Source organism: Paenibacillus ginsengarvi, from assembly GCF_003626695.1.
Lineage (GTDB): Bacteria > Bacillota > Bacilli > Paenibacillales > NBRC-103111 > Paenibacillus_AB > Paenibacillus_AB ginsengarvi.
Genome location: NZ_RBAH01000026.1, coordinates 1 through 115,343 on the forward strand (window position 1 = coordinate 1; position 115,343 = coordinate 115,343).

Consider the following 115,343-nt stretch of genomic DNA (forward strand, 5'->3'; position numbering starts at 1 on the left):
ATAGGAGATTTTTTTTATTTGGGCCATGAAAACACATCATAATTTAACAGATATAGTAAATACAAGAGATTGTATTTTTCATGTTAACTTCTTTGCAACGCTAGTGACGTTCGGGCCTCTTATTTTCGATAAACTTGCCTCAAATAACGATTTCGGCACAAAATAAGAGTCTTGGAAGGCTGCTATACCAAATAATTCCCAAATCATGTTGAATTAAGGTGCTCCAAAGACTCTTATCATCAGCCAGTTCGTAGCGGCGTCCTAATTATGCCGTCAGAAAAAAAGAACAAGACCGCTCCCGTTCGGGGCGATCTTGTTCTTTTTTGGTTTGAGCCCTGGTGCGGCAGCGGAAGGCTACTGGTTTTTAGCCTCGGCGATTTTTTTGGCGGTCTCCTCTTCCGTGCTGCGGAATACGCTGTTGGCGTCACCGGTCAAAATCACCTTTGGAACCGCTTTCGCATAAGGGGTAAGCAGCAAGCTTTCGTACTTCGTTTTGGCGGGAATCGGCGCGAACTTGTTATAGAAGGAGGCTTGAAAGTTTTTACCCTTAAAGCTGCTTTCCTGGCCGTACAGCTTCTGGATCGCTTCGTCCTTCAACACGGGCATGACGCCTTTCTTGCTAAGCTGCTTCTGCATCTCCTCGGATATCAAATACTGGATAACGTTCATCGCCTGCTCCTTCTGCTTCGACATGTTCGTCACCGCAAAATACGTCGGATACGCCTGCGAGCCAACCTTGGGCAGTTGCTCGAACGTCGGCAGCGACACCATATCCCAGTTCATGCTTTTGTATTCGTCCGGGTAAACGAAGATGATCGACGAGAGCCAGGCGAACATGGCCACCTCTTTCTCCTTCAGGAATTCATCCCGGTACGGAATGACGCTTTTGTGCGCCTCCATATACTCCTTGTAGCCCGCCGCCTTCGCCGGTCCGACGAATACGGTGTCGAACAGCTCCTTCCATTTCGGATCGGTGTTGATGGTCGGGGTCAATTTGTCCGGATCGACAAATGGAATCGACAGCTGGTTCATGTTCAAAATATGCGTCTGCGAGGACGACAACCCGATATATTGTTTACCGTCGAACCGCGTCAGCTTCTCCCCGAGCTTGTTCGCTTCGCTCCACGTCATGCCGTCTTTCGGATAAGGAATGCCGAACTTGTCGAAGATGTCCTTGTTGTAATAAAGCACCATATTGTTGTTGAACACGGGGATACCGTATATTTTCGTTTTATCGATGAGCTTGACGGAATCGGCTACGGTCGGCTCCATGTTGGAAAAATCGATGCCGCGCGGCTTCATCAGCTCGGCCATGTCGTACTGCATGTTGTTGTCCAGCAGCGTCGAGGCGAAACTGCCGATCGAGTCCCAATATATGTCGATCGTTTCACCGTTCGCAAACAGCTCCTTCAAGCCGAAAGTTTTCGTACTCTGCACGTACTTGATCGTGTACGAGGGAAACTTCTGCTTAAGCGCGTCGCCGAAGCGCTCGTTCCAGCTTTCTACGGCGTCGCCGCTGTTCGAGTAAACGACCAGGCTTGCCGGTTCGTTTTCTTTGGCGTTTGCGTTCGGGGCCGGCGTCTCCGCTCCGCTCCGTCCTCCTTCCCCGCCGCCCGAGCAAGCGGTTACGAGCATCATGCTAAATCCGAGCGATGCGGCCAGAATCCTGTTTTTTCCAATAACGTGTCTCATCGATAAAACCTCCCCCAATTTGAAATTCGCGCTTTCTATCCTTCCAGCAGCCGCACCGGACCGATCAAGCCGGAGGGCAGGCCGACCCGGTCGTACCGGTTCGCCAGGCTGCTGGTGACGGCAATGCGCAGCTCGTTGGCCCCCCGCCTCACAAACGGGCGGATGTCGACCCGATACGGCGCCCACAGCAGAACGCCCGCTTCCCTGCCGTTCACTTGCACGACGGCGATTTCGTGCACCTCGCCAAGGTCGAGCAAAAGCGGCTTGTCCGTTTCCGCTTCATCCAGCCTGAAGCTGACGGTATATACTGCGGTGCCGGATACAAACGCCAACTCCGGCTGCTCGTTCCATGCGCCAAGCCCGGCGGGCGCCACAGGGAATCCGGGTGCCTCCACCCTCCAGCCTTCGGAAAGCGCCAGTGTTGTTGCCGGCCTGACGTCGGAAGCGGCCTGTTCGGGCAGCTCCGGCTCCGGCACGGATTCCGAAAGTTGTGCGGCACTCGGATCGAATTCGAAAATGACGCTTTGTCTGCGCTCCAAAACGATTCGGATGGCCGTCCCCGAATCGGCGGGCCGCAGCTCCGCGGCTCCGATCTCCCCGGTCCATGCGTCCCACCGCCGCACGCTCCCGGCGAAGGAAGCGGTTACCGTTCCTTCGAAGCGAGATTCGCCTTCATGAATGAGAACGATAAAATGCCGCCCCTCCTTGACGACCGTGCTAACGCGAATGTCCGGGCACGGTTGCTCCAGCCGAACGTCTCTGCCGATGTAGCCGTCCAGCGCATTCACGACCTGACCGGCCTTCGCTATTTTCCGCGTGGAAGGCATCTCCCCGGATTGCACGCCCTCCTGCTCCAGAACGATCACGGAGCCGCCGCTTTTCCTGAACCGCAGCACCGCCTCAAGCGTTGCTTCGTCCCACACGCCTTCGTTCTCCACGAGCAGCACGGCGTACGACTGGCCGGCGATCCGGATTTCCCCGTCCCCGATCGAGCAGACGCCGCTTAGCAGCCGCTCCTCCAAATAATTGAACTCCAGCTGATTCTCATAGAGCGGCTTTACGATGCGCCAGGGGAGCCAGTTGTCCCGGCAAAGCACAGCAACCCGGGTAACGTTCCGGCTGTCCGTCATGAGCCAGCACATCCGCTTCATGTAGGCGGCGAACCTTTCGTAATGCGGCCACCAGATGTTGTTCGGACCGACGTCAGGAGGACGCTCCTTGTAGCGGAGCGGGCCGTCCACGGAGTAATAAAAGGCGTGCGGGCAGATCATATTGACGCCGCGGACGAACAGCCAATCCAAATACCATTTCATATCGCCCGCCGTCAGATGCCAGCCGTTTCCGAGGCCGCATACGCCGAGCGCTTCGTTCAGGTTGCGCCTCCGGCCCAAATGTCTGGCCGCATCGGAGGAGCATTTGGCCATCGTGCTGTGCCGCCCTTCCAGCGCTTTGCCGTCTTCGGGTCCGACCCAGCGCCAGACGACGTCCTGGCCCGGGATGTGAAAATGATCCAGCAAACCGATGTCGTCGCTCGCCTCCGGGTGGCCCGTGAGGCCGATGCCGTGCTGCTCGCACCAATCCGCGAGCGGCTTGTAGTAGGAGGCGACGAGGCGCTTGCGCACCGCTTTGCGGTAGCGGGCCCGAACGGCAGCCGACGTTTCCGCCTCCAGCCACAGCTTGGGCAGGTCGGTTAACCGGTTTCCTTCGGCCAGGAAAAGCTCCAGAAAACCTGCGGTCCACGGCATAAGCCCTTTTCGGTGCCTTCGTCCGAGCATATCCGGCTCGTCCGTGAACACCGCCTGGATCGTGGTGCCGAAGTAGCGGGCGAGCCTTCCGTAATAGCGGTCGTGCGTAAGCCGGATAAATTTGGCGACGGCCTGCGGATTCAGCAGGTCGGCCGCAGCCGGAGCGTTCGGCTCGCCGTCGTCCTCCCCTACGTGAACGCCGCGGATCGTCCCTTTGGAGTATGTTTCGATAAACAGCGCAATCGACCAGTCGCCGCTGCCATCCGGCGCTTCGAAGTCGATCGCGCCGCCCGCAGGTTCCAGCGCGACTATCGCTTGCTCGCCCACCACCCGCCCCTCCCGGACCCTCACCGCTAACGCAGCTACGAGCGTATCGCCTTCCTCCAGCAGTTCCGCAAGCTCGAAGCGGACGGTGCCGTCCAGTATCGTCATTTTCAGGCCCCGGCTCGCGTATTCGGGATTGCCTTCCACGACCAAGCCTTTAGCGGAGCCCGAAGGGTACATCGCCTCGTCATACAAAAACACGGTCATCCGGCGCCTTGACGCTTCCTTCACGGCGGTCTCGACCAAATCCATATAACGGTCCGACAAATACGGAATCGACTCGGGAATGCCCATCCGCGGATGAATGACGAAGCCATTGACGCCTTTATCCGCGAAGCCGCCGATTTGCCGAATAAGCTCCCCCTCCGTGAGCGCGTCGTTCCAAAACCAGAACGGGATCGGCGTAAATTCGTCCGACGGCGTTCGAAACTGCTGCTCCAGCGTTTGTCCGCTCAACCGGCTTCCCCCCTTTCTTTTTTCTTGTAAATGCGGCGAACCCCTGTTGTTAGGACCACAGGCGAAGCCGGCTCCCCGCCCGCAAACGGACCTCGAAGCCATCGCCGCATTCGCCTTCCCCGGTCTCCCCGTTCGCGTGCTCGAGCCGCCAGCGGCAGCCGCCGAACGCCTCCGGAAGCTTCACGATGAGCCGCGCTTCCCGCTCCGCACACAGCTCTGCTTCGAATCGCCCGGGCTCCGCGTCCCACAGCATCGCCACCGAGCCGGCACAAAAGCGCAGCCCCCGCGCCGAACCGCTCTTCCAGGCAGCAGGCAGCGCCGGCAGCAGCTTGATGAGCTTCGGCGATGCGTACAACAGCAGCTCCTGCACGGCCGACACCCAGCCCATATTGGCGTCGAGCTGCACCGGCGCCTTCCGGTCGGACAACGTCACGCCCATGCCGCGCCAGTCGTTGTGGACCGTGTACAGATTGACGAGCAGACACGAGCGGGCCAGCAGCTCGAGGCATTCGAGCGCGCGGTCGCCGTCCGCCATGCGGGCGTACAGGTTGGCGAGATGCGCCAGCGACCAGGCTGTCTGGTCGCCGAGCCCGATCACGAGCCGCTTCATCGCCGCAACGCCGAACGCCTCGAACAGCGCCGGGTCGCTTTCCCGCGTAATTTCCCGTCCGGGAAATACCGGGTACGTATGCGACATATGACGGTGGCGATAATTGTCCTCGAAATGCTCGTGCATCCATTCCTTTACTGCTCCGTCGCTATTGACGGCGTAAGGCGGGATGCGGCTGAGCATCTGCTCCCACTCGGCTATCTCGGCTTCGTCCGTGCCGATTTCCCGTCCGCCCTCGATCAAGTTCGCCAGCAGCTCCTTCGCGATCGCGAAGTCAAGCGTGGCGTTGATCGCGCTAGGCATAGGATGGGCCAGCGGCTTCGGACCGCGCGGGTAAAAGTTCGCCGGCGTATTTTCCGGCGATACGGACGGATACGAGCGGTAATAGCCGTCTTCGCCCAGCTCGAAAAAGTCCTGCAAAAACAGCGCCGCTTCGCGCATGAACGGCATCGCCCGCTCGCGCAGAAACGTACGATCGCCCGTGAACAAGTAGTATTCGTAAAAATGCTGGGCCAGCCATCCGGCCGCTCCCGTCCAGTACAAAATGACCGGCACGGTCTGGAAGGGCGTACAGACGTTAGGCGTCGTTCCGGCCGGGATGAAGATGCCCCGGCAGCCGTACAGTTTGCGGGCGTTATCGCGAAAAACGTCCATCCTGCTCTCATAATAGTGAAGCAGCGGCAGAACCAGTTCGGACAGGCCGCCTACGGAGGCGTGCCAGTACGTCATCTGGATGTTTTCGTTCGCCATGAAGTGGCTCCACATGAGCCGATACTCGCCGCCCCACAGTCCGTACAACGGCATCGGGAGCCCTTCCGGACCGGTAGCCGAGACGAACAAGTAACGCCCATACGCCCACATCGTTTCGGCCATAGCCGCGGGCAAGCCCTCGCCTTCGTAAGCGTCCAGCAGCAGTTCCTCATTCGAGCTGACGTCCTCTTCTCCGCCGAGGCGAATGTCCGCCGCTGCGAACAGCGGCCGGTGCAGCGCAGCGTGGCGCTCCAGCAGCTCGCCGTAGGAGAAGCGGACCGCCTCCAGCTCCCGCTCCAGCCGAGGCCAGTCGGCCGCGCGGTCGCCGCCGGCGAATGTTTTCAGCAGCACGAGCACCCGCTCCGCTCCGGACACCCGGATGCAGTCGCCCGAGCTACCGACTTGCCCCTTGCTTGTTAGGACCCGAAGCACCGCACCGAAGTCCCGCCCGTCGTCATTCGCCGCCGCATAGAACAAATAGCTGCGGTCGGCTATCGTTGCCGCCGAAGACGCCACATAAGCGGGAACGGAAGAAGGAGACTCGGCCATATCGTGGGGCATAAGTCCGATTGCGGCTTCCACGTGACCCGAATTCGCGCGCAGCTCGTAGACGACCATATCGTCCGAACGGGAGACGAACAGCACCCGTTCGTAGGCGGAGCCGCCGCTATCCCAGCGGACGGATACCTCTCCGGTTTCCATATCGAGCGTCCGCCGGTAGTTGCGGAAGGCGTCCTGCATCGGCATCGTCACCTTGATGTCTCCGAGCGGCATCGGTACCTCGCGCTTCGACTCGTATCCCCGCTCCGCCAGCGCCTCCGTGAGCGCCGTTTTCGCGCCCATGTAATCTTGCTCCCTCATGCGCCGGCGAATGTCCGGCAGCAGATGGCCGACGTCCGGGAGCTCGCCCTTCAAGCCGCCGTGCCACAGCATCGCATGGTTCAGCAGCACGGTTTCGCTGCACACGCCGCCGTACACGGCGGCTCCGACGAGCCCGTTCCCGGAAGGAAGCGCCTCGCGCCACAGCGCTCCCCACCAGGAAGCCGGACGCCTCAGCACGAGTTGGCGGCGCTTGGGCTCGATTTTCGCCCGCGGTTCCGTTTTCGGCGCAGCTTCGATATGTTCCATCCGACTCAACTCCCGTCCCCTTCTATTCCTGGACCACGCCAATCTCCGGCGGATGAATGTAATCCTGGTATTTGTCCGCGACTCTGGCGGCCGCCGTATCGCCCTCGTGGAAGTAAATCCGGTGCCGGTAGCGGATCGACTGCCCCTTCTTCAGCAGCTTCCCGCCAGCGAAGTACAAATTGTTCGCCGCCAGCAGCCCGTAATCGCGAACGTGCCAGTACGTCGGGAAATCGTCGTTGTCCGGGTGGTCGAATGCGGCTATGCCGAGCGTATGCCCGTCCGTGTCGCCGTAATAATCGCACCACGGGGCGCGCTGCCCCCAGCATTCCTTCTCCCCGATCGAGCCGAAGGCATTCGCGATCGTGCCGCCGTTATCCGCCTTTATCGATTCCGCAACCCGGATGCCGAGCGGTCCGGCTTCCTTCGTCGCGCCTAGCTCGAGGCGGCCTTTGTCCGCGAACAGCTCGAAATCGAGATCGATAAAACGTCCGTCCGCAGGCGTATTGTAAAAAATCGCCGTCCGCTTTTCGGTAAGCTGCGCCTTGCCTCCGTGCGTGCACCAGCTCTGCGTAGAAGCAAGCCTGGCGAATACGGGACCTGCCGCCTTCTCCACGTGTCCGGTCACCTGCTGCTTGCCGTATCGCCCGGACGGCTCGTTCCAGAAGTCGATGCCGTTCACGTCGCCGATCGCCACCCACAGCGAGCGGTGGTGCGGATGCTCCTTCGTGTCGAGTCGAGGCGGGTGAAGCTGGCTCCATAAGGGCCGATCACGGGACCGATGTATGGCTTGGCGAGCGCGGGGTCGAATACGTAGGAGGTAAAATAACTGCCTCCTATCGCCACATCGATCCGATCCTCCTTCTCGATAAGCCGAATCGGCTCCGCTTCCGGTTGATCGTGAGAGCTTCCCGACTCTCCCGCATAAACGGCGTATTCCGCCGTTTCCCCGGCGGGTAAGCGGTTTACGATCCAGTGGATTGCGAGCTGGCCGCCGGCCGTCTCGCATTGGAGCGGCACCGGCTCCCCATCCCGGCCGAGCATATGCAGCGTGGTAGTATCACTGCCTTGCAGCAGCGGGCTGTCCGCAGCGATGCGGAAGCTTACGGGGCAAAATTCGCGATGATGGCTGCCGGCGCTCAGCCGCAGCTTGAATAAGAAGCTCACGTTATCGTCTCCCTGCGTTTTTTTGTCGTGAACGGGTCTGTCCGGCGTATTTACATGAACCGATGAAGCCCTTCCCAGCGCACGTTCCAGCTGCCGTCGTCCGGAAAGCCGGGCGCATGGCACTCGGGACCGCCCTGCCAGCCGCAGGCCATCATCGCCACGGCGGTCAGCAAGCCTCCGTTGCCGGGCAAATAAGCCATCAGACCCGGCCGCTGGTAATTGTGCCCGTTTGGCAAATACGTATTTTTCGTCACGTCCATCAACAGCAGATCGACGGCCCGCTTGCCGTCCCCGAGACGGGCGGCCGTCATCGCCGCCATCGGATAATCCCAGCCCCAAGTCGTCCCCCAGCTCCAGCTTTCCATGACGCGATCCAGCGTCCTCCGCATCGTTTCGCGGTCGACTGTGTGGCCAGGCAGCATGCCAAACGCCCCAAGCATCGAAGGATGGTCCGTATTCGTGCGAACAAAGGTGTCCGGCGCGTTCTCGTGAGCGAGGTAAACGCCTTCCGCCTCGGGAAGCGCCGACAGCTTGTCGCGAACGTCCGCCCACTTCGGATTCGCTTTCCGGCCGAGCCGCTGCGCCCATTGTTCCGCGAGGTCAAGCCCGTGCCGCCAATATTCCAGCTCGTAAGTCGGGTTCCACGTCTGCTCGCCCTTATGCCGCTCCTGGGCGGGAATGACGGGAGGACCGAGCACGTACCGCCCTCCCGCCTCGTCCCATAACGCGAATGAAGCCATAAAGTCGGCAGAGGCGAACACCAGCTCCCCGTATTGTTCCAGCGTATCGTCCGACCGGTCCGCCAAATAAAGCAGTTCGGCGAGAGCGATCGGATGCGGCTGCTGCCAGATGAGCAGCGGGCCGATCGGCGACGGGCTTTGCACGCCGTCCGGCGCAACCATCTTCGGCCAGCGCGCTCCTTCGTAACCTTGCGCCTTCGCCAGCTCCCTAGCGGCCGGCAGGATGTCCCGGTACCAGCCCATGCTTTTGCGAAGCAGACCGGCCCGCCCCCAAAGCGGAAAATGAAAGGCGTGCCACCAGTGCATCTCGAGATGGAATTTGCCGAACCAGCTATTATACAGCAGACCGGTTTCCTGCGGCGGCAGCGAGCCCGCGCAGTGGATCGCCGTCAAAAACAACGACTGCACGATTCGCCGCTCCAGCTCCGCCGCACGCGGGTCACGGCTTCCAGCCATTTCGATCGCCCCGCCTTCGCTCCAGAACGACTCCCAATGCCGCTCGCTTGCCGCGATCGTCTCCGTCACCGATACCAGCTCCGGTATGGCATTAGAACGAGCGAAGCCGGCCGCAAACTCCAGACGGCCCGCCCCGCCTCCCGGTTTCAGCCAGAAGGCGTGAGCGCTCTCCCGCATAAGCTCTCCGTGCGACCATCCTACGGCAACCCGATAGCCGTCATCGTCCATCGTTCGCTCGATCAGCGCCTCGTTCGGGGAGACCCTCCGGCACTCCGTACTATGGGAATCCGCCTCCCCCCAGTTCAGTGCGATGCTGCGGTCCCAGCTTGTCGACACCATCCCCGGCGCAGGGAAGCGGATTGCGATCTCGAGCCTGCCTTCGGCGAGCAGCGGGCTTTCCACGACTACGCCGAACTGGTCCAACTGCGGATGACATACGGTTTGCACCGAGACGGGCACGCCGTCCGCACGGAACCGGCTCGTCAATATTCCGCTCCATAAATCGAGCGTTTGCTCGGCGTCCGTTAGATGCGCAGTCGTCAGCGACTCGCCGGAGGCCGATACAAACCGGAAGCCAAACTCGCCGAGCTGCAGCCGATGCGGATTTTGCCGGAGCCAGTGATACGTCTCCTCGCGGTCTTCGGCGCGGATCGGGTAGCCGCCCCGCTCTCCGTCGCGGTATTGCAGGGGGACGTCCGCCAGTTTCCAGACGTGTCTCCCGCCCGAGCTGTGCCAGCCCCACTGCGACTGTGTGCTTAAAGGAACTTCATATGCTTCAGGGAATGTTTGCATTCCCGTCAAATCTGCCGTGAAGGCGAATTCCCCGTTTCCTACGGAAAGCGGCGCCATCGGAACGATTCCGCGAATGACGGGGTTGTGCCGGGTTACGAGCGCCCGGCGGTCGATTTGGGTCATGCTGCTTCCTCCTTGCTGATGAGCCTGATAACGGTGTTCCTACTTTTGATTATACGAGAAAACGCTTTCCATATATGGGGCTAACGCATGAATTGTATAGGGGTATCAACTCACAATAGAAAGCGGCCGGAAGGCTCGGCAGAGAGACAAAGGGTTGAACGCGGGGCATTTCCGTGGTATGAATGAAGGAAAGATCGGGACTAGGAGGCGCTGGCAATGACAACTGCCGTTACTAGCATTTTCAAGTCGGAGGAACGGTTCCGGCCGGGCATGCATGTGTTCGTCAACCGGGCTTACGAGGCGTTCAAGCTTCACCAGCATACGCACGACGCCATTGAAATCAGTTACGTCACCGAAGGGACCGGATTTCAGTACATTAACAACACGACCGTGCAGGTGAAGCAGGGCGACATCTTCCTGCTCCCGATCGGAACCTCACACGTATACCGGCCGCCCTCTCCCTCGAAGGTAGGCAGCCTGAGCGTCATCAACTGCGTATTCCGGCCGGAGGCGCTGCGGCCGTGGACCGATTTCCCGCCGGAAGGCTCGCCTCTGCACCGGGCGTTGTTCGCCCCGGAGACGCTGGAGCGGCCGTGGCTTCACCTTTACGATAAAGACAACGCTTTCACCGACTTGTTCTACAACCTGCTCTCCGAATACCGCCAAAGACAGCCCGGCTACGAGGTTATCGTCCACGCCCTATTCGCCCAGTTATTTGCCCTGCTGTACCGGCATTCCGTCAAAACGGGCGTTTACGAAAAGCGCAGCCCGAGAATTCAGGACGCCTTGCAATATATCAAGCATCATTTCGCCGAGGACATCGCGCTGAAGCAGGTGGCGGAGCACGCCTACCTGAGCGTCAGCCATTTGCAGCGGCTGCTCAAGCAGGCGACCGGCTCCTCCTTCACCTCGTATGTCCAGCATCTTCGCATCAAAAAAAGCAACGAGCTGCTGAAGACGACCTCGATGACCGTCCAGCAAATCGCGAACGCCGTCGGGTACCAGGACATGAAATATTTTCACGAGCTGTTTCGGCTCAAAACCGGCATGACGCCACAGGAGTATCGGAAAAATGACGTCGGCGAAACGCCATAGCCGCCGTTTCAGCCAATCTCGTCCTTCTCAAACATAAGCGCTTCCCTCTCGCGGATCATTTTCCTCAGCTTGGCGGCCGTCTCCCGGGTAATCTCGCCCTTCTCGTACATTGATTGCACCTTGTCCCGTTCGGCTTGAATCGCGATCCAGTGAAGCTCCTTCTTGCGGCTTTCAAACGCCTTGTCGTGGCCCCGGAGCATACGGGGGACGCGGGCCAGCCGGTCGAGCATGCTGTCATAATACGAGATGACGCCTTCCGCCTCCTGCTCGTTCTCCGTGCAGCGCACTTTGTTCATCTCCTCGATCGCCGCCTCGCACGTGCGGATCTTGATCGTCCGAAGCGCTTCGAGATCGCCCGGCGGCAGCGTCGCCACCGCCAGCTCCTTGTTGCCCGTCAGGCCGGCGCGCAGCTTGCCGACAAACAGCCGCATCAGCATGCTCCACAGATGAAGCCGGTTGGCGAGAATAAGCTCGACCTGATCGAGCATTTTGAAAAATTGCCGGGCATGCTCGCGCTTGATCTGCCCGTTCTCCAGCATTTGCTTCGCGCATTCCCGCTCCTCGCGAAGCGCCATCAGCCGCAGCTCCGACTCTTTGTCGCGCGCCGCCTTGCGCCCGCCGCCCTGCATCCGGATTTGCTGAATCCACATTTTGTAGTCCGAGATGACGGCAGCGGCCGCGCCGTCGCTCTCTTCCCCGCCTTCGGCATGAACCGCTTGGATCGCCGCCGTCATAACCCGGATCGTCGCCTGCTTCTCGGCTTTCTCCCGCTCCGCTTCGTCCGGCGACGCCTTCTTCTTCGACAGCAGAGGAAGCAGAATGCTGGCCGCAACGAGCGACATCAAGATAACCGCAGTGGCGAGGAACACGATCAGATCCCGCTGTGGAAACGGGCTCCCGTTGTCCAGGAAAAGCGGGATCGAGAACGCGCCGGCCAGCGTTACCGCACCGCGCACGCCCGAGAACGAAGTCATAACGAGTATGCGCAAGCTTGGCTTGCCGCGTTCGCTCTTCAAGCCCAGCAGGCTGCCGCCTCTCGTGAACGCATAGGTCCAGGCGAAGCGCAGCACCATGAGCATGACGTAAATGAGCGCCGCGTAGCCGATTACCACAAAATTGTCAAACGCGGGGTTGACCCAGATAATGCGGGTCACATCCGGAATTTGCAAGCCCAGGATGACGAAAACGAGACCGTTCAGCAAAAATAAAATGACCGACCAAGTGCTGTTCGACACGACCTTCAGCTTCACCACGGACGGCTCCGTCCGCTCCCGCTCGATCGCATGTACGATACCGCCGGCGACGGCGGCCAAAATGCCCGACATCCCGAGTTCCTCCGCGATAATGTAAAGCAGGAACGGGGTCAAAATTTGAATCAGCATATGCATCGTCACATCTTCCATCCCGCTTCTGCGCAGCACGATCTGCAGCCAGGCGATCAGGAAGGCGATCAGCGCCCCGATGACGAGGCCGCCGATGGAGATGACCAGGAAGCTTACCGACGCCTGCGGCAGCGAAAATACCCCGGTCACCGCCGCCGCGATCGCGAATTTGAAGGCGACGAGACCGGAAGCGTCGTTCATGAGCGCTTCCCCTTCGAGCAGCCGCATTAGGCTTTTCGGCATATGGATTCTGCCGGCCAAAGCGCCGACCGCAACCGCATCCGTCGGCGACAATATGGCGGCGAGCCCGAAAGCGGCCGCCAGCGGAATCGACGGGATCATCGCATGTATCGCGTAACCAACCGCGAAAACGGTAATGAACACGAGCCCGACCGCGAGCAGCAGGATCGGAGCACGCAGCCGCCACAGCTCATCGCGGGGCGTGTGCTTGCCGTCGTTGTACAGCAGCGGCGCGATGAACAGAACGAAGAACAGCTCCGGCTCAAGCGGCAGATGAATATGGGCCGGAATGACCGCAACGATCCCCCCGAGCGCTATCTGGATAAGCGGAACCGGTATGAACGGAACGAAACGGCTGACGACATTGGAGACGCCGATCAGCCCAAGTAAGACGAGGACGACCAAAAAAACTTCCATATTCGCTCTTCCCTTCAAATTCGGCAATCTTATTCCCGATTATAGCGTACCCATTTTATAGAAAAAATCGAAAGAAGAAAACCGCCGGGACAGTTGGCGATACTTTGCTTAGCTTATGCGCGCTTGCCGCCGTCTGACGAGCCCGGATCTGAAGCCGAAGCAATAGCGGAACCGGTTTTCCGCTAAACCGCCCGTTTTCCGGCAAATTGTAAAATAGCGGAAGCCATTTTCCGCTATTCCTTCGGAAATCCGCCTTTTCCTTTGAAAATGAACCGTTTTGGCTTAAATAGCGGAAAATTCGCTCCGCTATCCGGCCGCATCCCGCTATCGCAACAGGAATAGCGGAAAATTAGTTCCGCTATTCGCTGCTTATGTAACGCCTGACGTTTCAGGAAAACGCCTGGACCGCCTCGGTATAGGCCTCGTACAGCTTATTCCACTCTTCCATCCGGTCCGGCAAAGCTCGTCCGTCCATTAACGCCTCCACGACGTCCAGACACACATGCCAGCCGGCCAAATCTTTCGGGGTATGATTCGTCAGCTCCTTGATCTTCTCGATCAGGACCAGACGACACCCTTCCGGCAGCTGCGTAAGCTCGAAGCGGACGATATCGTTTCCCCATGTGTATTCAAGCACCGCGCCGTGTTTCAGTTCGAGGATGGGCATCTCCTCGAAAGTGCCGTCCTGCATGTCGAACTTCATCGCTCCGCCCTCGCGAAGACTTTCCGCGCGAAGCTCGGGAAACCATTGCGGCAGTTTGCCGTTATCGGTCAACCACGCCCATGCCTGTTCGGCCGGGTGGTGCAGAAGACGCTCGAAACGGGCGATATAACCGTCTCCACTTTTTTGCAAATGTGCTAGCATGGAATCATACCTCCTCGTACGGATGCCCAATTCTCGAACATATGTTCATGGGCTGTTCCGTTTATTTTATCATTTTTGCGATATGCATGTACAAAAAATACCATCGCCGCAGCAAAAAAAGAGGCCGCTCCCGGCAGCCCCTTGCATCTTGTATTCTGTATCCCTTCTAAGAACGGTATACATTCTCTGCAGCCTCATCGGCAAGCTCTGCGTTTAGTGCAGCTCCTGGCGCGAATCGTGCCGCCCCCCCGCCAGCATCAGCCTTAGCAGCGACCCTGCCGCTCGAATCCGGGGTTTGCGCATATGGTCCCGGACATACGCATAATTCGTCAGCGTCACCTTGGCATCCTTCAGCGCATAGGCGAAATCCGGGTCGAGCATCAGCCTGTACTCCCATACCCGCTTGCTCCATGAAGGAATCAGCTTCTCCAGTTGAGCGTCGGGCACGGCGGGATGGATGTACGTTTCGCTTACCCCTTCGGGCAAGTCGTACAGCTTGAGCACAAGCGATCGCTTGAAGCTGTCGTACGTTTCCCCTTCCTCGATATGGTACGGATGCGACAGCAAGTAGTCCGGGATGCCCACGCCAAGCGTATCGGCGAGCGCCACTACCGGCGCCAGCGCCTTCTCCGCCCCGGGAATCGAGGCGAGAAAGCGGTCTTTCGGATAGATGCGGCGGAAAATGCGAAACGGCATCCCCCGCTTTGCGCACTGCCACAGAACATGCGGCAAAAAACTGCGCCCGGTAGCGAGGCCGTACAAGCTGCCCATATGGTTATCGACGTGAATGATGCGGAGCCCCGCTTTTTTGACGGCTTGAAATTGCGCCCGCATTTCCGTTTTGACGTCTTTAGCGAGCGCGTATTGTTCGAAATCGGCGACGGTGCGGTGCATAAAGCCGCTTTCGTCGTGCAGCGAGGCGCGTCCGGTCAAGCTTTTCCATCGCAAGCCGGAAAATTCGCTCGTCAGCGTCAAGTGCAGCCCGAGCGGCAAATGCGGCCTGCTCCGGGCCCATTCAGCCGCCTCCCGGAACGCCGGCGCGGGGGGCATGATCGTCGCCGACGATACTTTTCCCTCCTCCAGCAAATGCATGATGGCCTTGTTCGCGGCCAAACTTTGGCCGAAGTCGTCACAGTTGAGGATCAAATATTTGCTCATCCATACCTCCGTTCGTTTTGCTTCGTCATCATTGTTATAGCTATAGATCGGTTTATGAACCGCATCGGATAAGGATTGCCATGAATCGCTACGAAAAGTATGCGCTTACATTATATGATTAGAGATGCATCTGTACGCAAACGTTATCCTTCTATTGTACCCGCTTCGCGTTATGGCGTAAAGAGCCGGCAGGCATTCCATCATTTCAATGGCAAGGAAAACGGCTCGTAGCGGCGGTTAACCGCTCTTCTGCGTATTTTTGTAAAGCAGCGAGATGAGGAAAGAAACCACCAGCAGCAGGAGAGGAACGACGCAGATCAAATAGCGGAACGTGCTCTCTGGATCGGGACCGGGATTGTCCCCGCTTTGATAGCCGAATATCATCCCCACGATCCAGAAAGCTATGGCGGAGATGAGACCGCTTGACCGGGTAATAAAACCGCCGACGGCGGTGTAGATACCCTCTCTTCTGCGCCCGGTCGCTTCATAATCGCGATCGATAATTTGGCCGGTGACGACGGGCGGCGTGACGAGAAAACCGGCGAGCCCGAAGCCGGCCGATATGCCCGCGGCGATTCCCGCGCCGAGACTTCCGGCGAACCATAGCGGAATGACGGACAGCCCGTATACGGCCAGCGACAGCCTCCAGCCTCGTACGCCGCCGATTTTGCGCACGATCCAGAACCAGACGGCGACCAGCGGAATAACGGAAACGAACACGGAGGCGAGCAGGATTGATACTTGCGCCTCGGTGATGCGCAGCACATATTTGCCGTAGAACGGGATGATCGAGCTCAGCAAGCCGTTGACGGTTTGGGCGAACGAATTGGCGATGTTAAAAATCCAGAACGGCTTGTTCTTAAGCGTTTCCCGGAAAGCATGAACCAGCTTCAGCGGCGCTTCGCCTTTCTCCTCCTCGCGCTCCTTCACGGAGAACATGCACAGCAGCATGAAGACGGCAAAAACGGCGGCGAATACAAGCGCCATCTTGCCGAAACCGATCGCCGCGAATAAAATCGGCGTCAGAACGGAGGCGATCAGAATAGCGGCAATCTGAAACGCTTGCTGAATGGCGGAAGCTTTGGCCCTTAGCCTGTCGCCGCGGAACAGCTCCGGGAACAAGGCGCCGTAGTTGACCCACAGGATGGTGGCGATGCCTTCGAACAAGATGAGCGCTACAAGAAACCAGACGAACAGACTCGAACCGGAAAGCCCGCCGGGAGGGGCAAAAACCATGACGAACGCAGCCATAAAAAGCGGAATCGCCGCATAAATCCACGGCTTTCGTCTGCCCCAGCGGGTTCTCGTGTTGTCGGACAAATAACCGAACATCGGGTTGTTGACCGCATCCCAGATCAGGTAAATCGTCCGGGCGAGCGTTGCGAGACCGACGCCCAGTCCCAGCTTCTCGACGTAATAATAGCTGTAAAACGCGCTGAACGCCTGACTCGGCACCATCATCGCAAACATACCGAGCGCAAACATAACCGGGGAGTTGACGAACTTCCGGCGCATTCGCTTCCTCTCCTTCTTTTCGAACGAGTTGGCGTTACCCGTGTATACGCTTACAGACAAAAAGAAGCTTCATGTCTTATTTCCATTATTATACAAACTGCAATCAAACGACGTCAACAAGAATCGGGAATGTATCGTTAAACCCCTTAACCGTCGGTATCGTTAAACATATGCGGCATCAAGCAAAACATACGCTCTCTGCGGCAAAAAAACGCGCACCCGTTCTTGGCGCGCGCTTTGGCAGCTGTAGCGTGATTGCTCAAAACATACCGAACGATCCCGGAAATCGGAAGCGGATATGCCACAGGCCCGGCTACTCCTGGAATACTTGGGCGGCGATTACGACCATCGGCTGCTGGGCAAGCGGTGAACCGATCCAGATCGGTTCGTTAATATCCGCAGGGACGCTGAAATGGAAAAAGCGGAACTCGCCTCCGGTCTGATTCATGTAAAGCAGCTCGTAGCTCCCTTTCGCGAAAGTTCGCTTCGCTTCCGACAGCGGCGACGGCTCCCGCACCTTCGGCGTTTCGAATTCCTCGCGATTTTTGCGCAGCTTTTCTGCGACCGATAACGGAAACACATACTCATCCCGCTGCTGCTTATCCGCCTCGGCGATCGCTTCGTTCATATCGTCCACAAGCTGCTGCGCCCTGACGAGAAAATCGACGGCTCCCTTCAAATCCCTTTGGCTTCGGGCAGCCTCGCTGTTTTTCAGCAGCGCCTCGACTTTCTCGTTATAATCGACGATGTCGGCCTCGAGCAGCGTCGGGTCCATCACCTTCGTCATACGCAGCATCGCCTCGTTCAACCGCCTGGAAACGCTATCGGCTGCATTATGCAGCAGCTCAACGATCCCGCCGTCGGTCGACAGCTTCTCGAATGCAGCATGGAGGCCATATGCGGCTGGTAGGGCAAGGGTGTTTTCGGCATAGACGAATTATCGTTGCGCTCAAGGCTCCCGGCCTTGAGCGACCGTCCCGGACGTTCCATCCCAGTCACTACAATTCCCCTTCCATGTCAAGATCACGTTCTCTCTCCCATTTTAATCCACCCTGTTGCCGATTTCTTGCGGCGTCACTCCCGAAAAGCAGCGGCCTCCTTGTCTCATCGTGTCGACTTCAACCGTTTTCAATTTCGGATACAAAAAAACACCCCAAAAAGGAACGTACGTTCGTCCTCTTTTCAGAGTGCTTGTTGTACGAAAGCTAGTGAAAGGATTAGGTAAAAAAGAGACGCTTCGTATCCGGCACTTTTGCAACAAGGTGGTAACTTGCCGCTTAAGAACACCGTAGCGAAATGTACCAAAACCTTTTATTTGTATCCGGCCTTTACTGGCTTCTCTGGCTATTTTCGCACAAAAAGCGGCCGATCCGGCTTACGGCTTCCTTCAGCCGGTCTTCCTCCTGAACAAGTGCGATGCGGACATAACCTTCGCCTTGCTCGCCAAAAGCGTCTCCCGGAATTACGACAACGCCGGCGGAAAGCAGCATTTCCCGGGAAATTTGTCGAGATGTCCAGCCTGGAGGAATCGGCGCCCAGATGAACATTGTCGCTTTCGGTTTCCGCACCTCCCAGCCGAATGAACGCAGTCCATCTACTACAAGATCTCTCCTTCGTTCATAAACAGAGGCGACCTCCCAGCCCGATCCGGCCATCTGGTCTTCCAATGCCACTATTCCCGCTTCCTGCACGGCCGAAAAGACACCGTAATCGATGTTCGATTTGAGCGTCCGCAGCGCTCCAACCGCCTCCTCGTTGCCGACCATAAAAGCAATCCGGCAGCCTGCCATATTGAAGCTTTTCGACAGCGAATGAAATTCGACGGCGATTTGTTTTGCGCCGGGAACTTCCAGCACGCTTCGCGGCCGAAATCCGTCGAACGCCATCTCCGAATAAGCGACATCATGAACGATCAGCAGCTCGTGCGTTCGGGCATATTCGACTAGACGCTCGAAAAAATCCAGATCCGCTACTGCCGCGAGCGGATTGCTCGGATAATTGAGCAGAATGAATCTGGCCGCCGCAGCCGTCTCCGCGGGAATTTGCTCCAATCGGGGCAAAAAGCCGTTTTCTTCCCGCAGCGGCAGCAAATAGGGCTTGACCCCGGCAAGCGTCAAGCTGGCAGAATAGATCGGATACCCCGGATCGGGAACGATGGCTACATCGCCCGGATCGGCTACCGCCATCGCGAGGTGGGCCAGCCCGTCTTGAGAGCCCATAAGTGTCGTGATCTCCCGCTGCGGATCGAGCTGCACGCTGAACCGGTATTCATACCAGCGAGCTACGGCGCTGCGGAAAGCAAGGCTTCCCTCCGAAGACGGATAGCCGTAATGGGTCGGATTGCGGACTGCTGCCGCGAGCGTATCCATCACACGCTGCGACGGCGGACGGTCGGGGCTGCCGATGCCAAGATCGATAATATCCAATCCGCGGGCTTCCGCCTCCCGCCTCCACTCCGCCACTTCCGTAAAAATAGCCGACCCCAGATGCTGAAGCCGGCTTGAACCGATTCGTTTCATTCCATTCCCTCACCTTGACGGCGGCGGGTGCGTATGCCAACTGATTCCCGCATCCCGCTCCTTCACGCCATTAATCGTTTACTCTCTTAAAGAGCGAAAAAATCCTCCCTGCTCGTTCATCAGCAGCTGCACCAGATCAAGCATGATGAACAGAAAAATCGCCAACGCGCCATAGCTGATACCGAATTTCCAGCGGATGCGGTCTTCGACCTCGTAATAATGTTCATTCTCGAACGGCTCGTAATCGACCTGATACCGGAGAACGACGACCTTCGGCGTTTGCCTCCAGCGCCTTTCGACCTTCGTGCTGATGATCGAGCGGATCAATCCTTGCTCCTGCATTTTCACCTTGTGGACGACATCGGCTTCCTCCCACTCGATCTCGATCCATTGCTTGCCGTCCAAATCCGAGTACGTGCGGAACGGGAGAGGCTCCCGCTCGCGGAAGGGAATAAGCATCCAGTTCTCGCCGGGGATCTGATCGAAGGGTACTTCGATTTTCCCCCAGAACGAATATTCCGCAGCCTTTCCCCGGTGGACGATATATTTCGAAAATAAATCCCACACGAACAGCGCCCATAACAGGAAAAACAAAAACGAGCGCAAAAAGATGACTGCAAACAAACCGCCGGCTGCCCCGGCAACCCACAGCCAGCGCGTAACCGACGAGGCAATGCGTCCTCCGTCAAGCGGATGAATCGGCAGCAAGTTGATCAGATTGAGCGTAAAACCGATATAAGCGACTGCATACAGTACCGGATGGTTCGTAATCAGCCCGATCAGGAATGCTACGAACGCTCCGATCGTGCCGACAAGCGGGCCTCCCATCGCGATATACGCCTCGGTTGCCGCATCGCGCGGATTGCGCTTCATCATAATAAGCGCGCCGAGAAACGGGATGAAGAACGGGGCTGTCACCGGTATTCCCTTTTGCCGGGCGGCCGCGACATGACCGAGTTCGTGAACGAGCACCATAACCGTCACGCCAAGCGCGAATTCCCATTGATAAAACCACATGTAGATGGCCGTCGCCACCGCTACGGAAAGCAGCGCGCCGCTTTTTTTACCGAGCCGCAAAAATTGCAGCAGCGTTTTTACACCCGCTATCGAAAACATGCTGACCGATCCCGGCAGCCATCTTCCGCCGCCGTTCGGTTTGGTTTGCCGTTGCTTCAGGTAGGCCGCCCCCTTCTTTTCTCTATTCCCTCGCCGGTACCGCAATTCCAGGCGTACGACCGTCGATCCTGCTGCTTAACCGCGACCCCATACCCGCTCGTATTCTTCCTCTTTATAACCAACTGTAACCTTCTGCCCGTCGTACACGATCGGACGTTTAATCAGCCTTCCGTTCGAGGCAAGCAGCTTGATCATGTCCTGTTCGTTCATACCGGGCAGCTTATCCTTGAGCTGCATTTCCTTATAAACTTCGCCGGATGTATTGAAGAACTTTTTGAGCGGCAGCCCGCTCTTGGCGATCATTTCCGCGAGGCGTTCCTCGGAAGGCGGCGTTTCGAAAATATTGACGACTTCGTCCGGCTTCACGCCTTTGCGCTCGAGCGATTTCATCGCATCCCGGCACGTTCCGCATTTCGGGTACAAGTAGACGGATAAGGTTGTTTCTTTCATGGCGTTTCTCTCCTTCTATCCGGACCCCCATGTCCGTCCGTACATTCAGACTTTCATTATACATGAAAACCCCTCACAAAAAAGTGCCAGGCTTCACAAAAACGAGGGATTTCATGGATAAAATGTGGCAATTCATGAAACAGTAGTGGGGCGCACGTGATGCAAAAATGTTATAACAAAAACGGCGGCCGTGCTGGCCGCCGCTTTGCTCGCAGCCGCTATGGCGGCCGGTTGCGGGTCGGGCTCCGCCGTCAGACAGCAGCTCGACCGGCGGGACGACACGCAGAAACGAAAAAGGCATCAAAGCATAGCGGCAGCCTTCATTCGCACAAACGCTGCCTAAGCCGATCGAGCAGCCCGCTCATATCCGCGGGAAGCGGCGCTTCGAACGATACCGGGTGACGGTCCAGCGGATGAGCAAAAGCGAGCATAAACGCATGGAGTGCCTGGCGTCCCAGGGAAACACCTCCGACAGTTTTTACGCTGCCGTTTTCCCCGTCTATCCGGTCCTCGCCGGTGCCATACATCGAATCGCCGACCAGCGGGTGTCCGATATCCTTCATATGGACCCGAATTTGGTGCGTGCGCCCTGTCTCCAGCCGGAGCCTTACGAGCGATGCTTCCGTTCCGAAGCGCTCGATCGTTTCATAGTGGGTGACCGACCGGTATCCTCCCGGTGTAACGATGCGCACATGCGGCGATTCCGGGTCCCGGTCGATCGGAGCGTCGATCGTCCCCGCATCCCGTTCCACCCGTCCGCGTACGACGGCGAGATACGACTTCTCCACACCGCCCGCCTGCATCTGCTCGGAAATATGCTGATGCGCGTACGGATTTTTGGCGATGCAGAGTACGCCCGACGTCTCCTGGTCGAGCCGGTGAACGGGCCGGAAGCGAATCTTCTCCCCGCGCGCAAGCCAGTGATAGACGACCGCATTGGCGAGCGTGTTCACATAATGGCCGTGCGTCGGATGAACGATCATGCCCGCCGGCTTGTTTACGATCAGAAGGTGCCGATCCTCGTGCAAAATATGAAGCGGCAGCTCCTGCGGCAAAATATCCTCCGACTCCTCCTCCGCCATCCGGATTTCCACAACGTCTCCAGCTTTGACGCGGGAGGAGGTATATCTTCGTTCGCCGCTAACCGTAATGCCTTCCGGGGTCAGCTTCAGCCTGGACAACAGCTTGCGGGACAACTGCATCCGGTCGCGCAAAATCGTCTTCAGCATCGCGCCGTCCTCTTCCGGCGGAACTACATAAGTAAGCGGCTCGTAGTAGTTCATTTCGATTTGCGCCGGAACACTTCGGGGCTGCGGGCGTATTCGACGTCCGGCACTCCTTCCCGGTGATTGGCCGTCCGGGCGACCGTGAAGAAGAAGTCGGACAGCCGGTTCAAATAACGGCGCACCTCTTCGTTGATTTCCGTCTGCTTCGACAGCGTGACGACGCGACGCTCCGCCCGCCGGCACACCGTGCGGCAAACGTGCAGCAGCGAAGAAACGGTCGTTCCGCCCGGCAGGCAGAATCGGGTAATATCCGGCGTTTCCGCATCGTATTTGTCGATCCACGTTTCCAGCCGGTCGACGAGATCCGCCGTAACTTTGTAAGGACGAAGCTCCGGCTTCAGCAGGGCGAGGTCGGAGCCGCAATCAAACAGCTCGTGCTGGATCGTTTGCAGATCGTCCCTCAGATCGGCGAGCTTTTCGTTTTGCATCAGGCTGATCGCCTGACCCAGAAAGCAGTTCAGCTCATCCGTCGTGCCGTATGCTTCAACCCGCGCATCGTCTTTGTCGACGCGCCCTCCGATTACGCCGGTTTGCCCTTTGTCTCCCGTTCTCGTATAAATTCTCATTTGCCGTTTCCCCTTTCCCGATTCGATTGTATCATCGCATAAATGCGTTCCATATCCAAATGCCGCCTTACATGATCGGCCAGCCGGTCGAACGCCGCCTCGCGCTTGCGCATGAACCGCAGCTCTCCGGCCGCAGGCTCCCAGCCTTTGCCGGTGCGGATATCGTTGATCCAGGCCCGGCGCAGCTCGTCGTTGTGCAAAATGCCGTGCACGTACGTCCCCCATACTTGGCCGTTCTCCGCTATCGCGCCGTCGGCATGATACGACCCCGGTTCGTCCGGCGCATCGTGAATGCGGATGCGAAGCGGCTGCTCGACCTGTTCACGGAATACAGTTCGCCCCATATGAATCTCATACCCTTCTACGGCGAGCGTGCCGCAGCCCGGCCACCGCACCGATCCGGATACCCGCTCGGTCCGCTTATCCGGCGTAAACGTCGTCTCCGCCGGGAACAGGCCGATACCCGGCAGCTCCGCCGTATCGGATTCGATTCGCTCCGGATCGAGCAGCGTCTGCCCCAACATCTGGTAGCCGGCACATATGCCGAGAAGCGCTCCGCCTCCCGCTACATGGCTGTGGATGCAGGCTTCCAGCCCGCTCTCGCGAACGAATTTCAAATCGTCGACCGTATTTTTGCTGCCCGGCAGGATGACCGCATCCGGCTCGCCCCATTCGGAAACGGAGGTTACATAACGGACATGAACATCGGGCTCCTCAAACAGCGGGTCGAAGTCGGTAAAGTTCGACAGCCGCGGCAGCCGCACCACGGCAATATCGACCTGGTTGTCGTGCTTCGGCCCGGACGGCCGTTTCGCGTCGAGCGAGGCCGAATCCTCGTCCTCCAGTCCGACATCCGGCAAGTATGGAATGACGCCGAGCACCGGCTTGCCGGTCCGCTGCTCCAGCCAATCGAGCCCCGGCGTCAGCAGCGAGACATCCCCGCGAAACTTGTTAATGATAAAACCTTTGACGCGATCCCGTTCCTCGGGCGTCAAAATGTCCAGGGTGCCGACGAGCGACGCGAATACGCCGCCCCGGTCGATGTCGGCGATCAGCAGGACGGGAGCGTCCGCCCAGCCGGCCAGGCGCATGTTGACGATGTCGCGGTCCTTCAGGTTCACCTCGGCCGGGCTTCCCGCGCCTTCGATCACAACGACGTCGTACCGCGTCCGAAGCCGCTTCAGCGCATCCTTGACGATATGCTCGGCTTCGCCGAGATATTTTTCCCGGTACGATCTCGCGTCGTAATCGCGCAGCGGTTTGCCATGGACGACGACCTGGGACACCATGTCCTTTTTCGGCTTCAGCAAAATCGGGTTCATGTCGGTCGTCGCCGGTATGCGACACGCATCCGCCTGCATCCCTTGCGCCCTGCCGATCTCTTTCCCGTCGGGAGTTACATACGAGTTGAGCGACATGTTTTGCGACTTGAACGGGACGACCCTACGCCCGTCTTGAAGCAGGATGCGGCACAGCGCCGTTGTCAAAATGCTTTTCCCGGCATCGGATGACGTGCCTTGGAACATGATCGTCGGCGCCAGCATCTCGCCTTCGCCGGCTCGCTGCGGTTCCTCGGCCGCCGGACGTTCGCCCTCTGTGACCGCTATGCGGACCGCGGACTCGTCCGACGGCAACGCTTGGCTCTCTGCTCGCAGCTCGGCCAGCGATTCGCGGAGCCGCGCGGCCATTTCTTCATTTTGCTCCCGCAGCCGCACCGCGACACGGAAGTACGAGGCATCCAGACCCGGAAACAGCGACGCGTCGCGAACAAGCACACCTTTCTCGCCCATCCGCCGCTGCAACTCCTTTACGCCGAAGCCGGAGCGCTCCGGAATCGCCGCCAGCAGAAAGTTCGCGTCACTCGGATAAACGCGAAGCCCCAGCGATTGCAGCGTCTGAGTCAGCCGCGGCCGCTCCTCCGCGAGCCAGCGGCGCGTGCGCTCCGCATACGCCTCCTCGGCAAAAACTGCCTCTCCGATCCATTGGGCGATCGCATTGACGCTCCACGGCACCTGCAAATCGGCCAGCCTGCGTATTTCATCCGGATGCGCCACCATGAAGCCGAGCCGGATGCCGGGAATAGCGAAAAATTTCGTCATCGAGCGGATGACGTACAGCTGTTTCGTTTCGGCGGCAAGCCGAATCAGGCTGACCGATTGCTCCGCCGGGGTAAAATCGACGAACGCCTCGTCGACGACAAGCGGAACGCCGTCCCGCACAAGCCGTCTGAGCAGCCCGACGTCGGCAAGCCGGCCGGTCGGATTGTTCGGATGGCCGAGGACGAGCAGATCGGCCTTGGCGGCCGCCTCCCGCAGCGGCTCCTCGCGAAGCGCGAAGCCGTCCGCCTCCGCGAGCGGGATATCGACGATATCGCCGCCGATCTTCAGCACCGCCTCCTCATATTCGGAGAACGACGGCCGGGCCAGTCCTACTTTGTGCGGCTTCAGCGCCCGTACCGACAAATCGATCAGTTCGGCCGCACCGTTGCCTACGAGAACGCTCTCCTCGGGGATCCCGTAAAAAGCGGCTATCGTCCGCCTCAGGCTCCGTACAGCCGGGTCCGGATACCGGGCCAACTCCCGCCACTTCTCGGCAAGCAGCTTGCCGACAATGTCCGGCGGACCGAACGGATTCATATTTGAGCTAAAATCGAGAAACTGGCCGGACGGCTTGCCGAACATCGCTTCCGCCGTCGTCAAGTCTCCGCCGTGCCCATACCGCTCCAACATGTCGCTTCCTCCTCTGTTCCTTACCCATTTGCGCCGGCTGCAACAACCGCCGCCAACAGCACCGCGCATTCGAGCAGCTCGACCAGCGCCCCGTACGTATCGCCGGTAAGTCCGCCCAACTTACGCGCCATTCCGCGGGCGAGCACATAACCGATCGCGCCGGTCAAGATAGTCAGCCCAGCGCTGTACGCGATCGCTTCCAGCCAGCCAAACCCCGACATCCACATGACGATCCAAGTAACGGCAGCAGCCCATACGGTAGCCCATGCCGCCTCCGAACGAGTCACCGCCTTGAACAAGCTGCCCAACCCTTGCCCTTCCCGCGCATAAGGCCAGCCCGCAATAGCGATTACGATAAACGAGCGGCCCCACACCGGAGCGACGATCAGCAAGGCGAGGTAGCCGCCCGAATACGGGAGCAGCGTCGCGAGCAGCGAAAATTTCATCAGCAGAAGCAAAACGCCGGCAATAACGCCCATCGCTCCGACGCGGCTGTCCTTCATAATTTCCAGCATTCTTTCCCGAGAGCGGTGGCTGAGCAAGCCGTCCGCCGTATCCATCAGACCGTCCAGGTGGAGCGCGCCGGACAGCGCCACCCAGACGCCGAGCGCCAGCACGGAAGCGGGGGCAGCCGGGAGAACCTGCGCCAGCAGCCAGCCCGCGGCCGTTACGAGCACACCGATGACGCCGCCGACGACCGGGTAATACACCGTGCTTCGCCGGCACAAATCGTCCGAGAAATCGAGCCGGACCGGAATCGGGATTCGCGTCAAAAATTGAAACGCCGCCGCGCACGCTTGCAGCCCGGTCACCAGACGAGAGCGAAAATCGCGCATAAGAGTCCTCCTGCCGCCAAATAACTTACGCCGTAACAAATCCGGATCGTGAGCAAAATATCGTCCCGGCGCCGTTCGCGCAGCGGCCAGCCCATTCGGGCCCGGTCGCTGACGACCTCGCCGTAACGGTTCAAGCCGCCAAGCTCGATGCCGATGGCTCCCGCCGTCGCCGATTCGGGAATGCCGCTGTTCGGACTCGGATGCAGCGAGGCGAAGCGGAATATCGCCCGGACCGCTCTTTTCGCGCTGAGTCCTCGTCCGAATAAGCAAACGATCACGATCATAAGCCCGGTCAGCCTTGCCGGAATGTAGTTCAGCACATCGTCGAGACGGGCGGAGGCCCATCCGAAATGCCGGTATTTGTCGTTTTTGTACCCGACCATCGAGTCGAGCGTATTCGCCGCCCGGTACAGTATCGCCAGCGGCGCTCCTCCGAGCAGCGCGAACACGATCGGCGATACGAACGCATCGACCGTATTTTCCGCCACCGTTTCGACCGTGGCCCGGACAATTTCCGGCTCGTCGAGACTTTCCGTATCTCGGCCGACGATGTAGCCGACATATTTGCGCGCATCCAGCAAATGACCTTCGGCCAGCGGACGGTAAACGAGCATCGCCGCATCCCTCAGCCCTTTGACGGCAAGCGTGGTCGAGATGAACCAAATATTCGCTGCGTAACCGAGCCACGGGTGCACCCACCGGCAGACTAGCAAGATCGCGAGCATAACGGAAAAAGCCGCCCCTATCGTAAGGACGGTGAGCATAACACCCGTCAGCTTGATGCGCACCGGGGAGCGCGCCGCAGCCGTTTCCCCTCGCCGGAGCAGCTTTTCCAGCCGCTTGATGAGCCGCCCGATCCATATGACCGGATGAGTCGGCCAGCGCGGATCGCCGACGATCCAATCGACGGCGATGGCGGCCAGCGCCATCCACGCCGTTTCTTGCAGGCTATACAGCAACAACCACGTTTCCCCTCCCCTGCGGCAGCGCCCTGCCCAAGGCAAGGCAAATCTTAGCCAGGCTAATTGTATATGTTAAGAAGGATTGCGAAATCCCGTATGTGTGACCGTTAGCTACTCGAACCGAAACGCCAGCCGTTTCAGCTCGACCGGGATGCCGCTTGTCACGAGAAACACCTCGCCGCACGTTTGCGCGATGCGTTGGTTCATCCGTCCCGCCAAGTCGCGGTACACCCGGCCCAGCTTGTACTCGGGCACGATGCCGCTGCCGACCTCGTTCGTGACGAGCAGCACATCCCCCTCGTAGCTGCGAACCGCTTCGGCGAGCTTTTCGATTTGTGCGCTCACGCGCTCTTCCATATCCGGCTCCTGCTCGTAGCGAAGCACCCAGTTGGAGAGCCATAAGGTCAAGCAGTCGATCAGCACCGCTTCGCCCGGCTCCGGCTTATGGCCGTTCAGCCAGTCCGCGATATGGAGCGGTTCCTCCACCGTTGTCCAGGGAAACCCCGATTCGTCCCGCCGCTGTTTGTGCAAAGCGAGCCGGGCCGCCATTTCGTCGTCAAACGGCTGCGCACTGGCGATATAAACGCCGCGGCGGCCGAGATGAATCGCGTATCGTTCCGCAAACGAGCTTTTCCCGCTTCTGGCGCCACCGGTTAACAAGATCCGCATGTCGTCGCTCCCTTCCGGGTGTGGATTCGTATTCCGTTTCCCTACTCCGTTTCCTTCCCGGACACGCCCGCGCTCTCGAACGTCGCCATCTCGTTCATCAGCTTCATGGAAGCCTCCACGATCGGGAACGTCATGACCGCTCCGGTCCCTTCGCCGAGGCGCATGTCCATTTGCAAAATCGGCCTTAGCCCGAGATGTTCCATCAGCAGCCGGTGCCCCCGCTCGTGGGACAAATGCGACGGCAGCATGAAGCCTTTCGCGACCGGAGCGATACGCGAAGCGACCAGCGCCGCTACGGACGATATAAAGCCGTCCACGACAACCGGACAGCGGTTCGCCGCTGCTCCGAGAATGACGCCGACAAGGCCGGCTATTTCGTACCCGCCAACTTTCGCCAGCACGTCCAGCGGATCGTCCGCATCCGGACGATTAACGCGCAGCGCCCGGCCGATGACGTCCCGCTTGCGGCGGAGCGTCTCGTCGCCGATGCCCGTCCCACGGCCGACGGCCGATTCGATGTCCGCACCGGTCAGCGCCGTCAGCAGCGCCGAGCTCGGCGTCGTGTTGCCGATGCCCATCTCGCCCGTGGCGAACAGCCGGTACCCGCGGTCGACCAAGCTTTCCACCGTTTCGATGCCGATTCCGATCGCTTGCACCGCTTCTTCGCGTGTCATAGCCGGTCCGACCGCGATGTTGCCCGTCCCTCTTCCGACCTTCCGCACGAGCAGATCCGGATGCCCGATATCGCTGTTCACTCCGATGTCGACACATACGACGTCAGCGCCAACATGTCTCGCCAGCACGTTTACCGCCGCCCCGCCGTTCAAAAAGTTAAGCACCATCTGCGGGGTTACTTCGGCCGGAAACGCGCTGACCCCTTCCTCGCAAACGCCATGATCTCCCGCCATAACGACAACCGCCTTGCGGGACAGATCGGGATTCAAAACGCCGGTAATGCCGGCGATTTGCCGCGCAATCTCCTCCAGCCGGCCCAGGCTGCCCGGCGGCTTCGTTAACCGATCGATTTGCCGCTCGGCGTTTTGCATCGCTAATTCGTCAAGTCCGGCAATGCGCCGGAGCGTCTGTTCCAGTCTCGATTGTTCGATTTCCATGCTGCATTCCTCCACTCGACTATTTTACTACGAAAAGGGGCACGCGTCTCCCGCCATCCATTCCATCCCGCAAGGCCGCTTCAGAGGCGATGCCCAGCCGCCTTTACCATCTTGACCGTCCTCCATCTGCCCCACTCCTGCGAAAGCTCCGACTAAACGTTCGCCTTCTCAGCCAGGCTGACCGCTTCCTCTCTCAGCGAAAGAGCTGCCCCCGGCTGCAGCAGCAGTTGAGGAGCGCCCGTCACCGGATGCGCCGTCACGATCGGCTCCGTTTCGTATACTTCCAAAATGAGCTCGCGATCGAGCACCTCCCACGGGGTGCCGAGCCGCGCAATCCGCCCGCGATGGATGAGCAGCAGCCGGTCGCAATACTGCGCCGCCAAATTCAGATCGTGCAGAACGGCCACGACGGTGAGCTTCTGCTCTTCCTGCCAGCGGCGAACCGTATCCATCATCTGCATCTGGTAGCCGATATCGAGATACGTCGTCGGCTCGTCCAGCAGCAGCAGCCTTGGCTGCTGCGCCATGACTTTGCCGAGCGCCACGCGCTGCCGTTCGCCGCCGCTCAGATGCTCGAGCGTCCGCTCCGCGAACGGCGTCAGACGCAGCTCGGCCAAGATGTCGTCGATCAAGCCGGAGCTGTCTTCAGGCTCGTCGCCGAGCCAATTTTGAAACGGATACCGCCCCATCTCCAGCACCTCACGCACCGTAAAACCGACCGGCGGCAGAGCGTCCTGCTGGAGAACGGCGAGCCACTTGGCGAGCTCCTTGCGGGGATAAGCCCGGATCGGCTTTCCGCCGAGACGAATATCGCCGGAATCGGCGTGCTCCACGCCGGACAACATTTTCAGCAGCGTCGATTTGCCGCTTCCGTTCGGCCCGATAATGCCCAGCGTTTCGCCCTCGCTTGCGGAGAACGAAATCTCGTTCAGCACGCTTTTGGCGTCGAATGATTTCGACAAGCCGCTCACTTCGATCATACGATCAACCTTTCAGCGTTTTCTTTTGTCTCGATAACAAATAGGCAAAAAACGGCGCGCCCAAAAACGCGGTAACGACGCCGAGCGGAATTTCCGTCGGACTGAGCACCATGCGTGCCAGCGTATCGGCCCAGAGCACGTAGATGCCGCCGAACAAAACCGACAGCGGTATAATGAGGCGATAGTCGGGACCGACCATCAGCCGTACCAAATGAGGCGTAATAAGTCCGACAAAGCCGATGACCCCGCACACCGAAACCGCGGCGGCGGTTAATATCGTCGAAACGAGCAGGACGACCCACTTCGTCCGGTCTACACGCACGCCAAGGTGCGCAGCATGTCTCTCGCCGAGCGCAAACAGATTAAGCGGACGGCCATAAGCGATCAGCACCGCCGCGCCCACGAGGAGATACGGCAGAATCACCGTCGTGTAGGACCAACCCCGCAGCGACAAACTGCCCATCAGCCAAAACAAAATTTCGTTTACGACTTTGCTCGAGTTGAGCGCTACCATAAACGATACGATCGCACTTAAAAAGGAAGAAACGACGACGCCGGACAAAATGACCGTCTCCGTGCGAAACTTGCCTTGAACGCCGGCCAGCCGGAACACGACCCATAGCGTGCCTAGACCTGTCAAAAAAGCGACGACCGGAATCGACCACATGCCGAACAACGCATAGTGAAGCCCGAACAGGATGAGGAAGGCGGCGCCGACCGACGATCCCGAAGCGACGCCGAGCGTGTACGGATCGGCCAGCGGATTGCGCAGCACGCCCTGGAAGCCCGCGCCGGATACGGACAAAGCCCCTCCAATCAGCACCGCCAGCACGATGCGCGGCAGGCGCACCTTCATTATGATCTGCTCCGTGGACTGCGGCCACGTTACCGGTACGGAATCCCCGACGAAAGGCAGCAGCTTCAGCAGCACTCCCCATACGTGCGGAATCGGAATATGCGCCGATCCGAGCGACAAACTGACGACGACGGATAGAAGAAGGAGCAGCAACCCTGCTGCTCCCCATAAAAAGAGCCTTCGTTTCATTATTTCACCAGCTCCGGATAGATCCCTTTGGCCATGTCGAACAGCGCCTTCGTAATTCTCGGACCCGGACGCGACAGCAAATTATCGTCGAGACCGATCACCTTGTTCGATTGAATGGCGGCGATTTTATCCCAGCCGGAGCGGCCGCGAATCGTTTTCTCCAGATCCGGCACCGCTTTGGCGAAGAAAATGACGTCTGGATTTTGCTGAATGATCTTTTCTTCGCTGATCTGTTTCCAGCCCTGCAGATCGGACGCTACGTTGATGCCGCCGGCAAGCGAAATCATATCGTCGAGAAATTCGCCCTTGCCTACCGTCCAGCCCGGGGAAAACTCAATGTACACTTTTTTCTTCTGCTCCGGCTTCAAGCCTTTCAGCGCATCGACAACTGCCTGCTTCTCTTTTTTCATCTGCTCGACGATCTTCTCGGCCTGCTCCTGCCTGTCCAAAATACGCCCGAACAGCAATATACGCTCCATCGCTTCATCGATCGTTTTCGGATTCGTCTGGAACAAGTTCAGCTTCAACTCGTTCAGCTTTTGCACCGACTTCACGTTTAGCGACAGTCCGGCGAAAACGATGTCCGGCGCGGCGGCAATGATCGATTCGGCATTGCCCTGCAGGTCGCCCATCTTCGGCTTGCTTTTCGCTTCTTCCGGATAATCGTCCAGATTGGATACGCCGACGATTTTGCTGCCGAGTCCGAGTGCGAACAGCACCTCCGTCTCCGTCGGCGAGAGCGATACGATGCGCTCCGGCGCCTTCGCGAATGTGAACTCTTTGCCCGAGCTGTCTTTGATCGTGAACGGGTAAGTTGTGCGTTTGCCCGACTCCGTTCCGGATTTGGCCGTGTCTCCGGCGGAAGACTGCACCTGCGCAGGCTCCTTCACTGCTCCGGTTTTCGTTTGCCCGCACGCCGATACGGTCAGCGCAATGGCGAAAACGAGCGAAAGCATCCCCAGCTTTTTCATTTTTTCCCCTCCCCAATGTGCCCCAAAAAGTGATGCGAAGCTTCGTAGCCTAGTCCTATTACTTTTCGGGGACCCCGAGACTTTTACCCCAAAAAGTGATGTGAAGCTTTGCAGCCTTAAGCCAAAAAGCCCCTATCCTCAAGAGGACGGGGCAAACACAGCAAATACGGGCAAACGCGCACCGGGCGCGCGCGGTAACTTGATCCCGAATAAGCCGGCTCCTTTTCCTCGAAGGACTCCACATAGGCTTACCAAAACAGGCAGGTCTCCTGACTCATAGGCGCGCTTCATTGATCAAAAAAGCGCCGCTTTCCCGCCTTCCCGGCCGCTTTTCGCGGTCAGTGGCATCATGAGAAAGCTCCTATTTCACAGTGGCGGGACCGTGTCGGATTCGCACCGACTTCCCTTTTAACCCAGGACGCGTTTCGGCATCCGGGCACCTGTTGGCTATTGAATGGTATTTCATCAGAACATTCCAAGTCTGTCTTACGCATCGATTATAGGGGAAATCGGGACCGCTGGCAATAGCTTTCAAATAGGCATTCAACCAGCCAAGCCCCAAGCGAGCATCACTGCTCCGAAGCCAATGCCAAGCAGTCCTACCGCAATTGCCACTACATCAAGAAAGCCCGGTTCGAGGAAACCGGGCCATATTACTGTTTCGAAACAAATTCACGATTTTTGTAAATCATCATGGCGAAGTATCCATTCGTTCTCCTTCCGCCAAAGCGAGCTTATTTGGCGCGAATCGGGAAATACACGTCGATCTCGGAGTTCGGGTCGTTCGGACTCGTGTAACGCTGATCGTAAAACTCGAACTCGTATTTGCCGGTACGCGTCCCACCGTCGTATTCGTAAGCATTCTCCCGCAGCCAGCTTCCCCAAAAATGCTTATACACGTCATTGATGCTATCGAGCGGTCCGCGCATCGTCAGCACGATATACCGGGCGGCCGGAACCTCGATGCGCTCCATGCCCTCAGGGACCTCGCATTCCCCGGTAATCTGCACACCGGCCGTATAATCAAATGGCGCGCCCATACCGCTATCCGGTTTTTGCAGCATCAATCCGTAGCTGCGCCAGCCGAGCTGATTCTGAATTTCCTGCATTCGCATGCCGAACCGTCCCCATAGCGCCGCAATCGCATTTTCCGACGGAGGCTTGCAGGAATCGGGCTGGATCGTTTCCGTCATCCCGATGACGGTAAAAGCCGGTTTCTCAACGATTTTCGTTTCAATAATCATGGAACTGCACACTCCCCTCGTTCGATACTTTTGCCCGTTAATGAATCCACTGTTCGGACCAATACCCCTTCATAAAACCGAGCAGCCGCTCCAGCACGTCCACGCCAGACGTCTCTGACTCCTTGGCGGTCCGCAATAGGCATACCGCGCGTTCGGCCGTTTCCGGATCACCGGGTTGTCCGCCTTGGGGAAACGGGAACATCTCCCTAAGCTCGGCCAATGCTGAAGCGGTTCTGTCGTAGTGCGCCGCCGCTTCGGCCGCCATCTTGCGCACCGTCCGCTCCACAACGTTCGTGCCGTCCCACCGGACGACGAGCTCGCGCAAAAACTGCGCGGCATATTCGCGGGCATCGCTAATGACGGCCGTGTTGTAGGCGTTGCCGAACGGATCGGCCTCCAGGCGCTCCATACAGGCGATCCACGCGTCGTAGCCCGCCAGACCGATCTGGTACTTGCCCTGAAACACATGCTGCCACTCCCGCCCCCGGGCATGATCGACGATCATGTCGAGCGCCATCCGCAGCGTTTCGTATTTCGAATGCGGCAAGCTTTCGGCAATCGTCGTCACCCATAACATGTTCCGCTTTTCGACGAAATCTTCGTACAACAAGGTCCCTTCCTTGGAAACGTCCTTGGCGTGAAAAAGCCGCCCTTCATCGTCGTAGCCGTATAAAAGCCCGAATTCCGGGATGAACAAATCAAACGAGATCGCCGGGATACCCCGGTCGATCGACTGATGAATCAGCTCCATCACTTTCTCCACTTTATCCGGTGAGAACGGCTTCTCCGTATCGGACAGGTTGCTAATGAACCCTAGGTTGCACAAGTTTCTCCGAATGAGATAACCCCCGGGAAACATCGTCGGTCCGGCTACGTCGATCCGGACCGGATCGATATTGATCCGGAATGCATGTCCGGTAATTCCCATCACGTCTACGAGCGAGTAATGGCTTTTGTCGGTATAAGCGACCGCGCCGTGAATCGCGGCAGCCGCCGACGTCCATGTCCGGGACCAGTCTTTAGCTTTCGTTTCGCTCATTACACATCAACCTCCAGCTTCGGGAACAAGGAACGATAGGAAAGGGGCGCAAGACCGCTACAAGCGAGGAGGGGGCAAAATGTGAACCCGCCTCAGTCCCAGCTCCGCCCGCCGCTGCACGTAGAGACGAATGGAGACGCGGATGCGCTCCTTCTGCACCTTCGCTTTGGAGCGGGACAACAGGTTGTATACGTTCGCCGTCGTCGTATCGAACAGCGCCGCAATTTCGGCCGGAGACAGCTCGCCGAAAAAGTGCGCTTCGAATATTTGCTTCTCCCGTTTGCTCAGGCCGTTCATCAGCATTCGCAAGCTGTCATACAGCTCGCGGCGCAGCATTCCTTTGGCCGGATCGCCGCCATACTCGGCCTCCTCGGCGGCGGAGCGGGACAGCCGGAACAAAATGTGGTCGATGTCCCCCCAATCCGTCCTGCCGGAGCCGCTCTCCGCTTCGTCCGCACGGGCATGCGAACAGGCGAAGCCGGCGAACGGGCGCTCTTTGCCGAACGGGCCGCCGCGGCGCAGCTTCATATACGCCTGATTGCGGATGATCCGCTGCAGCCAGGGCAGAAACCGGCCGCTGTCGACCAGAGAGCCGAGATGGAGAAACGCCCGAATAAGCGCATCCTGCACGATATCCTCGGCCAGAAAAGCGTCCCGGGTTATCGTGTTGGCCCAGCCGAACGCCTCGGCGCGATGAGCCCGAACCAGCTCGCCGAACGCTTCCTGATCCCCGCTCCTTGCCCGTTCGACGAGCTCGCGGTCCGCCTCCTTGCTGCGGTTGCCGGATAAACCTGCCACCGTCGGCGCGATGACGAGCCGCCTGTCCCGCTCCGGACGTTCGTATTCCGGTACAGATTGGCCTATCCGCAGCGAGTCCGCCATGCGCTGATATTCCGGCCCCTTTCCCAAAATGACAGCCTCCTCTTCCTCTTACTAGCCAGATGCCCGTATATGCGAAAATCTATCATGTTCATTCCAAACTTTTTGGACGCAAGTCCCCAAGTTAAGCTTCTTCCCAGAAACGGCGCAAGTTGTCCATCGCAATTTTGGATGCTGTCTTGCATTCCTCCATGCCCTCGAATTCCACCGTGATGTTGCCGTCATAGCCGGACTGCTTGGTCAGCTTGACGATTTTGCGTATCGGAATGTCCCCGTGTCCGACAATCGCCCCGCGCAAAAAGTTGCCGTGGGCGGTCCTAAACCAGACGCCGTCGCCCGGAAACTCGTCGTAAGGACGGAAATAAAAATCTTTGAAATGAACAAGAGACGCATACGGCAAGTTTTTCATCACCCCGATAATCGGGTTTTCGTCCACGCACATGAAGTTGCCGATATCCAGCGTCGTTTTGAAGTTCGGGCGGTCGACCGCTCTCAATACCCTTTGAACGCGGTCGCTTGCCTGCACGCTGAAGCCGTGATTTTCGATCGTTGTCGTAATGCCGAATTGCGCCGCATAATCGGCGATCATCCGGCTTCCTTTGACGATTAACGGCAAACTGTCCTCGAACCAGGCGATCGTCATCCGCTCCGGCGGCAGTGTAAAAGCGGTTACATCATGCCGCATATGCTTCACGCCCATGCGGTTAACGATGTCGACATGCAACTTGACGCGCTGCACCTCTTCCTCGAACGCCTCTTCCGTCTCCTGAACGAAGTTGGCGGGCATGGAGTAGTTGGACAGCTCGATACCTGCCGCCCGGGCGGTCTCCCGGATTGCGTCGGCGAGCTCGGGATTATCTACGACCGTGTAGCCGTACGGCACCATCTCCATATGCTCGCCGCCGTTGTCGGCGACCCACCCGATGACGTCCAGTACCGTCATTTCGCCAGATTTCAAGGCGTTCAACAAGCTGTACGTGCTGAGACCTATCTTCATCCGATCACCTCAAGGTTCATAGGGTTGCCGAAGTTTAGTACGGCCCGCTCCAAGAATGGAGCTCATTTCCATCTTAGCGAAGGAGAGGCGCCGTGTAAATCGGTTTGACGAAAAAATCGGAACAAATGTTCTCCGAAGTAATGTTAATGCGGTCAGTTGTTCACCCTGTCAAACATACATGGCAAAAAGGAACAGCAAAAACGGCCGCCCGGCACATGCCGGAAACGACCGTTTCCCCTTTTAACCTTCGCTCAGCTCGATGATCGTATGAATATGCACCCGCGGAATCGTAAAGGCGATACCGTCCGCCATTGCTTCAACCGACAGCTCCGCCCCTTCCGGCTGCACGACCGCCCGACGCAACCTGCTGTCGCGGATCACGGCACGGATATCATGGACCGGGGTAATATTTTCGATCGGGTTGTAATACGCTGTGCTTTTCTCACCCGTGTGGTTGCTCTGGAAGTTGATGACGTGCAGATACGTTTTGCCGTTCTTGCGCATCAGATTCGTCTCGATATGCGTAGGAGCCTCAACCTCTGCATAACCCGCGTAAAAGCTGCGGAGCAGATTGTCCACGATGCGCCGCACCCAGAAATGATTCGAGTGCCAGTACGAGCCGAACACCGGCGCGGCGATGTACAGCGCCGTTCCTTTGCCGTACCGATTAACACTGATGCCCGGACAGTCGCTGACGTTGCCGCCTGGCGGAATCGGATGACGGAACGCCCGGCTGACCGCCGGAACCGTAAGCGGCCACTGAATAGAACAAAGCGTTTCGGCCGTCGTCGGCACCGTTTTGATAAACGGAGCTTCGACCAGCTGCGGAATGCGGGCGATGCCCTTCCACAGCCCCTCATGCTCAGTCAAATACCCGCATCCATAGGGCGAGCGCTCCAGGTAGTTTAAGCCAAGCACCTCAGACAGCAGGAAGTTTTGACGGTTGCGGCAAAACGTCGCTTCGCCTGCCGCAAGCAGCAGCCCGCCGCCTGCGACAAACGATTCGATCCGCGCAACGGAAGCTTCCGACAGCTTGACCGATTCGGGCAGCACGACGACGCGGTACCCGTCCAAATCCGGGAAGTCGTCGTTATAATACAGATCGAACTGATGATGGCCCTCAAGCAGCATTTTGGCCGCGCCGAACGTCGCCGCATCGTCCTTGTCGTGGTACCAGTTGTTCGTATTGTTCGCGATGAGCGCTACCTCTCGGACGCTTTCCGCCCGGGTGCAGAACGCCTCACGCTCCTCGACAAAGCCGAACGCTTCGCCGATGATATCGTAGACGCCGTCTTGCAGCGTCCCATCCGGGAGCACCTGATCGCCGATGTTGATAATGCCGCCGTTCGCCAGTATGGTCGCGAATTCGTACTTGAGCTGCTCGGCCGTTTTGCACGACATCAGCCCCCAGCCTTCGGTAAACCGTACCGTCATAATCTGCACCGGCACGTCCAGCGTGCGGGCATAACGGGCGCGGATCGAATGGTTGTAGAACGAACCTGTCGCCGAAGGCTGCGATTCCCATAACCCGTAGTCGCTCGTCGCGTTGATGCGGTCCGGCTCGCCCATGCGCCAGGCGCCGTTGCAGTTCATCAGCACGTTCGGCCGAATCCGCTTGACCGTTGCTGCGATTTCCTCCATGCAGCGCGCCGCCGTATCGATACCGAAACGGAGCACCAGCTCGCGGTCCGTTTGCAGCAGCTCGGGCGTCAGCTCGCGACCGTGCTCCTCGGCGAACTTCTTATTGCAGTACGGGCAGAAGCAGTAATGGTTGTGCAAGTACGGAATATCCAGCAGATAACCGTCCATGTCGTACTTTTCGGTAATTTCCTTGATCTGCGGCAGAACGAGCTCCTCGCGGTAAGGGCTGTTCAGGCATGGCAGCTCCCATACCGTTCCTTCCGCACCGCGCACCTTGCCGTGCTCGTCCACCTGGTACCAATCGGGGTTGTCCTGAACGGCTCTCGCGTCGGTGCCAAGCGAGTAGTAGGCGATCACCTTGATGTCATGCTTGCGCGCTTCCGCCAGCACTTCGCCGAAAAAGTCCCCCTTCAGCCCGCTATGCTTGTGACCGACCGTGTTATCGTAAAAGGCGTTGCCGAAATGGCATTTCGTAAAGACGCCGATGACGTTGACCTTCGCCCGGACGAACCGTTCCACGAACGTTTTCGCGTCAAAATTGCGAATCGCCTCGCGCGGGAACTCCGGCATATGAAAATCGACGTGCACTTGGCGCATCCGATCCCAAAACCAGCTGTCTTTTTTCATGAGACGTTTATCCTCCTTATCCGGCGCCGCCGCCGAGCTTCATTAATATAGGTAAATACAGGGAGCAGGCTGCCCGAGCAGCAGCGGTACAGTGGCGCCTTCCCCGCTCTTCGTCCGACGATTCACCCCTAACGGGAAAAGCTCCAGTTAAATCGTGCCTTTAGGTTAAACGTAAAGCGCACTTGCCGCGATTCGCCTTCAGATAGTGCTCCTTTGAGCACTATCTCCACGTAAAAGACGCCACTTCGGGGAAATAGTGTTCTTTTGAACACTACCAAGCGCCATTACCCGCCAAAAGGCGTGCTAGAGCTCGATTCGCCTTCAGATAGTGCTCCTTCGAACACTACAATCCGAGCCGCTCAACCTGCTCGGGCGGCGCGCCAAGCTCCGCCAGCTTGCTAGCCAACGCCCGCTGCAGCTCCGCCAGCTTGTCTGGATGGGCTTCGGCCAGGTTGACGTATTCGTTCGGGTCCGCCTTCTTGTCGCTCAGCCAAGTCGGCGTGTCCCACGACGGACAGTCGACCGCGCGGCGACCGCCTTCGTACGGGCCGAGATCGTAAGGGATAAACCTCGCCGTGCTGTGCCCGTACCAGTACAGCGGCTTGTTGTCCGGCACCGGCGATTGGTGCAAAATCCACTCCCCGTCCGTGATCGTGACGCTGCGCCCGAACATGCCGCTCACCGCATAGCGGCGCGTTTCGGCCCCGGCATCGCGCAGCACCGGCAGCAGATCGACGCCGTGCCGATCCGGCGGGCAAGGACGGCCGACCGCGGCAAGCACCGTCGGATAAATATCGACGAGCTGGACAAGCTGGCTACGCCGCTCGCCGTGTCCATCCGTCGGATGCGCCACGATGAACGGGATATGCCCGCAAGCGTCGTGCTGATGCGTCTGCAGCTTGCCGATTCTGCCGTGGTCTCCGTTGTATGTGCCGTGGTCGGAGGTGAAGATGATCGTCGTATCGTGCCACAAATCGAGCTCATCCAGCTTGTCGAGCAGCTTGCTGAGCCACTTGTCGGTGAGCGCGACCATCGCGGCATACCGCGCCTGCACGTGGCGCAGCTCCTCCGGCGTGTAATGATTGCCCCATTTGTCGTAAGGCACCATCGATCTCCATCGGTCCACGTTATAGCCGCGCGGATCGAACTTGGTCAGCCACTCCTCCGGCGGATCCCACGGCTCGTGCGGGTCGAAGCAGTCGATATGCATATAGAAATTGTCGTGGGCCCGATTTGCCTCCAGCCAGTCGGCCGCCTGCGTAAACACCTGCGCGCAAAAATAATCTTCCTCCGACTTGCGGGTCAAGTGTACGTTCCGGTGATGGCGCTCGACCTTATGATCCGGCTCGTCCGGACACGGGAAAACGACCGGCTCGGTTTTCCAGGCGTCCGCTTCGTGACCCCGCACGAAATCGAACCCGGTGTATCCCATATGGTAGTTGCCCGCGCCCTGCTCCCACAAATGGAAATGGTCAGTCACCATATAACTGACCGGATACTGCTGCGCAAGCTGCCACGAAAGCGAGCGGTTCGGCGGTCCCGACACTTGCCGCGGCAAGTCGAGGTCGCCGTCCTCGAGCGGTCCCCAGCCCCGCTCGAGAAACTCGTAGCGCCCCGTGTAAATGTCGCGTCTGGCCGGCATGCACGGCGTCGAGCCGCACCAGGCGTTGTCGAATACGGTGCCCCGGCGGGCGAGCCGGTCCATATTCGGCGTCGGCACGACCCACTCCGGCTGCTCCGGGCTGTTTACCCGATTCAGCGGTCTGCCATGATGATAAGGTCCGCAGTGATCGACACGCAGCGTGTCGCAAACGATAACGATACAGTTCATCCGGTTCCCCTCCCAGGTGCTCCAGTCGCCCCGGTCCGCAATCAGACCATTCCCCCGATCGCCGTCTGTGCAGGCGCGGGGGAATCGGGGCCAAACGTAATCTTTATTTTTTCGTTCCGTACTGGTTGTCCTTACTCCAGTTGTTTTGCTTCATCGTCTCGGCCATGTCGGTTTTGAGCGTCTTCTGCATCTCGCTCGAGAACTTATCCAGCGTTACCGAATCTTCCATATACAGCTGGCCGATCCGCACCAGATCTTCATTCAGCTTCTTGCTGATATGGGCGGCGTAGAAGTTGACGAGAATGCGTTCGCCGACGAACTGGAAGCCTTGCAGATTGGCCGGCAGCTTGATGCCGACCAGCGTCGTCGCCGTATACATCTTGTTGCCCATGATCGTCGCCACTTCCGGCGAGGACAAATATTTCAGGAAGTCGACCGAAGCTTCCAGCTTCTCGCCGGTCACCTTTTTCGGAATCGTGAACACCATGTCCGGGTAGCCGCCAAGCTCGTAATATTTTTCGGCCGCATTCGGATTTTCCTTCTTCGTGAGGTAAGGCAGCGCGAACGTGCCGAACTCGAACTTCCGCGCCTTCGAATCCTGAATCGTATTCAGCTCGTAGTTGCCGGCCATCACCATCGCGACATCGCCGCGGATGAACATTTCCTTCGCCGTATCGCCGTTCATGCCGTTGTAGCCTTTGGCCCAATATTGCGACCAGTCCTTAATAATCGGCATAACGCCGAACCAGTCCGGGGTTTGCAGGTCGATGACGCCTTGATCGACGGCGGCGGCGATTTCGTTCAGTTCGAGCTGGCGGTTCTGATTCCAGTCGAACGTCTTGACTTTGTCCGCGGCGATTTGGTTCGTCATCAGATTCGTTACCCAAAGCAGATGGTTGTCGCCCGGCTTCGAGTTGGCGAAGGCAAACGGCGTAACGCCGGCCGCTTTCAGCTTTTTCTGCACGTCCATAAACTCGGTCCACGTTTTCGGCACCTGCAGCCCGTGCTTCTTGAACAAGTCCTGATTGTAGAAGACGCGGATCGCCAGCGTTTGCAGCGCTACGCCGGACAGCTTGCTGGAGATCGGATTTTTCATCTCGTTCAGAATCGTCGGTGTAAACGTGTCCTTCCACACCTTGTTGTCCGTGTACGGATTCGGCTTGTCATACTCCGAAGTCAAATCGACGAGCAGATCCTTGTTCAAATCTTCGTGCGTCCAGGTGTAGCGGCTCGGCACGATTTCCGGTGCCGTACCGCCGATCAGGCCGGTCGTCAGCCACGTGCGGAAGGCGTCTCCGTCGTTCGGCGCATAATCGAGCTTGATTTTGACATTCGGCTTTTTCTGCGCGTAACCGTTGACGATTTCCTGCCATACCGCTTTGATCTCCTCCTGCTTCGGCGTTTCCACGGCAAACGTCAAATTGATCGTTTTCTCGCTGCCTTCCGCAGCCTTGTCTCCGTCCGGCTTGGACGTGCCGCATGCGGCCAGAATCACCGACGAAGCTACGGCAATCGTCAAGCCTTTGGCAAACAGTCTCCCAGTTCGTTTCGACATCGGACTAACACCCCTATTGTTGTATGATGGCCTTCTTCTATCCTAACCTTTCACCGCGCCGGACGTAATGCCGGAGATGAATGGTTTGGTAGCGACGAGAAAAAGCGCGAGCAGCGGGATCGACGAGATGATATAACCGGCCAGCTTGACGCTGACCCCTTGATCCAGACTGCCGGTAACGGTGCTCAAGGCAAGTATGACCGGCTTGACCTTATCCCCGGTCGTCGAAACGAGCGGCCAAATATAGTTGTTCCAGCCGGACAAAAAGTTAATGATCGAAACCGTCGAGATGACCGGCAGCGAAAGCGGCAAAACAACCCTTGTGAAAATTTGCAGCTCTCCGGCCCCTTCGGTTTCAGCCGCCTCCAGCAGGCTGCGCGGCAGCCCCTCGAAAAACGTGCGCATCAGAAACGTCGCCATCGAAGCGCCAAACGCCATTGGAGGAAAAATTTGCCCTTGATACGTATTCAGCATGCCCAGCTTCTGCACGAGCAAAAACTGCGGGATCAGAATGAGAAAGCCGGGCACCATCATCAGCGACAGGATGAGCATGAACAGCACGTTTTTGCCCGGATACGAAAAGCGCATGAACGAATACCCGGCGAACGACGAGATGATCAGCACGCCGACCACGATGCAGCTGGAGATGAACACCGTGTTCCAGATGAAAGGCCCGATCTGCCGGAACGCCGTCACGTAGTTGTCGAGATGCAGCGGCAAACCGATGCCCCAGAAGTTCAATATCATCTGCTCCGAATATTTGAGCGAGCTGACGATCAGCATATAAAAGGGAAACAATGTCAGCCCGAGCAGGATGGCGAGCGCCGCGTAGTGCGGCACGGCCGATAGCTTGAATCGCATAAGCCATTCCTTCTTTCTAGTCGATCGTTTCGGTATTTTTGACAAATCGGTTGTTTGCCCATGTCAGCACGAGCAGCAGAGCGAACAGGACGAGCCCGATGGCGGAGGCGTACCCCATCTTGCTGTAGGAGAAGCCTTGAATGTACAAGTAAAGCGCCGGGGTCATCGTCGATTGGCCGGGACCGCCGTTGGTGAGCACGAGAATGTTCTCGAAGCTTTGAATTTGCTGAATGACCGTCAGCACCGCCACGAGCTTGAGCTGGCTGCGGACGAGCGGCAACTCCAGATGGATGAACCGCTGCCAGGCGTTCATCCCGTCAAGCCTCGCCACCTCGAACAGCTCGGTCGATATGGCCATCAGTCCGGCCAGATAGATCAGGAACGTAATGCCGCCGATCCACGGAAAGCCCACGAAAATGACCGAAGCTAGCGCCGTCTTGCTTTCGCCGAGCCAAGCGTGGGTCCACGACTCCAGCCCGAACTGCTCGAGAAGCTGGTTCAGCACGCCGTAATCGCCGGCAAAAATCCACTGCCACGTCAAATAAATGACGATGCTCGGAATGACGAGCGGGATGACGAACCACAGCTTGAACATATTTTGCAGCCGGATCTTCTTCACATGGAACACGAGCACGGCGGCCAGCAGCGGCACGGTCAGCTGAATGAGCACCCCGGTTACGGTGAAGACGCCCATGTTTTTCAGCGATACGTAAAAGGTCTTATCCTGAAACAGCTTGATAAAATTGTCCAGCCCGACGAACGTCCGGACGTTGGCGCCGTTCCAGTCGTAGAACGACATAATCAGCGCGTTGAAAAACGGAATGTACTTGAATGTGGCGAGCACGGCAAACACCGGAATGAGGAACGCGTAGCCCTTCCAATGCTTGCGTAAAACCCGTGTTGCCCGCGATGCGGTTGCAGCCATGATGTGTCGACCTCCCGACGAACGTATTGCGGCTATGAAAGCCGAATCCCGCCCGGCTCCGTGAGTTTATCGGCCGGTTTAGGACTTCGGCGGCATGAGACGGTGTTTTTTAAGGAAATGCCCTCGTCGCCTCTTTCGATACGTTAACTGTACGTGAAAACGTTTTACGTTTCGAGGTGACATTTTTTGTTTTCGAGGGGGGCCATTTTTTTGCATCTCGTTCGGACCGGGCGCGAGTAAGGGAAGGGCGGCCGACATATGCTATACTTAGGGACAAGATAACGCGGCCTCGGGCTGTCCCTGACAAAAGGGGCAGCTGACGCGGATCGAAACGATACCAACCGGAAGGGCGGGGATTCGTATGAACGTATTGATCGTAGACGACCAAAGGCTTTCCCGCGCCGGCCTTGTCAAAATGATCGAATGGGAAAAGCTCGGCCTCACTCCGGCGGGAGAATGCGCAAACGGGCGCGACGCGCTGGAGCGGATCGGGGATGCGGAAGCGGACATCGTCATCACCGACGTCAGGATGCCGGTCATGAACGGGCTCGAGCTGATCGAGAAAGCGAAGGAGCAGTACCCCGACATTGCCTATGTGATCGTCAGCGGCTACGACGACTTCGCGTATGTGCGCAAATCGGTCCAGCTTACCGTGGCCGACTATTTGCTCAAGCCGGTCGACCCGAAGGAACTGAACGAATTGCTGGCCAGACTCGTCAATCGCGGGGAGCAGCGGCTGAAAAAGGCGGAAGCGGATCTTCGCGGCTCGCGCGAGCAGTTTTTCCGCTACTTGCTTGAAGGCGCTTACGGGGAGGACGGGCCGGATATGCTCGCAGAGTTTGCGGAAATCCGCTTCGCCGGTCCCGGTGACCGGTTCGTAGCCGCCGTATTTGAGAGCGAGCTGGACAAGCCGTCCGTATACGAAGCGCTGCGGCCGCTAGGGGAGCGGATCGCTGCCGTATGCGTCTTTCGCACCCGCGGCGTTTATATGCTGATCGCAGCCGGCCCAACGCTTATGGCCGATGCCATCGCTGCGGAGCTAGAGCGTGCGGCCGCGGGTAACGGCCAGGCATTTGCAAGAGTCAGCATCGGACGCGCGGCGGAAGGGATCGGGCGCGTGAAGGAAACGGCCGGAGAGGCGTTTGACGCCTATACGATCCGAACGAGCCGGGGCGGAGATCGGGCGGAGATGCCGGTCACGTTCGGAGAGATGGAGGCGCAAACGGCCGACTTCGTGCCGCTTACCGCCGCCTGGGAGCAGGAGTGGGCATTCCATCTTCGCCAGGGCAACCGGCGCGAGGCGCTGGACAAGCTGGGCGAGCTGCTCGACACCGGGCACTCCGCCCATCCCGACATCGTAGACGGCTCGTACCATTACGTGCTGCTGCGCGGCGCCCGCGAGCTGTACGAAGCCGGTCTCATCCGTGAGCCCGACTTCCTCGAAGCGTGCCGCATCGCCCGCTCGCTGCCCCGGATCGTATCGCTGGAGGACAAGCAGCGGACGGTGACGGATTTTTTCCGCCGGCGCCTGAAGGAGACGGACAGCGAAAACGCGATGGAAGCGCGTCTCGCCGTAGAGAAGGCGAAGGCGTACATCGACGCCCATTTTTGCCAGACGATCAACTTGTCGGAGCTTGCCCAGAGCAGCTATATGAGTCCGGGCTATTTCAGCTCGCTGTTTCGCCAGTACACGGGAAAAAACTTTCTCGAATATGTCGCCCACCTGCGGATCGAACACGCCAAAAAACTGCTGGCCGCCGATCCGAGCCGCAAAATCGGAGACGTAGCGCTCCAGTGCGGCTACCAGGATCTCAAATATTTCCGCAAGTTGTTCAAGCGCCATACCGGCATTACCCCGGTCAGCTACAAGGAGGACGCGTCCGGTGACCGGGATGATTGATCGCGCCATACGCAGCGTAAGCGGCAGCATTCGCAAGAAGCTGTTTCTGTCCTATTTCATCGTTATCGTCATCCCGCTCGTGCTGATCGGCAGCATTCTGTTCGTAACGATGCTCTCCATGACCGAGCGGCAAACGCTCGATAAACGGGCGGTGGAGATGAAGCTGGTCTCCCAGCAGCTTCAGGCTTACACCGATCAGCTCGAGCTATACTCCCGGGTCATTTATACCGGCGAGGTGCAAGCGCTGCTGAACGCCGGGCCCCCGGCCGACGCCATCGCCTTCACCCGCTGGAGAGGGGCGCTGTTCCAGCAGTTCGAAGAATGGTACGGCTATATGAACATTAAGGCGGCGATTCAGAACGTAACGATCGTACAGGCCGACGGCAGGACGATCGTCAAGGAGCCGTCATATGCGCCCGACGTGTCGTTCGCCGATCAGCCTTGGTACCGCGAGGCGATCGCCCGGCAGGGCGAGGTCGTTATCGCCGGACCGTTCGTCCGGCCTTTCGCAAATGCGCGCCCCGCAGACGGTCCGTTTACATTCTCGCTCATCCGCAAAATCAACAACCCGCTCGGCGGAGCGGATCTTGGCGGCATCGTCGTGGACATTGGGGTCATGGACCTTGCCCGTCTGCTCACGAGCCTGAATTTGCGCAATATGACGATCCTCAACGAAGACGATGTCGTCGTCTACGCCGACGAGACGGAAACGATCGGGCAGCGCTGGCCTTACGGCGCGAGCATTCGCGGTGCCGATTCGGGGTGGATCGATACGGACGGGGGACGAATGTTCGTCAATACGGGAGAGCTGCCTGCGACCGGCTGGCGATTCGTCAGTCTGGACCCCATGAGCTCCCTGTCCGTCTACGCCATCGCGTTCCGCAATCTGACCGTCGGCGTCGGGCTTATCGCCCTGCTCGTCGCCCTTGCCATCTCGACCTTCATCGCCGGACGCATCACGGAGCCGCTCCGCACGCTGCGGCGCCATATGAAACAGGTGCAGGACGGCCGTTTCGATATCCGGCACGAGGTAACCCGCACGGACGAGGTCGGGCAGCTCGCGAGCAGCTTCAACCAGATGACGGAGCGGGTACAAACGCTCGTCAACGACGTGTACAAGGCGGAAATTATCCGCAAAGAAGCGCAGCTCAAAGCGCTCCACTCGCAGATCAATCCGCACTTCCTGTACAACACGCTCGATTCGATGAATGCCATCGCCATGCTGCAGGACGTCCCGCTGCTCGGCCGGATGTCGAAAATGCTGGCCGACATGTTCCGCTACAGCATTTCCCAAGGCGAGCCCGTCGTGCCGCTTGGCGAGGAGTTAAAGCAGGTGAAGCGTTATGTCGAAATCCAGCAAATCCGCTACGACCACAAGTTCAACTTGCTGCTATCGGTGCCGGACAGGCTGCTGTCATACCCGATCCCGAAGCTGACGCTGCAGCCGGTTGTGGAGAACGCCGTTTATCACGGGCTCGAGATGATCCCCGACGAGGGCCTTCTGGCGATAACAGTCTACGAAACGGCGGAAGGCGTCGTTATCGAAGTATTCGACAACGGAGACGGCATTGCCGCAGAGGAGCTGGAGCGAATCCGCCAGCGGATGCGGGAGCCGATCGATTATGCCGATCATCTCGGGCTCGCCAACGTGCAGGAGCGGCTGCAGCTCCATTACGGCGACGAGTACGGGATCTCGATCGACAGCTTGTACGGCAGAGGAACGAACGTTGTGTACCGGCTACCCCCATTTCGCATGGACGGGAGCGGGGACGGAGACGGGGATGGAGACGGGAATGTGGACGCGGCTCCTCCGCAGGCTCCGTCCTCCTAGCCGGTTAACGGCTGGCTGGCCGAAGGCGTGCGTCCGACCGCCTGGTCGCGGCGGGAGGCGGGACATTTGCGAGTACATGCGGGGCTGTTGTGTTGTGCATAGCGGTCTTTCGAGCCACTTATTTTTTCAGAGAGTAGTCTTTTGGAAAAATAGAGTGTTTTTGGGACTCTTATTCCTGCCGACACTCCCATGTATTACGATTTCGGCAGCAACTAAGAGTCCTGAAAGGCTTTTATCCTGCAGATTTTCCCGAATAAAGCGGATTTAGCATGCTCAAAAGACTCTTATTGCTCCATTGGTGGCGGGCGATATCGAACCGTGAGCGTTGGCCAACCGGGCAGCGCAAAAAGGGGATGTCTCCAAACACAAAAGGACCTCAAGCTCCACTACGAAGTGGAAGCCGAGGTCCTTTTTCGCAAACAAAATCGGTTTACTGCTTCTGCAGCCGGAATACGGGGCGATTCTCGCCGACGATCGTGCCGTTTCCGTTCGCAAATAACTTCGGACAGAGCCGGTACAGCCGCTCGATCGTTTCGGTACGGTCGTAGCCGATCTGCTCCAGAATCGACGCGACGATCATCGGCCATTTGTCCTCGGAGCCGTCCATCACCTTCAGCGCGAAGGCGGTACGCTCCTTGCGCAGTCCGAAGCAGTATACGCCCTTGGCTCCGCCCTTCGCCACGATATTGTCGTCCATCAGCAGCGTGGAGCAGATCATGTCCGTGCCCGATACCATCTCGTAATGCTCGTTCATCAGCTTCGTCATCTTCTCGACGGCCGCGCGCGTTTGCGGGTCGGCTATCAATTCCGGGCAAGCCAGCTTCAAATACGCCTTCGCCAAATTCGACAGCGGGAGCGCGAAAACGGGGAAGCCGCAGCCGTCGATGCCGATGTGGATGTGCTCCTGCGGATATTCGGACAACTCCGCCAGCGCTCGGATAATAGCCTGCTGCGCCGGATGCTCCGGCTGATCGTAACCGGCAAGCGGATAGCCTTCGCTCACGCACAGCGCTAGTATGCCGAGGTGCTTGCCGGAGCAGTTGTGGTACAGCCGGCGCGGCGGTTTTCCGGCCTCGACCAGCGCATCCTTCGCCTTCACGTTTAGCGGATACGAGCTGTGGCAGACGAGGTCGCTCTCCAACACGCCGATTTTGCCGAGCATTGAGGTCAGCACTTCGACGTGAAAAGGCTCCGATCGGTGCGAAGCGGTCATGATCGCCTGCTCTTTGCCGGTCAGCCCGAACTTGTCCCCGATACCGAGCCGGAACGACGGGATAGCTTGAAACGGCTTAGCAGCCGACCGCAAATAAGTCATATGATCCGGGTTACCCACCCGATAGACGGTATCGCCGGAATAAGCCACTCCGCATATATGTCCGGCATATTCGCATTCAACCAATCCGCCGCGAAGCTCTTCGATTAACAATTCGCTCATGATGTTATCCTCCCGGGATGTGTGTGGTAGATTAACGGAAAAATCGCCCCTTGCAGCGGCGGCCACCCGCGTATCTTATTCAACCGTGAGTCCCGGTCGCCGTCAAGGCTCCTAAGTGGTTTAAACGAATATCACGACCGGCGGGCCGACTCGGCCGCCACAATGTCCGCCGCCGCTCGCACCTTGTCCGGATCGACCGTCTGCAACGGGTCGGAGCCTCGTCGCACGCCGGTGCCCATATGAACCTCGGAGACGCCCGTCTCCCTCAAAAACGATGCAAGCGACGCCGTGTTCAGCCCGCTTCCCGCCAGCAGCGTAATCGACAGCTCGCGGCCCAAGCGGTCGAGCTGCCGAATGGTCTCGACGGCATCCAAAACGCTCGACTGGCCGCCCGAGGTGAGCACGCGCCGAATTTGCGGATACTGCCCAAGCAGGCGGAGCGACGCCGTCAGATCGGCGGCTTCGTCGAAGGCACGGTGAAAGGTTACCGATAACCCTCCCGATACAGCCAAAACTCTTTTTAGCACTTCTTCATCCACGCGCCGATCCGGCGTCAACGCGCCGAAGACGATTCCCGCCGCACCAAGCTCGCGGATCTCGCGAATATCAGCAAGGATCGTAAGTTTATCGTCCTCGTCGTAGCAAAACGTATTGGCATGAGGCCTAACCATTACGTGCACGGGAATCGTTACGGCTGCCAGCACTTGCCGGATCAAACCGATGCTTGGCGTCACGCCGCCCTCGCGGATGCCGGATATAAGCTCGATCCGGTCGGCTCCGCCGGCCTGCGCTAGTCTGGCGTCAGTTACGCTTGTTGCAATTACTTCCAGCATCATCTGTCGCTTCCCTCTTTCCTGTTCGGTCGTCGGCTGCCGGAACGGGATGAACGGCGAAACGCGTTCCCCCCAATCACGGGCAGTCGCGCACCAAGTTCAACGACTGCATTCTACCACAGCCGGACGAGAAAAGAAAAGCGCGAAATGAAATACCGCTCTACTATCAGTTTACGCGGTTCAAGCCGCAAGAGCGAGCCAAGTCCGTCACCAGCCTCGTTACAGCAGCTCGCACAGCCGGGCGGCAAACCGGCTCAAATACAGCTCATCCACTTCGTCGAATCGCTCCAGCTTCGGGCTGTCGATATCGAGCACGCCGATCAATTCGCCATCATTGATCAGCGGGATGACAATTTCCGATAACGACGCGGCATCGCATGTTATATGGCCCGGAAAATCGTGGACGTTCGCGACGCGAACAATCGACCTGTCGCGGGCGGCTTTCCCGCATACGCCCCGATTCAGCGGAATGCGCACACAAGCGGGCAAGCCTTGAAACGGTCCGAGCACCAGTTCCCCGTCCCGGTACAAGTAGAAGCCAACCCAGTTGATCTCGTCCAGAAATTGATTCAGCAACGCCGAAGCATTGGACAGATTGGCGATCCGGTCCATCTCCCCTTCCAGCAAAGCTTCCAGCTGGCGGATGACGGATTCATAATTTTGCTCCCTCGATCCTTCGTAAGCCTCGGTATGAAACATCATTTCCCTTCCCCTTCGATACAGGTTTGATTACGGGCAGCCCCCGGGCTGCCAAATAGCCGTGCCCATCGGCACGGCTGTTCAGGAGTCGTTTCCTTATCGCTCGGCAAGCAGCTTCAGCACCTGCTTCGCCTTCGCCCGCTTCGCTTCCTTGACTCGCTGCGTCAAAAACGCGTATACTTCGCCGCCTTTATAGCCGGCATCTTTCAGCAGCTTCGAATCTTTCAGCGGAATGCCGACCAGCTCACCATTGCTGACTCCGTCCGGAAAATCTTCCTTCTTGAGCACATCGTCCAGCGGAACGAATCCGCCTTCTTTTTTAAACCCCTCGAATTGCTCCTGAGGCAGTACGTAAATGCTCCAGTCCCCGGCTGCCAGCTCGACCACCATCTTCTGCAGATCGAAGATCGGGCTGATCGATACGTTAACGGTCGGAGCTTCGCCGGCCATTTCCTGAAGCGCCTTTTTCAGCTCATCCTGCTTGTTAAACGGTGAATTTTGCGGGAACATCATAAAGATGGGCACGTCCGCCTTCGGTCCGCATGCCGTCGCCACGGCAAGCAGCAGGGCCAGCACCGCTGCAAGCAGCCCGCCTTTTTTCCATATCGGTTTCATCTGTCATTCCTCCACACCCTGTTTGCACTTCTTAATGATAGCATGGGAGACCAGCAAACGAAAGTTTGTCGCAGGCTGGATGGCGGCAAGAGAATCTCGCGATACACTCTACTCCGCCTTGGCCGTAACGATGAAATAATAATTAACCACCCTTAGTCCCCTCGGCGTGGCGTGCCGGTTGAAAATGTCGGTAACGTCATCCAAACATTGCTCCCGGACGTACTGCCGGACTTCCTCCTTCTGTCCGTAACACTTCTTAAGCAGCACATCTTCGGGCGCGGATAAATACTCCAATTCTTCCACGCAACGTACGTCTATGCCGGTAAGCGGTCCGCCAGTCAGCCGCAAATCGTCATAGAGCCGCCTCATCGCTTTGTCGCGATCCCACGGCAAGGGCGAGACATAGTATAGGCCGGGAAAAAGCGCCCTCATTCCCCCATCGGTAGAACCATGAATCAGATGAAGCACATGGCCGCCCTTCTTTATGATCCGACAGCCTTCGCCGTCCCGCTCCCCGAACAACCACGGACCTTTCTTGGAATACACCACGTCAAAATGGCGATCCGGAAACGGAAGCCCGTCGGCCACGTTAATCGTCAGGAAGCGGAAGTGGTCCTCCGTCTTGTTGCCGTTCGCCGTCGCTATAAATTTCTCCTGAATATCGATCCCGACGGCTTCCTCCGCCCGTGAGGCCCATTTGCTCAAAAAATCGCCGTGACCGCACCCGATATCCAGCACACGCGAGCGGTCCGCAATAAGCGACGACAGCGCCTGCCCGAATATCGTTTCGATCGAAGGCTCCTCAAACTCCGACTTCCAGGGGTAAGCATATTCCCCTTGCTCCGAAGCTATTCGATCGTACCATTCCCGGCTGTGCGGAGGGACCCACTCCGGATGCCCGGCCGGGTTATACAGCGTTTTGTTTTCCATGTACGAATCGTCTCCTTAAACTAAAACAAAGAGCCAGGTTTCCCTAGCCCTTCAGCATCACTTTCATATATTCGTTAATTTTAACGTCCAGCATTCGACTGATCGACATGACCGGCTCCGAAGTGAAAGATGCACATTCCACAAAAGCGTCTTCCATTTCGCGCCTTAATGCGGAAATTTCAATCTCCAAATCGTAAACAGCCTCGGCTGCACCGGAACAGGACTTGCTAACTACGCGACGAGGCCAAAGTAACGGTTCGTGCGACTTATTGATGCCGACACCCGGCATCATTCCATCCAGTTCGACATCCGTGGCCATCGCAGCCTACCCCTTCCTTGTCCATTCTTGTGCGAGAATCGTATCCATAAGGATTGCATATAAACTTACAACCTTATTATAGCAGGATTTAAGGAAGAAGTGTAATACATTTACAATTGTTACAAACGCCTTACACGCCGGATTTCAGCTTTTGCAAAAAGGTGTCGATACGGTGGATCGCTTCCTGCAATTGAGCCACGGAAGAAGCGTAGGAACAACGGATGAAGCCTTCTCCGCCGAGCCCAAAAACATGACCGGCGACCGTTGCGACTTTCCCTTCCTTCAGCAATCGTTCGCAAAATTCGTCGGACGATAGGCCGGTAGACGCAATCGAAGGGAACAAATAAAACGCGCCTTGCGGCTCATGACATTCCAGGCCGATCTCGCGGAACCCTTTGACGACAAGACGGCGCCGCTGATTGTAAGATTCGATCATGCGGTCCTTCTCGTCCATCCCTTTCGTCAGCGCCTCGTAAGCGGCCACCTGACCCATAACCGGAGCGCACATCACCGTATATTGATGGATTTTGAGCATCGCCGATATAATGTCGGGATGTCCGCAAGCGTATCCCATCCGCCAGCCGGTCATTGCAAACGCCTTGGAGAAACCGCTGACCAGAATCGTACGCTCCTTCATACCCGGCAAGGACGCTATCGAAACGTGCTTCGTGCCGTACGTCAGCTCGGCGTATATTTCGTCGGAGATAACGATCAGATCGTGCTCCTGCGCGATTTGGGCAATCGGCAGCAAATCCTCGTAGCTCATGATGCCGCCGGTCGGATTGCTCGGGTAGCACAAAATGAGCACCTTCGAGCGCGGTGTCAGCTTGGCGCGAAGCGCTTCCGGCGTCAGCTTGAAATTGTCCTTCGCGAACGTTTCGATGCCGACCGGAACGCCGCCGGTAATCGTGCTGATCGGGGCGTAAGGAATGTAAGTAGGCTCGGGCACGAGTATTTCGTCTCCCGGGCAGATGAACGCGCGCAGCGCCAGATCGATCGCTTCGCTGCCGCCGATCGTCACCAAAATCTCGTTTCGCGGCTCGTATTTCACTTCGAACTCCGTATACAAATATTCCGCGATCGCTTCCCGCAGCTCCGGAAGTCCGGCGTTCGGGGTGTAAGTCGTCCGGCCTCTTTCCAGCGAAGCTACAGCCGCCTCGCGCACATGCCAAGGAGTAACGAAGTCCGGCTCGCCTACTCCGAGGGAAATGATTTCCTTATTGCCGCTTGCCAAATCGAAATATTTGCGAATGCCCGAAGGCGGCATATCGCGTACGAGCGGATTCAAAAACCGCGTCATCGAATTCGTAGTTTGAACGTTTTCCGATACTACCTGTTCCTGTCTCATCATCCGAATCTTCCTTTATATTCCGTTATGGAGAGATATGCATCCGGAAGTCTTCGACGTGATCTTCGAAGATGATCCCGTCCTGCTTGTATTTTTTAAGAATAAAGTGCGTTTTCGTAGAGAGCACGCTTTCAATCGGAGACAGCTTGCTCGAAACGAACGAGGCGACTTCTTTCAAGTTTTTCCCCTCGATTTCAACCAGCAGGTCGTACGCGCCTGACATCAGGTAAACCGATTTCACTTCGGGGTGGAGATAGATGCGTTCGGCAATCGCGTCAAAGCCGCGGCCGCGTTCGGGCGTAATTTGCACCTCGATCAGCGCGGTCACCTTTTCGTCGTCGACCTTGCTCCAATTGACGACGGTGGCGTATTTGACGATAATATGGTCCGCCTCCATCTCCTTAATCGCTCGCCGAACCTCGCTGGCATCGACACCTAGCATCGTGGCCACAAGATCCGGGGTCCGCCGAGCGTCTTCTTTCAACAACTCGAGCACTTTCAGCTTTAATTCTTCCATGTCAAGTGTACCTCCTGTCAGGTTAGCGGATTCCCCATTATCGCTTTTAGAAAACGATAAAACCACTATACACCAATTCGTCAGCGAAGCAAAGCGAGAAACCGCACAAACGGGCCGTCCCGCCCGATAGCCCGTTTTTCCGCCCCCCGCCTTCTTCGGCGTACTTAAAAACATACGCAAAAAACCCCGGATCGGGGCAAATCGTAAGCCGCGAAGCCGGGGTTATCGGTCGTTATCTATCATTTGGCGGCGGCCTGCCCGGCCCCTGCCTTACGCTGCGATCGAAGCAATTTGAAAATCGTGCCGACGATATCGCGGCTGCGGTAATCGGGCAGCACGACGATATCCAGCCGGCCCTGCATGCCGTCTTCGGGCGCGTCGCTGTCCAGCATCCGGCCGACGCCGACAAGCCGGTCAACATCGTAGGCGGAAATGACGCGACAGTCGCCGGACTCCTCTTCGAAAAAACGGCCGGCGTCCCATCCGCCCTCGAGCCCGCTTTCCCGAATTAGCGCCGCCACCTTCGCCCGATCGGGCAGCGTAGTATCAAACGCGATTTTCATGAACGTTCACCTCGAAATTAATTATACATAGTTATGAATAAATATGCAATAACCTGCAAAAAAATGCCCGCTTTATGCATAACAGCTCCTCAGGCCCTGGCAGTGCAACGAAATCACCTTGAAACTTCCGCCTCCCGACTACGTATTTCCATATAAAAGGAAAACTTAAAAGGAGCGGACGCCATGATGTACGCTGCCGGCCAAACGAAGATCCATTGCCCCTGCTGTCGGAACGATACCTTCGACAAAGATTATCGTCAGCTGAACTCCCGGGGAGCAACCTTTTTCGGACTCGATTGGGTCAATCGCAACGCCACGATTCTTGTTTGCAAACGCTGCACCTATATCGCCTGGTTTATGGACGATCTGAAGGAGCTCGAATAACGTCACATCGTTTGCGATTCATAGCCCTCGCCCTGCCGGTCACGTCTATCGGCCCTGCAGCTCGGAAAGCGCGATTTTGCGCATCTTTAGCCGCGACAAGCAAATGCCGTCCTCCGCCTCGACCGCACAGTACGCAAGCAGTAAGGTGCTGCCAGTAAAATGGATCGCAACGTAGCAGCAGCCGCTGCCGACCTCTTCCCGCTCAACCGCGAAGTAGCCGCTCCACGTCCGACCCTCGTCCTTGCTGACCGCTCCGACGAGCGGCGTCCGGGCCCAGCTGTGCTTCTCAAGCTTGCGCGTATTGTAGGCCGGTATCTGGTTCCATACGGCCAGTAACTCGCCGCTTAGCGGATTGCGCTTTATGGACAGCGGCGAGCACTGCGATATGATGGCCGACGGCCTCGGCGCGCTTCGGTCTAGCCCGGTAATGAACTTGATCGTTGCCTGTTCGATCATGCGGGAGATGTCTCCGGAATTCGGCACTTTTTCGCCTATCGTCTTCGTATTGAACTTGAATTCCGTATAGGCGAACTTAAATCCCCCATGTAGTCGGTATTCAAGCCTTCGATAATCTTTTGTCCTTCGGAACGAAGCTCCTGGCGGAACAAAATGTCAAAAAACATCTCCATTTAGTCATTGCCTGCGGCTATGGCCATTTCTATAATTATGGATGTAAGCGCATTAATTGTATTTGAAGCAGCTTATTAGGATACATATGGAGGTTGTTGCGATGTCCGAAAATAGGGATGACAAACCGATGCCGAACGAGGAAAGCCCGTTAATCTCGAGAAGAACGGTGCTGGCGTCGATCGGATTATCCGGGATGGCTCTGGCAATGGGCAGTACGATCGGAGGTGCCGTTGGGGCTGATTCTCAAACTGTAACCGCTGCTAGTTATGGCATAGGCAAATATCTTGATTCGGTAATTATAACCGTAGATTCAATTGCTGCATTGCGTCAATTCGCGCCAAAAAGCAGCTATAGCGTTGTGCGAACTGCATCCTACTACGCTGGAATGGGCAAGGGCGGAAACGAGTTCGTTTGGGCTGCAAGTTCGACAGAACCCGACAATGGCGGTTCTATTATCGCAGTAGACGGCCTTGCAGCAGGCCGCTGGAAATCAACGCAGTACAAGCTAAATCCGTTCCAGTTTGGCGCTTATGGCGATCTACTCATAGACTCATCTGTGGAAGCGTTTACTAACGCTAATATTATAAGCGGGCATGACGATACGGATGCGTTTCAGCGAATGTTGAATACGATTCAATATACAGCGTACCGAAACAACATCTCTAAAATGAAGTACGGCGCAACCGTTAATCATGTATTTGAAGTGCATGATGCTGCTTATTATGTGCGCGACACCTTGTATGTTAGGTCCGGCACTGACATCGAATTTTTGGGTAATGCCGCGATTTTCTTTGACCCGACAACTTCCAAGGATTTATTTAGCCCGAATGTTCAAGAAATGGCAGACGCTTTTGCGGTAAAAACCGGATGGAATGCGCAAACCATAGTTGGCGTTCGGTTCAAAGGCGGGGTTTACGTCGGAAACGTCACGAAGACGTCAACGGTTCACGCTAACAGATGTTTTAATGGCGCGAATGCCTACAAATGGGTTTTCGATAACGTGCTTGTCGAGCGGTTTGCAATCGGCTGTCATCTGTACCCGCTGGATACATCCCCGTGGACCGGCACCCGGCGAGGCAACTTCTATGAAAACGAATTACGAAACTGTGCATTCCACGAATGTTTGCTGGGGTTCTGGAACCAAGCAAACGTAACGCAATGCACCAATTTAACAGTTGGCGGCGGTTATATTGTCGGTCGAGCAGGCGCTACAAACATTGCAGACTACTACGTACGTAACGAGGGTGGGGGTTTATCCGTAAACGGTTTTAATGTTGCACCTACCGGGGCTGCCGCAAAACCTGCGAAGGCGGTTGTATATGATACGTGTGCCGGCTCGTTTTGGGGAGGAGGTTATACCGAGTATTTCAATTACTTCTTTGAGTTGAACCCGATTCATCGCTGGGGCGGTTTTGCTTTCAAGTCGAATGTGACTTATAAAGAAACGAAAGACTGCTACATTAAATTCACAGAAGGTTACTTCGCCAAGTACGACTATGCTGCAAAAACTTGGACGGAGACGGATAACCCTACCGAGGGGCACAACCAATTATTAATGTCATCCGCTTTCGACTTCGGACGAAACCCGCAGCTTATTGACGATTTTTTTGAGTTCTTGCCTCAGTACGATTTCAAATACGGCATGTATGGCGTTCGCATGAGCGGTAATACCGTCAATAAGAAGCTTGTCTATGATGTAAAGCGTTTTGAATCAACATGGACAGGTTTTACAAGCAGGAACGGTATTCGCTTGTGGAATAAAGGGAGCGAGTCCGCAGAACTTGCTTTCCCTATTAAAAACAAGCAGCTGGACGCATATGTTTGTATTCTTTACAGAGACACCGCCCCTTTCGACCCGCGTAACTTTAAGCTGAACGTTCTGGAGTACAACGGCACAAACAAACGTATAACCGTCGGCGACGACGTTGTCGATTACGGCAACGGATGGAAATTGGCGACAGTCCGCAATGTCAACGAGCTTGTAAACAAAGGTAATTTTATCATCACTTTGCCGGTTGGCACTCGTATCGAAATCGAGCACATCGGGGCTTACGCAAGCGGATTCCCGATTGCTCCAGTTTATATGCAGTATGACCCGAAGGTCGATAGCCGAAACGCATTTAGTCTAAACGCGAATTATAGCGGCGGCAAGTTTGCAGTCGGCGACTTCATGTATCCGGTCAATACGACAAACTCAAGCAATGTCGCATTGAATGAGCAAAATATTAACTTCAGTCTTTGCGTTCAAGAAGGCACCTTAAAGCCGCCAACCGATATGGCGCAATACAGCGGTTTGGCAACGGCTACATCCGTCACAACAGAAGCCCCGAATCTTATAAATCTGGCAACCGGTTCGGTTGTGCTTGATACTTATTACGGTGTTGGAGATTGGATTGCCGTAACACAAAACGGAACTACACAGCAATGCAAGATTGTCGGGCGTGTCTTCGATGCGAACGGTCAACCGACGAGCCAAGTGATCATTGATAAAACCATTAACAACGGGACCGCTACCGTAGCGCTGGGTCAGGCACCGGTTTATAGAAATGTATTCCAAAAAATAGTCAGACGTTCTCTTCCTTTCGCCCCGCCTTCTGTTGCCGCAAACACGACCAACACGTCTAATGTTACTCAATCGTTTGCGTCGGTCGGCAACGTGGTAGATGCGTTTTTTGAAGGCGATCTGAAAGGCACACGAATGTATGCGAAAGTAACCGCGGCCAACACAATTACTGTTTATCACGAAAACCCGACACCGGCTGCTGTAGATGTGTCCGCTGCGACGTTAACGCTGATCATCTATTCAAGCGGTAATGAGATGACATAAAGAGTCCGTGTGACGGAAAAAACAGCCGCTCTCCCCCGGGGTGAGCGGCTTTCGTTCAAAGCGTTACTTCTTTCGTTTCCGGTTCAAGCTCAGGCCCGGGCTCAGGGTCGGGCTCCAGTTCCAGCCGTCCGATGTACTTCAGCCGCCGTACGTCCGTCCCGTCGGCCGCCCCGTCCATAATTCGGCGCACTCCGTCCAGCGTATCGGCGAGCGCCGTCCATTCGCCCGGGCGCTTCGTGTACGCTTCCGCCACATGAAACGGCTGGGTCAGAAACGCCTCCAGCCGCTCCCCGCGCCGGTACGTCGCCAGCTCCGCCTCCGGCAGCTTTGCTTCGCCCCTCGCCTGGACGAGCGAGCGCAGCTCGCGGTAACGCCGCAGCAGCTTTCTCGCCCGCTGCTGGATCGCCAGATGAGCGGCCTCAAGCTGCGCTCCCTCGAGTATAGTCGAGGTGGAGGCGACCGGATCGACGGCCGGGTACATCGTGCGGGCGGACATGTCGGCGTCGAACCTCCACATCGTATCGAGCGGCCCGTATGGAACATCCTCGTCCATCGACTCGCCCCTCGTATCGACCAGCACGATCGTAACCGGACGCGAGCCCGCCTCCTGCAACCGTTCGCGCAGCGCCATCATCTCGCCAGACAGCACGACCGACCGGTCGGCCCCGAGCAGCACGTCGCGATCATCTCGCAATGCGGAAACCGTGGCGTACACCTCCTCCTGTGCAAGGCACACGGTCTCGGATTCCGCCAGCACGTCCTCGATCCCTGGAGAATCGTCCCGCGGCCGCCATAATACGGTCGCGTACCCGCGTTCCCGCCTGAAGCGGCGAAACAGCTCGGACAGCATGACGAGCTGGCCCATGCCGGGCCGCGCCACGATGCCGGCCGTCCCTCCGCGCACGAGCGGGGCGAACAGATCGAGCGTTTTGATTCCCGTTTCTATCACACTTGCGGCCGAGCCGCGAATAATCAGTTCGTCCAGCGTACACCCCGCAAGCGCCGCCAATATGGCAACCGTGCGCACCTCGGCGCGGCCGACCGGGATTTTTCCGGTGCACAGATTGGACACGGTGGCGGGGCGAAGCCCGGCGGCGCGCGCGGCGGCCGTCAAATTCGGGACGCGGCGGCGCAGCAGCGGCACGTTGAGCTGCAGCTCGTCGATCAAGGCGATCCGACTCCTTTGTTTTACAGATTAACTATTGATGCCTTATATAGTAAACAATATTACTTTTTAACGCAATTAATTCTCTGTACGCCTTGCCGCAAACTTACATTCGTCTCGGCGCCGGGAGTCCCAGCACGTCCAGCGCGTCGCGCAGCGTCTCCTTAAACCGGGACGTAAGCCGCAGCCGGAAGTCTCGCTTGACGATGTCCTCCGCCTTCAAGATCGGGCACGACGCATAGAAGTGGTTAAACAGTGTCGCCAGTTCATGAGCGTACGCGCACACCGTATTCGGCGCTAATTCAGCAGCCGCACGGTGCAGCGTCTCCGGCCAATACGCGAGCGTCCGCATCAGTGCCCGCTCCTGCTCCGTCGCCTCTCCGGCGACCGCCATTCCGGCGCCGTCGCTCCCCGCCTTCTCGATCACACTGCACGCCCTGGCGTACGAATAGAGCAAGTAAACGCCCGTATTTCCCGATAGCTCCGTCGCCTGCTCCAGATCGAACACGATCTCCGTCTGCAGATGAAACCGGAGCAAATAGTAGCGGATCGATGCCGCCGCAATCGCCCGGCTGGACAAGCCCGCCTTGCGCGACCGTTTGCCGTCGATGATCCCCTCCATCCGGTCCAGAAGCTCGGCGACCCGAATGCCGATTCCTTGTCTGCCGGACATCGGATACGAGCTTTTGCCGTCCGACGTATCGACGCCGAGCCCCGCGGCCGTAGCTCTACTAAGCGAAACGACGCCGTAGCCGACATGCTTCAGCCGTTCCGCCTGCTCCGGAAAGCCGAGCGCTTGAAGCGCCTGCTTCACCATCGTCTGCGGGTATTCCTGGCGGTGATCGATGACGTTGATGACCGTTTCCGCCCGCCCGATGCTTTTGCGCACCCCGGATGTATGCGTCGACCAAAGACGATCCGCAAACTTCACGTAGCGGAACTCCTTGCCGAGAACGCCGAACTTCCACAAATGGTAGGCGATATCTTTCGCCGTATACGTAAGCACCCCGTTCGAGCGGACAAGCACCTTGTCCACCTCGTGCTCCTGGTCCCCCGCCGCAAGAGTCTCCGTCCCGTCTTCCCCGGCCTGCTTCAATACCCAGCAGCCGCTCAGCTTGCCTTCGGTCTCGAGCCGGAACACAGGAGTCGCCTTCAACAGCTCGAAAGCCCGCTCCCAAAATCCTTCGCGGACGATAGCGTTCTCCCATACGAGCACATCGTATCCGATGCCGAACGGCTTCATCTCCTCCAAGTGCTCCCGCACGATTCTCTCCGCCGTAAGCAGCCCCAGCCATGCAATGCTGCCGCTTCCCCGCTCCAGCTCATGGAGTACCTCCGCGCGCTTCAACTGCAATATCGGATCATCGACAAAAGCCTTATGGACGGACGAGTACACGTCCCAGCAGTAGTCGCCGAAACGGGCGTACTGCTTCTCGTCCGCTTCGCTTTCCCCGTATAACAATCCGACGAGCGTATCGGCAAGCTGATTGCCCAGATCGTCGATATAGTTGTGAACCTCGACACGATGTCCGGTCCGCTTCAGCAGCCGTGCCAGCGTATCGCCGATACACGAATTACGCAAATGGCCGATATGCGCCGCCTTGTTCGGATTGATCGAGGTATGCTCGATGAGCACTTTCCCGTCCCCTGCAAATCGCGAAGGGACCTCGAATACGCTGGCCAGCCACTTATCATAATCCAGATACAAGTTGACGAAACCCGGCGCGGCCGCCTCCACTTTGGCGAACAAGCCGGAAATCTCGGCTTCGCCGCGCAGCCTGTCGCACAAGTCGCCCGCTATAACCATAGGCGGCCTTCTCCATGCCCGGGCCAGCTGCATCGCCACATTGATACTATAATCCCCATGCTCCGGGTTCGCGGGCCGTTCGGCGACAATCTTGAGACCGTCCGGCCTTCGGTCGCCGCCTCCCTCCGCCATTTGCCTCAACACGCGTTCGACCGCCATACCGATTACCGAACTGATCACTGCTCCGTCGCCTCCCGTTTCTGCAAAATTAGTATGCTGCTTGCCCCGCCGGACCGTCCGCAAAAAGCCGGACCACGCCAAAAAGGGCCCCCGTCTCCATAACAAGAGACGAGAGCCCATAAGGTCCCCGCGGTACCACTCCAAGTGCCTGACCCGCTAAAGGTCCGGCCGCTTCGTTTTCGTAACGGTCCATGACCGGGTCCGCCTACTGAAACGCGCATGTTCGGCAAACCGTTTCCCGGGGCCGCTTCATCTTTGTCCACCGCACCGGCTTGCACCTAACCCGGCTCTCTGTGACGGCATGGCCAAAAACTACTGTCCCGTTCATCAACGATAAAATATGGGGCGCCCCTCCGGATTCCGGTCGAGCCGAAACCGCCCAGGCGATACATTTTGGTACATAATACCAGAATACCCGTGTTCGCGCAAGCGGTGTTAAGTGGATACCGGGTTATGCACGCATCCCACCACGAGCCCCTCGCGAGTTCGGGAATCGTCTCGAACGGCATCACGAGCAATGCAGCGACGGATCGGTTCCGAAGACACCTTCCTGTAACCGTGACCCGCTAACCCGCCAACCCGCTCATTTCGCGGTCCAGCCCGTATTTCCCGTTCCACTCTCCTTCACGTAAAGCGTCGAGCCGGGCAATCCGTCAGCTCTCAAATAAAGCGACGCCACCGGAGCGGATACGACGCCTTCCGGGCTGCCCGTCCCGTACCGTATGCCGATATGGCCGGGTCCGAGCAACACGCCCGCCGCCTGCAGGAACCCTTCCGCCGTCCCTTCGCGAACGTTCAGCGCCGTGCCCGACACGCCGATGCTCGGGGCAGCCGTATCGCCGCCGAAATACACGCGCCCGTCCTTCACGAACCACTGAGTTTGACCGGTGGCTGTATTTACGGTCGTGATCGCATTCGCGACGCCAAGCTTTTGATCGTGGCCGCTCCCATCTCGATACCGGTCGGGGCGTTGTTCACGAATGTCATCTTGCGCTCCGACTGATCGTCGATCAAGGCGATGCTGCTCGTTCCCGACGGCTGCCGGACGCTGTCGATCGTCGTGATCGGCAGCGTGCCGGTTATGTATACGCCGCGGCGCACGTTTCCGAAAATTTGCAGCCCGCGCACAGTGCACAATCTGATGTCGGTAGAAACGACATCGATCGCTTTCTCCCCCGTGCCCGTGCTGTAATGAACGCCGTCGATCGTCACGTTCGTGCCCGGATTGGACAGCTTCCATACCGCGTTGCAGCCAGCATTCGGCACTTCCACGTACGTGTTCTGGAACGTCCAGGCGCCGCCGCCCGACAGGACGATCATGCCCGCCGCGCTGCCGCACCACTGGACCACATTGCCCGAAAAAAGCAGCGCCGACGCTTTGCTTGCCGGAACGTCGCAGTAGATGCCCTCCTGGGCGTGGCCGCTTATATAGTTGGCAATAAACCGTCCGGCATACACCTGCTGTCCGATCCGGATGCCCTGCCTGCTGTTCCAAAATTCGCAGCCCGTTACCGTAAGCGTCCAGGTGGAAACCCGCAGCGCAGGTCCGCTGCCGATCCCCGACACGCGGACTCCTTCGAGCAAGCAGGCTCTGGATGCGCCGCCCCATGTCGCCACGTCGTCTTGCGGCCCCAGAAACGCTACGCCTTCACTCGATTGTGCGTTCCCTTCGAGCGTAAAATCCCGCGCAGCGCACGAGAGTGCATAACCGGTCGTCTTCGGGTCCGTATTGTCGCCGAAATGCAGCAGCGCGCTGCCGTTCGCCGTATTTTTCAACACCGTTACGAAGCGGCCCGCCCCCCGGAGCAGTTGGCCGTTCGCCTTCACCCGAAGAGTGCCCGTGATCGCATAAGTACCGGGCGGCATCCATACCGGCAGCCCGCTGTCGAGCGCGGCTTGAATGGCAGCCGTGTTATCCGCCGCTCCGTCTCCGACCGCCCCGAACCAGGTTATGCTGATCTCTCCCTGGTAAATCCGCTTCCAGCGGGCTCCCGATGCGGAGACGATCACCAGCCCCGTGTCGTCGGGCGAAAGCGTGTCGGAATCGTCATAGTAAAACATCCCTTCGCAGCCGCTGTCGGTGACGAAGGCGTATGGAACCGTTACCGGCCCCGTCATCGCTCGAAGTCCGGCAATAGTAGTGTATGAACAACAGGCCGGGTCCAGGCCGCCGGAGCCGCCGTACACCGAATCGTGCACCGAATCGCCCTTGGACTCGCTGGTCCACATGCCCGAAGTCAATAACGCCGCTCCCGTCAAGCCAAGCGCCGAGAGCATCTTCCTCCGGCTAACATGCGAAGCGTTCGATTCCGGCCTTGCGTCGCGTGTATCCAACTTTACCCCCGCTTTCGGATGGGATCGGTTTCGTCTGCGCGCTCCCGTCCTCGCGTCAGACGCCCGTCGATGCCGGCATCCGCCGGCTACTGGCTTTTCTGCTCGGCAATCGCTTTCTCAAGCTGCTCCTCCGCTTCCCGAAGCAGCGTGTTGACGTCGCCTTTGCCGGCGACATAATTTTTCAGCTTCGCCTCGACGACGCTTAATCCTTTGCGATCGTAATCGGACATCGGGAAAGAAGCGGGGTAGCTCATCTCGGAAAGCGGCTTCAGATTTTTCCCCTTCGCCGCCGGATTGTTCTCGAAGGCGCGGGACAAGATTTGCGGGTCCTTAAGCGCCGTTACGCGCCCTTCGCGGGTCGCGCTTAGCTGCACCTCGGGATCAGTGCTGACGAATGAGATGATCTGAAACGCCAGATCGACGTGTTTCGAACCGGCCGAGACGACCATACCGTCGGCGAACAGTCCCGCCCCCGTCTTCGGTTTGTCCGCGAATGCCGGATACGTGACGACGTCCCAGACGAGCCCTTCCTTTTCGAAGTCGGCCATATCCGAGTTTTGCAGCTGCAAAATGTCCGGCATCATGCCGACCGTACGCTGCTTGAGAAATTCGTCCCTGTAATCGAAGAAGGAGCGCACGGTGGACGGGCCCGGATACATGCTCCGGATCGTGTCGAACAATCGCTTCCAGCCTTCGGTCTGAATCGAAGCTTTGCCCGTTTTCGCATCCATATACGGCAGGGACAGCTGCATTTGCATCCGATTCGTGCTCAGCGGCGGTCTCATGCCGACGTACTGGGTTCCGTTGTCCTGACGATTCATTTTACCCGCCAAGGAGACGACCTCATCCCACGTCATATGGTCTTTTGGGTATGGAACTCCGAACTTATTGAATACATCCTTGTTGTAATGCAAAGCGAATTCAAATACATTAAACGGCAGGAAATACATCTGTCCGTTCTCCGAATACGATCGGATATTGTCCACAACCCCGTCCCTGTATTTGCCAAAGTCGAATTTGTGCTTCTCCGCAAGCGGCCGCAAATCCGCCATTACTTTCAGCGGCGTCAGCGTCTGAAGATTGGTGCTGCCTTCCCAGATAATATCCGGCACGCTTCCGGCCGCAATCAGATCCTGGATCGTGGCGCTTTTCTGCTCCACCTGCTGCAGCGTAACAAACGGAAACTTGGCTCTGACGTGCCGGGCAATATAAGTCTCGAATTCATCCGGCGTCAGCTTCGTATAAAACGACAGCGTAACCGGCTCCTGTCGGACGTTCTCCTTGCCCGCCTCATCGCCGGTCGATGAGCGCTGCCCGCTGCCCGAGCAGCCCCCCATAATCATCATGCCTGCAACAGCCACACATACGGCAGTTTTTCGCATGGATGACCCCCCTTTTGTATCGTTGATTAGTAGCGATTCCACAGATTAGTAAATCAAACGGCGAAAATTCCCGATTCGGTGAAACGTAATCAAATTGCCGTTGTGCGCGTCCTTCGCCCGCCCGTCTCCGGAACGGCTCAAAATAAGCAGATCCTCGCCGTCGATCACCATGCTTGCATAATGCCGGGCCATCCTCGGCGTATCCCCGGCCGCGACAAGTCCGGCAAAACACCAATCCACGCAATTTCGCGAAAAATGCAGTTGCAGCCGGTGCCGCTCATTTTTACCAAGACCGTACCGGTCTTCGGGCAGCCGCTCCGCCCTCGTCATGCTGTCCGTCGCCTGCGAACTGAGCAGCCAGTACAGGCCGGAACGTTCGTCGAACGTGATATGGAATTTCAAGTGACCGCCCGGGCAAGGGATAAAAGCGAACGTTTTCCCCGAGGGGGCTTTTTCGAGTTTCGTCTCAATCTTGCCGTCCTCGCGCTCTACCGCCTTCGCGATCGCGGCATATCCGGTGCCTCCCGTATGAGAGCGCATCCACAGATGAAACGTATTCCCTTCCGGGTCATGGAAATAATGGTCCGGATCGTTAAACCGGACTATATTCGTCTCCAGCCAGCCCATGCGGGCGCACTTGCGTCCGGGAGCGACCAGGGCGGACGTGCCCGGCTCCACCTTATAGAACGGAATGCCGAAATAATCCAGCTCCTCCTCCGGCACCGCGTCGCGGAACGACAGCTCGGATGCGAACGTCCAATTGCTCCGCTTCGTCAAGTCCGCCTCCGCCCTTCCCCGCAGCAGCACCGGAGCCAGATCGGAAACCGGCCAGCCGGCCGCATCCCCTCCCGTGTTCCGCTCCATGACCAGGTACACGTTCCCTTTGGCGTAAACCACATTCGCAGGCGCTTGATGCCAGCTTTGCCCTTGCGTCAGCAATACCGGCTCGCTCCACGTATCGCCGCCGTCATCGGATCGGATGATCGCCAGATCGTGGCAATGCCCCAGCACGTACAAGCTGGCTCCCGCCGTAAACGGTCTGGCGTGCATGAAAGGAAAATCCGTCCGGTGCTGCCAGGTCCGGCCCGAGTCGTCGGAGACGAACACTTTGCCGAGCCACAGCTTGCCTCCCTCGATGCGGTGCTTCTCGCCGGGGATGCCGTCGATGCCCGGTCCGCTCATATCAAGCGTGGCGACCAATCTGCCGCCGGGCAGCACCGCCATTCCCGGGCTGTATACATAAACGTTCTCGGGGTCCGGCGATGCGTACACCGTTACATATTCGCCGGCCAGCTCTTGGACTCGGTCCGTCATTTTCCCGCGCCTCCTCCGGCTTTGGATTCGTCCCTTTACCGCGCGTTAAAGGGAATATGTTTAGCCTAGTAAATTCGATTTACTTTTCCCATGCATTTGGTTATCATCGACCATATACTCCATTTCAGAGGGAGGCCGTCGCATGGAGCCGTATGGTCCGGCTGATGTGGTGCCCCAGCTTGTGCATGTATTGTATTGGCATCGGAAGGAGCGATTCTTGAATGAATCGGATGTTTACCCGACATGGGTCATGTTTGCCGTGTGCGAGGGGATATTCGACTTCAAGATCGGAGACAGGCCGGGAAGCGCAACGAGTGGAGATCTCGTCATTTGTCCGCCCGGCGTGCCGTTATGGCGGGATGTGGTGCGGACGCTATCGTTTTTCGTCATCCATTTCCGCTGGCATTTGCCGGATTCGCAGCAGCCGATCGAGGATGCTTCGCGGCTGGCGCTGCTCCCGCAAGGCAAGCTTACGTTTCGCGACAGCCGGCGGTTATCGTCGACTTATCATTATTTGCTTGACCTTTGGCCGAAGCGGGACAGGCTCCATCGCCGCCGGCAAAATTTGCTGCTGAACGACATCTGGCTCCAATATTGCCTGGAAGCGGAAGCGGCCCGGAAGCTGGAAAAGCCGGCAGATGCGCTTATGCAACAAGCGGTGCGGCTGTTGGAGGAACGCGCCTACGATAGCCGCTTCAGTATGAAAGCGCTATCGTCTGAGCTTCAGCTGTCCCCCGTCCAATTTACCCGCAGGTTCAAAGCGCAATTTGGCAAAACGCCTACGGATTTCGTCGTTAATCTGAGGCTTGACAAAGTTCGGCAAATGCTCCTGGAAACCAACTATCCGCTTGACCAGATCGCTGAGTTGTGCGGGTACGAAAACGGGTTCTATTTAAGCCGCGTCTTCTCCAAAAAATTCGAGATGAGTCCCTCCCTGTACCGCAGCCTCCATCAAATATGATGCAGCTTCAGGCAGCTCCCAGACGGAGATTTTTTACGTTCTGCACGCAAAAAAACAGATCAAAACCGACCGGACATATCCCGGCTCGTTTGATCTGTTTCGTACGGCATATTTGCAAAAGTTTACCGGTTCCGCTACCGGAACCGGTACATGATCGAATCCTGGACCGGATTGTAGCCGATTTTGGCATAAATATCGTTCGAGGTCGGATTGGACAAGTCGGTGTACAAGCTGCAGAAGCGGTACCCGTCCTCCAGCAGCCGCCGGCTGAGCGAAGCTACGCACGAGCTGGCGTACCCTTTGTTCCGCAGCTCCGGCGGCGTGTACACGAGCGTTACGACGATGCCATTGCGGGTGGGACGGGATTTTTTGGCCATGCTGACCGGGCGCCCTCCGTCTTCCCATACGTACAGGCTGGCGGCGACGATGTTGTCGCGCATTTTGACGGCCGCTTCCTCCCGGCTCATCTTCTCCTCGATCGACTGCGCAAAGTCGTACAGCCAGCCAGCGGCCAGCTCCGTGTCTGCTTCCCCGGCCAGCCGGAGCGTTCCCGGGCTGATCGGGACCTCGTTTACGCGGTCTAGCCGGTAAATACGCTGATTCATTTTGACATAGGGCGTTCTGCCGCTCGCCTTCGCCCACTCGGAAGCCATCTGCCCGGCGGCCTCCAAAGGTCCTACTATCCCCGGCACATCGCGTCCCGCCTTGACGAGATGGTTCACGATGAGACGCACGGCCTCCTCCAATTGCGGTCCGTCCCCGGCCAAAATCATATTTAACGCGTTCAGCTGGAACACGAGCTCGATTCGGCCAGTCGTGTCCTCTACTGTTCCAAGCATCGGCAGCGTCCCCCGATACCCATCCGCTTCCTGCTTCGCAAGCGTAAACGCGAGTCCGAGCAGCAGGTTGTTGGCTGCCTCTTGCTTCTCCAGCGCCTGCTCCGTTCTGTCCAGAAAATGTCGCGCACTGTCGTACAATTTAACTTCCACCCGGCACCTCTCCCCTGTTTTCCGTTCCGGCGATCCGCCAGGCTGCTAATTAAACTGATCTTAGCCCGGATGCCCGGGAACGGTCAATGGTCCGATCGATGCTATTCGCGGCTTCCTTAGCTAGAAAAAAGGAGCTTCCGGCAGAAGCTCCTTCGGTGCCGCAGCCTCAGGCTTCCTCGCCGCCGAAGCGGTAGCCGAATCCTTTGACTGTCACGATATATTTCGGATTTGCCGGGTCGGGCTCGATTTTTTTGCGCAGATTGCGAATGTGCACCATGACCGTGCGCTCGTCGCTGTCGCGGTCCCAGCCCCATACTTCCTCGAACAGCTGCCTGACGCTGTATACTTGCTTCGGCGTCCGGGACATGAAGACGAGAAGCTGCCGCTCCTTGGCGTAAAGCGGCACCGTTTCCCCGTCCAGCCTGACGATCAGGCTGTCTTCCTCGATTTCCAAACGTTCGTCCTTCCACAAATATTTCGAGCGTATCGACCTGCGGCGAAAAAAAGCATCCACCTTCGCCGCCAGCACGTTCGGATCGAACGGCTTCACGATATAATCGTCGGCGCCAAGCTCCAGGCCGTGTATGACGTCCTCGGATTCCCGGCGCGCGCTGATGAAGAAAACCGGAACGTCGGACTTTTCCCGGATGCCCCTGCACACGCTAAGACCGTCCATACCCGGCAGCATGACGTCCAGCAAAATCAGGTCCGGCGTCTCCCGCCCCGCCGCTTCAAGCGCCGTGCTCCCGTCGCATACCGCAACAACCCGATACCGGCCATCCCGCTCCAAATATAGCTTGACGATCTGCAAAATATCCCGGTCGTCCTCCACAAGCAGTATTGTCGGCACGCTCAAACGCTCCCCCCCTTTAAACGTTCCGATGCGAGATACACGGGAAGGGTCAACGTAAATGCAGTTCCTTCGCCCGTCTTGCTGACCATACTCATCGTTCCCTGATGGAAAGCGATTATTTCTTTGCAGATGGCCAGCCCGAGTCCCGCACCCGAATCTTTGCTTTTCACCAATTGCGATCCGCGGTAATATCGTTCGAACACATGATCCTGTTCATGCTCGGGGATGCCCGAGCCGCTGTCGGCCACATGTATCGCTGCCGTATCCGTACCGCTGCGCCAATCCAGCCGGATTTCGATCTGTCCTCCGGCCGGGGTAAACCGCTTCGCATTCGACAACAAATTGGAGACGACCTGCTCGATCCGAACGGAATCGATAGCAGCCGTCAGCCGGTCGCCGGCGTTTTCCGCATCGGGAGAAACGAGCAGCCCGAATCGGATTCCCGCGTCGCGGATATCAAATTCATATTTGCGAACCAGCTCCCGCACATAAGGGACGATCGCCGTTTCGCGATAATCGAAGCGAATTTGGCGCGTTTCCAGCTTCGTCAGTTCGAACAGATCAAGGATGATCCGCTCAAGAAACAGCGTCTTCTCTTGCAGCAAACGCCAATATTTCGGGTCGTCAGCCGGGATGATGCGATCGATGAGGCCGGTAATATAAGCCTTTAACGACGTTAAAGGCGTAATCAGCTCATGGGAAATGTTCGACATCAGCCGGCGGCGAAATTCCTCCTTGCGCTTCAGTTCTTCGTTTGCGAGCTGCAAGTCTTGCGTCCGTTCAGCAACGATGCGCTCCAGCGACTCGTTCAAGACGCGAAGCTCCTGCGACAGCGACTCCGCCCGCGTAAAAGCGCGCGAGAAGCTGAGCGACAGCTGCAGCGATTGCGTCAGCAAGAAGAACAGAAATCCGAACGGGATGAGGTCTCTCGAACCGATCATGCTGCCGTAAAACAGCGTGTCGTGCACGATCGAATACCCGAGACCGACAAGACCGATCAGATTGGTCAAAGACCCGTGCCGCTTTCGGACGGTGGCCAGGACGTACACGCCGGTCAAGTAAGCGATAAGAGGGATGACGCAGCCGTATTGATAATAGTTGAAAAGCTCCGTATACACGCGTGCCGGCGCGAGCAGCTGCAGCGCGATATACGCGCCGATGACGACGCCCGATACGCGCACGACGACGCGGCTGCTCTCCTGCGGGTACTGCGACTGGATAAATTTCAGCAAAAAGAAGAGCGCCGCACTCGCGCTGATGTATTCGACTTTCACGGCCCATTCCCACGCCGGCCAGCCGAATAAATAAACCGCCATCGTCTCTCCGAGCACGAGCGTGCGAATCCCGATCATACACGTCATCAGCGCAAAATAAAGCGCGGCCCGGTTCCGGTTACGCGTCAAATAAAGCGCGGCATGGTAAACCGTCATAATAAACAGGCTGCCGATGATGAACGACTCGTAGAAGACGTTCGCGTTCCTCTCCTGCGTTACTTGCTCCGAGGTGCCGAAGTCGATCGATTTCCACAGACCGCCTTTGCGCTGGACGAAATTGGACACCTGAATGACGAGCTCCAGCCGGTCCGATGAAGGCTGTATATACACGACCTTCGGATAATTGCCGGGAACCATCGAATCCAGGCTCGTCCCTACAACTCCGTTACCGGCAAGCGGCTTACCGTTTACCCATAAACGGTAAGCCGTCGCAATGCTCGGCATGTACAGGGCCAGCGTCCGATGGCGAAGCGGCTCGGGCAGCACGATCGCGGCTCGGTACGTCCCGTACCCGTGATTCGATAACCTCTCGCCCCCGTCCTCATGACTGCTCCATACGCTCGGCACCTCGATGTAGCCGGGCTCATACCGGGACTCCTCGCCGGTAAAATCCGCCGGTTCGAGCAGCCGGGAACCGTACCATTCCCATATTCCATCGAGCGGCACCGTTTCGTGCTCGTACCGGTCCCACTCGCGCAGGTCGAGGATGCCCCGCAGGGCGCCCCCGGCTTTAGAGCTGCCGGAGGCATGGGCCGGAAGCACGCATAACCCGATCCAAACGATGGCGAAGAAAACGGCAAACGCCGTTTTAAGCGGATAATATCGCATAGTGCCTGTTAACCGTATTATTTTCCATATTCGTTTCATGATCCGTACCATCGGCGTTCCTTCGCGATTCAATCTCGTTACGTACCTATATTATCGTCTATCGCGAGCCGTTATTGTAGCCCTATTCACATCCCGCCGCATCTGTGCTATAGTACGGGAGACAACAAAAGAAGAAATCCGGGTACCCTCGCGTTCCATTCGGGAGCGGGCGGTCCGGGAGAGGTTCGCGAACTCCCTCTATAAAAAACTAAGGCTTGCGATGATCCGGTCTACGGTATCGCATGTTTTTGCGTTCGGCGCGAAGCGGGCTCCCCGCCTCGCGCCGATTGTTTTGAATAAGGGTATGGATCTCGTTCTTCTCGTCCAAGAGGAGGAGAAACGGTTATGCAAAAGGAGAAAGCCGTCGTCGTATTTAGCGGCGGGCAAGATAGCACGACATGCCTGATCTGGGCGATGCAGCGATTCGAAGAGGTGACCGCAGTCACCTTCGACTACGGACAGCGGCACAAGCTGGAGGTAGAAGTCGCAGCCGCGATCGCGGAGGAGCTGAAGGTGGAGCACCGCGTGCTCGACATGTCGCTGCTCGGGCAGCTTGCGCCGAACGCGCTGACCCGCGGCGATATCGCCATCGAGCAGCAGGAAGGCTCGCTGCCTACGACATTTGTCGACGGGCGAAATTTGCTGTTCCTGTCGTTCGCCGCCGTGATCGCCAAGCAAATCGGGGCGAAGCATATCGTAACCGGCGTGTGCGAGACCGATTTCAGCGGGTATCCGGACTGCCGGGATGTTTTTGTCAAATCGGCAAACGTTACGTTAAACCTCGCCATGGACTACCCGTTCGTCATCGATACGCCGCTCATGTGGCTCAGCAAAGCCGAAACGTGGGAACTGGCGGACCGGCTCGGCGCCTTCGACTTCGTCCGGCAGCGGACGCTTACTTGTTACAACGGCATCGTCGCGGACGGCTGTGGGGAGTGTCCGGCATGCAAGTTACGACGCAAGGGACTGGACGAATATGCGGCTTCACTGCCGAAGGAGGCGGACCGTCCATGATGCAGCAAATATATCCTACAATCCCCCATCCGTACGCGTACGAGTTAAATAAAGATTTGCAGTTTGCAGCCGCCCATTATGTGCCCGCCGAGGAAGCGGGCAACTGCCGGAAGCTGCACGGCCATACGTATTTCGCCAACATTACGGTCGCCGGAGATACGCTCGATTCCGCCGGCTTTCTCGTCAACTTCTCCATCCTGAAGCGGCTTATTCACGAGCGGTTCGACCATACCGTATTAAACGACGACCGCGAAAGCTTCGACGACCAACATCCCGACCGTTTCCCGACGACGGAGGTCGTAGCACGGACGATCTGCGACATCGTGCAGCGTTATCTGGACGGGACGGAAAACAAGCCGCGCTGCCTGCAGGTGTACTTGCGCGAGACGCCGACGAGCTACTGCCTGTACCGTCCGAAGGCGGGAGACGGCCGATGAGCGGCGCGCGTTTTCCTGTAATGGAACTATTCGGTCCGACCGTTCAAGGAGAAGGGATGGTCATCGGCCGGAAAACGATGTTCGTCCGCACCGCCGGATGCGATTACAGCTGCTCCTGGTGCGATTCGGCTTTCACATGGGACGGCAGCGGCAAGGCGGATATCCGGATGATGAATGCACAGGACATCTACGAAGAGCTTTACAAGCTCGGCGGCGAAACGTTTGCGCACGTAACCGTCTCCGGCGGCAATCCAGCCCTGCTGCCCCAGCTTGGCGAGCTGATCGACCTGCTCCATTCGCGCGGCATCGGCGTTGCGCTGGAGACGCAGGGCAGCCGGTGGCAGGACTGGTTTTGGCGAATTGATGAGCTGACGCTTTCGCCTAAGCCGCCCAGCTCCGGCATGGTCACGGACTGGGCTGCGCTCGACTCGATTGTCGCCAGACTGACGGAACGGAAGCGGCTATTTAGCCTGAAGGTCGTCGTGTTCGGCGACTCCGATCTGGAATATGCGGCCGGCGTTCACGAGCGGTACGCGCATGTGCCTTTCTACGTACAGGCCGGAAACGACCGGCTGTGGGAAACCGAGCCGGAGCGGCTGCTGCCTTATTTGCTGGAACGGTACCGCTGGCTTATCGACCGCGTCATGCCGCATCCGCGTCTCAGGCAAGTGCACGTTCTGCCGCAGCTTCATACTTGGATATGGGGCAACAAGAAAGGCGTTTAATCCTAAACTGCAAGTACTTGGATTTTATACGACCCAAGGAGGCGCTTATATGACAGAGGCGGGGAGAACCGAAGGCGAGCTTGCCGGCGTAACGCTGCTCGGCAACCAAGGCACCGACTACCGGTTCCAGTACAGCCCGGACATTTTGGAATCGTTCGAGAACAAACATCCGGGACGCGATTATTTCGTCAAATTCAACTGTCCCGAATTTACGAGCCTTTGCCCGATGACCGGCCAGCCGGATTTCGCGACGCTGTACATCTCGTACATCCCGGACCGCCGCATGGTGGAGAGCAAGTCGCTTAAGCTGTATTTGTTCAGCTTCCGCAACCACGGCGACTTCCACGAGGACTGCATGAACATCATCATGAATGACCTGATCGCCCTGATGGAGCCCCGGTACATTGAGGTTTGGGGCAAATTTACGCCGAGAGGGGGCATTTCCATCGATCCGTACTGCAACTGGGGACAGCCCGGCACGAAATACGAACGGATGGCGGAGCATCGCCTGCTGAACCACGACCTGTACCCGGAAAAAGTCGATAACCGTTAACCTGGCGGTAAGCGAACCGGTTTTATCTGCAGGATTCCGAGTATGACATACATCGGCCCATTTCTGCGCATAGTATATTCGTTTCCATGAAAAGCAAGAGGAGGGAACGAGGATGGCGTCCAACAAGCAGCAGCAGGAAAAACGCAATTTAGGTCAAGTCCGTGACGAGCTCACAGAGAGCGCGGCATCGGCCGAGCAGCAGGGAGAAACCGAAGCGGACCGCCGGGTGGTAGCCGCCAGCCGGGAGCAGGATTCCGAAACGGAAGACAGTTTCGAGGCTTGATACCTGCCGCTCACGCAAGAAAACTGCAAAATGCCCTGGCCGATCCGGTCAGGGTGTATACATACACCGTTTACAGGCGGCGAGAAATGTGTTACCCTATATTTCGAAATGTATAGAAATAGCGAGCAGGCAAGGAGGGATCGGCATGGGGAACGATAACGCGGACATTTTGCAGGCGGTCAAAGTGTATAAGGCGCTCGGGGAGCCTACCCGTTTGAAAATCGCCCTGCTGCTCACCGAGGAACAAAATTTGTGCTGCTCCGATATTATGGGCAAGCTCGAATCCGTCGCCGGCTCGACGCTGTCGCATCACCTGAAGCAGCTTACCGATAGCGGCCTGCTCAATCTGCGCAAGGACGGCACGTATATTTATTACAGCGTGAACCGCGAATTGGCGGCGAAATATGCGCCTTATTTGCTGGTGTAATTTTTTTGCTCGATATTTCGATATTTTTAGAAATATAGGACTAATGGATGGATCATGGAGAGGAGCACTTTATGTCAAACAGTTGGAAAATTTACATGCTCGCCGTCGTCAGCTTTCTCGTCGGGACGTCCGAGTTTATGATCGCCGGCATTCTCGATAAAATCGCCGCCGACACCGGAGTGACCGTGGCCGCCGCCGGCCAGCTCATAACCGTCTTTTCGCTCGCCTACGCCTTCGGCACCCCGTTCCTGATGGCCGCCACTTCCCGTATGGAGCGGCGGAAGCTGCTTATCTATTCGCTTGCCGTCTTCGTGGTCGGTAACGGGATCGCACTCGCACTGCCGGGCTTCGGTGCGCTGGTTCTCTCGAGAATCGTAATCGCCCTGAGCGCAGGCGTCTTCGTCGTAACCTCGCTCACCGTAACGTCTAAGCTGGCCCTTCCGGACCGCCAAGGAAGCGCCATAGCGACGGTCGTCATGGGCTTCAGCACTGCCTTGATCGTCGGCGTCCCGATCGGGAGGGTCGTAGCCGCGGCCTACGACTGGAAAACGACGTTCGGAGCGATCGGCGCGCTCGGACTCGTTGCGATTCTTATCATCGCACTGACCATTCCTCGAACGGAAGGAGAAGAACCGACGCCGCTTCGCGAGCAGCTCGCCATACTGAAGCAGCCGAAAATCGCCATCGCGCTGTCGGTTACGTTTTTCTGGATTTCCGGCTATTCGATCGCTTATACGTACATTTCGCCGTTTTTGCTCTCGGTTACCGGCATGAGCGAGAAAATGGTGAGCGCCGGACTGTTCGCCTTCGGCATCGCCAGCCTGATCGGCTCCAAGCTCGGGGGCTTCGGCACGGACAAATGGGGCGTCGCCCGGACGCTGGTCGGCGGCATGCTGCTTCATACGGCGGCACTCGTACTGTTATCGCTAACGGCCCATTCCGCAGTTATCGTATTCCCGCTGCTCATGCTCTGGTCGTTCTCGGCTTGGTCGTCGGGCCCTACGCAGCAATACCATCTGATTACGCTCGCTCCCGAAGCGTCGGGCATTATGCTCAGCTTGAACAGCTCGATTTTGCAACTGGCGATGGCGGCTGGAGCGGGGATCGGAGGAATCGTCGTGGAACGCGTATCGCTGTCCGCCGTCAGTTGGATCGGAGCGGCCGGCGTCGCCGTCGCCGCCTTGACCGCCGCCTTGTCGCTCGGCTTATCGCGTTCGCGTGCTTTATCCAGGTCGCGCCAAAGAGCGGAAGAGCGCAGCGTCGCGCAGGCGGAAGCTTAATCTGACTACGAAAAGTAAAGAGGTCGTCCGGCGCAGCAACGCACCGGCGGCCTCTTTTCGTTCGGTGAACCTTACTTTTTAACTTTGGCTGCCTCGATTTCCTGCTTCGCCGCCTCGGCCGCTTCCCGAAGCGCGGAATTGAGATCGCTTTGACCCGAGACGACTTTTTGAAACGCCGTATACGCTTTTCCTCCGGCTATGCTGCTGAACTTATCCTTAGGCGTGATGGCGGCTGCCTTTTCCGGAGCGTACGGCTTCAAGTTTTTTCCCTTGTAGCTTTCCTGGTTTTGCGCGAACGCCTTGCGTACGTCCGGGTTATTCAATACTGTCTGTACGCCTTCCTTCGATTTCTTCATCTGGTACTCGTCGGAGGTGAGATAAGCGAGCACTTCGAACGCTTCCTCCTTATGCTTGCTGATTGACGCGATCTCCATATACGAAGGCACGTATTGCGGGGCGACATTCGGCGCTTCCTTGAAGTACGGCATCGAGATGACGTCCCACTCGAAGCCGACCGGCGTATCCAGCAACCCGACGCCATACCACGCCATCATCGCCGCAGTTTGATCTTTGCGGAACAGGTCCTGCCACTTGGACATCATATCCTTCGCTTTATCTTCGCCCGCCAGTGTGAAAAATCTCGAGAACTGATTCATCACTGACTTATACTTGTCTTCCTCAATCGTTACCTTGTCCGTCTTCGGATCATAGTTCGGTGCCGACAGCTGGTTATTGTTCAGCATATGGCTTACGGACATCGTCAATCCGTAATACTGCGTTCCCCCGTCGATCAGCGTCATTTTTTTGGCCAGTTCATAAATTTCGTCCCAGCTAGAGCCTTCCTTTGGATACGTTACTCCGAACTTGTCGAACAGATTTTTATTGTAAAATAGGGTGAAAATATCGGTGCTGACCGGCAAACCGTACATCCCGCCGCCGGAGAAATCTTTCATGAACTGGACGACGGATGGCTCCAGCCTTCCCAGATCGTATTTACTGTTTTTGATCAGACCGGATATATCGTACTGCAGCCCGAAATCGACGATTTCGTTAATCGTGGAGGTCGTCGACATGATGATGTCAAGCGGCTGGCCGGAGGCGATCAGATCGGCGGTTTCCGTCCCTTTGGCGTACTGGACGAACTTGATTTTGTAATTCGGGAATTTCGCTTGAATATCGTTGCCGCGCTCCTTCATAAACTGCTCGACCGTGCGCCCCGACTGCGGCGAATAGAAGACGAGCTCTACCGGCTCTTTGCTTTTGGCTTGCGTTCCGGACGTTTGGGCTTGTTCGTTATTCGCGCCGCTTCCGCTCCCACTGCCGCCGCTGCAAGCCGCAAGTATCGTCGATGCGGATAATACCGTTAAACCGATCGCTGACAGACGTTTCATGTAATAACCTCCAGTGCTAAATTAATAACTATTTGAGTTGAAACGTTTCAACAAAGTTAAAAACGATGACGGTACTTTACATACCGCCACATGAAGACTATGAACCATTTTCAACAATTAATGCGCTTACTTTGCCAATTATAGAAACGATCATAGCCGCAGGCTATGACCAAATGGAGAAATTATTTGACATTTTGTTCCTCCAGGAGCCTCGTCCCGGGTTACAGGTTCTCATTCCGCGCCCAAATAGTAGTGCCGGATCGCGTTCAAATCATCGTCCAGCTCGTACACGAGCGGGACGCCGGTCGGAATGTCCAGACCAGCAATACCGTCGCCGGGGATGCGGTCCAAATATTTGACCATCGCGCGAAGCGTATTCCCGTGAGCGGCAATGAGCACCCGCTGCCCGCTCCAGATCGCCGGCGCAACGTTATCGTGCCAATAAATTAGCGCTCGCCGTTCCGTATCCTCCAAACTTTCGGTCAGCGGAATGTCGCTTTTCGCCAAATGTTTGTAGCGCGGATCGCTGCCTGCATACCGCTCGTCGCTCTCGTCCATCGCCGGCGGTCTGACCTGCACCGACCTTCTCCACAGCTGCACCTGCTCTTCTCCGTACTTGGCCGCCGTTTCCGCCTTGTTCAGCCCTTGCAGCGCGCCGTAATGCCTCTCGTTCAGCATCCACGACTTGTATTCGGGAATCCAGGTCAGCTCCATTTCGTGCAGCACGATCCACATCGTCCGGATCGCCCGCCGCAGCACAGACGTATAGGCGACGTCAAAAGTAAAGCCGTTTGCCTTCAGCAGCCCGCCCGCTCTCCTCGCTTCCATCAAGCCTTGCTCCGTTAAATCGACATCGGTCCAGCCGGTAAACCGGTTTTCCAAGTTCCACACGCTTTGTCCGTGACGAATCAATACAACTTGATGCATAGGCCGCTCCCCTCTCGCTCTTCTGCATGGATTCATTGACTGGAACATATCCCCTAGTTTACCACACATCTAGTCAAAATCAGGAATACCCCCGGTGGTCCTGGCCAAAGGTATGCTCGCGCTCCTGAAGGATCTCCGCTCCCTTCTCAGCCAGTCCTATATTTGATACACTAGCAGGATGATAGCTTGCAAAACGGAGGGATCGGGAATGGGATACATAGAGGAGCTGCGGGCCCTTGTGGGACATCGTCCGCTTATTCTGGTCGGGGCGGTCGTCGTCATTGTCGACGAGCAAAATCGCATACTGCTTCAGCAGCGTATCCATCCGCCCGGGAAATGGGCTTTGCCCGGCGGACTGATGGAGCTGGGCGAATCGGCCGAAGATACGGCGCGCCGCGAAGTATTCGAGGAAACGTCGCTGGAGATCGGGGAGCTGAAGCTGATCGACGTCTTTTCCGGGCCGCAGTCGTTTATCACCGCTCCGAACGGCGACGAATTTTATGCCGTAACGATTGCATACAGCACCCGGGAGGCGCGCGGCGAGCTGGTCGTCGACCTCACGGAATCGCTCGATTTCCGTTACTTTCCGCAAGACGAGCTTCCCGAGACGATTGTCGGGAGCCACAGGCGTATTTTGGACCGTTATCTTTCCCACAGTGAATAGCTGCAGCCGCCAGCCAAATCGCCGCCCAAAAAAATATTGACAAATAATTATTTTTGTGGTATGATATAATTTTATAAGATTTACATAAACCTTCCGATTTGATACACTTTGAAAAGCTTCTGTACGGGGTCTTTTCCAAGTTTACGATTGGGAGGTTTTTTAGGATGCGGATTGGAAATGGAATTGCCGCTTTGCCGATTACATCAGTGATGATGGGGAGAACCGAGACGATTTATCCCGCCGTGCTGTGGGATGAGGAGCAGGTGCTTCTTATCGACACGGGGTACCCGGGGCAGCTCGACCTGTTTCGCCAAGCGTTTGCGGAAGCCGGGCTTTCGCTCGAAAAGCTGAACCGGATTATTATCACCCATCAGGATTTGGACCATATCGGCTCCTTGCCGGCGCTGGTCGCCCTGTCGCCCGGAACGATCGCAGTAAACGCCAGCGAGGTCGAGAAGCCGTATATTCAAGGCGAAAAGCCGCTGGCCAAATTGACGCCGGAGGCGATTGCGAAAGCGGTGGCGTCGATGCCTCCGGAGGTGCCGGACGAATGGCGCCAGAAGTTCAGGCATACGCTTGAGCATCCGCCGCGCGCCGGTGTCGATCGCGTCCTGACGTACGGGGAAGAGCTGGCTGAATACGGAGGGCTCGTTGTCATCGGCACTCCGGGCCATACGCCCGGACATATAAGCCTGTACCATAAGCCGAGCAAAACGCTTATCGCCGGCGACGCGATGATTGTCGTAGACGGTCAGCTTTACGGACCTCCGCCGCAATACGCTTACGACATCGAGCAAGCGAAGTTATCGCTTCGGCAACTGACGAGCTTCGATATCGAAACCGTCGTCTGCTATCACGGCGGCGTGTTCCAAAACAATCCGAACGCACGCATTGCGGAGATTATTCGCGAATAAGCCATTTCCGTTCAGATCAAATGCTTGATCAGCGCAAGCGCCTGCTTCGTCTGATTGATGACGCCGCCCGGCTCCGGCTCGTTCAGCTCGAGCTCGAAGCCGGCCCAGCGGTACAGCCGGATCGCCTTGTGGCTCCACGTCTGCGTCGGAATGTACATCGTGCAGTCGCCCTCTAGCTCGGTCATCAGCTTGACGCCTCGGGCGATGATCGCCTTGCCCAGCCCGAGTCCCTGATAACTCGGCTTGACGGCGACCCAATGCATGAACGGATGACGGCGGCGGCCCGTATAGTTCCACCAGGCGGTGAACGTCGCCACCTTTTTGCCGTCCTCCCGCTGGATGAATAGCGTGCGGCGCACGACCTCGGTCGCATACGGAACGTAATTTTCGTGGAAATAGGTCGCCGCTTCCTCCACGTCGTCAAACTCCTGCACCGATGCTTCGATCTCCGCCCAGGCAAGCTCGTCCCCTTCCCGGTACATCGAAAAGAAAAAACCTTCCGGCAGCTCGGCCGCCGGGATCGGCGTTCCCGGCTCGCGCTTCATGATGACGCGGTAATACTCCAAGCTTTTGTCCAGCATGGCGATCTCCCTCCTCCATCCGCAAGCGAACTTCGGCTACCCGCTTAAACCTTCCGGGCGAATCGATTTGACCATCGTTACGCTTCGGCCCTCGAGCCGGCTTCGCTCATACCCCATTTTCTCGTAAAAACCTACCGCGTCCGTCCAATGAACGATCGTTTTGAGCATCATGGCAGAATAACCTTTTTCGGCGGCCAGTTGTTCCAGTACGGCTATCATCCGGCTCGCGTAACCGTGCCGGCGATGCTCCTTCCTCACCGACATCCGCACGAGTCGTCCCGTCCCAGCATCGACGCCCATCAGCGCGCCGGTACATACGACATCCTCGCTCAGCCGGCCGACCAGGAACGTATGGCCCATCTCCAGGTAGCTGCTTACGATATGATCCAGGTCCGGATTCAGCGTTGGATCAAGAAAGCCGAAATGCTCCTCCATGCCGCTCAGCACGACCGCTTTCGCCTGCTCCTGTGTGCTTTCCGTGACAGGCTCGATCGTAAACGATACACTTCCCAGGCCGCTTTGCTCCATCGTATGGCTCACTCCTCCTCATCGACTTCGTACGTGCATTGGAACCGTTCGACTCCTGGATATTTCTCGCCCAGACTTTCAATCGTAAAGCCGATGCTGCGGTAAAAATCGACCGATTCCTCGTCCGTTTCCGCCACGAGGCGACGCGGATTTTTCAAGGGGATGAGCGCCACCATCAGGTCTCGGCCGAACCCTTTGCCCCGCTGATCGGGCAACACGGCGATATGCTTGACGACAAGCTCCTCTCCGTCCCGCATCGCAATCCCAACCGCGCCGACCAGCTCTCCCTCAAACTCGAGACCGTACAGCTCGAGATCGGAGGACGATTCGTACAAGGTTATCGCTCTAGCGATCGCCTCCGGGTCGGGAAACACGGCTTGTCCGATCAGATCGGCGACGACGGCTTCGCGAAGTCTGGGTTTTATATCGATTAGCATTTAACGATCATCCTTTCTAAAACGCATAATAACGGCAGGAGGAATCTCGTCCCATTCGAACTTGCCGGAAGCGCCGCTGCCTTTGGCGAACGTTGGCTCGACCATCCCGTCCAGCACAAACCCAACGCCGCAAAACAGACTGACGTAATCCGAGAGTGTCCGGTGAAACATGAAGTGGGGCACGGGCTGGCCGCGAATGCCGATATTTTCGCTGGAGGCGGGCGTGCTGTACTGGGAGATATGGATGACGCTGCGCGAGATGACCTCGCCTCCCCGATCCTCGGTTTCATACGTTTCTCTCGTTCCCGGCGGCCGGAAGCACGGATGGGGAATCGAGAAAACAAACGTTCCGCCCGGTTTCAGACAGCTTCCGAGCGCACGAACGAGCGGCGTAATGTCTGCGATATCCATAAGCGCCATGTTCGATACGGCGCTGTCAAACTCCCCGGTCGCCAGCTTCGCCCACTCCTCCTCGCTCGTCGCATCCATCGTTCGGTAGTCGATCCGGTCCAGAAACGCCTCGGAACGCTGTTTCGCCCGCTCGATCATGGCCGCACTGTAATCGAACGCTACGACGTTCGCCCCCAGCTCGACCAGCCTTCTCGAGAAGTTGCCGTTGCCGCAGGCAATATCGAGCACCATATGGCCCTCCTGCACATCCAGCAATCGCTCCGTCGCCGGACGGATCAGCTCGCGATGCCACCGGTTACTGTTCTCCCCCATGTAGTCGTCCCAATAGCCGGCGTTTTGCTCCCATCTTTGCTTCGATTGCCCGCTTAGCTCTCTCCATTCGTTCATAGACAGCCCTCCCCTTCCGCTGGCCGCCCCCGGTTCGCTTCGCAAACAGAAGAGCGGTGCAGATTGTTTGATTGGAATGTAGCATATACGACTGTGCGGAACAAGGTTTTAATTAGCTGTAAATCAATTGGGAAGCCTTATTAATATGCAATTATTTCATAGGCAGCTTCCAAGCGGGAGCTTGTTTCGGATGCAAAAAAAGTTGACACGCTTTGCCGTTTACGTACAAAATGTGTACCTAAGAGCGAGTGAACGGGGGCCTGATGCACATATGTATGAAATTGTAATCGCAGAGGACGAGCATTGGCTGCGCAGCGAGCTGGCGGTCATGATCGAGCGGATCGGCGAAGGCTTCACCGTAGTCGGAGAAGCGGTCGACGGCGAAGATGCCTGGAACATGCTGATGGAGCTGTGGCCGTCCATCCTGATCACGGATATCCGGATGCCGCGCCGAGACGGGCTCGACGTCATCCGCGGCATCGACGAAGCGGGGCTGCCGATCGTGCCGATCATCGTCAGCGGCTATGACGATTTTGCTTACGCCCAGCAGGCGGTGCGGTTCGGCGTATCGGAATATTTGCTCAAGCCGGTCAAGCAGGAGGAATTGCAGGAGGCGCTGCGCCGCTCGCTCAAACGCTTGGGTCTGCTGCAGGAGGTAAACGGCTGTTTGCGCAAAGTGGAGTTTTATTTGCACGGGCTCCCCGACGGCGACGCGAAAAAGCGGCTGGAGGAGCTGGATGCGCTCCTACAAGAGCTGCGCAAAAGCAAGACGGTGCACCCGAATTCGCGCAAGACGGTGCTGAACGTCTTCTCCGGCAAATGGATCGAGCTCATTCGCGGCATGCGGCCGGATTACGATCCGGGCGTGCCTCCTGTCTGGGACAGCTTCGAGCAGACACAGGAGTACTTTCATCGGCTGTTGGAGATTTGGTCGTTTGCCGTCCGGGACGAAGCCGACCCGAACATCAGACAGACGATTCGCCGCGCTTGCGATTACATCGCGAGCCACTACATGCAGCCGCTGACACTGGTCAAGATGGCGCAGCTATCCTCGCTCAGCCCGTCTTACTTCGGCTATTTGTTCAAGCAGCATACGGGGCAGCCGTTCGTCGCCTATCTGAACGGCGTCCGCATCCAGAAGGCGAAAGCGCTGCTGATGGAGGATGACATCAAAGTATACGAAGCGGCGGAAATGGTCGGCTTCGTTTCCCTTCCGCACTTCAACCGTTTGTTTAAGACGGCGACCGGCAAAACGCCGAACGATTTTCGCAAAGGAATGGGGCGTTAACATGCGGCGGAATATACGGTTATCGCTCCGTACGAAAATGACGCTTGGCTTTCTCGCGGTGAATCTGCTCTCACTGGCGCTCGTTTTGGGCGCGGCCAACTCCTTTTTCGGCAGCGTCATCCGCAGCGATTTCAACCGGATGTCCGGCGATGCCGCCTCGCGCTTCAATTTCCATATGAACGCTTATATCGAGCAGATGATCGCGTCCACGGCCAGCATCGCCGCGAACACCGAGGTGCAGCGTTATTTGCGCAGCGATCGGGTAACATCCGATGTGACCGAGGCGATCGAGAAAGAAATGCGCAAGTTTTCGTCGACGAACCATCCGGAAATTACGGCGATGTTTCTCATGTCCCGTCAGCGTTCCATGGTGTCTTCGTTCAGCTATTACTATTCCCAGCCGGAGCTGTATTCGGACGAGCTCTGGTTTTCGCTGCCGTTCGAGTCGGAGCCGCAAGTTATTCCGACCCATTTCACAAAATACCCGGGGCAGCCGCCGTATGCGGTCATGTCGCTCGTCATTCCGATTTTCGATATCGATTCGATCCAGGTCGTCGGCAGACTGATCGTGGACATTATGCCGAAAAGCATCCCGAGCATGTTCGGCGAAGAACGAATCGGCAAAAGCGGGTTCTTTTTCGTCGTGTCGCCGGACGATATTCTGGTGTATCATCCCCGTTCCGACTGGGCTGGCTTCTCACGCTCGAAAACGCCGCTGGCATCGCTCGATTTGCCAAACGGGGCCGAGACGGTTCAGCGAAAATGGAACGGGGAGCAGTGGCTCGTATCGATCAACAAGTCGAACAAAATGAATTGGAACATCGTTTCGATGGTTCCGGTAGAAGAAACGGACGAAGGCTTAAAAGCCGTGCAAAAAGCGATTCTGATCGCGTTCGCCGTCGTCACTGTCGTCATCCTTATGCTTGTGCCGTTCATGACGCACCAGTTCGTCAAACGGGTCGTCGCTCTCAAAAACGTGATGGGCAAGGCGGCAACCGGCAATCTCGACGTACGGGCGCCGGTCGAGAAGCGCGGCGACGAGTTCGGCCAGCTGAATGCCAGCTTCAACCACATGGTGTCGCAGCTTCAGCAGCTGATGGGCACCGTCTACGACCTGCGGATGAACGAGATGAAGCTGGAAATCCGCGAGAAGGAAGCGCTGATCCGCGCGCTGCAAAACCAGATCAACCCGCATCTGCTGTACAATACGCTCGGCATTATCAAAAGCATGGCGTACCTCGACAATAGGCCGAAAATCGAAACGATGGCCGGCAACCTGGCGGACGTATACCGCTACACGGCCCGTTTCAACCATGAAGAGGTGACGCTTCGCGACGAGCTGGACATTTTGTCCAAATATTTGGAGATCGTCAGGCTCCGCTTCCCGATGACGTTTATTCGCACCATATCGGTGCCGGAATCGTTCTACAGCTGTTTGACGATGAAATTGACGCTGCAGCCGATCGTGGAAAATGCGGTCAAATACGCGATCGAGCCGAACGCCGGAGAAGGGGCGATCATCGTCGGCGCGTACCGGGACGTGGACGATCTGGTCGTCGAAATCGCGGACAACGGCAAAGGCATTCCGGAGCCGCAGCTTGCGGATATCCGGGATATGCTGCGGAAAGCCGCGGACGATCCCGGCACGGGCTCCGCTCCGCAAGGCTCGCTCGGGCTGTCCAACGTGCACGCGCGGCTGCTGCTGAGGTACGGGCCGGGCTACGGGATTCGCATCGATTCGTTCGCCGGGCGGGGTACCGTCGTCTCGATCCGTTTGCCGTATCGCACCGAATCGCCCGGCAAAGTTCGTGAAATCCGTTAAGAAATCGTGAAATCGAATAAGGAGGTTTTGGGCGGAACGGACTATACTGAAGCTGCACAAACCATTAACCACTAGCAGAACCCGATATTCGAACAGCATATTATGGGGGGAACAACAATGAAAAAAAGGTTGGCGCTTACAGTAACCGCTTCGCTCATCGCCATGTCGCTTGCAGCCTGCGGAACGGAAGGGAAAAATGCCGGCGGTGATACAAGCGGAAAGCAAACCGCGGTCGTCGACGACGGAACGGAAAAGATGGATATTACGATGCTCGTGAGCACGGCGGCCGGAGGCGGATGGCCGGACGATCATCCCATGATCAAACGGCTGAACGAGAAATTAAATATCAATCTGAAGTTCCAGTGGGTTCCGGGCGACAGCTTCGACGAGAAGATGAACGTTCTTGCGGCATCCAACAACTTCCCCGACGTATTCCAAGTCTGGAACGCCTCCCTGTACGCCAAGTGGCAGGAAAAGGGCGTGTTCCTCGACCTGAAGCCGCTGCTCGGTCAATACCCGAATATTACGAAAAGCATCCCGCAAGCGGATTTGCAATTGATGAATCCGAAAGACCATATATACGGGCTGCCGATTTACGCCCCGGCGTTTCGCAGCAACTTGTCGGTCCGCAATGACTGGCTCCAGAAGCTCGGCCTGAGCATGCCGACGACGGTTGACGAATTCTACAATGTAGCCAAAGCGTTTGCGTCAAACGACCCCGACGGCAACAAGAAAAACGATACGATCGGCTTCAGCATGTCCGTCAGCGCGAACGGCAATATCGTCGGCATCGACTATTTGAAAGGCGCTTTCGGTCTGGCGAACAACTGGAAGGAAGAGGGCGGGAAGCTCGTTCCGCAGCAGACGCAGGCGAAAGAGTGGAAAGACCTGGTCACGTTCCTCCGCAAGGCCTATTCCGAAGGCGTACTGGACAAGGACTTTGCCGTCAACAAGGAACGCGATCCGTGGAACAAGCTGGAGGCCAACACAAACGGCATTGCCGAGGTCAACCCGAACGAGGTATATACGGTAACGATGCCTACGCTGCAAAAGCTCGATCCGAAAGCGGATATCGTTCAGCTTAACCCGCCGAAAGGACCGACCGGCCTGCAATTCGCCAATACGATCGTATCGACGTCCAAGGTTGTCGTTAACAGCAAGGTCGACGCGAAGAAACAGCAGCGCATCATGAAGCTGCTCGATTACATCTTGTCGGACGAAGGTTATACGTTGATCAAAAACGGTATCGAAGGCGTCCACTACAAGAAGGAAGGCGACAAATTCGTCAAGCTCGACGCGTTCGACAAAGACCGTCCGCAAATTTTGTCCACCTGGTTCCTGCGCCGCTTCGACCCGGGCATCCAAATCCGCCTGTGGGACGACAAGTCGTATGAGCAAAAGGTGCTGAGCTGGTTCAACACGACGGAAAAATACCGCTGGACCGATCCGGCCGCCGGGCTCGTCTCGGAAACGTCTTCGAAATCGGGCGCGGATCTCAACAAAAAACTGACCGCCGCCATCGTCAAGGCGATCGTCGGACAAGAACCGATCGAATCGATCGACAAAGCGATCGAGCAGTGGAAGTCCGGCGGAGGCGACAAAATCGTTCAAGAAACGAACGAGCTGTACGCGAAGCTGAAGTAAGGTAGCCGCACATTCGGAGGGGCCGGTAGTAACGAGGCCCCTTTTCGCATCCCGGAGGGGAAGGAGCGTTTGTTACGATGAGTCATACCCGGAAGCTGCTCGCTAGAGGAATACCGCTATATTTGATGATATTGCCGGGGCTTTTATACTTTTTGCTGTTCCGTTACTTGCCGATGGGCGGCATCGCGATCGCCTTTCAGGAGTACGACCCGTTCGACGGCTTTTGGCATAGCGAGTGGGTTGGGCTCGAGCATTTTCAGCGACTTTTCGGCGAGGCCGACTTTTGGCTGCTGATGCGGAACACGCTGGTGTTAAGCGGCTTGAATCTGTTTCTGTTTTTCCCGGCGCCGATCGTGCTGGCCCTGCTGCTGAACGAAGCCCGGGTCAAGCTGTTCCGCAAAACGGTGCAGACGATTACGTATATGCCGCATTTCTTGTCGTGGGTCGTCGTCGTCGGCATGACGGTGCTGCTGCTGTCGACGCAGGAAGGCGCGCTTAACAAACTGTTCGTATCGCAAGGCTGGGAGCGGCTCGAGGTGCTGACGAACCCGGACTATTTCCGGCCGCTGTATTTGTTCCAGAACATCTGGAAAGAGACGGGCTGGAGCGCGATCATCTTCCTCGCCGCCCTCGCTTCCGTCGATCCGACCTTGTACGAGGCCGCGGTCGTCGACGGCGCCAGCAGATGGCGGCAAATGCTGCATATCAGCCTGCCGGCGCTGAAGTCGGTCATTCTCATCATGTTCATTTTGCGACTGGGACAAGTGATGGACATCGGCTTTGAGCACATTTTGCTCATGCAAAACAGCTTGAATCTGGACGTCTCCGACGTATTCGATACGTACGTGTACCGCACCGGGATTTTGTCCGGGCAATACAGCTATACGACGGCTGTCGGCTTGTTCAAGTCGGTGATCGGGCTCGCTCTCGTTATCGCCGCCAACACGATCGCCAAACGTCTGGGAGAGGATGGCGTCTACTAATGAGAACGAAGGGAACCGACCGTTTCTTTGTCGTTACTGTCTATACGCTGCTTACGATCGGGATTTTGGTCGTGCTGCTGCCGTTTCTGTATGTCGTCGTCGTCTCGTTTGCGACGAAGCACGAGGTGCTGTCGCGCGGATTTTTCCTGCTGCCGAAGCAGTGGACGCTGGATTCGTACCGGTTTCTGATGGGCGAGCGTAATTTCATCGTGTCGTTCCGCAACTCGATCTGGATCACGCTGATCGGCACGCTGATCAATATGGCGCTGACGAGCTTGATGGCGTATGCGCTATCTAAGCGATGGCTGGTCGGACGGAAGCCGATCAACTTCATCGTGCTCGTGACGATGCTGTTCAGCGGCGGCATTATTCCGACGTATTTGATCGTCAAAACGTTCCATCTGCTGGACAGCTATTGGTCGATTTGGCTGACGGGCGCGATCGCCCCGTTTCATCTGATCGTGATGCGCAGCTTTTTCCAAAGTTTCCCGGCCGAGCTGGAGGAATCGTCGCGCATGGACGGCTGCAGCGAGCTGCGGCTGTTCTGGAACATCGTGCTGCCGCTGTCGATGCCGGCGGTCGCCACATTCACGCTGTTTTATATGGTGCAAAACTGGAATACGTATTTCAACGCGCTGATGTATTTGAACGATTCCGGTAAATGGCCGCTTCAGGTGTACCTTCGTCAAATGCTGATCGAGTCGGCCGACTCGTCGATGACGCTGGTCGTCGAAGGCTTCGAATACGGTCCGCCGGTCAAGATGGCCGCCGTCATCATCACCGCGGTTCCGCTGCTCGTCATTTATCCGTTTCTGCAAAAATATTTCAATCAGGGCATGCTGCTCGGCTCCGTCAAAGGCTAAAACACCAATAAAAGGAGAGACGTCACGTGAACGAACATTCCGCAAAACGACCGAACATCGTGTTCATCATGTCCGACGATCATGCGTCCCACGCGATGAGCTGCTACGGCAGCAAGATCAACCGGACGCCGCATATCGACCGGATTGCAAACGAAGGCATCCGCTTCGACAATTGCTTTTGCACCAATTCGATTTGCTCGCCGAGCCGAGCCGCTATATTAACCGGCAAATACAATCATTTGAACGGCGTCAAGGCGATCGACGAAAGCTTCGACGGGCGGCAAACCACGTTTCCGAAGCTGCTTCAGGCGGACGGCTACCAGACGGCGATCGTCGGTAAATGGCATTTGGGCCACGGAGGCGACGCCGACCCGACCGGCTTCGACTATTGGAACGTCATCGACGGCCAGGGCGAATACCACGAGCCGGATTTTTACGAGATGGGCGTGCGCAAACGGTATTCCGGCTACGTTACCGACCTGATCGCGGATATTAGCCTGGACTGGCTGGAGCAGCGGGACAAATCCCGGCCGTTCCTGCTCATGTGCCATCACAAGGCGCCCCACCGTCCGTGGGACCCGGACGAGAAGCATAAGCATATGTACGAGGACGAGGACATTCCCGAGCCGGAGACGTTTTACGACGACTTTGCGACCCGGTCGCAGGCGGCCGTGACGGCGAACATGCGCATCGCCGACATGACGGTGCGGGATACGAAAGGGCAGCCGCCGGAAGGACTGTCCGCGGTCGAGACGGCCAGATGGAAATACCAGCGATACATCAAAGATTACTTGCGCTGCGTCGCCTCGATCGACGACAATGTCGGGCGGCTGCTGGATTACTTGGATGAGGAAGGGCTCGCCGACGATACGATTGTGATCTATACGTCGGATCAAGGCTTTTTCCTCGGGGATCATGGCTGGTTCGACAAGCGCTTCATGTACGAGGAATCGCTGCGCATGCCGTTTATCGTCCGTTATCCGCGGGAAATCCGGGCGGGCTCCGTAACGGATGCGATGGCGCTGAACGTCGATTTCGCGCAAACCTTTCTCGAATACGCAGGCATTCCGGCTCCGGCGGACATGCAGGGGCACAGCCTGCGCCCGATCTGGAACGGCGTCGTGCCCGAGGGCTGGCGAACGTCGATGTATTACCGCTACTGGATGCACCTCGACGAGCATCACCGGGTATACTCGCATTACGGCATCCGCACCCATCGCTACAAGCTGATCTACTATTACGCGGAAGCGCTCGGCACGATACTGTCCAAGGACGAATCGCGGCCGCCGGAATGGGAGCTGTTCGATCTGGAGCACGACCATTGCGAGCTGCGAAACGTTTATGCGGACCCAGCCTACGCGGAAGTCAGGGAGCAGCTCAAGGCCGAACTGGCGCAGCTTCAGCGCGATGTGCTCGACGAACCGGTGAAGCAGATCGATTAGGCCGCAGCTCAGCCGGCTGTTAAGCTTTTACGGCTTGTACCACGCCGGGACCGCGCTTTGAAACCCGCGATGATCGTCCAGCACGACCCGGATACGCTCCAGCATCGAATCGAGCTGCTCCGGCACGACCTGCTGCGTCCACGTGATTGTGGGCGGGACGATCATCGCCGTATACAAGGCGTACAGCTTCCAGAACAGCTCCGGCGGAGGCCCGTCGAAGTATCCCTCGACTTGCCCGATCGCAAACGGGATGCTGACATCTCTGGCGAAATAAGCAATTTTCAAAAAGTCGTGGTATGGATCGCCCCAATCGTACCGGTTAAAGTCGATGACTCCGGCATAAGCCCCGCCGCGGACAAGCAAATTGCCCGGATGAAAATCGTCGTGCTGAAACCGGTCCGGGCGGCCTTCCATTAGATGGGCGTGTGTCTCGATAAAAGCGAGCACCGCTCCTTCTTCGGGCAGCCTTACTTCGCAGCGGACGTACTGGTCCCATTGGCGCTTATGCTTGGCCAGCCGCCGTTGGAACCAGTTTTCCCGCATAGCGGGCGCTTCCAGCCGGTGCATCAGCCGCAGTTCTCCTCCCGCCTCCAGCCCGACCCGGTACTGCTCGTCGGAAGTAAGACCCGGCAGCATTTCCGATGCGTCGTCTCCCTCGACATAGCCGAGAATCATGTACACCATATCCTGACTCTCCATCGTACCGAACTGTACCGGCGCCGATGTTCGCACACCTGCGTCATGCACCTTTCTCACGATTTCGAATTCTCCCCGCTTGCGCTCCATCTCCGCCAGCGGAGCGGTTCGCAGCACGTAAGCCGGTCGTCCGTCCCGGCCGCGCAGCACAAACTTGCCGTCGTGCGAGAAGCCTTTCCGAATCGGCTCTACGGCCGTAATGTCCGTCATGTCCGGGAGATGCTCCCGCAATATCGTCAGGTCCATCATGGGCAGCCTCCAAATTCATTAGTTCAGCTTACATAGCTCCAGTGCCTTTTCCAGCACCGGATCGCGATCGTCATACAAGTCGTCGCGGGTTGGCAGCAGCTCGATATCCGGCGCGATGCCGACACCTTCGAACGGGGAGCCGTCCGGCAGAAAAGCTCGTTTCGTGCTGATCCTGAACGACATGCCGTTCGTAAATTCATAATAAAACGGCTGCCCGGTGGAACCGAAAGTCGCTTGTCCGACAATCGTCGCCCGGCCGGTATCCTTGAAAGGCATCACGAAGTCCTCGGCTGCGGAGCCTGTACCGCGGTCGGCAAGCAAGACGAGCCGTCCTGTGTAGGCCGATTCGTCCGGCTGCTGATACGGGCGATGCATCAGCACGCTGGAATCGTAATATTGGTTATTCCAGCCCTTCACGGCTTGCAACGTATGAATGCCGATATGCAGCGGGGTCATTTCCGCATACCAACGGTACGGACGATCCATAAGCCTGTGAATCAGCTTGCTCGGCGTGCTGCCTCCTCCGTTGCCTCGCACGTCGACGATAAGCGCCTGCGCTCCTTCGTACGAAGAGAGCAGCTCCAGCGCCTTTCCCTCATAATCCGTACTGCCGAAACTCGGAATTCGTATGTAGGCGATTTGGCCCTCTTCGATCCATTTTCCCGTTGTCCCCTCAGATGAACCTCCCGCTTCACCGAGCTGTTCCCTCTCGACCCTACGCTCGATACGCCGGCCCGATCGATCTTCGATTGAAAGCGTGTACGTACGGTTCAGCACGAGGGCCAGCATATGGAACAACTGTCTCCGCTTGGACTCGGGATTGCCGACTGGGATATACGCTTGCAATTCCTCATACCAATTGTCCGGACTGCGGCCGTCCACCAGACAAACCCGGTCGCCGCACACGACACCGTCCAGCATACTTCTCGTCACCAGCCAGGCATCCCGAACAGGAGTTGCGTGAAGCCCCAAAGGCTCGCCGCGCTGCTTCAGATTCGGAAAAAAGCCGGTATGACCGTTATTTAGCTTCGCCATAAATTGCATCATTAACAGCGTAAAGCTTTTCTCGTCATCGGCTGCGATACATGCAGCGAGCAATTCCCGATACTGCTCGTCCAACTGCTCTTTGCGGAACAGCGCTGCTTCCCAATGAGCGAAGTACAGCGGTATGGACTGAAATACTTTGGATAGGATAAACCATTTTTGCTCCATCGGCATAGTTTGTTCCATGAACTCGCTCATCTCCCAAATAATAACTATTACCCCTCCAGTATACATAACCCGGAGGCGTCTTGCTGGTACTGAAAAATAAAGTATTAGACTGGCCCTAGAAGTTGAAGCAGCGACAGCCATGGACGAGAAAATAAAGTCCTAGACTGTCGCTGCTTCATTGAACTAACGTCTTTCGTCAGCTTAACCCAATTATCTTCTTTGGCTCAATAAAATAGTTCAAAGAATAAGCTTACTTTCTGTTCGTGAAAGCAGTCTTTTTATATTTCCCGTGTGCCTGAAAATAGTCATAAACGCCATTAGGCATGCAAATAAATAAAAATATAAGGTATTCCCAAAAACAGGAATAAATGAAATAGCCGCGAAAAGCATTGTAGCACATACTGTGCCTAATGAAACATAACGGGTTAAAGTTACTATTATTACAAAAAAGCCAAGGCATAAAAGGGCCATAACCCAGTTAACCATAAACAACACAGCCACTGCTGTAAGTGCTCCCTTGCCCCCTTTAAACCCAAAATATACCGGCCAGTTATGCCCTATAACTGCTCCTGCGCCTGCCGCTAAAAGGCTTACACAATCTTTAGCCTCTCCCGAATAAAAGTAAACGCCAAGGAACAAGCCTATATAACAGGCAATTACCCCTTTTAATATATCTCCCACAAGAACAAACACCGCAGCAGATTTCCCAAGTACCCTCAGCGTATTGGTAAGCCCGGCGCTTTTACTTCCATGGCTTCTTATGTCCTTGCCGTATATTTTCCCTACAATCACCGCTGTATTAAGGCTGCCTAACAGGTAGCCCAAAGCTAAGGCCACAATAAGCTTTAAGATATCAATCATGACTCTTCTCCCTTGAAATTATTTATAACGATTCATCTTCTTCAACGAAACCACGTTTTCCTGCCATTTAGATTAATGAAAACGGCAGCCGATCTTCTGGCCGACTGCCGTTTTGTCTATTTTTAACTTTCGTACTCCGTTAGTTCAGTCCCTAGTATATACCCACGGTTTCGTACCTTTTTCATTAAAGCCCTATAATTTCTTATTAATCATTCTCAATAAAGTAATGGTAGAGGATGCTGCAATATAGATGTAAATTTCCCGCATAAAATGTCCTTGGTAAAAGACTAGTAAAGTTCATGCATTGGTAAATCTAAAGATCATTTTATGCCCATCAAAAGTCGTTCCTAATGCTTCCTCATAATTACCTTTTGTATAGTTTGAAACTGTTTTACGCCAAAACCTTTGCCCTACGATATTTTTTTCGGATGGGTTAGTAAACAGCTCCCACATCCCTTTGAATCGCTCAAAGACTTGTATTGCAGCATTTTCTGCAATACCACTTCCTCGAAAAGGTTGGAGCAGAAAATATTCATTAACAAAGTAGTCAACTCCTTTTGCACAATGCGGCGGAGTTGCAATAAGGGCAAACCCTGCAGGAAGATCATTAACTGTTATTAAAAATGGGTATAGGCATTTCGGCTTCTCCCACCAGGTATTTTGTACATCATACTGATCAGACAATGTTTTAAAATCGTTGCTGTCTTCAAAAATTCCATGTAAGTTCGGAATATGCCCTGGGATAAGTCCGTAGTGCCCCGACAGATCATGAAGATATAGGGGGTACATATTTTTTATAATATACGCCTGTTCTTTTTCAGTCAGCTTTACTTCTATTTTCATATTTGCCTCCATCTTTCTTTGAATATTTCGTTACGGAAGAGCCACTTGGTAAATGTTTGAGCCGCGATGTCAATAAAATAGAGCATGTTAATGGTGACCTTTTTAAATCTCCAATGCCATTATTAGTTTTTATCGTAGCAGAGGGAAAACTTTGAAAATATATAATAAATTAATAAAAAACATTTATTACAAAAAAAGTCACACCAGCGAAAACCGTGTGACGTGACTTTTAAAAGCCTATTTTTTTGAATAAATGATTTTTTTAATACTATCATTCGAAAGGCAGAATTGATCCGAGAGTTCATCGATCGTCATACCATTGGAATATTTTTCACGTATTGCTTCGTTTCTTTTGCTTAAAAGTTTTATACTTCCTGAATTTTCGCCCCATTTCTTCCGTGATCCTTCACGAGTTGGGACATAAACCATGCTACCGTGGATATACTTCTGTATTTCCTTTAATAGTTCTTCCGGAAAAATGATATCGGCGTTTACATATTTCATGATAGCTCTGCTCCTTATAATTTTATTAAAAATTTAAGGTTGCAAAGTCTATCCTATAAACAAACATCGTAACACGCTGAAATGATGGCGGAAAATTTATTCCTGGCTCCATACAAACAACCGCCGTTGTTTATAGATCAAGACTTTGCATGGAGCTAATCGTTAAACTTCCCATATTGGAACTCCTTTCAAATTTGAAGTTATTGGGTCATTTTTCCATGTATTCGATATGAATCTACCTTATTCCTTCAGAGAAATGTAAAAGCAACAATTCATTAAGCATATCTGCCCCATTAGTTTAATGCCCTCGCCAGTCTAGTACTTTATTTTCCCAGGACACTTGCCGCCCTTTCAAAAAAATTTCGCTGCCCATCCGCCCGCAAGTTATGGCAAAATGGGGGTGAACCGATTTCGTCACATAAACAGGGGGCTCCCGCATGACAGTGCCAAACGAAAGAACGTATTCGATTACATACAAAACAAACGAGCCGGTTACTGCCGAAGCGCTGTCGGAGCTGTTCGAAGCTTCCGGCATCCGCCGACCGACCGGCGATTACGAGCGGCTTCAGCGGATGATCGATAATGCGGACGAGCTGTTTACGGCATGGGACGGCGAACGTCTGGTCGGCGCGATCCGAGCTGTTACGGACTATTCCTACTGCTGCTACATTTCCGATTTGGCCGTGGACCAAAACTACCAGGGACAGCACATCGGGAAACAGCTTGTTGGGATGCTGATCGACAAGCTCGGCGACGAGGAGGTTCAGTTCGTACTGACATCCGCACCGAAGGCAGTAGGCTTCTATGAGCAGATCGGATTCGAAAAAGCGGACAAGGCGTTCGTCTGGAAGCGGAAACGAAACCGCTAGCTTGCGCCCGCGCTGGCGGCTAGCAATCCAGAGCAAAAACGGCTAAAATTTGCATAATAACGGAACATTTTTCAACCCAACCGCCCAGAGGAGATGATACGCATGCGCCGTCTGCATATCCGGTACGATCACCAAATTCCGATCAACGCATTCGAATGGACACCAAAAGCGGAAAAAGAACCGATGCACGTACACGAAAGTCTCGAGATCGGCGCCTGCGTTTCCGGCAAAGGGCGGTTCTTTTTCGGCGAGAAGACGTACGAGGTCGGACCCGGCGATTTATTTGTCGTCAACCACCGCGAAGAGCATATAGCGGAGTCCGATCCAGAGCAGCCAAGCAGTTATATATTCGTCAACTTCGATCCGGCGCTGCTGCTCGCCGAGGACGAAACGCTGCTGCTGCCGTTCGCCTACAGCCCCGAACGGTTTCAGAATCATATACCGGCGGGCAGCCCGGCCTCCGAAGAGCTGCTTCCGCTGATGCGGGATATTTATACCGAGCTGAAGGACAAGCGGGAAGGCTATCTGACGGCGGCCAAAAGCTCGATGCTTCGCGTCTGCGTGGTTATATTGAGACATTTTTCCGCAAGCCCCGGCCATCAGCTTCAGCATATGGAGAGCGAAACCCGCCGCAAGCTGGGCCAGGCGATCGCCTTCGTGGAGACGAACGGTTACGAGAATATCGGCCTGAAACAGCTCGCTAGCCATCTCGGCATGACTCCCTCGGGAGCGGCGCGGTTTTGGAAGCACGCGATGGGCTATGGCTTCCACCATTACGTAACGCAGCGCCGCATCCGCGAAGCGAAGAAAGCTTTGGCATCAACCGAGCGGCCGATAGCCGACATTTGCTTCGATTGCGGCTTTCAGAGCCTTGCGACCTTTTACCGTCTGTTCAAAACGCATGTCGGGGTGACCCCGCAGCAATACCGGAACGAGCATCCGCTGAGGGACATTTTTGAGAACGAATGACGCCAATATGAGAAGATGTTACCTGGTGCTTCTTATATAATGTAGGCCTACATGCATTGTACAAGGAGGATCTCCATGCCCATACCTACAACGAATACCGACCGTTTGCATGGACTCATTCGTCAAGAAATTACGCAGCGCAAGGAAGAGGGCTGCCGCGTGGAAGGCTTTGCGGAACGGCTGGCCGCTGCGGGGAAGCAGTATGACGCGCTGATGGACGTATATCGCGACTTGATGGAGCTGCCCGTCGCCCCTGACTTTCCGTATGCCGAGCCTTCGGATCTGGAGGCGATCCGCGCCGCGCGACCGGACGGGCCGAGAACGCTGCCGGACCCCGAATCGTGGGGAGAAGCGCAGTGGCGGGACAAATTTGCCGGAGCCTGGCTCGGCAGATGCGTCGGCTGCGCGCTCGGCAAGCCGTTCGAAACCGGGCCGTTCGTATACGGAACGGCTGACGCACCGCCGTGGAAGCACGTCTACCGCTGGCTGGAGGGAGCGGACGCCTGGCCGATTCGCGGCTACGTTCCGGCTCAGTCGCGCGCGGCGGACGAATACGGACTTGTGCTCAATCCGCAAGGCATGGACAGCACCAGGGAGCACATCCGGTTTATGGAGACGGACGACGACATCCGCTACCCGGTGTTGGCGCTGAAGCTGCTGGAGGAAAAAGGGCTCGACTTCGACGCCTGGGATATCGGCCGGATATGGCACCGGCATCTTCCTGTCTCGCTCACCTATACAGCCGAGCTGCAGGCATACGTCAACGCATGGACCATAGGCATACCCGCCAAGGGCGATCCCCTGTCTGCCGAGAAGCTCGAATGGGTGCGGACGCACCTGAATCCGTACCGCGAATGGATCGGCGCACAGATTCGCGCCGACGGGCTCGCCTACGCCGCCGCCGGCAAGCCGGAGCTTGCCGCCGAACTGGCGTGGAGAGACGCCTCGTTCTCTCACGTGAAAAACGGCGTCTACGGCGAAATGTTCGTCGCCGCGATGATCGCCGCCGCCTTCGTCACCGCAGACCCTGAGGAAATCGTGCGTATCGGGCTTAGCGAAATTCCGGCTTCGAGCCGGTTGGCGCACGCCGTCAAACAGGCGGTTGACATCGCCCGGACGGCGGACGATCCGCTGCAGCTGGCGGCTCGCCTTCATGAAGCGTTCGGCGAATACCACCCGATTCATACGATTAACAATGCCGCACTAGTCGTCGCGGCGCTCGTGTACGGCAAAGGCGATTTCGAGCAATCGATCGGCATGGCCGTCCTTGGCGGCTGGGATACCGACTGCAACGGCGCAACCGTCGGGTCGATCCTCGGCGCGGCGCTCGGAGCGAAACAGTTGCCGGAAAGCTGGACCGCACCGCTTCGCGATACGATGCATGCGGAAATTCCGGGCTTCCACCCGATCGCCATCTCGGAATGCGCCGCCCGCTCGTACGAGACGTTCCGGCGGCAACGCGCCGAACTGGGACACTGAGCTTTTAAAGGAACAGTTAGTTCCGTTAAAAGCGGGAAAAGGGCTACCAAAACGACAATAGCGGAACCAATGGTTCCGCTATTGTCGTTAGTAGCCTTGTTTTCCGCTGCATTTTGCCTCTATAACGGAACTATCGCTTCCTCTATCGCGCTCGAATCCTCTTCTTGCCGGCCATAGCGGAAGCCGGACTTCCGCTAACCGTGACGATACGGCGGTCGTCGGGACGAACGAAGTCCGCCGAAGCCGGCATATCCGCTCGCGAGCCCATCCTGCAATCCAACTAACAAACGCTCGTCCATTCCGGCAATACCGATTACGGTTCGATCTCATAATCGGTCAACTGGCCTTTACTTACATACGTAATCAGCTTCCTGCATTCGTCGATGGCCCTTGTCCGCCCCGCTTCGCTTTTAAACCAGTTATCCCGTTTCGTATCTTTGTCGTCTACGGGGCAGTAAGTGTACTCGATGGATGGCGGCATATACGTCTTCAAGGTTAGCAAGCAGCGCCGCATATGATACGCGGTCGTCACGATCAGAATCCGGCGGATGTGCGCAAGACCGATATGGCGCTCCAGCACGTCCGAGGAAAACAGCACATTTTCCAGCGTATGCCTCGACTTCGTCTCGATCAAAATGTCCGTCTCGGGAATGCCGAGCCGTACGGCCTCCGCTTTCATCATCGCGGCCTCGACATCGGGCTGGCCCTCCCATCTGACGCCTCCCGAAAACAGCAGCAGCGGGGCGCGCTTCTCCCGGTACAGCCTAACGGCTTGCGGGAACCGGTACAGCATGCTTCGCTTGCTGCCGAAGACGAAGATGCAATCGCCGTCCGCTCCGTCGTCGTTCATCCGGTGGAACAGCAGCATATCGACATCATCCCTGCTCAAGCTTTCGCTATCCAACTCGGAAATCCGCATAGGTGCTCCTCCCTCCAGTTTGATGCTGACGCTCTCTATGTTCTCCAATGCGGTTAATGTTTAGCTCCGTTAACAAGGATAGGATGACTTTAGGCCGTATCCGGGAGCGGCGGCAAAAAGCCCAGTGGTCACTGGCCCTTCGTATGCATAACAGGCGCTCGCTTCGGAAGACGGCTTTTTAACTTAAAAGCCGAGAAGTCCCCAACCTCTAAACTACGCTACTCACGTAGTGAGCGTGTAGGCGGGGGATGAATCGGTGCATTTCGTAATGTTCTTTGTTATCAAAAATAGGAACATGCATTCCCTCTATTATGGTATAATCTGGTTATGGGGGGGGGGGAGTGCATGAATAAGGCTTATCGGTTCCGTATCTATCCTACACCTACGCAAGAGACGATGATTCGTAAAACATTTGGCTGTGTCCGGTTTCTCTACAATCAGATGTTGGCGGAACGTAAGGCCCCGTCCGAATGGGATCGAACGGATGCCGAGCGACCGAAGCGGCAAAAGTTTCGGACACCGGCAGCGTTCAAGACGGAGTTCCCCTGGCTTCGCGAAGTAGACAGCCTTGCCTTATGCAATGCGGAGCTGAACCTGAAGTCGGCTTTCCGGCATTTTTTCCGAGATAAGCGTACCGGATACCCGAAGTTCAAGAGCCGGAAAAATCCGGTGCAGAGCTACACGACCAATAATCAGAAGGGGACCATACGCCTGGAAGCGGGTGGCAAACATGTCCGGATTCCGAAACTCGGCGAGATCCGAATCAAGCTCCACCGCCATATTCCAGAAAGCCATACCATCAAGTCGGCCACGATTAGCCGCAGTTCTAGCGGGAAATACCATATCTCCATCCTGACTTATTATGAGACCGAAGAAAAACCGATCTTCCCCCATCCTGACAAAGTACTCGGTTTGGACTATAGCTCTAAGGCCCTCTATATCGACCATAGGAATACATCTGCGGACTACCCGAAGTACCTCCGCAACATGGAGATACGGCTGAAGAACGAACAGCGGGTGCTCTCCCGAAGAAAAACGGGTGGCTCCAACTGGCGCAAACAAAAGCTTCGGATCGCGCGTCTCCATGAGAAAGTAGCCAATCAGCGGAAAGACTTCCTGCATAAAGTAAGCAAACAGCTAGCCGAAACTTGGGAGGCCATCGTCGTGGAAGATCTGAATATGAAAGCCATGTCGCAATCGTTATCCCTCGGAAAAGCAACGATGGATAACGGCAATGGCCTGTTCAGAACGTTCCTGGGCTATAAACTGGCCGATCGGGGAAAGCGTCTGGTTCGAATCGACAAATGGTTTCCCTCCAGCAAACGCTGCGGAGCCTGTAGCAAGATCAACAAGCTACTCACGCTGAAGGAACGCGTCTGGGTATGCGAGGGCTGCGGCCGTATCCACCTGAGGGATGCGAATGCAGCCGGGAACATAAGAGCCGAAGGATTGAGAATGTTAGGCTTGGCTTAGAGGAATAGAGAACCGCCGGGCTGGCGGGGATAGCCCAGTAAGAATAACTGCGATTGCAGTTAAGTCCTGGGAAGCCCCCACTACTATAAGTGGTGGGAGCATGTCACTAGACTAAGTCATTCATCGGCCTAAGAAATGACTTTACAGAATGCGGCAGCATTTTTACTCTATTATAGTTGAACTAAACACATGGAACAGGCTTTCAGAACAGTAGTTCACCCTGTTTCCTCTAGTATACTAGATTTATCCAAAGTTGTTATGGAGGGATGCCTGATGGATCGCTATGAATTTCGCGTGCGCGTTACCGGAGTGCTCATCGAGAAGGAGCGGATTTTGCTCGTCAAGCAGCAAGTCGGAGACCGGGGCTGGTCGCTCCCGGGCGGAAAGGCGGAAGCCGGAGAAACGCTGGAGCAAGCTATCATCCGCGAACTTGCAGAAGAGACGGGCTTGAACGTGCAGGTAGAGAAACTGCTCTACCTATGCGACTTGCCGGAAGCCCGGCCGCCGATCCTGCATGTGACGTTCCTGCTCCGGAAGCTATCCGGGGAGCTGCGGATGCCGACGGGCGAATTCGAAACGACGCCGATCGCCGACGTACGCATGGTGCCGGTTGCCGAGCTGGAGTTATACGGCTTCTCCCGGAAGTTTGCCGAGCTGGCGGCCAGCCGTTTCCCGGACGCAGGAACGTACCGCGGGCATAAAAGCGCCATCGGGCTGTAGCGCTGCGCCGATGGCTTGAACGGACTGCGGCTGCCTGCGAGAAAGCACGGCAGCCGCGTTATGTTTATCGATGAAGCGCCTGCTGCGCCAGGAGCAGCGCCCCCGTCAGGCCGGCGTTATCCCCGAGTCCCGGGGGCACGATATAGGAATCCAGTTGCTCCTGTACGCGCGGATGGACGATATAACCGTTCAGCAGCTCGCTAAGCCGCTGCCGCACTGCGGGAAACAGATGCTCCTGCTTGCTTACGCCGCCGCCGATAATGATTTTGTGGGGCATCGCAATCAGAACGAAGTTCATACAGGCCTGCGCCAAATAGTAAGCCTGTATTGCCCATGCCGGGTGATCCGCCGGCAGCTCGGCTGCCTTCGCGCCCCATCTCCGCTCCAGCGCGGGACCAGCCGCCAGCCCTTCGAGACAATCCCCGTGATACGGACAACAACCGGCGAACGTATCGTCCGGATGCCGGCGGACGAGGATATGGCCCATCTCGGGATGCGTAAATCCGTTCATAATGCGTCCGTTCGAAACGAGGCCGGCGCCGATACCGGTGCCAACGGTTATGTACAAGCAGCCGGCCAGCTCCCGCGCCGCTCCAAGGGTTGCCTCGCCCAAAGCGGCTGCGTTAACGTCCAGATCGAAACCGGTCGGCACCGGAAATCGCTCCTTGAGTGCGCCGAGCAGATCGAAGTTCCCCCAATGCGGCTTCGGCGTGCTCGTAATGAATCCGTAGGTCGGACTATCCGGGTTCGGGTCGATCGGCCCGAACGAGCCGACACCGAGCGCGTCAAGCGATTTATCCGCAAAATAGCCGCACACCCGGGCCATCGTTTCCTCCGGCACCGTCGTCGGAAAAGAGACTCTGTCGACGATGTGTCCGTCCGCGGTTCCGATACCGCATACAAATTTGGTCCCTCCGCCTTCAATCGCGCCCAAATATCCCACTTGCGCCCTCTCCTCTGCTTCCGAATAAGCTACAATAACCCTCGCTCTCGGAGGTTATTATAGCTTATTTTCGGCTTCCTATATACTTATTTCGCAGCCCGGCCAGTAGGACATGCAGCCCGATGCGACCGGTTGTGCCAATGACCGGATCACCTTCGGCCTGCTTAATACTATTGCTGGCCTACCGTATAGTCGAACGGACATCCGGCTAAACGAGCAGACGCACAAAGGACCTCGGCTTCCGCCCGATACACCCGGGGGAAACGAGGTCCTTTTTCTCGCCATATGGCTATGCCAACGTGCATCCGCTCCGGAGCCGGCTTAAGCCCGGCCAAACGTCTCAACCGCGGCCTTCCGTCCGCTGCAGCTCCTTCGCCTTGTTCAAATATTTTACGACGGTCAGCACGAACGTCGCATGCGACCAAGTAAGCGGCGCGACCGACAACGGGCCGCCGTCCAACGGATCGAGCTGCTCGGGCAGCATGCCCGACTCCAGCGCATGCCCGGTCACCCACTCCAGCGTCCGGCGCGGAGTTTCCAGATCGCTCATCGAGCGCGCGCATTCGATTTCCCATTCGGCCATCCAGAGCGTGCAGATGATCCACGGATTGCCGGGAATGCGCTCAATATCCGGCGACCGCTGAAAGTAGTAGTCGTTCTTGTAGCGGGCGATGCCGCCGATGTCGGTCCGGATCGTAAGCTGCTCGCGCAAGCTGCGCATCGTGCTTACGACAAGCGGGTCGTCGGCCGCCAGTACGCCGAACTCGAATATGCCGTAAATGCTGCTCTCGGGCGTCATATCCTTCACCCATACGCCGTCTTGAAGGACGAGCCCGCGCGCGAACCGGCCGCTTTCTTCGTCCCATAAATGCTTGATAATCCCGTCACGTACGGAATCCGCCACCCTCATATACCGCTCGCTCCGCTCCCGGTCGCCGAAGAGCGCGCAGAAGTCGGCAGCCGCCTTCAAACCGCCGAACACCGCCGAAGCGGTGAACGTGTAGATGCCGTACCGCTCCTCCCACAGATCGTAGCTCGGCTTCGGTAAGCTCAGATCGTCCAGGATATACCCGCGCATGAACTTCGCCGCCTTGCGGATCAAGCTGCCATACAGCGATTGGCACAGCTCGATATTGCCGGACGAAAGGTACATCTGCCAGAGCGAGAACAGCACAAGCGCTGTCTCGTCCTCCTGAATCGGCAGCTGCTCGTGACCGTCCGCGATGAACGGATGCCAGCTCGAGCCAACCGTGCCGTCGGGATTGTATTTGTGGTGCAGATACCCTTCCGGGGAAAGCGCCTCGGAGCAGAACCGGTAAAACGGCACAACCGTCTCGTGATACCCCGCCACGGACATCGCATAGGCGACCAAAGCGCCGTCGCGCGGCCACATGTAGCTGTAATGATCGCGGTTATAGTTCAAAATATCGGTATCGTTGGCCGCGACAATCGCGCCGCGCGCATCCGTCTGCGTCCGCACGACAAGCAAACTTTGCTTGAACATGGAGATGACGGACGGCGGCAAATCGGCGTAATCACGGTCGATTTTGTTCGACCAGCGCTGCCAGTAGACATGGATGCGGTCCAGAAGCTTGCCCGGATCGTTGTCGCGCACATACTGGTCGAGCCGCGTGACTTCCTCCAGCGAATCGCCGACGGACAGCCAGTAGTAGATCCAGTCCGATCCGTTCGCCCCGAGCCGCAGCCTTAGGCCGATCGTGCTGTCCACCGAGCCCTGCGCGATCGAGTTGCCCATCAGATGCCCGTCCTCGGCGTCCCGCCACGTTCCTTCGGCCTGGTGGAATCGTTTGACGCCCATCGCATACTGAACGATTCCTTCGCCGCCGGCCAGGCCGTTTGCCATAAAGTAGCGGTTTTTCTTGTAGTGAAACACGGTGCCGTTGCGCGGATAAAAGGCGGCCGTATCGCCGACCTCCGTCTCGTCGATGGAAAAGTCGTGCGTCACAAACAGCCGGATTTCGCGTTCCCGGTCCGTCCGGTTCGTTACGCGAAGCTGTTTGATATAGATGTTGTCCCGTTGATGAACCCCGTCGCCCATTTCCAGCACGAGTCCAAGCCCTTCATGCTCGGCGGTCACCTGCGTCACAAGGGAATCCGGCACGTATCCGGGCGTCCAGCGCCAGCCGCCTTCATCCAGCCAGGCAAAGGCGCCGTCCGCCCATACTCCGATTCGGCACGGGTGGCCGCCGACGTGGTTCAGTTGTCCGACATAAGGGTAATACAGGTCGCGAATACGTGTGTATGCATCCAGATTGATGAGCATCGTACCGTTGCCGATGGCATAGTGGCGGGGCATCGCGTGAAAGTCACCCTTTCGTAAGGCGGGAATGGGTAAAGCGCGGTTCGAAAGTAACGAGTGGTGCGCATTCGTGCCTGCCCCTTCCCGGAGCGCTTTACCGAGCGGACGGGAAGGGGCCCCGGCGGCGCTCTCCGCGCCGCAGTAGCCGAACGCCCGAATTTCAGTATGTCGCCGCTTCGTCCGTAACGCGGCCGCTTCGCTTTCCGAACGCCGGCAGCTCCGCTCTCGGCGCAGGATCGCGCCCGGCGCCGCTGGTCATTCTTACAAAGCAATCGTACTTGTTGCTAGAGGCGCGCAGAACGGAATAGTCCTGAGCCGATACCGGATAAACCCGAATTTCTCCCGTCGTAAAATGAGCAATCATGCAGGAGCGCTCTGCGTCGTACTCGACATAACCGATTTGCTTCGATTCAATCGGGATCACATTCATACCCCTACTCCTCCCCGCTGTGAACAACACAAGATGTGCCCACTAAACGCCCGATTTCCCAGGCTTTCGATGAATGCAAGCGATCCTTGCATCGAGGAAGTCTATTAATCTGTATGTCCAGCCTATATCCTTATTATTCCATTAGACGAAATGGCGCGTCAACTCCTGTCTGTACCGCTCGGCCAACTCGACCGCCGACTCCTCCTGTTCCCCGTGGGCGATCAGCGTAAAACGGGGCTCGCCCGTATCGGGCAGCAGCAGCACCCAGCCGCTCTCGTCGTATACCTTGATCCCGTCCAGCAGATCGGCGCGGCGGCCTCTCATCTGCTCCGTCATCAGCCTCATCAGCCTTCCTTTCTCGCTCCACGGCACTTCCACATACGTGCTGTGCAGCGAAAAGGTCGGCATGAATTGCAGCAGCTGCGTGACGGACAGCGCGCTGCCGAGCAAGTTCCGGGCAAGCAGGCCGATCCCGAACAGCGGATCGTGTACCGGGTGGAACGGATGGTCGCCGGACGCCTCAAGCACGGCCCGTGCGCATCGTTTCGTGCGGACGACCTGGCCGCCAAGCGCAGCAGCAGCCGAATCGAGGAACGTCGGGGCGCTCAGCGGCACGCCTACCGTGCGGCCGCGGCAGCATTGAAAATACGACATGTACAGCAGGACGTCGACCCGTTCCGCCGGAACCGGCTTGCCGCCTTCGTCGTATAGGCAGAGCAGTTCGCCAGAGTAATCGAGCCGTACGCCGAAAGCGGCGCTGTTACCTACGACAGCAGAGCCAAAGGCCGATTCGGTCGTCTCCTGAGGAACATACACGACATTCCAACCGAAAGCGCCGGACCATACGCCGATCAATCGGCGCACGGCAGGGTTCGCCGCTTCGGCGACGACAGTGAGCGGCCCTTGCCCCGATTCGCCGCCAAGCTCGGTTATCAGCCTTTTGCCGTAAGCGTCCATGATGCCTTCCGCAAGCCGGATGTCCGGTATGCTGGCCACTTCGAGTCTGGGGAAATCTTCGAGCGCCAAGGCGTTATCGACCTTCCGCTCGGCGCTTTTGCCGATCGGCAGCCCCGCCGCATCGATGCATTCAAGACGGCATACGGCGCGGCCTCCTTCCGAGACAACCTGCACGTGAATGCCTCCATCGGCACCAAGCGCCTTAACGCCGAACCGCGCGGCCGAAGAGATGCTATCGCCGGCATCGGTTACGCGAACCCCGACCGCCTGAAGCGCCGGGATAAGCACCGAGCGGATCAGCCTGGCGAAGCCGTCCGCCGACGAGCTGACCGCAATCCGCTTCCCTTTCGCCAGGCTGGCCCCGTAAGCGCCGGCAAACTTGGCCGCAAAATCCGGCGTCACCTCCTCGTTGGCATAGCCGGCTACCGCCCCGTCGGTAAACAGCGGCTTCCTCGCGATTTCGCCCCAAATGACCGAGTCACCCTGCACGGCATGCTCGCGTACCCGTTTATGGGGCCATATTTTAACGCGGGGCAATACATGCGCCTTCGGTCCGATCGTGCAATGGCTGCCGATGACGGCACCCTCCCCGATGACGGTTTCCGGGTAGCAGCGGATTTGGCTGCACAGCGTCGCTCCCGCGATTTCATTATGTTCGCCGATCTGATTGTAATCCCACATAATCGTTTGACCGATCGCGCTGCCGCGGCCGATGCGGTTTCCCGCGCCGAGCACCGTGTAAGCACCGACTGTCGCGCCCTCCTCGATTACCGTGCCCTGACCGATGTAGACCGGTCCGCTCCACTCCGCACTGTCCGGCGGAAGCGTCGCCCCATCCTCGGCATAGATGCCGGGGTACAGCTGCCTGCCTTGAATCGCCACATTCACTTTGCCTTCCAGCATGTCGAACTGGGCTTGCCGGTACTGCTCCATATTGCCGATATCCGACCAGTAGCCTTCGCTGATGCACCCGTACAGCGGCTCGCCTCGCTTCATCAGCAGCGGAAACAGATCCGAGCTGAAATCCTGCTCCTTGCCTTCCGCTACCCATTGCAGCGCCTCGGGCTCCAGCACGTAGATGCCGGTATTCACCGTATCGCTGAACACTTCGCTCCAGTCCGGCTTCTCCAGAAACCGGATGACCCTCCCTTCCTCGTCCGTCATAACGACGCCGTATTCGAGCGGTCGCTCCACCCGCGTCAGCACGATCGTCGCGAGCGCCTCCCGGCGCGAATGAAAGTCGATCACCGGTCCGAGATCGAAGTCGGTGAGCGCATCTCCGCTGATGACGACGAATCGTTCATCCAGAAAGTCGGACGCATTTTTGACGCTGCCCGCTGTCCCGAGCGGGGTATCTTCGTCGAAGTAGTGCAGCTCGACGCCGTATTCGCGTCCGTCGCCGAAATAACTGCGGATCGCCTCCGGCATAAATTGCATCGTCACACCGATTTGCGTAATGCCATGCCGTTTGAGCAAATCGATAATGTATTCCATGCACGGACGTCCGAGCAGAGGAACCATCGGTTTCGGAAGCTGGCAAGTTAACGGGCGCAGCCTCGTTCCTTTACCGCCAGCCATGATGATTGCCTTCAAATGCGTCCCCCCTGTATATGTTCAATCCCGAATAGGGATATGCCCCTCAGTGTATCGTTTCTATGACCATTCGTTCCTGATCTGCGTTACCGTCGTTTTGCCGCTTGGCGCTTAACCAGCCGGCAAGCGCGGCATAGCGCTCCCGGACCCGTTCCGCGATCGAGCCGGACGCATACTCGCTCTTCAGCTTCCAATAAGCCCGCTCCGCCATCTCCGTGCCTCTCGCCGAATCCAGAAGCTGCTCGGTCACATGCCAGGCGAGCGATTCGACATGGCCCGCCAGCGCCTTGTACCCGTCGTGCCCATGCTCGATCAGCTCCGCCAGTCCGCCGGTGTCCGAGACGACGAGCGGCCGGCGTGCGGCCATCGCTTCCAGCGCCACGATGCCGAACGGTTCGTACAGGCTTGGGAACACGCACACATCGGCTGTGGCATACAGCCTTTTCTTCGTCTCTTCCTCCACGAAGCCCCAGAAGGAGGCACGATCCCCTAGTCCGAGCTCGGCAGCCTGCCGTTCGAGCTGCTCCCGCATCGGCCCGGCTCCGACGACGACAAGCTTCGCCCGCGGCTCGCGCGCCAAAACGGACGGCATCGCCGCGAGCAGCACCTGCACGCCTTTCTCGTAGACGAGCCGGCCGACGTACAGCACGATCCGGTCGCTGGCAGCGAACGGCTCCCTTCCGGTCGCTGCCAGCTCCTCCTCTTGTTCCGGGACGCGGATGCCGTTCGGCACGATGTCGATTTTGTCCTCCGGCAGCTCGAACAGGCGCACGACCTCTTCTTTCATATGCCTGCTGCATACGAACACGCGGCTCGCCTCGTACGTAAGCTTCCATTCCAGGCCGTGAATGCGGCGGGACAGCTCACTGTGCAGCCGCCCTTGATTCCTTCCGGCTTCGGTCGCATGGATCGTGGCGACAAGCGGCACGGCGTAGCTGAGCTTCAGCTCGCGGGCGGCTTGAACCACCATCCAGTCGTGGGCGTGCAGCAGGTCGAGACGCCCCCCGCGCTCCTTCCAGGCGACGACGTAATCAACCATCGCCATATTCATCTCGAACGTCCAATGATAAAAGTCCGTATCGCCCGAGCCTAACACGGGCAGCCGGTGCACATGCACGCCGCAGCGCACCTCATACGCCGGAGCGCCCTCGAATGCGGTCGTCACGACATGGATTGCCGCTTCTCCCTGCGCAGCGAGCGCCTCCGCCAGATCGGCGACGGCCCGCGACAAGCCTCCTACGAACTTGGGCGGATACTCCCAAGCGAGCATGAATACGTTCGGTTTATCCCGGATGCCGGGCGAAAGGGGATCAGGCCGTTTCGCCGTCGATTCCTCCACAGCCGGGGCGTAGTCGGCATAATCGATGTCCGGGAAGAGGTTGTGCCGGTGCTCCAGAGCCGCGAGTGCGGCTTCGTCGATTCGGCCGTCCTCGATCATGCCGCACAACAAGGCAAACGAGCTAAGAAACTCCTTCGTCCGTCGAACCGCGTAACCCGTGACCGTGCCGCTGTCCATAATGAACGCCCAGTCGCTGCTTTGCGCCAGCAGCAGCTCGCGCGCCGCCTGATTCAGCGCCCGCCGCCGCAGCGCACAGCCGCCGCTCCGCTCCCCGGCATGACGCAGCGAAAGCCGGATCATCCGCTCCTCGGCCTCGTGCAGATGGCGGTACAGCCAGTCATTCGCAGGTTGCAGCCATACTTCCGAGGAGTGGCTCCGGCCCCAGCTCGACTCATTCACATAGCCGGTATCCGCGACCGGATACTGCTGCAAATAGTCGCCGGGCGTCACCAGCTTCACGGCATGCTGGTCGTGATACGCTTTGCGGCACAGCATTTCGATCCAGAGCGGGCCCTCGTACCACCAGTGGCCGAACAGCTCCGCATCGTAAGGCGATACGACGAGCGGCAGCCGGTCGAGCCAGCCGTTCCACGCTTTGACCTGCTCTCCCCGGCAGGCGAGAAAATGGTCCGCATGCTCCGCCGCTTTCCTCGCCCATTCCGGGTTGTAAGGCTCGCGGTGGTTGCCCTTGCCGGTAATGCGGTAATATTTCACGCCCGTGTTGACCCGCTCGTGCGTCGGCAGCACATACGGACGGATATAATCCCATTCCTCGGCGTCGTTCCAGCCGAGATCCCAGCCGATGTCGCGGTAATATTCGCGGTAATCGTAATGGCCGGGGTAGCCGTTAGAGGCGCTCCATACCTGCTCTGACGATTCCGGATCGCGCGGGAACGCCGTCACGCCGTACGGAGTCATCAGCGGCGCGAGCAGCTTCCGGTTCGGGGCGGGCGACGCATACTCCACTGCGGACGAGTCGGCGATGAAATAGCGGATGCCCTCCATCTTCAGCAGCCGGTCGATGCCCGGCGTATAGCCGCATTCCGGCAGCCAGATGCCGCCCGGCCTGCGGCCGAAATGCCGCTCGTACTCGCGGATGCCGGTGCGGATCTGCGCCCTGATCGCCTCCTCCGTCCGCATCAGCGGCAAATAACCGTGCGTTGCCGCGGACGTCATAATTTCCAGCTTGCCGCTGTCCTGCAAGCGCTGGTAAGCCGCAATCACATTCCGGCCGCAGACCTCGTACAACGTCTTCAGCTCGCGGAAACGCTCCGCGTACATTCGGGCGAGCGGCAGCAGCCGCTCGTCACCGAATAGACGTTCCGTCTCTTTGTCCGCGAGTCCGATCAGCCGATCCAGATGAACGGCGTAGCGCCCCTGCATAAGCGGATCGGCACACAGCGACAACAGCGTAGGTGTCATCGACAGCGTAATGCGGTAGTCGATTCCGTCGCTATCAAGCCTCTCGAATACGCCGAGCAGCGGCAAATACGTCTCGGTCATCGCTTCGTAAAACCACCGTTCCTCCATGACGTCATCCCGGTCGGCATGACGGATGTAAGGCAGATGGGCGTGCAAAATTAAAGCCAGATACCCTTTCCACTCGGGCTTTGCTCTCAAGCTTTTGTACATGGAACCCCCCATACGAATATGTTCTTTTACGAACGCACATAGGCGTGACGGCCTCTCGGACGCGTCCCTGGCAGGACGTCATAGCCGCAAGTAAGATTTGAAATGCTCTGGACCACTTGGAGCGATGTAGGCGGCAGGGTGTGGCGAGGAAGCTTCGGCCGCTACGGTAACAAGCGGCGCCCCGTAACCGGCGGGACGGTCTCTCGGCGTTTGCACGCTGCCGGAGCGGACAAACGGAACGAACTGGCCTTCCCAGGTACGCACGCCGATATCGGCCATATACGCCCGGTCGGCTTCAAGCCCGGTTATGTACCAATTGTCCGCTTCGGGCGTCAGCCGGATGCAGATCGTCCGGTGTGCGTTATGGCCGTTAAACATCAGATGCGTGACGTCGTACAGGCGCAGCTCCTTCGTCAATTGCCCGTAGTCGCATTCGAAATGCTGCGACGCCAGCCCATTTTTGCGGTCGGAAACGGCCCAGTACGCATAAAGCGTATGCGCATCCCGTACGAGCAGGCGCAGCATATCTTTAGAGTGCGCACCGGGTAGATCGAGGCGGTCCGGTAACAATGTCTGCAAATGAATCCCCCTTTCATAAAGATGGTACTTCTAACCATACGAAGCCCTTGCCGGAAATATGACACGCGGGATTTTCAAATTTTTTCCGCGTACAACGCGTATACCGCCCGCTGCGATCAAGCCCTTTTACGATCTCTTTACACCTTTTGCATTCTCCGGCTCCCGATTTTGCTGTACAATAAAGACATTCGTTGTTTGCTAAAGCGCTTTCTTCCAAAAAAAGGGGTCACCGCCATTGCCGCCGCTGCCGTTTAAAGTAAATTCGCTGTTCGTCAAAAGCATGATCAGCTTCGTCGCGATCATCGTTCTTCTCGCTTCCTTCAATTTTTTGTCGTTCGCCTTCTTCAAAACGACGATCGAGCGGGAAATTATTCAGAATAACCGGGTATCGCTGGAGCATGCGGCGGACCGGTACGAGAAACATCTCGCCATCATCAAAAATTTGCTGTTCAAGCTGTATCAGAACGAAAGCGTCGTCTCCTTCGGCCGGCAGCTTACCGCCAAAGATCCGGCCCAAGTCAATTACTTGAAGCCGGCCGATATGATAGAGCAGCTTCGGCGCGACGTAGGCAATCCGTTTCTGTATTTGGATAACATCCTCGTGTATTTCAATGCGGCCGCTTACGCCGTGGACAAAAACGGGACCGGCGACGCGGACCGCTTGTTTTCGCAATTTTACGTAAGCGAGCCGTACGACCTGCCATACTGGAAGGGGCAACTAACGCTGCCTTATACGTCGGAGCTGCATCCGAGCCGGCTGTTCTCGATCGTTGCCCCGGACAAAACGAGCAAGCGGCTGCTGCCGATGTCCGTAAAGCTTCCGGGTTACAACTATCTCGTCGTCGGGCTGCTCGATGCGGACCGGCTGTTCGAGACGTTTTACGGCAAAGAAGGTCCCGGCTTCGCGATCGTTCATGCCGGCGGCGGCGTCCTGTTCGATTCCGCCCATGCGGAGTCGCCAGCCATACCCGCGCTGCCCGGCGATACGCAAGGCTATGTCGTAAACGACAACATCTACACGTTTTATCTCAAAAGTCCCGAGTCGGGCCTAACGTATACGACGTCGGTACCCTACGCGAGCATCGCCGCGCAAATCCATAAGCTGCGCCTCACGCTGATTGCCCTGTCCGTGCTTGCGGTCGCGATCGCCGCAGCCGCCTCGGTCGTGTTCAGCCGCAAAATCGGCAGACCGGTCAAGCAAATTATCGATTCGCTCAAGCAGCGAAGCCCGGAGGCCGTACGAAGCAGCATTTACGAATTTACGCTCATCAACGAAATATCGCGGGAGCTGATCCAGGAAAGGAACGACATCCACGACGATCTGCTAAACAAGACGTCGCTGCTGACCGATTTCGGCTATATGAGCAAGCTCAAAAAAATCGCCACCGCCTCCGGCGAGTGGAAGGAGCCGCTCGAGCGGCTGCTGCCGTTTCGCATCGTGCTGTTTCAGTTTCATTTCCGCAACGCGCCGCTCGAAACTGCGCATGTAAGCGCGGATGCGCTGACGTATGCCGCCCGCGAATGCGTCGATCTGATGTTGTCGGGACCCTTTGAATTTTCCCGCACGATCCAGACGGAGAGCAACCAACTCGTGTCGATCGTGTACGGAGAGGCCTTGGAGCGGGGGCTCGAACACGCGCTCGGTTTGCTGAAGACGATTTTCGACCATGATACCGGCCATTATCTCGTGACCGCATCCGTAAGTTCGGCTTTCCCGGCCGGAGCCGATTTCAATCAAGCCTATATGCAGACGCTGGATCGGGTGAAGCAGGCAAGACTGCTGGGTGAGATGCAGCTGTTGTGGGAGGATGCCCCGCCGTCCGGGCATTTCGTGTTTACGGCCGAGCAGGAGCAGGAGTTTTATGTCAATATGCAAGAAGGCAACGGCGCGGCGGGCGGCCAATTGATCGGCCGGATGCTCGAGTTTATGCACAAGAAGGAAGCGTTTCGCGCGCAATTTCGCGTGTTCGCGCTCAGCGTAACCGCCAAAATCGTCAAAATCGCCGAGAAAGCGAAGGTCGAGCCGGGCAAGATCGAGCAGCTGAGCGCCATGCTGGGCGAGCTGGAGGAATGTCTCTCCTACGACGATTATACGCGCTTCTTCGACCGGTTCGTCCCGCTCGCGGCCGATGCCGTCAAGCGGAAGCGCGAGGAGAAGGACCCGGTCGTCGAATTTTTCGTCGGTTATCTGGAGTCGCACTATAACGAGGACTTGTCGCTCGATTCGGTGGCGGACCGGATGAACATGTCCAGCAACTACTTATCCGCCTACATCAAAGAGAAGACGGGAACGAACTTCAGCGACCATCTGAACAGCGTACGTATCCGCGAGGCGAAGTTTATGCTCGTCCGCACCCCGCTCAGCGTTCAGGATATCGGCGAAAAGATCGGGTACCGCAACGTCACGTCGTTCATCCGCATGTTCAAAAAAATAACCGGACTCACCCCGGGAGACTACCGCAAGCGGTCGGCTCTCGAAAGCTAGGGCGTGATGGCAAACCGTACCTCTCACGGTTTGCCATCACGCCCTAGTCCGGTTCGTTTTGCTTATTTGCTGCGCGAATAAGCTTGAAAAGCTTCATTATACTGCTGCATGTAGCTGTCCAGACCGATCATTTTCAAATTCCCGATATATTTGTCCCAATCGGTGAACGGCACTTCTCCGGTAATGAACTTGTACTGCATGCTTTGCACGTACGACGTAATTTCCGTGCCGAGGCTTCCCGGGCTGAAGTTAAACGGCGGCCATATTTCCTTGACCGCATACGGCTTCACTTTCTCCGCCGCGGCCAGCGACTCGGGCAAGCTTTCCGAGCCTTTGAACAGCGGCGCGCGCGCATACCCGGGATAGCTGCCGCCGAGCCAGGTCACATACGGCGTCAGCGCCTGCTCCATCGTCAAACCGTCGGGACTGGCGGTAATCGGCTCCACATAGCGCAGCTCTCCGTCCGGCGTTTCCTCGTAACTCACGGACGGAACGCCCATGAAGAACAGCTTGCTGCCCTCGTCGCCGAACAAATAGTCGATCCACCTGAGCGTTGCCTCCGGGTATTTGTTTTTGTTCGTAACGGCAAACGCGCCGATATGAGCGAGCGGCGGCTTGACGTGGGAATACAGCCGGTCGCCGTGCGGCCCTTGCAGCGCGGGAGCGCCGACATAACCCGTCATCTTCATCAACGTGAACGGATTCGGCATAACGGCCGAACCGTATACGCCGAGCGCCCCTTTCGCATAAAACTCGCCGCTGCCGATCGTGAATATATCTTTCTCGATCAGCCCTTCGGCATACAGCATATGCACATATTCGAGCAATTCCTTGTAAGCCGGGTCGGCGGGAATGAAGCGGAGACGGCCGGATTTCTCATCCCAGTCGACATTCACATTGGCGAGACCCCGATTGCCGAGCCCCCACGCCCCTTTCAGCTGATGCAGCAGCACGTTGATACCGATGCTTCCGTAAGGAATTTCATCCGCCACGCCGTTTCCGTTCGGGTCGCGCTCCTTGACAGCCTTCAAGTAGGCGTACAGCTCGTCCGTCGTTTGCGGCTCCGGCATATGCAGCGTTTCCAGCCACTTCCGGTTAATCCACAGCGGCGTGCCGATTAGCATCGACAAAAAGTCGGGATCGTAGTAAGACGGAACGGAATAAATGTGTCCGTCCGGCATCGTGAGCGAATTGCGCAAATCCGGGTAACGCCCCAGCAGCGCCCGAATATTCGGCGCGTACTTGTCGATCAGGTCCTCGAGCGGGACGAGCACGCCTTCCTTGCCGTACTTCATCAGCTCGGCGGCGGTCAGGCGGCCCGCGTAGAAGGCGTCCGGGTAGTTGCCCGTCGCCAGCATCAGCTTTCTCGTCTCGCCCAGGCTCTCGAACGGCACGAGCTGAAACCGGATGCGCATATTCGACATCCCGGCATAATGCTTCCAGACAAGCACGTCGTCCCAACTGGAGGCGCTGGTCGCCGACTTCCCGGCAAGAAACGTCAGCTCCACGGGCCTGCTCATGATTGGCATTCCTTGCGTGAGGAAGGCCGGCGGCCCGCCTTCAGGCTTCGCGCTATTCGTAGGTCGGCTGCCGAACCAGGCCAGCGAGCCTGCGATGAGAAGCAGGACCGCACCGGCGGCGATTCGCTTGCGGGCTTTGACCGTCACGGGACTTTTGCCTCCTTCTGTTGCCGGATACGTTCTTCTTGGCAGCATTATACCAGAAAGGATTGCCGGATTGCGGGATTTACGATTTCGCCAT

98 protein-coding genes, 2 riboswitches and 1 other annotated feature are annotated in these 115,343 nt (G+C 57.2%); of the genes, 27 read left to right on the forward strand and 71 right to left on the reverse strand.

The window, feature by feature from the left end; all coding sequences use genetic code 11:
• Window positions 1–354: 354 nt before the first annotated feature.
• From D7M11_RS27645 to D7M11_RS27670, 6 genes are read right to left on the reverse strand one after another with little or no spacing between them, the layout of a single operon-like run.
• Window positions 355–1,692, reverse strand: a complete 1,338-nt coding sequence (locus D7M11_RS27645) for an ABC transporter substrate-binding protein (protein ID WP_120750505.1) — start codon at window positions 1,690–1,692, stop codon at window positions 355–357.
• A 35-nt stretch (window positions 1,693–1,727) separates the two neighbouring features.
• A complete protein-coding gene (locus D7M11_RS27650; RefSeq protein WP_240041332.1) occupies window positions 1,728–4,217 on the reverse strand; it encodes a glycosylhydrolase-like jelly roll fold domain-containing protein in 2,490 nt (829 codons plus the stop codon).
• 49 nt (window positions 4,218–4,266) lie between these two features.
• Window positions 4,267–6,705 (reverse strand): glycosyl hydrolase family 95 catalytic domain-containing protein, encoded by a 2,439-nt coding sequence (locus D7M11_RS27655; protein WP_120750507.1) that lies wholly within the window; start codon window positions 6,703–6,705, stop codon window positions 4,267–4,269.
• A 22-nt stretch (window positions 6,706–6,727) separates the two neighbouring features.
• Complete coding sequence (locus D7M11_RS27660; RefSeq protein WP_158606867.1) at window positions 6,728–7,399, reverse strand: DUF6807 domain-containing protein; 672 nt, start codon at window positions 7,397–7,399, stop codon at window positions 6,728–6,730.
• Window positions 7,381–7,869, reverse strand: a complete 489-nt coding sequence (locus tag D7M11_RS36555; RefSeq protein ID WP_158606868.1) for a hypothetical protein — start codon at window positions 7,867–7,869, stop codon at window positions 7,381–7,383. The genes D7M11_RS27660 and D7M11_RS36555 overlap by 19 nt, the downstream gene beginning before the upstream one ends.
• A gap of 50 nt (window positions 7,870–7,919) precedes the next feature.
• Complete coding sequence (locus D7M11_RS27670) at window positions 7,920–9,980, reverse strand: glycoside hydrolase family 65 protein (protein WP_120750510.1); 2,061 nt, start codon at window positions 9,978–9,980, stop codon at window positions 7,920–7,922.
• Window positions 9,981–10,196: 216 nt separating this feature from the next.
• Here D7M11_RS27670 and D7M11_RS27675 point away from each other — a divergent pair, with 216 nt between their 5' ends.
• A complete protein-coding gene (locus D7M11_RS27675; protein WP_120750511.1) occupies window positions 10,197–11,075 on the forward strand; it encodes an AraC family transcriptional regulator in 879 nt (292 codons plus the stop codon).
• A gap of 8 nt (window positions 11,076–11,083) precedes the next feature.
• On the opposite strand, the gene D7M11_RS27680 is transcribed toward D7M11_RS27675, so the two are convergent.
• From D7M11_RS27680 to D7M11_RS27810, 27 genes are all read right to left on the reverse strand, one after another.
• A complete protein-coding gene (locus D7M11_RS27680) occupies window positions 11,084–13,114 on the reverse strand; it encodes a Na+/H+ antiporter (protein ID WP_120750512.1) in 2,031 nt (676 codons plus the stop codon).
• Window positions 13,115–13,502: 388 nt separating this feature from the next.
• On the reverse strand, window positions 13,503–13,979 hold the full coding sequence (locus D7M11_RS27685; protein ID WP_120750513.1) for an SRPBCC family protein: 477 nt from the start codon (window positions 13,977–13,979) through the stop codon (window positions 13,503–13,505).
• Window positions 13,980–14,192: 213 nt separating this feature from the next.
• Window positions 14,193–15,137: a polysaccharide deacetylase family protein gene (locus tag D7M11_RS27690; protein ID WP_120750514.1), complete on the reverse strand. Its 945-nt coding sequence runs from the start codon at window positions 15,135–15,137 to the stop codon at window positions 14,193–14,195.
• A gap of 237 nt (window positions 15,138–15,374) precedes the next feature.
• Window positions 15,375–16,652, reverse strand: coding sequence for an MFS transporter (locus D7M11_RS27695; protein WP_120750515.1), 1,278 nt, complete (start codon window positions 16,650–16,652; stop codon window positions 15,375–15,377).
• 313 nt (window positions 16,653–16,965) lie between these two features.
• Window positions 16,966–17,460: a hypothetical protein gene (locus tag D7M11_RS27700; RefSeq protein ID WP_205127124.1), complete on the reverse strand. Its 495-nt coding sequence runs from the start codon at window positions 17,458–17,460 to the stop codon at window positions 16,966–16,968.
• 520 nt (window positions 17,461–17,980) lie between these two features.
• Entirely contained in the window at window positions 17,981–19,171 is a 1,191-nt protein-coding gene (locus tag D7M11_RS27705) for an aminotransferase class I/II-fold pyridoxal phosphate-dependent enzyme (RefSeq protein ID WP_120750517.1), read from the reverse strand.
• A 78-nt stretch (window positions 19,172–19,249) separates the two neighbouring features.
• Window positions 19,250–20,392 (reverse strand): site-2 protease family protein, encoded by a 1,143-nt coding sequence (locus D7M11_RS27710; protein ID WP_120750518.1) that lies wholly within the window; start codon window positions 20,390–20,392, stop codon window positions 19,250–19,252.
• A gap of 30 nt (window positions 20,393–20,422) precedes the next feature.
• Window positions 20,423–20,797 (reverse strand): arsenate reductase family protein, encoded by a 375-nt coding sequence (locus D7M11_RS27715; RefSeq protein WP_120750519.1) that lies wholly within the window; start codon window positions 20,795–20,797, stop codon window positions 20,423–20,425.
• A 320-nt stretch (window positions 20,798–21,117) separates the two neighbouring features.
• A complete protein-coding gene (locus D7M11_RS27720) occupies window positions 21,118–22,080 on the reverse strand; it encodes an RluA family pseudouridine synthase (protein ID WP_120750520.1) in 963 nt (320 codons plus the stop codon).
• Complete coding sequence (locus D7M11_RS27725) at window positions 22,077–22,649, reverse strand: cob(I)yrinic acid a,c-diamide adenosyltransferase (protein WP_120750521.1); 573 nt, start codon at window positions 22,647–22,649, stop codon at window positions 22,077–22,079. The genes D7M11_RS27720 and D7M11_RS27725 overlap by 4 nt, the downstream gene beginning before the upstream one ends.
• Complete coding sequence (locus D7M11_RS27730) at window positions 22,646–25,378, reverse strand: cobyric acid synthase (protein WP_120750522.1); 2,733 nt, start codon at window positions 25,376–25,378, stop codon at window positions 22,646–22,648. Before D7M11_RS27730 ends, D7M11_RS27725 begins: the two co-directional genes overlap by 4 nt.
• Before the next feature lie 20 nt (window positions 25,379–25,398).
• Window positions 25,399–26,214, reverse strand: a complete 816-nt coding sequence (gene cobS, locus D7M11_RS27735; RefSeq protein WP_120750523.1) for an adenosylcobinamide-GDP ribazoletransferase — start codon at window positions 26,212–26,214, stop codon at window positions 25,399–25,401.
• Window positions 26,187–27,176: an adenosylcobinamide-phosphate synthase CbiB gene (gene cbiB, locus D7M11_RS27740; RefSeq protein ID WP_120750524.1), complete on the reverse strand. Its 990-nt coding sequence runs from the start codon at window positions 27,174–27,176 to the stop codon at window positions 26,187–26,189. Before cbiB ends, cobS begins: the two co-directional genes overlap by 28 nt.
• Window positions 27,177–27,287: 111 nt before the next feature.
• Complete coding sequence (gene cobU / locus D7M11_RS27745; RefSeq protein WP_120750525.1) at window positions 27,288–27,845, reverse strand: bifunctional adenosylcobinamide kinase/adenosylcobinamide-phosphate guanylyltransferase; 558 nt, start codon at window positions 27,843–27,845, stop codon at window positions 27,288–27,290.
• Window positions 27,846–27,886: 41 nt separating this feature from the next.
• Entirely contained in the window at window positions 27,887–28,957 is a 1,071-nt protein-coding gene (gene cobT, locus D7M11_RS27750; RefSeq protein ID WP_120750526.1) for a nicotinate-nucleotide--dimethylbenzimidazole phosphoribosyltransferase, read from the reverse strand.
• 152 nt (window positions 28,958–29,109) lie between these two features.
• Window positions 29,110–29,937 (reverse strand): heme ABC transporter ATP-binding protein, encoded by an 828-nt coding sequence (locus D7M11_RS27755; RefSeq protein WP_120750527.1) that lies wholly within the window; start codon window positions 29,935–29,937, stop codon window positions 29,110–29,112.
• A 4-nt stretch (window positions 29,938–29,941) separates the two neighbouring features.
• Window positions 29,942–30,982 (reverse strand): FecCD family ABC transporter permease, encoded by a 1,041-nt coding sequence (locus D7M11_RS27760; protein WP_120750528.1) that lies wholly within the window; start codon window positions 30,980–30,982, stop codon window positions 29,942–29,944.
• On the reverse strand, window positions 30,982–31,953 hold the full coding sequence (locus D7M11_RS27765; protein ID WP_120750529.1) for an ABC transporter substrate-binding protein: 972 nt from the start codon (window positions 31,951–31,953) through the stop codon (window positions 30,982–30,984). The genes D7M11_RS27760 and D7M11_RS27765 overlap by 1 nt, the downstream gene beginning before the upstream one ends.
• A 242-nt stretch (window positions 31,954–32,195) precedes the next feature.
• Window positions 32,196–32,411, reverse strand: a riboswitch (cobalamin riboswitch).
• A 276-nt stretch (window positions 32,412–32,687) separates the two neighbouring features.
• Complete coding sequence (locus D7M11_RS27770) at window positions 32,688–33,197, reverse strand: GyrI-like domain-containing protein (RefSeq protein WP_120750530.1); 510 nt, start codon at window positions 33,195–33,197, stop codon at window positions 32,688–32,690.
• 37 nt (window positions 33,198–33,234) lie between these two features.
• Window positions 33,235–34,236 (reverse strand): hypothetical protein, encoded by a 1,002-nt coding sequence (locus D7M11_RS27775; RefSeq protein ID WP_120750531.1) that lies wholly within the window; start codon window positions 34,234–34,236, stop codon window positions 33,235–33,237.
• 57 nt (window positions 34,237–34,293) lie between these two features.
• Window positions 34,294–35,145, reverse strand: a complete 852-nt coding sequence (locus D7M11_RS27780; protein ID WP_240041333.1) for an RNA polymerase sigma factor — start codon at window positions 35,143–35,145, stop codon at window positions 34,294–34,296.
• 94 nt (window positions 35,146–35,239) lie between these two features.
• Window positions 35,240–36,112, reverse strand: a complete 873-nt coding sequence (locus D7M11_RS27785) for a sugar phosphate isomerase/epimerase family protein (RefSeq protein WP_120750532.1) — start codon at window positions 36,110–36,112, stop codon at window positions 35,240–35,242.
• Window positions 36,113–36,352: 240 nt separating this feature from the next.
• On the reverse strand, window positions 36,353–38,380 hold the full coding sequence (locus D7M11_RS27790) for a family 10 glycosylhydrolase (RefSeq protein ID WP_120750533.1): 2,028 nt from the start codon (window positions 38,378–38,380) through the stop codon (window positions 36,353–36,355).
• 343 nt (window positions 38,381–38,723) lie between these two features.
• Entirely contained in the window at window positions 38,724–40,211 is a 1,488-nt protein-coding gene (locus D7M11_RS27795) for a sulfatase family protein (RefSeq protein WP_120750534.1), read from the reverse strand.
• Window positions 40,212–40,314: 103 nt separating this feature from the next.
• Window positions 40,315–41,766: an ABC transporter substrate-binding protein gene (locus D7M11_RS27800; RefSeq protein ID WP_120750535.1), complete on the reverse strand. Its 1,452-nt coding sequence runs from the start codon at window positions 41,764–41,766 to the stop codon at window positions 40,315–40,317.
• 42 nt (window positions 41,767–41,808) lie between these two features.
• Window positions 41,809–42,627, reverse strand: a complete 819-nt coding sequence (locus tag D7M11_RS27805; protein ID WP_120750536.1) for a carbohydrate ABC transporter permease — start codon at window positions 42,625–42,627, stop codon at window positions 41,809–41,811.
• 16 nt (window positions 42,628–42,643) lie between these two features.
• A complete protein-coding gene (locus D7M11_RS27810) occupies window positions 42,644–43,552 on the reverse strand; it encodes a carbohydrate ABC transporter permease (RefSeq protein ID WP_120750537.1) in 909 nt (302 codons plus the stop codon).
• Between the two features lie 361 nt (window positions 43,553–43,913).
• Here D7M11_RS27810 and D7M11_RS27815 point away from each other — a divergent pair, with 361 nt between their 5' ends.
• Both D7M11_RS27815 and D7M11_RS27820 read left to right on the forward strand, forming a co-directional pair.
• On the forward strand, window positions 43,914–45,452 hold the full coding sequence (locus tag D7M11_RS27815; RefSeq protein WP_120750538.1) for a response regulator: 1,539 nt from the start codon (window positions 43,914–43,916) through the stop codon (window positions 45,450–45,452).
• Window positions 45,445–47,283 carry a cache domain-containing sensor histidine kinase gene (locus D7M11_RS27820; protein ID WP_240041341.1) on the forward strand — a complete coding sequence of 613 codons (1,839 nt, stop codon included), beginning with the start codon at window positions 45,445–45,447 and terminating at the stop codon, window positions 47,281–47,283. Before D7M11_RS27815 ends, D7M11_RS27820 begins: the two co-directional genes overlap by 8 nt.
• A gap of 430 nt (window positions 47,284–47,713) precedes the next feature.
• On the opposite strand, the gene D7M11_RS27825 is transcribed toward D7M11_RS27820, so the two are convergent.
• The 9 genes from D7M11_RS27825 to D7M11_RS27865 form a co-directional block, all read right to left on the reverse strand.
• Entirely contained in the window at window positions 47,714–48,718 is a 1,005-nt protein-coding gene (locus tag D7M11_RS27825) for an asparaginase (RefSeq protein ID WP_120750540.1), read from the reverse strand.
• Between the two features lie 131 nt (window positions 48,719–48,849).
• On the reverse strand, window positions 48,850–49,554 hold the full coding sequence (locus D7M11_RS27830) for a copper homeostasis protein CutC (RefSeq protein WP_120750541.1): 705 nt from the start codon (window positions 49,552–49,554) through the stop codon (window positions 48,850–48,852).
• A gap of 216 nt (window positions 49,555–49,770) precedes the next feature.
• Window positions 49,771–50,250 (reverse strand): GAF domain-containing protein, encoded by a 480-nt coding sequence (locus tag D7M11_RS27835; protein WP_120750610.1) that lies wholly within the window; start codon window positions 50,248–50,250, stop codon window positions 49,771–49,773.
• 96 nt (window positions 50,251–50,346) lie between these two features.
• Window positions 50,347–50,865 (reverse strand): hypothetical protein, encoded by a 519-nt coding sequence (locus tag D7M11_RS27840; RefSeq protein WP_120750542.1) that lies wholly within the window; start codon window positions 50,863–50,865, stop codon window positions 50,347–50,349.
• Window positions 50,866–50,973: 108 nt separating this feature from the next.
• A complete protein-coding gene (locus D7M11_RS27845) occupies window positions 50,974–51,795 on the reverse strand; it encodes a class I SAM-dependent methyltransferase (RefSeq protein ID WP_120750543.1) in 822 nt (273 codons plus the stop codon).
• 43 nt (window positions 51,796–51,838) lie between these two features.
• Window positions 51,839–52,114 (reverse strand): aspartyl-phosphate phosphatase Spo0E family protein, encoded by a 276-nt coding sequence (locus D7M11_RS27850; protein WP_240041334.1) that lies wholly within the window; start codon window positions 52,112–52,114, stop codon window positions 51,839–51,841.
• A gap of 130 nt (window positions 52,115–52,244) precedes the next feature.
• Window positions 52,245–53,465 (reverse strand): aminotransferase class I/II-fold pyridoxal phosphate-dependent enzyme, encoded by a 1,221-nt coding sequence (locus D7M11_RS27855; RefSeq protein WP_120750544.1) that lies wholly within the window; start codon window positions 53,463–53,465, stop codon window positions 52,245–52,247.
• A gap of 22 nt (window positions 53,466–53,487) precedes the next feature.
• Entirely contained in the window at window positions 53,488–53,979 is a 492-nt protein-coding gene (locus D7M11_RS27860) for an Lrp/AsnC family transcriptional regulator (protein WP_120750545.1), read from the reverse strand.
• A 239-nt stretch (window positions 53,980–54,218) separates the two neighbouring features.
• Window positions 54,219–54,542: a hypothetical protein gene (locus tag D7M11_RS27865; RefSeq protein ID WP_120750546.1), complete on the reverse strand. Its 324-nt coding sequence runs from the start codon at window positions 54,540–54,542 to the stop codon at window positions 54,219–54,221.
• 183 nt (window positions 54,543–54,725) lie between these two features.
• On the opposite strand from D7M11_RS27865, the gene D7M11_RS27870 reads away from it, so the two are divergent.
• Window positions 54,726–54,926, forward strand: coding sequence for a hypothetical protein (locus D7M11_RS27870; RefSeq protein WP_120750547.1), 201 nt, complete (start codon window positions 54,726–54,728; stop codon window positions 54,924–54,926).
• A gap of 45 nt (window positions 54,927–54,971) precedes the next feature.
• Here D7M11_RS27870 and D7M11_RS27875 read toward each other — a convergent pair whose 3' ends face one another.
• Window positions 54,972–55,382 (reverse strand): sialidase family protein, encoded by a 411-nt coding sequence (locus D7M11_RS27875; protein WP_120750548.1) that lies wholly within the window; start codon window positions 55,380–55,382, stop codon window positions 54,972–54,974.
• Window positions 55,383–55,641: 259 nt separating this feature from the next.
• Between D7M11_RS27875 and D7M11_RS27880 the strand changes: the two genes are divergently transcribed.
• Window positions 55,642–58,383 (forward strand): hypothetical protein, encoded by a 2,742-nt coding sequence (locus D7M11_RS27880; RefSeq protein WP_205127125.1) that lies wholly within the window; start codon window positions 55,642–55,644, stop codon window positions 58,381–58,383.
• A 55-nt stretch (window positions 58,384–58,438) separates the two neighbouring features.
• Here the strand turns inward: D7M11_RS27880 and D7M11_RS27885 are convergent, their stop codons facing one another.
• From D7M11_RS27885 to D7M11_RS27910, 6 genes are all read right to left on the reverse strand, one after another.
• Window positions 58,439–59,548, reverse strand: a complete 1,110-nt coding sequence (locus tag D7M11_RS27885; RefSeq protein WP_240041343.1) for an ATP synthase beta subunit C-terminal domain-containing protein — start codon at window positions 59,546–59,548, stop codon at window positions 58,439–58,441.
• Window positions 59,549–59,654: 106 nt separating this feature from the next.
• On the reverse strand, window positions 59,655–61,535 hold the full coding sequence (locus tag D7M11_RS27890; protein WP_120750612.1) for an arginine--tRNA ligase: 1,881 nt from the start codon (window positions 61,533–61,535) through the stop codon (window positions 59,655–59,657).
• 101 nt (window positions 61,536–61,636) lie between these two features.
• Window positions 61,637–61,872, reverse strand: a binding site (T-box leader).
• Between the two features lie 246 nt (window positions 61,873–62,118).
• Window positions 62,119–62,403 (reverse strand): hypothetical protein, encoded by a 285-nt coding sequence (locus D7M11_RS37535; RefSeq protein WP_240041335.1) that lies wholly within the window; start codon window positions 62,401–62,403, stop codon window positions 62,119–62,121.
• 29 nt (window positions 62,404–62,432) lie between these two features.
• Window positions 62,433–63,869: a glycosyl hydrolase family 28-related protein gene (locus D7M11_RS27900; protein ID WP_205127126.1), complete on the reverse strand. Its 1,437-nt coding sequence runs from the start codon at window positions 63,867–63,869 to the stop codon at window positions 62,433–62,435.
• An 86-nt stretch (window positions 63,870–63,955) separates the two neighbouring features.
• Complete coding sequence (locus D7M11_RS27905; RefSeq protein WP_120750552.1) at window positions 63,956–65,251, reverse strand: ABC transporter substrate-binding protein; 1,296 nt, start codon at window positions 65,249–65,251, stop codon at window positions 63,956–63,958.
• Between the two features lie 45 nt (window positions 65,252–65,296).
• The gene (locus D7M11_RS27910) at window positions 65,297–66,565 is read right to left on the reverse strand and encodes a sialidase family protein (protein ID WP_120750553.1); all 1,269 of its coding nucleotides are present in this window, start codon (window positions 66,563–66,565) and stop codon (window positions 65,297–65,299) included.
• Window positions 66,566–66,707: 142 nt separating this feature from the next.
• Here D7M11_RS27910 and D7M11_RS27915 point away from each other — a divergent pair, with 142 nt between their 5' ends.
• Window positions 66,708–67,526, forward strand: coding sequence for a helix-turn-helix domain-containing protein (locus D7M11_RS27915; RefSeq protein WP_120750554.1), 819 nt, complete (start codon window positions 66,708–66,710; stop codon window positions 67,524–67,526).
• 134 nt (window positions 67,527–67,660) lie between these two features.
• Here the strand turns inward: D7M11_RS27915 and D7M11_RS27920 are convergent, their stop codons facing one another.
• The 3 genes from D7M11_RS27920 to D7M11_RS27930 form a co-directional block, all read right to left on the reverse strand.
• Window positions 67,661–68,515: a GNAT family N-acetyltransferase gene (locus tag D7M11_RS27920; RefSeq protein WP_120750555.1), complete on the reverse strand. Its 855-nt coding sequence runs from the start codon at window positions 68,513–68,515 to the stop codon at window positions 67,661–67,663.
• A 166-nt stretch (window positions 68,516–68,681) separates the two neighbouring features.
• Window positions 68,682–69,365, reverse strand: coding sequence for a response regulator transcription factor (locus tag D7M11_RS27925; protein ID WP_240041344.1), 684 nt, complete (start codon window positions 69,363–69,365; stop codon window positions 68,682–68,684).
• A gap of 2 nt (window positions 69,366–69,367) precedes the next feature.
• On the reverse strand, window positions 69,368–71,470 hold the full coding sequence (locus tag D7M11_RS27930; RefSeq protein ID WP_193556302.1) for a sensor histidine kinase: 2,103 nt from the start codon (window positions 71,468–71,470) through the stop codon (window positions 69,368–69,370).
• Between the two features lie 213 nt (window positions 71,471–71,683).
• Window positions 71,684–71,727, forward strand: a riboswitch (PreQ1 riboswitch).
• Window positions 71,728–71,854: 127 nt separating this feature from the next.
• On the opposite strand from D7M11_RS27930, the gene queC reads away from it, so the two are divergent.
• The 7 genes from queC (at window position 71,855) to D7M11_RS27960 (ending at window position 76,228) form a co-directional block, all read left to right on the forward strand.
• On the forward strand, window positions 71,855–72,523 hold the full coding sequence (queC, locus tag D7M11_RS27935) for a 7-cyano-7-deazaguanine synthase QueC (protein ID WP_120750558.1): 669 nt from the start codon (window positions 71,855–71,857) through the stop codon (window positions 72,521–72,523).
• Complete coding sequence (locus D7M11_RS27940) at window positions 72,520–72,960, forward strand: 6-pyruvoyl trahydropterin synthase family protein (protein WP_120750559.1); 441 nt, start codon at window positions 72,520–72,522, stop codon at window positions 72,958–72,960. Before queC ends, D7M11_RS27940 begins: the two co-directional genes overlap by 4 nt.
• The gene (gene queE, locus D7M11_RS27945) at window positions 72,957–73,685 is read left to right on the forward strand and encodes a 7-carboxy-7-deazaguanine synthase QueE (RefSeq protein WP_120750560.1); all 729 of its coding nucleotides are present in this window, start codon (window positions 72,957–72,959) and stop codon (window positions 73,683–73,685) included. The genes D7M11_RS27940 and queE overlap by 4 nt, the downstream gene beginning before the upstream one ends.
• A 49-nt stretch (window positions 73,686–73,734) precedes the next feature.
• Window positions 73,735–74,238 carry a preQ(1) synthase gene (gene queF, locus D7M11_RS27950; protein WP_120750561.1) on the forward strand — a complete coding sequence of 168 codons (504 nt, stop codon included), beginning with the start codon at window positions 73,735–73,737 and terminating at the stop codon, window positions 74,236–74,238.
• A gap of 112 nt (window positions 74,239–74,350) precedes the next feature.
• Window positions 74,351–74,521 carry a hypothetical protein gene (locus tag D7M11_RS36560; protein ID WP_158606870.1) on the forward strand — a complete coding sequence of 57 codons (171 nt, stop codon included), beginning with the start codon at window positions 74,351–74,353 and terminating at the stop codon, window positions 74,519–74,521.
• A gap of 145 nt (window positions 74,522–74,666) precedes the next feature.
• Window positions 74,667–74,948: an ArsR/SmtB family transcription factor gene (locus D7M11_RS27955; RefSeq protein ID WP_120750562.1), complete on the forward strand. Its 282-nt coding sequence runs from the start codon at window positions 74,667–74,669 to the stop codon at window positions 74,946–74,948.
• A gap of 71 nt (window positions 74,949–75,019) precedes the next feature.
• Window positions 75,020–76,228: an MFS transporter gene (locus tag D7M11_RS27960; protein WP_120750563.1), complete on the forward strand. Its 1,209-nt coding sequence runs from the start codon at window positions 75,020–75,022 to the stop codon at window positions 76,226–76,228.
• A 71-nt stretch (window positions 76,229–76,299) separates the two neighbouring features.
• Here D7M11_RS27960 and D7M11_RS27965 read toward each other — a convergent pair whose 3' ends face one another.
• Together D7M11_RS27965 and gpmA are read right to left on the reverse strand one after the other, a co-directional pair.
• Window positions 76,300–77,619 carry an ABC transporter substrate-binding protein gene (locus D7M11_RS27965; protein WP_120750564.1) on the reverse strand — a complete coding sequence of 440 codons (1,320 nt, stop codon included), beginning with the start codon at window positions 77,617–77,619 and terminating at the stop codon, window positions 76,300–76,302.
• A gap of 231 nt (window positions 77,620–77,850) precedes the next feature.
• Window positions 77,851–78,546, reverse strand: a complete 696-nt coding sequence (gpmA, locus tag D7M11_RS27970) for a 2,3-diphosphoglycerate-dependent phosphoglycerate mutase (protein ID WP_120750565.1) — start codon at window positions 78,544–78,546, stop codon at window positions 77,851–77,853.
• Between the two features lie 208 nt (window positions 78,547–78,754).
• On the opposite strand from gpmA, the gene D7M11_RS27975 reads away from it, so the two are divergent.
• Together D7M11_RS27975 and D7M11_RS27980 are read left to right on the forward strand one after the other, a co-directional pair.
• A complete protein-coding gene (locus tag D7M11_RS27975) occupies window positions 78,755–79,210 on the forward strand; it encodes an NUDIX hydrolase (RefSeq protein ID WP_120750566.1) in 456 nt (151 codons plus the stop codon).
• 164 nt (window positions 79,211–79,374) lie between these two features.
• Entirely contained in the window at window positions 79,375–80,124 is a 750-nt protein-coding gene (locus D7M11_RS27980; RefSeq protein ID WP_120750567.1) for an MBL fold metallo-hydrolase, read from the forward strand.
• An 11-nt stretch (window positions 80,125–80,135) separates the two neighbouring features.
• Here the strand turns inward: D7M11_RS27980 and D7M11_RS27985 are convergent, their stop codons facing one another.
• The 4 genes from D7M11_RS27985 to D7M11_RS28000 are packed head-to-tail and all read right to left on the reverse strand — an operon-like array spanning window position 80,136 to window position 82,468.
• Entirely contained in the window at window positions 80,136–80,705 is a 570-nt protein-coding gene (locus D7M11_RS27985) for a GNAT family N-acetyltransferase (RefSeq protein ID WP_120750568.1), read from the reverse strand.
• 36 nt (window positions 80,706–80,741) lie between these two features.
• Window positions 80,742–81,233 carry a GNAT family N-acetyltransferase gene (locus D7M11_RS27990; protein ID WP_120750569.1) on the reverse strand — a complete coding sequence of 164 codons (492 nt, stop codon included), beginning with the start codon at window positions 81,231–81,233 and terminating at the stop codon, window positions 80,742–80,744.
• 8 nt (window positions 81,234–81,241) lie between these two features.
• Window positions 81,242–81,670 (reverse strand): GNAT family N-acetyltransferase, encoded by a 429-nt coding sequence (locus D7M11_RS27995; protein WP_120750570.1) that lies wholly within the window; start codon window positions 81,668–81,670, stop codon window positions 81,242–81,244.
• Window positions 81,671–82,468, reverse strand: a complete 798-nt coding sequence (locus D7M11_RS28000; protein ID WP_120750571.1) for a class I SAM-dependent methyltransferase — start codon at window positions 82,466–82,468, stop codon at window positions 81,671–81,673.
• Window positions 82,469–82,739: 271 nt separating this feature from the next.
• Between D7M11_RS28000 and D7M11_RS28005 the strand changes: the two genes are divergently transcribed.
• From D7M11_RS28005 to D7M11_RS28030, 6 genes are all read left to right on the forward strand, one after another.
• Window positions 82,740–83,756, forward strand: a complete 1,017-nt coding sequence (locus tag D7M11_RS28005; protein ID WP_158606871.1) for a response regulator transcription factor — start codon at window positions 82,740–82,742, stop codon at window positions 83,754–83,756.
• A gap of 1 nt (window position 83,757) precedes the next feature.
• Window positions 83,758–85,578, forward strand: a complete 1,821-nt coding sequence (locus tag D7M11_RS28010; protein WP_158606872.1) for a cache domain-containing sensor histidine kinase — start codon at window positions 83,758–83,760, stop codon at window positions 85,576–85,578.
• 117 nt (window positions 85,579–85,695) lie between these two features.
• Window positions 85,696–87,222, forward strand: a complete 1,527-nt coding sequence (locus tag D7M11_RS28015) for an extracellular solute-binding protein (RefSeq protein ID WP_240041336.1) — start codon at window positions 85,696–85,698, stop codon at window positions 87,220–87,222.
• A gap of 77 nt (window positions 87,223–87,299) precedes the next feature.
• Window positions 87,300–88,205, forward strand: a complete 906-nt coding sequence (locus D7M11_RS28020; RefSeq protein WP_120750575.1) for an ABC transporter permease — start codon at window positions 87,300–87,302, stop codon at window positions 88,203–88,205.
• Window positions 88,205–89,068 (forward strand): carbohydrate ABC transporter permease, encoded by an 864-nt coding sequence (locus D7M11_RS28025; protein WP_120750576.1) that lies wholly within the window; start codon window positions 88,205–88,207, stop codon window positions 89,066–89,068. The genes D7M11_RS28020 and D7M11_RS28025 overlap by 1 nt, the downstream gene beginning before the upstream one ends.
• A 26-nt stretch (window positions 89,069–89,094) precedes the next feature.
• On the forward strand, window positions 89,095–90,510 hold the full coding sequence (locus D7M11_RS28030; protein WP_240041337.1) for a sulfatase family protein: 1,416 nt from the start codon (window positions 89,095–89,097) through the stop codon (window positions 90,508–90,510).
• A 27-nt stretch (window positions 90,511–90,537) separates the two neighbouring features.
• Here D7M11_RS28030 and D7M11_RS28035 read toward each other — a convergent pair whose 3' ends face one another.
• From D7M11_RS28035 to D7M11_RS28055, 5 genes are all read right to left on the reverse strand, one after another.
• Window positions 90,538–91,455 (reverse strand): phosphotransferase family protein, encoded by a 918-nt coding sequence (locus D7M11_RS28035; RefSeq protein ID WP_240041338.1) that lies wholly within the window; start codon window positions 91,453–91,455, stop codon window positions 90,538–90,540.
• An 18-nt stretch (window positions 91,456–91,473) separates the two neighbouring features.
• Window positions 91,474–92,685, reverse strand: a complete 1,212-nt coding sequence (locus tag D7M11_RS28040) for a S41 family peptidase (RefSeq protein ID WP_158606873.1) — start codon at window positions 92,683–92,685, stop codon at window positions 91,474–91,476.
• A 219-nt stretch (window positions 92,686–92,904) separates the two neighbouring features.
• Entirely contained in the window at window positions 92,905–93,528 is a 624-nt protein-coding gene (gene plsY, locus D7M11_RS28045) for a glycerol-3-phosphate 1-O-acyltransferase PlsY (protein WP_120750579.1), read from the reverse strand.
• 297 nt (window positions 93,529–93,825) lie between these two features.
• On the reverse strand, window positions 93,826–94,371 hold the full coding sequence (locus tag D7M11_RS28050; RefSeq protein ID WP_120750580.1) for a GNAT family N-acetyltransferase: 546 nt from the start codon (window positions 94,369–94,371) through the stop codon (window positions 93,826–93,828).
• Window positions 94,372–94,608: 237 nt separating this feature from the next.
• Complete coding sequence (locus tag D7M11_RS28055; RefSeq protein ID WP_120750581.1) at window positions 94,609–94,875, reverse strand: CD3324 family protein; 267 nt, start codon at window positions 94,873–94,875, stop codon at window positions 94,609–94,611.
• 437 nt (window positions 94,876–95,312) lie between these two features.
• Here D7M11_RS28055 and D7M11_RS28060 point away from each other — a divergent pair, with 437 nt between their 5' ends.
• The 3 genes from D7M11_RS28060 (at window position 95,313) to D7M11_RS28070 (ending at window position 98,192) form a co-directional block, all read left to right on the forward strand.
• Complete coding sequence (locus tag D7M11_RS28060; protein ID WP_120750582.1) at window positions 95,313–95,744, forward strand: GNAT family N-acetyltransferase; 432 nt, start codon at window positions 95,313–95,315, stop codon at window positions 95,742–95,744.
• 102 nt (window positions 95,745–95,846) lie between these two features.
• A complete protein-coding gene (locus D7M11_RS28065) occupies window positions 95,847–96,713 on the forward strand; it encodes a helix-turn-helix transcriptional regulator (protein WP_120750583.1) in 867 nt (288 codons plus the stop codon).
• Window positions 96,714–96,788: 75 nt separating this feature from the next.
• On the forward strand, window positions 96,789–98,192 hold the full coding sequence (locus D7M11_RS28070; RefSeq protein ID WP_120750584.1) for an ADP-ribosylglycohydrolase family protein: 1,404 nt from the start codon (window positions 96,789–96,791) through the stop codon (window positions 98,190–98,192).
• A gap of 313 nt (window positions 98,193–98,505) precedes the next feature.
• Here the strand turns inward: D7M11_RS28070 and D7M11_RS28075 are convergent, their stop codons facing one another.
• The gene (locus D7M11_RS28075; RefSeq protein WP_120750585.1) at window positions 98,506–99,111 is read right to left on the reverse strand and encodes a YdcF family protein; all 606 of its coding nucleotides are present in this window, start codon (window positions 99,109–99,111) and stop codon (window positions 98,506–98,508) included.
• Between the two features lie 345 nt (window positions 99,112–99,456).
• On the opposite strand from D7M11_RS28075, the gene D7M11_RS28080 reads away from it, so the two are divergent.
• Both D7M11_RS28080 and D7M11_RS28085 read left to right on the forward strand, forming a co-directional pair.
• Window positions 99,457–100,584 (forward strand): RNA-guided endonuclease TnpB family protein, encoded by a 1,128-nt coding sequence (locus D7M11_RS28080; RefSeq protein ID WP_120750586.1) that lies wholly within the window; start codon window positions 99,457–99,459, stop codon window positions 100,582–100,584.
• 273 nt (window positions 100,585–100,857) lie between these two features.
• The gene (locus D7M11_RS28085; RefSeq protein WP_240041339.1) at window positions 100,858–101,304 is read left to right on the forward strand and encodes an NUDIX domain-containing protein; all 447 of its coding nucleotides are present in this window, start codon (window positions 100,858–100,860) and stop codon (window positions 101,302–101,304) included.
• Between the two features lie 64 nt (window positions 101,305–101,368).
• Here D7M11_RS28085 and D7M11_RS28090 read toward each other — a convergent pair whose 3' ends face one another.
• The 6 genes from D7M11_RS28090 to D7M11_RS28115 all read right to left on the reverse strand — a co-directional run bounded on the left by D7M11_RS28090 (window position 101,369) and on the right by D7M11_RS28115 (window position 111,097).
• Window positions 101,369–102,247: an ROK family protein gene (locus D7M11_RS28090; RefSeq protein ID WP_120750588.1), complete on the reverse strand. Its 879-nt coding sequence runs from the start codon at window positions 102,245–102,247 to the stop codon at window positions 101,369–101,371.
• Between the two features lie 340 nt (window positions 102,248–102,587).
• Window positions 102,588–104,564 (reverse strand): glycoside hydrolase family 15 protein, encoded by a 1,977-nt coding sequence (locus tag D7M11_RS28095; RefSeq protein ID WP_120750589.1) that lies wholly within the window; start codon window positions 104,562–104,564, stop codon window positions 102,588–102,590.
• A gap of 163 nt (window positions 104,565–104,727) precedes the next feature.
• A complete protein-coding gene (locus D7M11_RS28100; RefSeq protein ID WP_120750590.1) occupies window positions 104,728–104,997 on the reverse strand; it encodes a hypothetical protein in 270 nt (89 codons plus the stop codon).
• 141 nt (window positions 104,998–105,138) lie between these two features.
• Window positions 105,139–107,547 carry a sugar phosphate nucleotidyltransferase gene (locus D7M11_RS28105; protein ID WP_120750591.1) on the reverse strand — a complete coding sequence of 803 codons (2,409 nt, stop codon included), beginning with the start codon at window positions 107,545–107,547 and terminating at the stop codon, window positions 105,139–105,141.
• 46 nt (window positions 107,548–107,593) lie between these two features.
• Window positions 107,594–110,518 carry a 1,4-alpha-glucan branching protein domain-containing protein gene (locus D7M11_RS28110; RefSeq protein ID WP_120750592.1) on the reverse strand — a complete coding sequence of 975 codons (2,925 nt, stop codon included), beginning with the start codon at window positions 110,516–110,518 and terminating at the stop codon, window positions 107,594–107,596.
• Window positions 110,519–110,596: 78 nt separating this feature from the next.
• Entirely contained in the window at window positions 110,597–111,097 is a 501-nt protein-coding gene (locus tag D7M11_RS28115; RefSeq protein ID WP_120750593.1) for a DUF4912 domain-containing protein, read from the reverse strand.
• Between the two features lie 235 nt (window positions 111,098–111,332).
• Between D7M11_RS28115 and D7M11_RS28120 the strand changes: the two genes are divergently transcribed.
• Complete coding sequence (locus D7M11_RS28120; RefSeq protein WP_120750594.1) at window positions 111,333–113,582, forward strand: helix-turn-helix domain-containing protein; 2,250 nt, start codon at window positions 111,333–111,335, stop codon at window positions 113,580–113,582.
• Between the two features lie 62 nt (window positions 113,583–113,644).
• Here the strand turns inward: D7M11_RS28120 and D7M11_RS28125 are convergent, their stop codons facing one another.
• On the reverse strand, window positions 113,645–115,249 hold the full coding sequence (locus D7M11_RS28125; protein WP_240041340.1) for an extracellular solute-binding protein: 1,605 nt from the start codon (window positions 115,247–115,249) through the stop codon (window positions 113,645–113,647).
• Window positions 115,250–115,343: the final 94 nt, after the last annotated feature.

Bases quoted from the DNA above. Each gene is read 5' to 3' on its own strand.
- D7M11_RS27870 (WP_120750547.1), top strand. From the start codon at position 54,726: ATGATGTACGCTGCCGGCCAAACGAAGATCCATTGCCCCTGCTGTCGG.
- D7M11_RS27845 (WP_120750543.1), bottom strand. From the start codon at position 51,795: ATGGAAAACAAAACGCTGTATAACCCGGCCGGGCATCCGGAGTGGGTC.
- D7M11_RS27810 (WP_120750537.1), bottom strand. From the start codon at position 43,552: ATGGCTGCAACCGCATCGCGGGCAACACGGGTTTTACGCAAGCATTGG.
- cobU (WP_120750525.1), bottom strand. From the start codon at position 27,845: ATGCGGATCTTGTTAACCGGTGGCGCCAGAAGCGGGAAAAGCTCGTTT.
- D7M11_RS27720 (WP_120750520.1), bottom strand. From the start codon at position 22,080: ATGAACTACTACGAGCCGCTTACTTATGTAGTTCCGCCGGAAGAGGAC.
- D7M11_RS27785 (WP_120750532.1), bottom strand. From the start codon at position 36,112: ATGAAGATAGGTCTCAGCACGTACAGCTTGTTGAACGCCTTGAAATCT.
- D7M11_RS27805 (WP_120750536.1), bottom strand. From the start codon at position 42,627: ATGCGATTCAAGCTATCGGCCGTGCCGCACTACGCGGCGCTCGCCATC.
- D7M11_RS27800 (WP_120750535.1), bottom strand. From the start codon at position 41,766: ATGTCGAAACGAACTGGGAGACTGTTTGCCAAAGGCTTGACGATTGCC.
- D7M11_RS27675 (WP_120750511.1), top strand. From the start codon at position 10,197: ATGACAACTGCCGTTACTAGCATTTTCAAGTCGGAGGAACGGTTCCGG.
- D7M11_RS28075 (WP_120750585.1), bottom strand. From the start codon at position 99,111: ATGCGGATTTCCGAGTTGGATAGCGAAAGCTTGAGCAGGGATGATGTC.
- cobT (WP_120750526.1), bottom strand. From the start codon at position 28,957: ATGGAAATCGAACAATCGAGACTGGAACAGACGCTCCGGCGCATTGCC.
- plsY (WP_120750579.1), bottom strand. From the start codon at position 93,528: ATGATTGATATCTTAAAGCTTATTGTGGCCTTAGCTTTGGGCTACCTG.
- D7M11_RS27820 (WP_240041341.1), top strand. From the start codon at position 45,445: ATGATTGATCGCGCCATACGCAGCGTAAGCGGCAGCATTCGCAAGAAG.
- D7M11_RS28055 (WP_120750581.1), bottom strand. From the start codon at position 94,875: ATGAAATATGTAAACGCCGATATCATTTTTCCGGAAGAACTATTAAAG.
- D7M11_RS28015 (WP_240041336.1), top strand. From the start codon at position 85,696: ATGAAAAAAAGGTTGGCGCTTACAGTAACCGCTTCGCTCATCGCCATG.
- cobS (WP_120750523.1), bottom strand. From the start codon at position 26,214: ATGCGCGATTTTCGCTCTCGTCTGGTGACCGGGCTGCAAGCGTGCGCG.
- D7M11_RS27965 (WP_120750564.1), bottom strand. From the start codon at position 77,619: ATGAAACGTCTGTCAGCGATCGGTTTAACGGTATTATCCGCATCGACG.
- D7M11_RS28060 (WP_120750582.1), top strand. From the start codon at position 95,313: ATGACAGTGCCAAACGAAAGAACGTATTCGATTACATACAAAACAAAC.
- D7M11_RS27825 (WP_120750540.1), bottom strand. From the start codon at position 48,718: ATGAGCGAATTGTTAATCGAAGAGCTTCGCGGCGGATTGGTTGAATGC.
- D7M11_RS27755 (WP_120750527.1), bottom strand. From the start codon at position 29,937: ATGATCGAAGTGAGCGGCTTGTCGAAATCATTCGACGCCAAAAGCGTG.
- D7M11_RS27930 (WP_193556302.1), bottom strand. From the start codon at position 71,470: ATGCGATATTATCCGCTTAAAACGGCGTTTGCCGTTTTCTTCGCCATC.
- D7M11_RS27830 (WP_120750541.1), bottom strand. From the start codon at position 49,554: ATGATGCTGGAAGTAATTGCAACAAGCGTAACTGACGCCAGACTAGCG.
- D7M11_RS27855 (WP_120750544.1), bottom strand. From the start codon at position 53,465: ATGATGAGACAGGAACAGGTAGTATCGGAAAACGTTCAAACTACGAAT.
- D7M11_RS27715 (WP_120750519.1), bottom strand. From the start codon at position 20,797: ATGAAAGAAACAACCTTATCCGTCTACTTGTACCCGAAATGCGGAACG.
- D7M11_RS28025 (WP_120750576.1), top strand. From the start codon at position 88,205: ATGAGAACGAAGGGAACCGACCGTTTCTTTGTCGTTACTGTCTATACG.
- D7M11_RS27730 (WP_120750522.1), bottom strand. From the start codon at position 25,378: ATGTTGGAGCGGTATGGGCACGGCGGAGACTTGACGACGGCGGAAGCG.
- D7M11_RS27790 (WP_120750533.1), bottom strand. From the start codon at position 38,380: ATGAAAAAAGACAGCTGGTTTTGGGATCGGATGCGCCAAGTGCACGTC.
- D7M11_RS28110 (WP_120750592.1), bottom strand. From the start codon at position 110,518: ATGTACAAAAGCTTGAGAGCAAAGCCCGAGTGGAAAGGGTATCTGGCT.
- D7M11_RS28065 (WP_120750583.1), top strand. From the start codon at position 95,847: ATGCGCCGTCTGCATATCCGGTACGATCACCAAATTCCGATCAACGCA.
- D7M11_RS27685 (WP_120750513.1), bottom strand. From the start codon at position 13,979: ATGCTAGCACATTTGCAAAAAAGTGGAGACGGTTATATCGCCCGTTTC.
- D7M11_RS27960 (WP_120750563.1), top strand. From the start codon at position 75,020: ATGTCAAACAGTTGGAAAATTTACATGCTCGCCGTCGTCAGCTTTCTC.
- D7M11_RS27985 (WP_120750568.1), bottom strand. From the start codon at position 80,705: ATGCTGGACAAAAGCTTGGAGTATTACCGCGTCATCATGAAGCGCGAG.
- D7M11_RS27975 (WP_120750566.1), top strand. From the start codon at position 78,755: ATGGGATACATAGAGGAGCTGCGGGCCCTTGTGGGACATCGTCCGCTT.
- D7M11_RS28005 (WP_158606871.1), top strand. From the start codon at position 82,740: ATGTATGAAATTGTAATCGCAGAGGACGAGCATTGGCTGCGCAGCGAG.
- queE (WP_120750560.1), top strand. From the start codon at position 72,957: ATGAGCGGCGCGCGTTTTCCTGTAATGGAACTATTCGGTCCGACCGTT.
- D7M11_RS27850 (WP_240041334.1), bottom strand. From the start codon at position 52,114: ATGGCCACGGATGTCGAACTGGATGGAATGATGCCGGGTGTCGGCATC.
- D7M11_RS27940 (WP_120750559.1), top strand. From the start codon at position 72,520: ATGATGCAGCAAATATATCCTACAATCCCCCATCCGTACGCGTACGAG.
- D7M11_RS28070 (WP_120750584.1), top strand. From the start codon at position 96,789: ATGCCCATACCTACAACGAATACCGACCGTTTGCATGGACTCATTCGT.
- D7M11_RS28085 (WP_240041339.1), top strand. From the start codon at position 100,858: ATGGATCGCTATGAATTTCGCGTGCGCGTTACCGGAGTGCTCATCGAG.
- D7M11_RS27915 (WP_120750554.1), top strand. From the start codon at position 66,708: ATGGAGCCGTATGGTCCGGCTGATGTGGTGCCCCAGCTTGTGCATGTA.
- D7M11_RS36560 (WP_158606870.1), top strand. From the start codon at position 74,351: ATGGCGTCCAACAAGCAGCAGCAGGAAAAACGCAATTTAGGTCAAGTC.
- D7M11_RS27865 (WP_120750546.1), bottom strand. From the start codon at position 54,542: ATGAAAATCGCGTTTGATACTACGCTGCCCGATCGGGCGAAGGTGGCG.
- D7M11_RS28035 (WP_240041338.1), bottom strand. From the start codon at position 91,455: ATGATGGACCTGACGATATTGCGGGAGCATCTCCCGGACATGACGGAC.
- gpmA (WP_120750565.1), bottom strand. From the start codon at position 78,546: ATGCATCAAGTTGTATTGATTCGTCACGGACAAAGCGTGTGGAACTTG.
- D7M11_RS27995 (WP_120750570.1), bottom strand. From the start codon at position 81,670: ATGCTAATCGATATAAAACCCAGACTTCGCGAAGCCGTCGTCGCCGAT.
- D7M11_RS27815 (WP_120750538.1), top strand. From the start codon at position 43,914: ATGAACGTATTGATCGTAGACGACCAAAGGCTTTCCCGCGCCGGCCTT.
- D7M11_RS27670 (WP_120750510.1), bottom strand. From the start codon at position 9,980: ATGACCCAAATCGACCGCCGGGCGCTCGTAACCCGGCACAACCCCGTC.
- D7M11_RS27980 (WP_120750567.1), top strand. From the start codon at position 79,375: ATGCGGATTGGAAATGGAATTGCCGCTTTGCCGATTACATCAGTGATG.
- D7M11_RS27725 (WP_120750521.1), bottom strand. From the start codon at position 22,649: ATGAGAATTTATACGAGAACGGGAGACAAAGGGCAAACCGGCGTAATC.
- D7M11_RS28050 (WP_120750580.1), bottom strand. From the start codon at position 94,371: ATGAAAATAGAAGTAAAGCTGACTGAAAAAGAACAGGCGTATATTATA.
- D7M11_RS27695 (WP_120750515.1), bottom strand. From the start codon at position 16,652: ATGCGCCGGAAGTTCGTCAACTCCCCGGTTATGTTTGCGCTCGGTATG.
- D7M11_RS27955 (WP_120750562.1), top strand. From the start codon at position 74,667: ATGGGGAACGATAACGCGGACATTTTGCAGGCGGTCAAAGTGTATAAG.
- D7M11_RS27690 (WP_120750514.1), bottom strand. From the start codon at position 15,137: ATGAGCAAATATTTGATCCTCAACTGTGACGACTTCGGCCAAAGTTTG.
- D7M11_RS27840 (WP_120750542.1), bottom strand. From the start codon at position 50,865: ATGAAACCGATATGGAAAAAAGGCGGGCTGCTTGCAGCGGTGCTGGCC.
- D7M11_RS27770 (WP_120750530.1), bottom strand. From the start codon at position 33,197: ATGATTATTGAAACGAAAATCGTTGAGAAACCGGCTTTTACCGTCATC.
- queC (WP_120750558.1), top strand. From the start codon at position 71,855: ATGCAAAAGGAGAAAGCCGTCGTCGTATTTAGCGGCGGGCAAGATAGC.
- D7M11_RS28000 (WP_120750571.1), bottom strand. From the start codon at position 82,468: ATGAACGAATGGAGAGAGCTAAGCGGGCAATCGAAGCAAAGATGGGAG.
- D7M11_RS27910 (WP_120750553.1), bottom strand. From the start codon at position 66,565: ATGACGGACCGAGTCCAAGAGCTGGCCGGCGAATATGTAACGGTGTAC.
- D7M11_RS28040 (WP_158606873.1), bottom strand. From the start codon at position 92,685: ATGGAACAAACTATGCCGATGGAGCAAAAATGGTTTATCCTATCCAAA.
- D7M11_RS27835 (WP_120750610.1), bottom strand. From the start codon at position 50,250: ATGTTTCATACCGAGGCTTACGAAGGATCGAGGGAGCAAAATTATGAA.
- D7M11_RS27760 (WP_120750528.1), bottom strand. From the start codon at position 30,982: ATGAAACGAAGGCTCTTTTTATGGGGAGCAGCAGGGTTGCTGCTCCTT.
- D7M11_RS27680 (WP_120750512.1), bottom strand. From the start codon at position 13,114: ATGGAAGTTTTTTTGGTCGTCCTCGTCTTACTTGGGCTGATCGGCGTC.
- D7M11_RS28095 (WP_120750589.1), bottom strand. From the start codon at position 104,564: ATGCCCCGCCACTATGCCATCGGCAACGGTACGATGCTCATCAATCTG.
- D7M11_RS27645 (WP_120750505.1), bottom strand. From the start codon at position 1,692: ATGAGACACGTTATTGGAAAAAACAGGATTCTGGCCGCATCGCTCGGA.
- D7M11_RS27875 (WP_120750548.1), bottom strand. From the start codon at position 55,382: ATGATCGAACAGGCAACGATCAAGTTCATTACCGGGCTAGACCGAAGC.
- D7M11_RS28020 (WP_120750575.1), top strand. From the start codon at position 87,300: ATGAGTCATACCCGGAAGCTGCTCGCTAGAGGAATACCGCTATATTTG.
- D7M11_RS27905 (WP_120750552.1), bottom strand. From the start codon at position 65,251: ATGCGAAAAACTGCCGTATGTGTGGCTGTTGCAGGCATGATGATTATG.
- D7M11_RS27795 (WP_120750534.1), bottom strand. From the start codon at position 40,211: ATGAACTGTATCGTTATCGTTTGCGACACGCTGCGTGTCGATCACTGC.
- D7M11_RS27705 (WP_120750517.1), bottom strand. From the start codon at position 19,171: ATGAAACGAATCGGTTCAAGCCGGCTTCAGCATCTGGGGTCGGCTATT.
- D7M11_RS27860 (WP_120750545.1), bottom strand. From the start codon at position 53,979: ATGGAAGAATTAAAGCTGAAAGTGCTCGAGTTGTTGAAAGAAGACGCT.
- D7M11_RS27765 (WP_120750529.1), bottom strand. From the start codon at position 31,953: ATGAAAAAGCTGGGGATGCTTTCGCTCGTTTTCGCCATTGCGCTGACC.
- D7M11_RS27880 (WP_205127125.1), top strand. From the start codon at position 55,642: ATGGAGGTTGTTGCGATGTCCGAAAATAGGGATGACAAACCGATGCCG.
- D7M11_RS28080 (WP_120750586.1), top strand. From the start codon at position 99,457: ATGAATAAGGCTTATCGGTTCCGTATCTATCCTACACCTACGCAAGAG.
- queF (WP_120750561.1), top strand. From the start codon at position 73,735: ATGACAGAGGCGGGGAGAACCGAAGGCGAGCTTGCCGGCGTAACGCTG.
- D7M11_RS27990 (WP_120750569.1), bottom strand. From the start codon at position 81,233: ATGGAGCAAAGCGGCCTGGGAAGTGTATCGTTTACGATCGAGCCTGTC.
- D7M11_RS28010 (WP_158606872.1), top strand. From the start codon at position 83,758: ATGCGGCGGAATATACGGTTATCGCTCCGTACGAAAATGACGCTTGGC.
- D7M11_RS27655 (WP_120750507.1), bottom strand. From the start codon at position 6,705: ATGGAACATATCGAAGCTGCGCCGAAAACGGAACCGCGGGCGAAAATC.
- D7M11_RS27775 (WP_120750531.1), bottom strand. From the start codon at position 34,236: ATGAGCGAAACGAAAGCTAAAGACTGGTCCCGGACATGGACGTCGGCG.
- D7M11_RS28100 (WP_120750590.1), bottom strand. From the start codon at position 104,997: ATGAATGTGATCCCGATTGAATCGAAGCAAATCGGTTATGTCGAGTAC.